102 protein-coding genes and 1 tRNA gene (2 of these 103 only partly in view) are annotated in these 113,472 nt (G+C 72.1%); 38 read left to right on the top strand and 65 right to left on the bottom strand.

Going from position 1 to position 113,472, the window contains the following annotated elements; translation table 11 throughout:
• Positions 1–1,743, bottom strand: partial view of a DEAD/DEAH box helicase gene (locus AC3YO9_RS17400; protein WP_489984039.1) — the 5' portion only. The gene continues 192 nt to the left of window position 1, outside the view; the window shows 1,743 of its 1,935 coding nt (coding positions 1–1,743); the start codon lies at positions 1,741–1,743; its stop codon lies off the left edge, out of view.
• 54 nt (positions 1,744–1,797) lie between these two features.
• On the bottom strand, positions 1,798–4,719 hold the full coding sequence (gene uvrA / locus AC3YO9_RS17395) for an excinuclease ABC subunit UvrA (protein ID WP_489984038.1): 2,922 nt from the start codon (positions 4,717–4,719) through the stop codon (positions 1,798–1,800).
• Between the two features lie 219 nt (positions 4,720–4,938).
• Between uvrA and AC3YO9_RS17390 the strand changes: the two genes are divergently transcribed.
• Positions 4,939–5,616, top strand: coding sequence for an MBL fold metallo-hydrolase (locus AC3YO9_RS17390; RefSeq protein ID WP_489984104.1), 678 nt, complete (start codon positions 4,939–4,941; stop codon positions 5,614–5,616).
• Between the two features lie 7 nt (positions 5,617–5,623).
• Here the strand turns inward: AC3YO9_RS17390 and AC3YO9_RS17385 are convergent, their stop codons facing one another.
• A complete protein-coding gene (locus AC3YO9_RS17385) occupies positions 5,624–6,715 on the bottom strand; it encodes a winged helix DNA-binding domain-containing protein (RefSeq protein ID WP_489984037.1) in 1,092 nt (363 codons plus the stop codon).
• Between the two features lie 100 nt (positions 6,716–6,815).
• Positions 6,816–7,415, bottom strand: coding sequence for a TetR/AcrR family transcriptional regulator (locus AC3YO9_RS17380; RefSeq protein WP_489984036.1), 600 nt, complete (start codon positions 7,413–7,415; stop codon positions 6,816–6,818).
• A 158-nt stretch (positions 7,416–7,573) separates the two neighbouring features.
• Between AC3YO9_RS17380 and AC3YO9_RS17375 the strand changes: the two genes are divergently transcribed.
• The gene (locus AC3YO9_RS17375; protein ID WP_489984035.1) at positions 7,574–9,214 is read left to right on the top strand and encodes an MFS transporter; all 1,641 of its coding nucleotides are present in this window, start codon (positions 7,574–7,576) and stop codon (positions 9,212–9,214) included.
• Here the strand turns inward: AC3YO9_RS17375 and AC3YO9_RS17370 are convergent.
• Positions 9,162–9,560, bottom strand: a complete 399-nt coding sequence (locus tag AC3YO9_RS17370; RefSeq protein ID WP_489984034.1) for a hypothetical protein — start codon at positions 9,558–9,560, stop codon at positions 9,162–9,164. The genes AC3YO9_RS17375 and AC3YO9_RS17370 overlap by 53 nt on opposite strands.
• 283 nt (positions 9,561–9,843) lie before the next feature.
• Between AC3YO9_RS17370 and AC3YO9_RS17365 the strand changes: the two genes are divergently transcribed.
• A complete protein-coding gene (locus tag AC3YO9_RS17365) occupies positions 9,844–10,464 on the top strand; it encodes a dihydrofolate reductase family protein (RefSeq protein ID WP_127782600.1) in 621 nt (206 codons plus the stop codon).
• A gap of 40 nt (positions 10,465–10,504) precedes the next feature.
• Here the strand turns inward: AC3YO9_RS17365 and AC3YO9_RS17360 are convergent, their stop codons facing one another.
• The 7 genes from AC3YO9_RS17360 to AC3YO9_RS17330 form a co-directional block, all read right to left on the bottom strand.
• Positions 10,505–11,731: an O-succinylhomoserine sulfhydrylase gene (locus tag AC3YO9_RS17360; RefSeq protein WP_489984033.1), complete on the bottom strand. Its 1,227-nt coding sequence runs from the start codon at positions 11,729–11,731 to the stop codon at positions 10,505–10,507.
• Positions 11,695–12,123: a rhodanese-like domain-containing protein gene (locus AC3YO9_RS17355; RefSeq protein ID WP_489984032.1), complete on the bottom strand. Its 429-nt coding sequence runs from the start codon at positions 12,121–12,123 to the stop codon at positions 11,695–11,697. Before AC3YO9_RS17355 ends, AC3YO9_RS17360 begins: the two co-directional genes overlap by 37 nt.
• Complete coding sequence (locus tag AC3YO9_RS17350) at positions 12,120–12,323, bottom strand: DUF1737 domain-containing protein (RefSeq protein WP_127782597.1); 204 nt, start codon at positions 12,321–12,323, stop codon at positions 12,120–12,122. Before AC3YO9_RS17350 ends, AC3YO9_RS17355 begins: the two co-directional genes overlap by 4 nt.
• 57 nt (positions 12,324–12,380) lie before the next feature.
• Positions 12,381–13,271, bottom strand: a complete 891-nt coding sequence (locus tag AC3YO9_RS17345) for an SCO6745 family protein (RefSeq protein WP_489984103.1) — start codon at positions 13,269–13,271, stop codon at positions 12,381–12,383.
• A gap of 156 nt (positions 13,272–13,427) precedes the next feature.
• Positions 13,428–14,573, bottom strand: a complete 1,146-nt coding sequence (locus AC3YO9_RS17340; RefSeq protein WP_241249809.1) for an adenylate/guanylate cyclase domain-containing protein — start codon at positions 14,571–14,573, stop codon at positions 13,428–13,430.
• The gene (locus tag AC3YO9_RS17335) at positions 14,570–15,022 is read right to left on the bottom strand and encodes a universal stress protein (RefSeq protein ID WP_127782596.1); all 453 of its coding nucleotides are present in this window, start codon (positions 15,020–15,022) and stop codon (positions 14,570–14,572) included. Before AC3YO9_RS17335 ends, AC3YO9_RS17340 begins: the two co-directional genes overlap by 4 nt.
• 88 nt (positions 15,023–15,110) lie before the next feature.
• Complete coding sequence (locus tag AC3YO9_RS17330; RefSeq protein ID WP_489984031.1) at positions 15,111–16,364, bottom strand: glycosyltransferase family 87 protein; 1,254 nt, start codon at positions 16,362–16,364, stop codon at positions 15,111–15,113.
• Positions 16,365–16,722: 358 nt separating this feature from the next.
• Between AC3YO9_RS17330 and AC3YO9_RS17325 the strand changes: the two genes are divergently transcribed.
• The 4 genes from AC3YO9_RS17325 (at position 16,723) to AC3YO9_RS17310 (ending at position 21,478) form a co-directional block, all read left to right on the top strand.
• On the top strand, positions 16,723–17,400 hold the full coding sequence (locus tag AC3YO9_RS17325) for a DUF6084 family protein (protein ID WP_127784721.1): 678 nt from the start codon (positions 16,723–16,725) through the stop codon (positions 17,398–17,400).
• 10 nt (positions 17,401–17,410) lie between these two features.
• The gene (locus tag AC3YO9_RS17320) at positions 17,411–17,707 is read left to right on the top strand and encodes an antibiotic biosynthesis monooxygenase family protein (RefSeq protein ID WP_489984030.1); all 297 of its coding nucleotides are present in this window, start codon (positions 17,411–17,413) and stop codon (positions 17,705–17,707) included.
• A 76-nt stretch (positions 17,708–17,783) separates the two neighbouring features.
• Positions 17,784–20,621 (top strand): alpha/beta fold hydrolase, encoded by a 2,838-nt coding sequence (locus tag AC3YO9_RS17315; protein ID WP_489984029.1) that lies wholly within the window; start codon positions 17,784–17,786, stop codon positions 20,619–20,621.
• Positions 20,618–21,478, top strand: a complete 861-nt coding sequence (locus AC3YO9_RS17310) for a DUF2705 family protein (protein WP_127782592.1) — start codon at positions 20,618–20,620, stop codon at positions 21,476–21,478. Before AC3YO9_RS17315 ends, AC3YO9_RS17310 begins: the two co-directional genes overlap by 4 nt.
• 5 nt (positions 21,479–21,483) lie before the next feature.
• On the opposite strand, the gene AC3YO9_RS17305 is transcribed toward AC3YO9_RS17310, so the two are convergent.
• Together AC3YO9_RS17305 and uvrB are read right to left on the bottom strand one after the other, a co-directional pair.
• Complete coding sequence (locus AC3YO9_RS17305; protein ID WP_489984028.1) at positions 21,484–22,299, bottom strand: cutinase family protein; 816 nt, start codon at positions 22,297–22,299, stop codon at positions 21,484–21,486.
• Positions 22,300–22,391: 92 nt separating this feature from the next.
• The gene (gene uvrB / locus AC3YO9_RS17300) at positions 22,392–24,572 is read right to left on the bottom strand and encodes an excinuclease ABC subunit UvrB (protein WP_489984027.1); all 2,181 of its coding nucleotides are present in this window, start codon (positions 24,570–24,572) and stop codon (positions 22,392–22,394) included.
• 102 nt (positions 24,573–24,674) lie between these two features.
• On the opposite strand from uvrB, the gene AC3YO9_RS17295 reads away from it, so the two are divergent.
• A complete protein-coding gene (locus tag AC3YO9_RS17295; RefSeq protein WP_206518202.1) occupies positions 24,675–25,172 on the top strand; it encodes a ribonuclease FAU-1 family protein in 498 nt (165 codons plus the stop codon).
• 15 nt (positions 25,173–25,187) lie between these two features.
• Here AC3YO9_RS17295 and coaE read toward each other — a convergent pair whose 3' ends face one another.
• The gene (coaE, locus tag AC3YO9_RS17290) at positions 25,188–26,363 is read right to left on the bottom strand and encodes a dephospho-CoA kinase (RefSeq protein WP_489984026.1); all 1,176 of its coding nucleotides are present in this window, start codon (positions 26,361–26,363) and stop codon (positions 25,188–25,190) included.
• 135 nt (positions 26,364–26,498) lie between these two features.
• Between coaE and AC3YO9_RS17285 the strand changes: the two genes are divergently transcribed.
• The gene (locus AC3YO9_RS17285) at positions 26,499–26,738 is read left to right on the top strand and encodes a hypothetical protein (protein WP_127782587.1); all 240 of its coding nucleotides are present in this window, start codon (positions 26,499–26,501) and stop codon (positions 26,736–26,738) included.
• A gap of 104 nt (positions 26,739–26,842) precedes the next feature.
• Here AC3YO9_RS17285 and rpsA read toward each other — a convergent pair whose 3' ends face one another.
• Complete coding sequence (gene rpsA, locus AC3YO9_RS17280) at positions 26,843–28,321, bottom strand: 30S ribosomal protein S1 (protein WP_127782586.1); 1,479 nt, start codon at positions 28,319–28,321, stop codon at positions 26,843–26,845.
• Between the two features lie 275 nt (positions 28,322–28,596).
• Here rpsA and AC3YO9_RS17275 point away from each other — a divergent pair, with 275 nt between their 5' ends.
• A complete protein-coding gene (locus AC3YO9_RS17275; protein ID WP_127782585.1) occupies positions 28,597–29,454 on the top strand; it encodes a class I SAM-dependent methyltransferase in 858 nt (285 codons plus the stop codon).
• A 36-nt stretch (positions 29,455–29,490) separates the two neighbouring features.
• Here AC3YO9_RS17275 and polA read toward each other — a convergent pair whose 3' ends face one another.
• From polA to AC3YO9_RS17240, 7 genes are all read right to left on the bottom strand, one after another.
• Complete coding sequence (gene polA, locus AC3YO9_RS17270; RefSeq protein ID WP_489984102.1) at positions 29,491–32,208, bottom strand: DNA polymerase I; 2,718 nt, start codon at positions 32,206–32,208, stop codon at positions 29,491–29,493.
• A gap of 231 nt (positions 32,209–32,439) precedes the next feature.
• The gene (locus tag AC3YO9_RS17265; RefSeq protein WP_489984025.1) at positions 32,440–33,159 is read right to left on the bottom strand and encodes an ABC transporter ATP-binding protein; all 720 of its coding nucleotides are present in this window, start codon (positions 33,157–33,159) and stop codon (positions 32,440–32,442) included.
• A complete protein-coding gene (locus AC3YO9_RS17260; RefSeq protein ID WP_127782583.1) occupies positions 33,146–34,057 on the bottom strand; it encodes an ABC transporter ATP-binding protein in 912 nt (303 codons plus the stop codon). Before AC3YO9_RS17260 ends, AC3YO9_RS17265 begins: the two co-directional genes overlap by 14 nt.
• The gene (locus AC3YO9_RS17255; protein ID WP_127782582.1) at positions 34,054–35,289 is read right to left on the bottom strand and encodes a branched-chain amino acid ABC transporter permease; all 1,236 of its coding nucleotides are present in this window, start codon (positions 35,287–35,289) and stop codon (positions 34,054–34,056) included. Before AC3YO9_RS17255 ends, AC3YO9_RS17260 begins: the two co-directional genes overlap by 4 nt.
• The gene (locus AC3YO9_RS17250) at positions 35,286–36,290 is read right to left on the bottom strand and encodes a branched-chain amino acid ABC transporter permease (protein WP_127784719.1); all 1,005 of its coding nucleotides are present in this window, start codon (positions 36,288–36,290) and stop codon (positions 35,286–35,288) included. Before AC3YO9_RS17250 ends, AC3YO9_RS17255 begins: the two co-directional genes overlap by 4 nt.
• Positions 36,291–36,465: 175 nt before the next feature.
• Entirely contained in the window at positions 36,466–37,653 is a 1,188-nt protein-coding gene (locus tag AC3YO9_RS17245; RefSeq protein WP_127784718.1) for a branched-chain amino acid ABC transporter substrate-binding protein, read from the bottom strand.
• Between the two features lie 252 nt (positions 37,654–37,905).
• Positions 37,906–38,517, bottom strand: coding sequence for an ANTAR domain-containing response regulator (locus AC3YO9_RS17240; protein ID WP_489984101.1), 612 nt, complete (start codon positions 38,515–38,517; stop codon positions 37,906–37,908).
• 112 nt (positions 38,518–38,629) lie between these two features.
• Here AC3YO9_RS17240 and AC3YO9_RS17235 point away from each other — a divergent pair.
• From AC3YO9_RS17235 to AC3YO9_RS17225, 3 genes are all read left to right on the top strand, one after another.
• Positions 38,630–38,705, top strand: a tRNA-Leu gene (locus AC3YO9_RS17235).
• A 332-nt stretch (positions 38,706–39,037) separates the two neighbouring features.
• Positions 39,038–39,409, top strand: coding sequence for a DUF4352 domain-containing protein (locus tag AC3YO9_RS17230; RefSeq protein ID WP_241249808.1), 372 nt, complete (start codon positions 39,038–39,040; stop codon positions 39,407–39,409).
• Between the two features lie 96 nt (positions 39,410–39,505).
• Positions 39,506–40,333 (top strand): DUF4352 domain-containing protein, encoded by an 828-nt coding sequence (locus AC3YO9_RS17225; protein ID WP_489984024.1) that lies wholly within the window; start codon positions 39,506–39,508, stop codon positions 40,331–40,333.
• 1 nt (position 40,334) lies between these two features.
• Here AC3YO9_RS17225 and AC3YO9_RS17220 read toward each other — a convergent pair whose 3' ends face one another.
• The 4 genes from AC3YO9_RS17220 to pyk form a co-directional block, all read right to left on the bottom strand.
• On the bottom strand, positions 40,335–41,096 hold the full coding sequence (locus tag AC3YO9_RS17220) for an ABC transporter permease (protein ID WP_127782580.1): 762 nt from the start codon (positions 41,094–41,096) through the stop codon (positions 40,335–40,337).
• Between the two features lie 35 nt (positions 41,097–41,131).
• Complete coding sequence (locus tag AC3YO9_RS17215) at positions 41,132–42,088, bottom strand: ATP-binding cassette domain-containing protein (protein ID WP_127782579.1); 957 nt, start codon at positions 42,086–42,088, stop codon at positions 41,132–41,134.
• Positions 42,089–42,176: 88 nt separating this feature from the next.
• Positions 42,177–43,049, bottom strand: a complete 873-nt coding sequence (tesB, locus tag AC3YO9_RS17210; protein ID WP_489984023.1) for an acyl-CoA thioesterase II — start codon at positions 43,047–43,049, stop codon at positions 42,177–42,179.
• Positions 43,046–44,470: a pyruvate kinase gene (pyk, locus tag AC3YO9_RS17205; RefSeq protein ID WP_489984022.1), complete on the bottom strand. Its 1,425-nt coding sequence runs from the start codon at positions 44,468–44,470 to the stop codon at positions 43,046–43,048. Before pyk ends, tesB begins: the two co-directional genes overlap by 4 nt.
• 342 nt (positions 44,471–44,812) lie before the next feature.
• On the opposite strand from pyk, the gene AC3YO9_RS17200 reads away from it, so the two are divergent.
• Genes AC3YO9_RS17200 through AC3YO9_RS17190 form a run of 3 tightly spaced genes read left to right on the top strand, consistent with a single transcriptional unit; the run spans position 44,813 to position 47,666 of the window.
• Positions 44,813–45,766, top strand: coding sequence for an ABC transporter substrate-binding protein (locus AC3YO9_RS17200; RefSeq protein WP_489984021.1), 954 nt, complete (start codon positions 44,813–44,815; stop codon positions 45,764–45,766).
• A gap of 32 nt (positions 45,767–45,798) precedes the next feature.
• The gene (locus AC3YO9_RS17195) at positions 45,799–46,851 is read left to right on the top strand and encodes a FecCD family ABC transporter permease (protein ID WP_489984020.1); all 1,053 of its coding nucleotides are present in this window, start codon (positions 45,799–45,801) and stop codon (positions 46,849–46,851) included.
• A complete protein-coding gene (locus tag AC3YO9_RS17190) occupies positions 46,848–47,666 on the top strand; it encodes an ABC transporter ATP-binding protein (protein ID WP_489984019.1) in 819 nt (272 codons plus the stop codon). The genes AC3YO9_RS17195 and AC3YO9_RS17190 overlap by 4 nt, the downstream gene beginning before the upstream one ends.
• Positions 47,667–47,705: 39 nt before the next feature.
• Here the strand turns inward: AC3YO9_RS17190 and AC3YO9_RS17185 are convergent, their stop codons facing one another.
• Positions 47,706–49,307 carry an acyl-CoA synthetase gene (locus AC3YO9_RS17185; protein WP_489984018.1) on the bottom strand — a complete coding sequence of 534 codons (1,602 nt, stop codon included), beginning with the start codon at positions 49,305–49,307 and terminating at the stop codon, positions 47,706–47,708.
• Between the two features lie 208 nt (positions 49,308–49,515).
• Between AC3YO9_RS17185 and AC3YO9_RS17180 the strand changes: the two genes are divergently transcribed.
• On the top strand, positions 49,516–50,277 hold the full coding sequence (locus AC3YO9_RS17180) for an SDR family NAD(P)-dependent oxidoreductase (RefSeq protein ID WP_489984017.1): 762 nt from the start codon (positions 49,516–49,518) through the stop codon (positions 50,275–50,277).
• On the opposite strand, the gene AC3YO9_RS17175 is transcribed toward AC3YO9_RS17180, so the two are convergent.
• Complete coding sequence (locus AC3YO9_RS17175; RefSeq protein ID WP_127782571.1) at positions 50,274–51,479, bottom strand: thiolase C-terminal domain-containing protein; 1,206 nt, start codon at positions 51,477–51,479, stop codon at positions 50,274–50,276. The two genes, AC3YO9_RS17180 and AC3YO9_RS17175, sit on opposite strands and share 4 nt — an antisense overlap.
• Positions 51,480–51,579: 100 nt before the next feature.
• Here AC3YO9_RS17175 and AC3YO9_RS17170 point away from each other — a divergent pair, with 100 nt between their 5' ends.
• The 3 genes from AC3YO9_RS17170 (at position 51,580) to AC3YO9_RS17160 (ending at position 54,117) form a co-directional block, all read left to right on the top strand.
• Positions 51,580–52,674 (top strand): TIGR03617 family F420-dependent LLM class oxidoreductase, encoded by a 1,095-nt coding sequence (locus AC3YO9_RS17170; protein ID WP_489984100.1) that lies wholly within the window; start codon positions 51,580–51,582, stop codon positions 52,672–52,674.
• Positions 52,667–53,494, top strand: a complete 828-nt coding sequence (locus AC3YO9_RS17165; RefSeq protein ID WP_127782569.1) for an enoyl-CoA hydratase-related protein — start codon at positions 52,667–52,669, stop codon at positions 53,492–53,494. Before AC3YO9_RS17170 ends, AC3YO9_RS17165 begins: the two co-directional genes overlap by 8 nt.
• A gap of 323 nt (positions 53,495–53,817) precedes the next feature.
• Positions 53,818–54,117, top strand: a complete 300-nt coding sequence (locus AC3YO9_RS17160; protein ID WP_127782568.1) for a hypothetical protein — start codon at positions 53,818–53,820, stop codon at positions 54,115–54,117.
• Here the strand turns inward: AC3YO9_RS17160 and lgt are convergent.
• From lgt to AC3YO9_RS17130, 6 genes are read right to left on the bottom strand one after another with little or no spacing between them, the layout of a single operon-like run.
• Positions 54,114–55,109 carry a prolipoprotein diacylglyceryl transferase gene (gene lgt, locus AC3YO9_RS17155; RefSeq protein ID WP_489984016.1) on the bottom strand — a complete coding sequence of 332 codons (996 nt, stop codon included), beginning with the start codon at positions 55,107–55,109 and terminating at the stop codon, positions 54,114–54,116. The two genes, AC3YO9_RS17160 and lgt, sit on opposite strands and share 4 nt — an antisense overlap.
• Complete coding sequence (trpA, locus tag AC3YO9_RS17150; protein WP_489984099.1) at positions 55,106–55,888, bottom strand: tryptophan synthase subunit alpha; 783 nt, start codon at positions 55,886–55,888, stop codon at positions 55,106–55,108. Before trpA ends, lgt begins: the two co-directional genes overlap by 4 nt.
• A 17-nt stretch (positions 55,889–55,905) precedes the next feature.
• A complete protein-coding gene (trpB, locus tag AC3YO9_RS17145; RefSeq protein ID WP_489984098.1) occupies positions 55,906–57,216 on the bottom strand; it encodes a tryptophan synthase subunit beta in 1,311 nt (436 codons plus the stop codon).
• A 39-nt stretch (positions 57,217–57,255) separates the two neighbouring features.
• Entirely contained in the window at positions 57,256–58,065 is an 810-nt protein-coding gene (gene trpC / locus AC3YO9_RS17140) for an indole-3-glycerol phosphate synthase TrpC (RefSeq protein WP_127782566.1), read from the bottom strand.
• 4 nt (positions 58,066–58,069) lie between these two features.
• Positions 58,070–58,834, bottom strand: coding sequence for a TIGR02234 family membrane protein (locus tag AC3YO9_RS17135; RefSeq protein WP_127782565.1), 765 nt, complete (start codon positions 58,832–58,834; stop codon positions 58,070–58,072).
• Positions 58,827–60,362, bottom strand: a complete 1,536-nt coding sequence (locus AC3YO9_RS17130) for an anthranilate synthase component I (protein WP_127782564.1) — start codon at positions 60,360–60,362, stop codon at positions 58,827–58,829. Before AC3YO9_RS17130 ends, AC3YO9_RS17135 begins: the two co-directional genes overlap by 8 nt.
• A gap of 107 nt (positions 60,363–60,469) precedes the next feature.
• Here AC3YO9_RS17130 and AC3YO9_RS17125 point away from each other — a divergent pair, with 107 nt between their 5' ends.
• Positions 60,470–60,928, top strand: a complete 459-nt coding sequence (locus AC3YO9_RS17125) for a peroxiredoxin (RefSeq protein WP_127782563.1) — start codon at positions 60,470–60,472, stop codon at positions 60,926–60,928.
• 19 nt (positions 60,929–60,947) lie between these two features.
• Here the strand turns inward: AC3YO9_RS17125 and hisI are convergent, their stop codons facing one another.
• From hisI to hisH, 5 genes are read right to left on the bottom strand one after another with little or no spacing between them, the layout of a single operon-like run.
• Positions 60,948–61,310: a phosphoribosyl-AMP cyclohydrolase gene (gene hisI / locus AC3YO9_RS17120; RefSeq protein WP_127782562.1), complete on the bottom strand. Its 363-nt coding sequence runs from the start codon at positions 61,308–61,310 to the stop codon at positions 60,948–60,950.
• Positions 61,307–62,080 (bottom strand): imidazole glycerol phosphate synthase subunit HisF, encoded by a 774-nt coding sequence (hisF, locus tag AC3YO9_RS17115; RefSeq protein WP_127782561.1) that lies wholly within the window; start codon positions 62,078–62,080, stop codon positions 61,307–61,309. Before hisF ends, hisI begins: the two co-directional genes overlap by 4 nt.
• Positions 62,077–62,904 (bottom strand): inositol monophosphatase family protein, encoded by an 828-nt coding sequence (locus AC3YO9_RS17110; RefSeq protein ID WP_489984015.1) that lies wholly within the window; start codon positions 62,902–62,904, stop codon positions 62,077–62,079. The genes hisF and AC3YO9_RS17110 overlap by 4 nt, the downstream gene beginning before the upstream one ends.
• Complete coding sequence (gene priA / locus AC3YO9_RS17105) at positions 62,901–63,635, bottom strand: bifunctional 1-(5-phosphoribosyl)-5-((5-phosphoribosylamino)methylideneamino)imidazole-4-carboxamide isomerase/phosphoribosylanthranilate isomerase PriA (RefSeq protein ID WP_127782560.1); 735 nt, start codon at positions 63,633–63,635, stop codon at positions 62,901–62,903. The genes AC3YO9_RS17110 and priA overlap by 4 nt, the downstream gene beginning before the upstream one ends.
• A 60-nt stretch (positions 63,636–63,695) precedes the next feature.
• Positions 63,696–64,343, bottom strand: a complete 648-nt coding sequence (gene hisH / locus AC3YO9_RS17100) for an imidazole glycerol phosphate synthase subunit HisH (protein WP_127782559.1) — start codon at positions 64,341–64,343, stop codon at positions 63,696–63,698.
• Positions 64,344–64,610: 267 nt separating this feature from the next.
• Between hisH and AC3YO9_RS17095 the strand changes: the two genes are divergently transcribed.
• Positions 64,611–65,681 (top strand): TerC family protein, encoded by a 1,071-nt coding sequence (locus AC3YO9_RS17095; protein ID WP_241249806.1) that lies wholly within the window; start codon positions 64,611–64,613, stop codon positions 65,679–65,681.
• 68 nt (positions 65,682–65,749) lie between these two features.
• Here AC3YO9_RS17095 and AC3YO9_RS17090 read toward each other — a convergent pair whose 3' ends face one another.
• The 8 genes from AC3YO9_RS17090 to nadA all read right to left on the bottom strand — a co-directional run bounded on the left by AC3YO9_RS17090 (position 65,750) and on the right by nadA (position 74,025).
• Positions 65,750–65,905 (bottom strand): hypothetical protein, encoded by a 156-nt coding sequence (locus AC3YO9_RS17090; protein WP_164860588.1) that lies wholly within the window; start codon positions 65,903–65,905, stop codon positions 65,750–65,752.
• A 10-nt stretch (positions 65,906–65,915) separates the two neighbouring features.
• Positions 65,916–66,536, bottom strand: coding sequence for an imidazoleglycerol-phosphate dehydratase HisB (gene hisB, locus AC3YO9_RS17085; RefSeq protein WP_127782558.1), 621 nt, complete (start codon positions 66,534–66,536; stop codon positions 65,916–65,918).
• Entirely contained in the window at positions 66,533–67,678 is a 1,146-nt protein-coding gene (locus AC3YO9_RS17080) for a histidinol-phosphate transaminase (RefSeq protein WP_127782557.1), read from the bottom strand. The genes hisB and AC3YO9_RS17080 overlap by 4 nt, the downstream gene beginning before the upstream one ends.
• Positions 67,675–69,021, bottom strand: a complete 1,347-nt coding sequence (gene hisD, locus AC3YO9_RS17075) for a histidinol dehydrogenase (protein WP_489984014.1) — start codon at positions 69,019–69,021, stop codon at positions 67,675–67,677. The genes AC3YO9_RS17080 and hisD overlap by 4 nt, the downstream gene beginning before the upstream one ends.
• Positions 69,022–69,159: 138 nt before the next feature.
• Positions 69,160–70,233, bottom strand: a complete 1,074-nt coding sequence (locus AC3YO9_RS17070; RefSeq protein WP_489984013.1) for a YihY/virulence factor BrkB family protein — start codon at positions 70,231–70,233, stop codon at positions 69,160–69,162.
• A gap of 212 nt (positions 70,234–70,445) precedes the next feature.
• Entirely contained in the window at positions 70,446–71,363 is a 918-nt protein-coding gene (gene nadC / locus AC3YO9_RS17065) for a carboxylating nicotinate-nucleotide diphosphorylase (protein WP_489984012.1), read from the bottom strand.
• On the bottom strand, positions 71,360–72,991 hold the full coding sequence (locus tag AC3YO9_RS17060; protein ID WP_489984011.1) for an L-aspartate oxidase: 1,632 nt from the start codon (positions 72,989–72,991) through the stop codon (positions 71,360–71,362). Before AC3YO9_RS17060 ends, nadC begins: the two co-directional genes overlap by 4 nt.
• The gene (nadA, locus tag AC3YO9_RS17055) at positions 72,991–74,025 is read right to left on the bottom strand and encodes a quinolinate synthase NadA (RefSeq protein ID WP_489984010.1); all 1,035 of its coding nucleotides are present in this window, start codon (positions 74,023–74,025) and stop codon (positions 72,991–72,993) included. The genes AC3YO9_RS17060 and nadA overlap by 1 nt, the downstream gene beginning before the upstream one ends.
• A 67-nt stretch (positions 74,026–74,092) precedes the next feature.
• On the opposite strand from nadA, the gene AC3YO9_RS17050 reads away from it, so the two are divergent.
• Both AC3YO9_RS17050 and AC3YO9_RS17045 read left to right on the top strand, forming a co-directional pair.
• Entirely contained in the window at positions 74,093–74,788 is a 696-nt protein-coding gene (locus AC3YO9_RS17050) for an NUDIX hydrolase (protein ID WP_489984009.1), read from the top strand.
• Positions 74,789–74,856: 68 nt separating this feature from the next.
• On the top strand, positions 74,857–75,555 hold the full coding sequence (locus AC3YO9_RS17045) for an LON peptidase substrate-binding domain-containing protein (RefSeq protein ID WP_127782550.1): 699 nt from the start codon (positions 74,857–74,859) through the stop codon (positions 75,553–75,555).
• On the opposite strand, the gene AC3YO9_RS17040 is transcribed toward AC3YO9_RS17045, so the two are convergent.
• Genes AC3YO9_RS17040 through bioB form a run of 3 tightly spaced genes read right to left on the bottom strand, consistent with a single transcriptional unit; the run spans position 75,530 to position 77,374 of the window.
• Positions 75,530–76,123 carry a DUF2567 domain-containing protein gene (locus AC3YO9_RS17040; protein WP_489984008.1) on the bottom strand — a complete coding sequence of 198 codons (594 nt, stop codon included), beginning with the start codon at positions 76,121–76,123 and terminating at the stop codon, positions 75,530–75,532. The two genes, AC3YO9_RS17045 and AC3YO9_RS17040, sit on opposite strands and share 26 nt — an antisense overlap.
• A gap of 16 nt (positions 76,124–76,139) precedes the next feature.
• On the bottom strand, positions 76,140–76,337 hold the full coding sequence (bsaP, locus tag AC3YO9_RS17035) for a biotin synthase auxiliary protein BsaP (RefSeq protein ID WP_489984097.1): 198 nt from the start codon (positions 76,335–76,337) through the stop codon (positions 76,140–76,142).
• An 8-nt stretch (positions 76,338–76,345) separates the two neighbouring features.
• On the bottom strand, positions 76,346–77,374 hold the full coding sequence (gene bioB, locus AC3YO9_RS17030; protein WP_127782547.1) for a biotin synthase BioB: 1,029 nt from the start codon (positions 77,372–77,374) through the stop codon (positions 76,346–76,348).
• Positions 77,375–77,539: 165 nt separating this feature from the next.
• Between bioB and AC3YO9_RS17025 the strand changes: the two genes are divergently transcribed.
• Positions 77,540–78,598: a GmrSD restriction endonuclease domain-containing protein gene (locus AC3YO9_RS17025; RefSeq protein WP_489984007.1), complete on the top strand. Its 1,059-nt coding sequence runs from the start codon at positions 77,540–77,542 to the stop codon at positions 78,596–78,598.
• Positions 78,599–78,604: 6 nt separating this feature from the next.
• On the opposite strand, the gene AC3YO9_RS17020 is transcribed toward AC3YO9_RS17025, so the two are convergent.
• From AC3YO9_RS17020 to AC3YO9_RS16965, 12 genes are all read right to left on the bottom strand, one after another.
• The gene (locus tag AC3YO9_RS17020; RefSeq protein WP_489984006.1) at positions 78,605–79,465 is read right to left on the bottom strand and encodes a siderophore-interacting protein; all 861 of its coding nucleotides are present in this window, start codon (positions 79,463–79,465) and stop codon (positions 78,605–78,607) included.
• Positions 79,462–80,298 (bottom strand): ABC transporter ATP-binding protein, encoded by an 837-nt coding sequence (locus AC3YO9_RS17015; protein ID WP_489984005.1) that lies wholly within the window; start codon positions 80,296–80,298, stop codon positions 79,462–79,464. The genes AC3YO9_RS17020 and AC3YO9_RS17015 overlap by 4 nt, the downstream gene beginning before the upstream one ends.
• Positions 80,299–80,312: 14 nt before the next feature.
• Positions 80,313–81,395, bottom strand: coding sequence for a FecCD family ABC transporter permease (locus AC3YO9_RS17010; RefSeq protein ID WP_489984004.1), 1,083 nt, complete (start codon positions 81,393–81,395; stop codon positions 80,313–80,315).
• On the bottom strand, positions 81,392–82,429 hold the full coding sequence (locus tag AC3YO9_RS17005; protein ID WP_489984003.1) for a FecCD family ABC transporter permease: 1,038 nt from the start codon (positions 82,427–82,429) through the stop codon (positions 81,392–81,394). Before AC3YO9_RS17005 ends, AC3YO9_RS17010 begins: the two co-directional genes overlap by 4 nt.
• A gap of 2 nt (positions 82,430–82,431) precedes the next feature.
• Positions 82,432–83,433, bottom strand: coding sequence for a Fe2+-enterobactin ABC transporter substrate-binding protein (gene fepB, locus AC3YO9_RS17000; RefSeq protein ID WP_489984002.1), 1,002 nt, complete (start codon positions 83,431–83,433; stop codon positions 82,432–82,434).
• Positions 83,434–83,614: 181 nt separating this feature from the next.
• Complete coding sequence (locus AC3YO9_RS16995) at positions 83,615–84,322, bottom strand: hypothetical protein (RefSeq protein ID WP_489984001.1); 708 nt, start codon at positions 84,320–84,322, stop codon at positions 83,615–83,617.
• A 13-nt stretch (positions 84,323–84,335) separates the two neighbouring features.
• Positions 84,336–84,890: a TerD family protein gene (locus tag AC3YO9_RS16990; RefSeq protein WP_127782541.1), complete on the bottom strand. Its 555-nt coding sequence runs from the start codon at positions 84,888–84,890 to the stop codon at positions 84,336–84,338.
• Positions 84,891–84,955: 65 nt separating this feature from the next.
• On the bottom strand, positions 84,956–85,453 hold the full coding sequence (locus AC3YO9_RS16985) for a hypothetical protein (protein WP_489984000.1): 498 nt from the start codon (positions 85,451–85,453) through the stop codon (positions 84,956–84,958).
• Positions 85,454–85,462: 9 nt separating this feature from the next.
• Entirely contained in the window at positions 85,463–86,641 is a 1,179-nt protein-coding gene (locus AC3YO9_RS16980; RefSeq protein WP_127782539.1) for a toxic anion resistance protein, read from the bottom strand.
• 174 nt (positions 86,642–86,815) lie between these two features.
• Positions 86,816–87,520: a dethiobiotin synthase gene (bioD, locus tag AC3YO9_RS16975; protein ID WP_489983999.1), complete on the bottom strand. Its 705-nt coding sequence runs from the start codon at positions 87,518–87,520 to the stop codon at positions 86,816–86,818.
• Positions 87,517–88,695: an 8-amino-7-oxononanoate synthase gene (locus tag AC3YO9_RS16970; protein ID WP_489984096.1), complete on the bottom strand. Its 1,179-nt coding sequence runs from the start codon at positions 88,693–88,695 to the stop codon at positions 87,517–87,519. The genes bioD and AC3YO9_RS16970 overlap by 4 nt, the downstream gene beginning before the upstream one ends.
• A gap of 29 nt (positions 88,696–88,724) precedes the next feature.
• The gene (locus tag AC3YO9_RS16965) at positions 88,725–90,044 is read right to left on the bottom strand and encodes an adenosylmethionine--8-amino-7-oxononanoate transaminase (protein WP_489983998.1); all 1,320 of its coding nucleotides are present in this window, start codon (positions 90,042–90,044) and stop codon (positions 88,725–88,727) included.
• A 202-nt stretch (positions 90,045–90,246) separates the two neighbouring features.
• On the opposite strand from AC3YO9_RS16965, the gene glgX reads away from it, so the two are divergent.
• The 3 genes from glgX (at position 90,247) to AC3YO9_RS16950 (ending at position 96,217) form a co-directional block, all read left to right on the top strand.
• A complete protein-coding gene (glgX, locus tag AC3YO9_RS16960; protein ID WP_127782537.1) occupies positions 90,247–92,400 on the top strand; it encodes a glycogen debranching protein GlgX in 2,154 nt (717 codons plus the stop codon).
• Positions 92,397–94,760, top strand: a complete 2,364-nt coding sequence (gene treY / locus AC3YO9_RS16955; protein WP_489983997.1) for a malto-oligosyltrehalose synthase — start codon at positions 92,397–92,399, stop codon at positions 94,758–94,760. Before glgX ends, treY begins: the two co-directional genes overlap by 4 nt.
• A gap of 113 nt (positions 94,761–94,873) precedes the next feature.
• Positions 94,874–96,217 (top strand): HNH endonuclease signature motif containing protein, encoded by a 1,344-nt coding sequence (locus AC3YO9_RS16950; protein ID WP_489983996.1) that lies wholly within the window; start codon positions 94,874–94,876, stop codon positions 96,215–96,217.
• 131 nt (positions 96,218–96,348) lie between these two features.
• On the opposite strand, the gene AC3YO9_RS16945 is transcribed toward AC3YO9_RS16950, so the two are convergent.
• Positions 96,349–97,614 (bottom strand): cytochrome P450, encoded by a 1,266-nt coding sequence (locus AC3YO9_RS16945; protein WP_489983995.1) that lies wholly within the window; start codon positions 97,612–97,614, stop codon positions 96,349–96,351.
• 200 nt (positions 97,615–97,814) lie between these two features.
• Here AC3YO9_RS16945 and AC3YO9_RS16940 point away from each other — a divergent pair, with 200 nt between their 5' ends.
• From AC3YO9_RS16940 to AC3YO9_RS16895, 10 genes are all read left to right on the top strand, one after another.
• On the top strand, positions 97,815–99,038 hold the full coding sequence (locus AC3YO9_RS16940) for an acyl-CoA dehydrogenase family protein (protein ID WP_489983994.1): 1,224 nt from the start codon (positions 97,815–97,817) through the stop codon (positions 99,036–99,038).
• Positions 99,035–100,066, top strand: a complete 1,032-nt coding sequence (locus tag AC3YO9_RS16935) for an acyl-CoA dehydrogenase family protein (RefSeq protein ID WP_489983993.1) — start codon at positions 99,035–99,037, stop codon at positions 100,064–100,066. The genes AC3YO9_RS16940 and AC3YO9_RS16935 overlap by 4 nt, the downstream gene beginning before the upstream one ends.
• An 87-nt stretch (positions 100,067–100,153) precedes the next feature.
• The gene (gene treZ, locus AC3YO9_RS16930; protein WP_489983992.1) at positions 100,154–101,914 is read left to right on the top strand and encodes a malto-oligosyltrehalose trehalohydrolase; all 1,761 of its coding nucleotides are present in this window, start codon (positions 100,154–100,156) and stop codon (positions 101,912–101,914) included.
• A 78-nt stretch (positions 101,915–101,992) separates the two neighbouring features.
• The gene (gene gad / locus AC3YO9_RS16925) at positions 101,993–103,369 is read left to right on the top strand and encodes a glutamate decarboxylase (RefSeq protein WP_489983991.1); all 1,377 of its coding nucleotides are present in this window, start codon (positions 101,993–101,995) and stop codon (positions 103,367–103,369) included.
• A 118-nt stretch (positions 103,370–103,487) separates the two neighbouring features.
• Positions 103,488–104,618: an ABC transporter permease gene (locus AC3YO9_RS16920; protein ID WP_489983990.1), complete on the top strand. Its 1,131-nt coding sequence runs from the start codon at positions 103,488–103,490 to the stop codon at positions 104,616–104,618.
• Positions 104,615–105,322, top strand: a complete 708-nt coding sequence (locus AC3YO9_RS16915; RefSeq protein ID WP_489983989.1) for an ABC transporter ATP-binding protein — start codon at positions 104,615–104,617, stop codon at positions 105,320–105,322. The genes AC3YO9_RS16920 and AC3YO9_RS16915 overlap by 4 nt, the downstream gene beginning before the upstream one ends.
• Positions 105,323–105,400: 78 nt before the next feature.
• The gene (locus AC3YO9_RS16910; protein WP_489983988.1) at positions 105,401–105,973 is read left to right on the top strand and encodes a TetR/AcrR family transcriptional regulator; all 573 of its coding nucleotides are present in this window, start codon (positions 105,401–105,403) and stop codon (positions 105,971–105,973) included.
• Positions 105,974–106,082: 109 nt separating this feature from the next.
• A complete protein-coding gene (locus AC3YO9_RS16905; protein WP_489983987.1) occupies positions 106,083–107,567 on the top strand; it encodes an aldehyde dehydrogenase family protein in 1,485 nt (494 codons plus the stop codon).
• Between the two features lie 42 nt (positions 107,568–107,609).
• Positions 107,610–109,292, top strand: coding sequence for an APC family permease (locus tag AC3YO9_RS16900; protein ID WP_489983986.1), 1,683 nt, complete (start codon positions 107,610–107,612; stop codon positions 109,290–109,292).
• Positions 109,289–110,854, top strand: coding sequence for a GMC family oxidoreductase (locus tag AC3YO9_RS16895; RefSeq protein ID WP_489983985.1), 1,566 nt, complete (start codon positions 109,289–109,291; stop codon positions 110,852–110,854). Before AC3YO9_RS16900 ends, AC3YO9_RS16895 begins: the two co-directional genes overlap by 4 nt.
• Before the next feature lie 21 nt (positions 110,855–110,875).
• Here AC3YO9_RS16895 and dnaE read toward each other — a convergent pair whose 3' ends face one another.
• On the bottom strand, positions 110,876–113,472 hold the 3' portion of the coding sequence (gene dnaE, locus AC3YO9_RS16890; protein ID WP_489983984.1) for a DNA polymerase III subunit alpha. 934 nt of this gene lie beyond the right edge of the window; 2,597 of the gene's 3,531 nt are visible here — the last part of the coding sequence; its start codon lies beyond the right edge, outside the window; the stop codon is at positions 110,876–110,878.

Genomic DNA, 113,472 nt, shown 5'->3' with positions numbered 1-113,472 from the left:
GAGCCCGCCCTCGTTGGCGATGGCTCCGACGATCGACCCGGGCGAGATCTTGTGCCGGCGCCCCACCCGGATGCGGTAGGTGGCCATCGGCCCGCCCGCCTGCGAGCGCGCGGGCCCGCGGGAGCCGCGCTCCTTGTGCTCACCGCGCTCCCGGAAGCCGCCCGCCTCCTTGCCCCCGGTGCGGGCGGCGCGCTCCTTGTCGTGGCGCTCGCGCTCCTTGCGGGGTGGTTCCGGCTTGAGCAGGAAGCTCTCCCCGTCCTGGGTCATCACGGCCAGCGCGGCCGCGACGTCCAGCAGGGTGACGTCCTCGTGCTCGCGCTCGTAGTCCTCCACCAGGCGGCGGAACAGGGTCATCTCCGCGGAGTCGAGGCTGGCGGTGATGGCGTCGGCGAACTTGCTCACCCGGGTGGAGTTGACGTCGTCCACCGTCGGCAGCGCCATCTCGGTGATGGGCTGGCGGGTGGCCTTCTCGATGGCCCGCAGCAGGTGGCGCTCGCGCGAGGTGACGAACAGCAGCGCGTCACCGGAGCGGCCCGCGCGGCCGGTGCGGCCGATGCGGTGCACGTAGGACTCGGTGTCGTGCGGGATGTCGTAGTTCACCACGTGGCTGATGCGCTCCACGTCGAGCCCGCGGGCGGCGACGTCGGTGGCCACCAGGATGTCCAGGTCCCCGCTCTTGAGCTGGCTCACCGTGCGCTCGCGCTGCGCCTGGGCGATGTCGCCGTTGATGGCGGCGGCGGAGAACCCGCGCGCCCGCAGCCGCTCGGCCAGCTCCTCGGTGGCCTGCTTGGTGCGGACGAACACGATCATCGCCTCGAACGTCTCCACCTCGAGCACCCGGGTGAGGGCGTCGAGCTTGCGGTTCCCGGCGACCTGGATGTAGCGCTGGCGGGTGTTGGCCGCGGTCACCGTGCGGTTGGTGACGGTGATCTCCTGCGCGTCGGTGAGGTAGCGCTTGGAGATCCGCCGGATCTGGCTGGGCATGGTCGCGGAGAACAGCGCGACCTGCTTGTCGTCCGGGGTGTCGGCGAGGATGGTCTCGACGTCCTCCTGAAAGCCCATGGCCAGCATCTCGTCGGCCTCGTCGAGCACCAGGAAGCGAAGCTCGCGCAGGTCCAGGGTGCCCTTGTTGAGGTGGTCGATGACGCGACCGGGCGTGCCCACCACCACGTGCGCGCCGCGGCGCAGCCCGGCCAGCTGCACGCCGTAGCTCTGGCCGCCGTAGATGGGCAGCACGTGCAGACCCGGCAGGTGGCGGGAGTAGGAGCTCACGGCCTCGGCCACCTGCAGCGCGAGCTCGCGGGTGGGCGCCAGGATCAGCGCCTGCGGCGTCTTCTGGCTCAGGTCGATGCGGGACAGGATGGGCACCGCGAAGGCCGCGGTCTTGCCCGTTCCGGTCTGCGCCAGGCCCACCACGTGCCGGCCCTGCAGCAGGGCGGGAATGGTGGCGGCCTGGATCGGCGACGGGCTCTCGTACCCGACGTCGGTGAGGGCGCGCAGCACCCGCTCGTCGATGCCGAGGTCGGCGAAGGAGACGGGCGGGGCACCCTCGGGCTCGGCGGTCTCCGTGGTGGGGGCGGGCCGGTCCGTGGTGGACGGCGCCGCACTCTGGGGACCCGCTGTGTCGGGCCCTGCAGCCTGGGTGGCTGCAGCCTCGGGGCCCGCTGTGTCGGGCCCTGCAATCTCGGGGCCTGCGGTCTGGCGGTCGGTCATGTCGCGGTCAGTCGTGTCGTCGTGAGTCATCAGTCGTCAAATCTAGTCGTCCTGGTCTGAGGGAGGTTCCACCCGTCGGTGGGGCTACCCCGCTGGGACGGCTACCTTCTCCTTGCGCTTGATCGGGGGGATCACTGTGGGTGCTTCTGTGGGGGCGGCCTCGAGGGCGTCCTTGAGGTAGCGGCCGGTGTAGCTCTCCGGCACCGCGGCAACGTCTTCCGGCGTGCCCTGGGCGATGAGCCGGCCACCGCCGGCACCACCCTCCGGGCCCATGTCCAGGACCCAGTCGGCCGTCTTGATCACATCGAGGTTGTGCTCGATGACGATGACGGTGTTTCCCTTGTCGACCAGGCCGTTGATCACGCCGAGGAGCTTGCGGATGTCCTCGAAGTGCAGCCCGGTGGTGGGCTCGTCCAGCACGTAGACGGTGCGGCCGGTGGAGCGCTTCTGCAGCTCCGCCGCCAGCTTGACCCGTTGCGCCTCACCACCGGAGAGAGTGGGAGCTGGCTGGCCGAGCCGGACGTAGCCCAGCCCCACGTCCACCAGCGTCTGCAGGTAGCGGTGGATGGAGGTGATGGACTGGAAGAACTCGGCCGCCTGCTCGATGGGCATGTCCAGCACCTCGGCGATGGTCTTGCCCTTGTAGTGCACCTCCAGGGTCTCCCGGTTGTAGCGCGCACCGTGGCAGACCTCGCAGGGCACGTACACGTCCGGCAGGAAGTTCATCTCGATCTTCAGCGTGCCGTCGCCGGAGCAGGCCTCGCACCGGCCGCCCTTGATGTTGAACGAGAACCGGCCGGGCTGGTAGCCGCGCACCTTGGCCTCCACGGTGGAGGCGAACAGCGTGCGGATCTTGTCGAACACCCCGGTGTAGGTGGCCGCGTTGGAGCGTGGGGTGCGCCCGATGGGCGACTGGTCCACCTGCACCAGCTTGTCCAGCTGGTCCAGCCCGTTCACCCGGGTGTGCCGCCCGGGCACCTGGCGGGCCCGGTTGAGCTTGTTGGCCATCACCGTGGCCAGGATGTCGTTGACCAGGGTGGACTTGCCGGAGCCGGAGACCCCCGTGACCGCGGTGAGCACCCCGAGCGGGAAGCTCACGTCGATGTCGTGCAGGTTGTGCTCGCGCGCGCCCACCACGGTGACCTGCCGCTTGCGGTCGATCTTGCGGCGCTGGGCGGGCAGCGGGATGGCCATCCGGCCGGACAGGTACGCGCCGGTGAGGGAGTCGGTGTTCTCCAGCAGCCCTGCGTAGGTGCCGCTGTGCACCACGTGGCCGCCGTGCTCGCCGGCGCGCGGGCCGATGTCCACCACCCAGTCGGACTGGCGGATGGTGTCCTCGTCGTGCTCCACCACGATCAGCGTGTTGCCCAGGTCGCGCAGCCGGGTGAGGGTCTCGATCAGCCGCCGGTTGTCGCGCTGGTGCAGCCCGATGGAGGGCTCGTCCAGCACGTACAGCACGCCCACCAGGCCGGAGCCGATCTGGGTGGCCAGCCGGATGCGCTGGGCCTCGCCACCAGAGAGCGTGCCGGCGGCGCGGTCCAGGGACAGGTACTCCAGGCCGACGTCGAGCAGGAAGCCCAGCCGGGCCTGGATCTCCTTGAGCACCTGGCCGGCGATCATCTGCTCACGCGGGCCGAGCTGCATGGCGTTGAGGAAGGCGGAGCAGTCGGCCACCGACAGCGCACAGACCTCGGCGATGGACAGCGGCTGCTCGTCGCCCAGGGTGACCGCGAGGATCTCCGGCTTCAGCCGGGTGCCGTGGCAGGCCGGGCAGGGCACCTCTCGCATGTAGCCGTCGTACTTCTCCTTCATGTACTCCGACTCGGTCTGCTCCAGGCGCCGCTCCAGGAACGGCATGACGCCCTCGAAGGCGGCGTAGTAGGAGCGGGTGCGCCCGTAGCGGTTGGTGTACTTGACGTGCACCTGGTCGTCGGAGCCGCCCAGCACGGCCTTGCGCACCTTGGCGGGCAGCTTCTTCCACGGGGTGTCCATGGAGAAGCCCATGGCCTGTGACAGCCCGGACAGCAGGCGGTTGAAGTACTCCGCGGTCTGCCCGCTGGACCAGGGTGCGATGGCGCCGTCGGCCAGGCTGAGCTCGTCGTCGGGGACCACCAGCTCGGGGTCGACCTCCTTGCGCACGCCGATACCGGTGCACTCCGGGCAGGCGCCGTAGGGCGAGTTGAAGGAGAACGAGCGCGGCTCGAGGTCGTCGATGGCCAGCGGGTGGTTGTTGGGGCAGGCCATCTTCTCGGAGAAGCGGCGCTCGCGGTCGGGGGCGTCCTCGTCGCGGTCGACGAACTCCAGCACGATGACGCCCTCGGCCAGGCGCAGCGCGGTCTCCACCGAGTCGGTGAGCCGCTGCTTGGCGCTGTCCTTGACGCTGAGGCGGTCGACCACCACCTCGATGTCGTGCTTCTCCTGCTTCTTCAGCTTGGGTGGGTTGGTCAGCTGGTGCACGGTGCCGTCCACCCGGACCCGAGAGTAGCCCTGGCTGCGCAGCTGCTCGAAGAGGTCGACGAACTCCCCCTTGCGGGTGCGCACCACGGGGGCGAGCACCTGGAAGCGCGCGCCCTCCTCCATGGCCAGCACCTGGTCCACGATCTGCTGCGGGGTCTGGCGGGAGATCAGCTCGCCGCAGACCGGGCAGTGCGGGGTGCCGGCGCGGGCGTAGAGCAGGCGCAGGTAGTCGTAGACCTCGGTGATGGTGCCCACCGTGGACCGCGGGTTGCGGTTGGTGGACTTCTGGTCGATGGAGACCGCCGGCGAGAGGCCCTCGATGAAGTCCACGTCGGGCTTGTCCATCTGCCCCAGGAACTGGCGGGCGTAGGCCGAGAGCGACTCGACGTAGCGGCGCTGACCCTCGGCGAAGATGGTGTCGAAGGCGAGGCTGGACTTGCCCGAGCCGGACAGCCCGGTGAAGACGATGAGGCTGTCCCGGGGCAGGTCGATGTCGATCCCCTGCAGGTTGTGCTCGCGAGCGCCACGGACGACCAGACGGTCAGCCACTCCAGATCCCTTCATCACGCACTAGTTCCCCTGCGCACCACTGCACACCCGGCAGGACACCGCGGTGCACCGAGTGCGACCAACATCCGCCACGAGGTGACCACATCCGATATGCGACCGGTGTGGCCGGATGTCGCGCTCTCCTCCATGGTAGGTCGGCGCCCCGACAAGAACCGGGCGGCCAGTCGCTCTCCCGGTCTGGACGTGACGCCGGTAACGTTGTGCACCATGCAGGTTGACGCGCACTACACAGGCTCGGTGACCCCGGGTGGGGCCGCGCAGCGCAAGGACTTTCCCGGCGGGACCCTCACCAAGGTGTCGGTGGGCCCGATGGACAACAACGCCTACCTGGTGGTGTGCCATTCCACCGGCAAGTCCTTGCTCATCGACGCCGCGAACGACGCCGACCGCCTCACCGAGCTGCTCGACGAGCAGGCCCCCGAGCTGTCGCTGGTGGTGACCACCCACCAGCACCCCGACCACTGGCAGGCCCTGGCCGACGTGGTCGGCGGCACCGGCTCCCCCACTGCCGCGCACGCGCTGGACGCCGCCCCGCTGCCGGTGGTCCCAGACCGCGAGCTCGCCCACGGCGACACCGTCGAGGTGGGCGAGCTGCGGCTGGAGGTGATCCACCTGCGCGGCCACACGCCTGGCTCGGTGGCCCTGCTGCTGCGCGCCGGCGAGCAGAAGCACCTCTTCACCGGCGACAGCCTGTTCCCGGGGGGGCCGGGCAAGACGCAGAACCCGGAGGACTTCGGCCAGCTGATGGACGACCTGGAGGAGCGCGTCTTCGGGACGCTGCCCGACGACACCGTCGTCTACCCCGGACACGGGCGCGACACCAACCTGGGCATCGAGCGTCCGCAGCTGGGCGAGTGGCGCGCCCGCGGCTGGTGACCGCCGGCTAGGGCAGCTGCTCGTACAGCCGCGGCAGCGCTGACTCCACCTCGGGCGTGAAGGCGGTGAACGGGGTGGCACTGATGGTCTGCTGCGCGCCGCGCCCCGCACGCCGCCAGGTGCCCACGATGCGCCCGGCGCTCACCACGGTGGACAGGAACATCCCGTTGCCGCCGGGCACCACCCGGCCGGCGTGCTCGGTGTCCAGCTGCGCCCGGCGATCGCCGTAGCCCAGCACCAGCTCGTCGAAGCCGGGCAGCAGCAGCACCCCCTCGGCCTCCTCGCGCGCGGCAGCGAGCCGCTCGGGAGTCTGCGGGTCCATCAGGTGCTCGGTGCCGTCGCCGTCGGTGCCCGCCACCTCGACGCTGAGCAGGTGCGGCCGGGCCAGCTCCACCCCGGTGCGGCGGTCGCCCACCCGCAGGTGGGCCCACCGGCCCAGGTCGGCCGGGGTGGCGGGGCCGTGGCTGCGGAAGTAGCGCAGCGCCAGCTCACCCAGGGCCTCCTCGGGCTCGAGCTGGCGGGGCCGGCGCACCCAGTCGCGGGCGAGCACCAGCAGGTGCTGCCCGTTCCTGGTAGGGCCGAAGACGAGAGTGCCGGTCATGGCCAGGTAGCCGAGCAGGTGCGCGCCGCGCTGCTCGCGGGTGGCCAGACCGGCGTCGTCCCACACCGCGAACAGCTCGCTGCGGGTGAGGCCAGCTCCCCCGGCCAGCGCCTGCTCGGCCAGCTGCCCGGCACGGTCGAGGTCGTCCTCGGTGAGCCCGAGGCTGCGGCGCCGGCCCGCGCTGGCGGCCACCACCCGCGGGGTGAGCAGCGGCAGCATCCAGGCCACGTCCTCGGCGGGCAGCAGGTGCAGCGTGCCGCGCATGGGCCAGGTGCGCACCACCTCGCCGGCGTCCAGCGCGGCCACCACGTCGGCGCGGGTGCCGGGGGCGGTGCGCAGCGCCACCGAGGTGAGCGAGCCGGGGTGGTCCTGGGCCTGCACCGCGCCCATCCACCGCACCGCCTCGGCCGCGGTGGCGGCACGTGGCCCCACCAGCCGCTGCGCCGCCAGCCGCAGCAGCGCCACCTCCGGCAGCGTCACGTTCTGCACCGTGGCCATGGGTCCACGGTTGCACGCCACGCCGACAGGATGGTGCGTCTGCAAGTACCACCAACCACCCCGCACCGCGTCTGCAACCGCTACCAAGCAGGCGGGAGCGTCAGCTCGCGGTGAGGCCCGTGATCACCAGGTCGAGCAGCCGTCCGTAGGTCGCCTCCGGGTCGACCGCCACGGTGCACCCGGCCAGCTCCAGCGACACCGCCCCGTGCACCGCCGCCCAGATCTGGCTGGCAAGGTCCTCGGCGTCACCGGTGGCGATCGCCCGCTGCGCCATGGCGTGCTGCACGTGCCCCACCAGCTCGCCGAACGCCACCATGGCCGCCTCCTGCACCTGCTCGGAGGCGAACCCCGCGCCGGTGGTGGCGTCGAACATGACGCGGTAGTGCTGCGGGTGCGACAGTGCGAACTCGCGGTAGCGCACGCCGCAGCACCGCAACCGCTGCAGCGGGTCGGCCTCGCCGCGGGGGGCCACCGCGTCACGCAGCCCGTGGAAGCCGCGCACCAACAGCTCGCGCTCCAGGCCCTCCTTGTCGCCGAAGCGGTTGTAGACACCCATCGGCGCCACCCCAGCCTCGGTCGCCACCGCGCGCACGGTCACGCCGGAGGGACCCTCTCGCACCAGCACCGCCTCGGCGGCGTCCACCAGCGCAGCCCGCACGTCACCGCTGGGGGTGCGCACCCGACGCGTGGATCCCGCCACCGGTACCTCCTTGGCCTTGCTGATCGCCGTGCCACGCCCTGCTGGCCAACGCGCTGGCTCGACTGCCAGCACTGACCCGCAAGTTACCCCTTGCCAGCACCACCATCGTAGATAACACTGTTCCACATCAGTAGTACATCGTTCTACAGGAGAACCTGATGGCTGCACCACGACTCGACCCGTCCCACGCCGCTGCCCCGCACCCACGCCGCTGGTGGGCGCTGGCCGTGCTGTGCCTGAGCGTGCTCATCGTGTTGGTGGACAACACCATCGTGAACGTCGCGCTCCCCACGCTGAGCCGCGAGATGCGGGCCTCCACCAGCGACCTGCAGTGGCTGGTGGACGCCTACACCCTGCTGTTCGCCGGGCTGATGCTCACCGGTGGCGGGCTCGGCGACCGCTTCGGGCGCAAGCCAGTGCTGCAGGTGGGCCTGGTGCTGTTCGCCGCCACCTCGGTGTGGGCGGCCTACGCCTCCACCACCGGCGAGCTGATCGCCGCACGGGCGGCGATGGGGGTGTCGGCAGCCCTGATCTACCCGGCCACGCTGGCCATCCTGTCCACGATCTTCACCGACCGCCGGGAGAAGGCCACCGCGATCGGCATCTGGACGGCGGTGTCCGGGCTCGCGGTGGCCGTGGGGCCGGTCAGCGGCGGGGTGCTCCTGAAGCACTTCTCCTGGAGCTCGATCTTCCTGGTGAACATTCCGCTGGTGGTGCTGGCGCTGGTGGCCGGCAAGCTGCTGCTGCCCAGCTCGCGCGACCCCCACCCGGGCCGGTTCGACGCCGTCGGCGCGGTGCTGTCAGTGGCCTCCGTCGGGCTGCTGGTGTGGACGGTGATCGAGGCACCGGACCACGGGTGGCTCTCGCCGGCCACCCTCGGCGGCTTCGTGGGGGCGGCACTGCTCTTTGTGGTCTTCACCTGGTGGGAGCTGCGCCGGTCACAGCCGCTGCTGGACGTCCGGGTGTTCGCCAACCGCCGGGTGTCGGCGGCCAGCGCGGCTGTGGCGATGGCCTACTTCGGCCTGTTCGGCTTCATCTTCATGATCACCCAGTACTTCCAGGCGGTACGCGGCTACGACACCCTGCGGGCTGGGGTGGCGACGCTGCCCTTCGCGGTGGTGGTGGGCCTGCTGTCGCCGGTGGCGATCGTGCTGATGAAGCGGTGGGGCACCACCGTGGTGGTCGCCGCCGGTCTGCTGCTGATGAGCTCCGGGTTCCTGCTGGTCACGGTGACCACGGTGGACGCGCCCTACTGGGGGCCGATCGTCGTCGCGATGGTGCTGATGGCAGCAGGGCTGGGACTGACCACCGGCCCGGCCACCGACGCGATCATGGGCGCCCTGCCCGCGGTGCGGGTCGGCGCCGGCTCGGCGATCAACGACACCACTCGCGAGGTGGGCGGGGCCCTGGGGGTCGCGGTCATCGGCTCGGTGCTCAGCTCGGTCTACGGCGGCAAGCTCGCCACCGAGCTCGGCGGGCTCGGGCTGCCGGCCGACGCGGTGTCCGCCGCGCGGCACTCGGTGATAGCCGCCTTCGAGGTGGTCGGGCAGCTGCCCGGCGAGCTCCAGGGCCCGGCGGTCGCCACCGTCCGCACGACCTTCATGGACGGATTGCACGCGGGTTCGCTCGCCTCCGCCATCGCCACAGCCCTGGCTGCGGTGGGGGTGCTGGTCGCGCTGCCCAAGCACGACCAACACCCCGACGGGCACGCCAAGGACGCCGAGGAAGGGACCACGGAGCAGACGGCTACCGACGCTGCGGCGCCGGGCACGCGCCAGCCAGCCACCCCACCAAGTTGATCTCGTCGGCGGAGCGAGGGTCCCCGGCGTAGCTGAACAGGTCGGTGCACGGGCGGGCGCTGCCCGTGGTGGACGTGACGGACGGCCACGGCGTGGCACTGGGCAGCGGCGTGCGGGCGGTGCTGGGCAGGGGGCTGGTGCGGGGCGACGCTGGGGAGCCACGCTCGCGCAGGGTGACGGTGGGGGTGCGCGGCGACGAGGTGGGCGGGGTGGCCAGCGGCACGCTGGCCGTGGGCGCCTCCTCCAGCGTGGCGGGTGGCTGCTCCCGGACGCCAGGTGGGGCGGTGCGGACGCACGCGCCCAGGACGGTGGTGGCGGCGAGCGCCCCGAGCAGCAAGCGCTTCATGGGAACGGCCCTCCTGGCTGACTCGCCCATTGCGGACGAACGACAAGAAATGGCAGGTACCAGCCGCCATTACAGACCACGAACGGCTCCGCAGCCATTCCGGGAGCGACGGAGCAGTCGCCGGCTCGGGGCGTCTGCATGTACCACCACGTGACGGCGGCCCCTCGCCGGGCGACGGATCTACCAGCGCCGATGCCGGCAGTCGATCAGTTTCCTGCGGCTACGGCGTCCCTTCTCCCAGGACGGCGCACGGTGCGCGCACGGCAGAGAAGGGCGAAACAGCATGGGCGACTTGGTGGTCACCACATTTCTGACGATGGACGGCGTGATGCAGGCCCCGGGGGGTCCGCCCGAGGACGTCTCCGGCAGCTTCGAGCACGGTGGGTGGCTGGTGCCCTTCGCCGATGAGGACATGGGCGCCCAGGTGGACGAGTGGTTCTCCCACGCCGGGGCGTTCCTGCTCGGTCGCGGCACCTACGAGATCTTCGCCGCGCACTGGCCGAAGGTTCCGGTGGAGGGCGACCGGGTGGCGTGGTCGTTGAACACCCTGCCCAAGCACGTGGCCTCCACCACGCTCGGCGCGGTGGACTGGGAGGCCTCGCAGCTGATCACCGGTGACGTGCCCACGGCGGTGCAGGCACTGAAGGAGACCGTGGACGGTGAGCTGCAGGTGCACGGCAGCGCCGGGCTGGTGCAGACCCTGCTGCGCCACGAGCTGGTGGACGAGCTGCGGCTGATCGTCTTCCCCGTGGTGGTGGGCACGGGCAAGCGGTTGTTCGGCGAGGGCGCGGTGCCCACCACCTTCTCGCTGGTCTCCTCGGCCAGCACCAGCACCGGCGCCCTCACCGCCGCCTACCGGCACGTGGGCGGGGTGCAGACCGGCTCCTTCCTGCTCGAGGAGTGAGCAGGAAGGACCCTCAGCCCGGACAGCCGGCTGCGCGCCGTCAGTCCTGGCGCAGCGCCTGGTCCAGGTCGGCCCGCAGGTCCGCGACGTCCTCCAGGCCCACCGACAGCCGCACCACGCCGTCGGTGATGCCCACGGCCGCGCGGCCCTCGGCGCCCAGGCGGCGGTGGGTGGTGGTGGCCGGGTGGGTCATCATCGATTTGGCGTCGCCCAGGTTGTTGGAGATGTCGATGATCTGCAGGCGGTTGAGCAGCTCGAAGGCCCGCTCCTTGCCGCCGTCGAGCTCGAAGGTGATGACGGTGCCGCCCCCGGACATCTGCCGCTTCGCCAGCTCCACCTGGGGGTGCGAGGCCAGGAACGGGTAGCGCACCCAGCTGATGCCGGGCTGCTGCTCGAGCCACTCGGCCAGCTGCTGGGTGGTGCCCACCGCGTGGCGCACCCGCAGGCCCATGGTCTCCAGGCCCTTGGTGAGCACCCAGGCGTTGAACGGCGACATGGAGGGCCCGGTGTGGCGCATCAGCGTCTTCACCGGGCCGTCGATGAACTCCTTGCTGCCCAGGATGGCGCCGCCGAGCACGCGCCCCTGGCCGTCCATGTGCTTGGTGGCGGAGTAGACCACCACGTCGGCACCCACCTCGGTGGGCCGCTGCAGCACAGGGGTGGCGAAGACGTTGTCCACCACGACCATCGCACCCGCGCCGTGGGCGAGCTCCACCACGGCGGCGACGTCCACGATCTCCTGCATCGGGTTGGACGGGCTCTCGAAGAACACTGCGGCGGCCGGGGTGGCCAGCGCCCGCTTCCACTCGTCCAGGTCGCCGCCGTCGATGAACTCGGTGACGATGCCCCAGCGGGGCAGGATCTCGTCCAGGATGACGAAGCACGAGCCGAACAGGCTCTTGGCCGCGACCACCCGGTCGCCGGCCTTGAGCAGGGCCGCGAGCGCGGTGAACACCGCGGACATGCCGCTGGCGGTGGCGAAGCAGGCCTCCGCACCCTCCAGCCGCGCCAGGCGCTCCTCGAACATGGCCACCGTGGGGTTGCCGTAGCGGGAGTAGACGAAGCGGTCGACCTCGCCGGCGAACGCCGCCTCAGCGTCCTCGGCAGTGTCGTAGACGAAGCCCGAGGTGAGGAACAGCCCTTCCGACGTCTCCTGGAACTCCGAGCGCGTCACGCCAGAACGCACGGCCAGGGTGTCGGGACGCCAGCTCGGCGTCCCGTCGGTGCTGCTCACGACTGCCTCCACGGGAGCCCCTCGGCTCGCCATCCGGTACTGCCACGGTGGCCGGAGGAGTCCAGCCCACCCTCGAATCCGTCGAGCACGTTGTAGGCCGGGCCGCTGCCGGCCGCCGTCACCGCCCGAGCAGCCGACACCGACCGCTGCCCAGACCGACACAGGAACATCACCGGACGTCCCTGCGCGAGCCGATCCACTTCGTCGGTGAACTCCGGGTTGACCTCGCCCTGGGCGCTGACCCACTCCACCAGGCCGAGCTCGGCCTGCAGGTCGGAGAGGTCGGGCACGCCGACGTAGCGCCACTCCGCGTCGGTGCGGACGTCGACGAGCACAGCGGCGCCGCCGGCCACCGCCTCCCACGCCTCCTGCACGGTCAGGTCACCGGCGTAGCCCTCGGCCGGGCACCCCTGGGGGGCGCTCACCGCGCGGCCTCGCTGTCGTCCAGCACCACGGCCTGGGCCACGATGACCTGCCCGTCGGGCCGGCAGGTGGCGGAGGGCGAGCCGTGCAGGCGGTAGCCCTCGGCCAGTGCCGTGCTCACCCGCTTGCAGAACGTCTGGTCGTCGGGGCCGGTCAGCAACCGGTACCGGAGCCTTCCCTCACCTGGCTGGGGATCACTCACGTGCTTCGTCCCATCGTCTCCGTGCGCGCCGACGTGCTCACCGGCGCGGAGGCGATGTTACGACCCCGGCTCCGCGGCGCTGCGGCCTCGTCCGGCACCCGGGGCGAAAACGCCCTCCGGGACCGCACCCGCGTCGAGGATCACGCGGGACAGCCGGGTTCCGATCTCGGTGAGCCGAAGGGTGCCCGGCACGCCCAGCGCCGCCCAGGGGGCCACGGCCATCCGGTCGGTGGCAGCCTCGACGTCGGCGCGCAGCTGCACGCCGGCCTCGGTGAGCGAGCCGTCCCCGGCCAACAGGCCCCGCTGCCGCAGCGCCTGCTCGGCGTCCGCCCACTGCTGCTCCGACCAGCCGCGGGTGGCCTGCGCGGCCCCCACGGTGAACCCGGTGCCGGTGGCGGTGTGGGTGATCAGCGCCTCGATGCCCGACAGCCCCGCACCCAGCAGTGCCGCCACGTGGCCGTCGCCGCGGTGCTCGCGCAGCAGCGTGATGGCGTGCCAGAGCACCAGCAGCGGGGTCTCCGGCCACTCCAGGTCGGCGTGCCCGGCGTGCAGTGCCCGGCCCGCGCTGGTGCAGGCCAGCGCCGCGGTGCGGGCGAGCTCGGCCGCCTCGGCGACCTCGGGCGAGTCGGCGAGCTCCGGGCCCAGCAGCCGGCGCAGCGCCTGCTCGGCCGCCGTCCGGCGGGCGGCCAGCACGGCCAGTGGCTCGGCCAGGGTCCAGGCCCGCGGGAGGTGGCGCGCGATCACGTCGGGGTTGAAGTTGTAGAAGGTGGCCGCCACCGGACCCGGGCCCACCGCCCCCATGGCCGCGGCGCGACCCGCGAAGTAGCACATCCGGCCCGGCCGCAGGCCCGCCTCGGTGAGCCGCTGGTCGGTCTCCGGCACGAAGTAGGTCATCGAGTGGATCATGTCGGTGGCGCGGGCACAGCGAGTGGCCGTGGCCGTGTCCATCGTGGTGGTGTCCAACGTGGAGCTGTCCGGCGTGGAGTTGTCCGGCGTGGCGGTGTGCACCGTGGAGCTGTCCATCTCGGGGGTCGTCATCTGCGTGACCCTAGCCACGCCCGGGGCCCCGGCCCAGCGGCACGGCTGCGACAGCGCGCCGCGGGGCTACTTGGCGGTCTGCCGTCGCAGCAGGTACGGGTGCAGACGGCTGAGCCCGCGCACCCGCACCGGACGCATCGACCGCAGGCGGAACTGCTCGGCGTGCTCCTCCAGCGCCTCGGCCAGCTCGGAGTCGAGCAGCACCGAGTCGGGCTTGGCCACCGAGGTCAGCCTGGCGGCGATGTTGACCACCGAGCCGAAGGCGTCGCCGAAGCGGACGAGGACGGGGCCGTAGGCCATCCCCACCCGGATCCCGGGCAGCACGTCGTCGGCGATCACCCGCTCCTGCAGCTCCAGGGCGATGCGGGCGGCGTGCGCGGGCTCCTGCACGGCGAACATCACCTCGTCGCCCACGGTCTTGACCACCCAGCCGTGTCCCTCGGCGATCACGTCCATGGCGCAGGACTCGAAGCGCTCGATCAGCCGGTCGAGCTCCTCGATGTCGAGCTGGCGGGTGAGCCGGGTGTAGCCCACGATGTCGGCGAAGCCGACGACCAGGCACTGCCGGGAGATCTGCTCGGTGGGACCGACCAGCGCACGGCCGGCGTTCGCAGCGAGGTGGCGGCGCCACACGTAGGACTGCAGCGCCTCGATGGTCGGGAGCAGCCCCTTGGCCACCGAGCCCACCTCGGCGCGCACCACGTCCACGTCCAGCTCGGAACCCTCGGGGGTCTTGTCCACCGCCTCGGCCAGCCGGGTGCCGATGTAGCTGGTCATCAGCCCCACCTGCCACTCGGCGAGCCGGGACAACGACTGGCCCAGGGCGCGGGTCACCGAGATCTCCATCTCGGCCGAGATCACGCCCTCCTCGACCAGCCGGCTGATGGTGCGCAGCGCCTGGACGTCGCCGCGGGTGTACATCACCGCGTCGGGGTCGTCGCCCTGCGCGAAGCCCATGGCCACCCACAGGCGGGTGGCCTGCTCCAGCGGGACACCGGCCTCCTCGGCCGCCTGGTAGCGGTCGTAGCGACGGCGCCCGCCCAGCAGGGTGCGCTCGAGCTCCTCCTGGATGCCCTCGCGCAGCGCCTTGTCGTCGTCGGCCCGGTCGCTCTCGGGGCTCGGGGCTGTGCCCTCGCCCACCGTGTCGGCTCCAGCCGTCGCGGCTGCACCCTCCTCGACGACTGGTGCGGTGTCCTCGGAGTCTGCCGTCACTGCACCGTGTGCACGATCAGGACGTCGCAGTGGGCCTTGCGGGCGGTGTCGGACGGGACGGAGCCGAGCAGCCGACCGGTGAGGCTGTTGAGGCCGCGGTTGCCCACCACGAGCAGGTCGGCCTTCACCTCGTCGATGAGGGCGAGCAGGGTGTCCACCGGCGCGCCGCTGACCGCGCGGGTCTCGATCTCGCCCGCGCCGGCCAGCTTGGCCCGGTCGTGGGCGGTCTGCAGGGTGTCCTGGGCCGGCGCCGAGCCCATCACCTGGTAGGACTCCTCGCGCAGCGCCTCCGAGGCCCGCTTCACCTCGCGCGGGCTGGCCGGGAAGTAGGCGCACGCGATCACCAGGCGCGCACCAGCGTCACCGGCGAGGCTGGCAGCGCGCTCCACCGCGAGGAGTGACGAGTCCGAACCATCAGTACCGACGAGCACGGTGCGATAGGCGGTCAACTGAACCTCCGACGTGGGGCGGGCCGGGCGCCTCTGCCCGGTCTCTGTCAGAGACCGTAACGGTTTTGCCCTGTTTTCGGGGTTGAGGTCATCGCGGCAGGACCGGCTCCGAACCCTCCTGGACACCGGAGCGCTCCGGGACGTCGAGCTCGGTGCGGCGGGTCGGCCAGCTGCGCTGCCGCTCGCGCGCCACCACCACGGCTCCGACCAGCAGCGCGATGCCGACGAAGCACTCACCGTTGCCGACGAACTGCTGGATCAGGTCCCAGTTGTGCAGCTCGCGGTCGCCGCCACCGGGCAGGTCCCACTGCGCCCCGAGCAGGAACACCACCGTGGCCAGGGCGAGCAGGTAGCGCCACGACCGGTACTGCGGAGCCACCAGCAGCGGCAGCAGCAGGATGACGTAGGCCCAGTGGTGGGAGGCGGCGAACGGGGCGGCGAGCAGGGCCGCCAGCGCCACCACGCACATCGCCAGGACGTGCTCACCGGTGCGGGTGAACTGCCAGGCGGCGTAGGCCGCGGCGGCCACCACCAGCAGCACCGCCAGCGCCCAGAGCCCGGTCTGCACCGCGTCGGGCAGGCCGAGGCGGGCCAGCGGACCCGTGATCGCCTGGTTGGGGCCGTACCAGGGCTTTCCGCCGCGGTCGGTGTCGTAGGCGACGTCGGTCCAGAAGCTCTTGGTGTCCTCCCACGCGAACACCGCACCGATGCCCGCGGCCACCACGAAGGCGACCCCCGCGCGGACGATGGACGCGAAGTCGCGGCGCACCAGCAGGAGCAGGCCGAAGGCCAGCGGGGTGATCTTGATGGCCGCGGCCAGCCCGATGCCCACCCCGCGGAAGCGCTTGGGGATGACGCCGGTGCAGTCGGCCACCACCAGGGCCACGATCACCATGTTCACCTGGCCGAAGCCGATGGTGCCGCGGATCGGCTCCAGCAGCAGCGCCGGGGCGAGCAGGGCCAGCGCGGTGAGCTCGGGCGCGCTGGTGCCGAGGCGACGCATGACCGCTCGCAGCACGAAGTAGACCAGGGCGACCGTGCCCAGCGTCCACACCACGTGCAGCACGTCGAGGGGCAGGAAGGTGACCGGTACCAGGACCACCGCCGCGAACGGCGGGTAGATGTACTTCAGGTCGTAGGGCGAGCCCGGCAGCGAGCCGTACAGCCCCTGACCGTCCAGCAGCGACTTGGCCGCCGCCCGGTACACGTCGAGGTCGATGAAGTCATGGTCGGAGATGACCACCGCGAACAGCACGGCCGCAGCAGCGACGAGCCCCTGCACGACAGCCATGGCCGTGGACGTCGTCCGCGGCGTCGCACGCTCCTGTTCGATGACAGCCATCTAGGTCGAACCTCCAGGCGGGTGGGTGGCAGAAACCGCGTCAGCGTAGCCGCTGAGCGGCGCAAACCGGGCACCCAGCGGCGGTGGCGTGCCCGCCCGGAGCCTGCTGGCCGTGCCCGTCGGACACCGGGTCCTGTTGTGGCCCAGCGCTGGCCAGCAGGGTGATTGCGACGTGCACCACACCGGCGTACACCGGAGGGAGAGACCAGTGCAGGGGGTCGGTGCTCGATCTCGTGGTCACGCACGCTAGCTAGGGGGGAATGGTGCCCGTGCCCGTCGATGCTGCCACCAAGTCCGAACACGCTGTGCACGAGCGCAACCCGGTGAGGCGAGCCCGTCCGTGAGCAGCGCAGCCCCCATGACGCAGCTGTCCTTCGCCGTGCTGGACGTGCAGGCCGAGCCCGCGGCGGCGGTGCCCCAGCTGGTGGCCCGACTGCAGATCGAGGAGTCCAGCGGAGCGCTGGTGCACGCCATGGTCGTGCGGGCGCAGGTGTGCATCGAGCCCCTGCGCCGCGCCGCCGGTGAGGAGCAGGGGCTGCTGAGCCGGTACGGGCCGCGCGAGCCCTGGCGGGAGACCGAGCGCCCGCTGCGGTGGCTGCAGGCCACCACGATGGTGCGAGGCTTCACCGGGGTGACCGAGACCGACCTGCCGCTGCCGTGCACCTACGACTTCAACGTCACCGCGTCGCAGTACCTGCACGCGCTGGGTGAGGGCGCGGTGGGCCTGCGGATGATGTTCTCCGGCACCGTGCTGACCCGCGGCAGCCACGGATTCGGCGTGCAGCCGGTGTCGTGGGACTGCGAGGCCAGGCACGAGATGCCGGTGGCCGTGTGGCAGGACCTGATGGCCGAGCACTACCCCGGCACCGGGTGGCTGCGGGTGGGCCACGACGTGATCGCCCGCCTGGCCCGGCACAAGGCCGACCACGGGCTGATCAGCTGGGACGAGACGCTGCGCTCGCTGCTGCCCGCCGGTGAGGCGCCGCGCACCCAGGCCCGGCTGCGGGTGGGCGGAGCGGCCAGCGGGAGCGGCTAGGGTCCGGTTCATGGTCATCGAGGTCGCACAGCTCACCGTCAACGCCGACGCCGCGGAAGGGTTCGCGGAGGTCTTCGCCGCGGCGGTGCCGCACGTCGCTGGCGCCCACGGCTTTCGCAGCGCACAGCTCACCCGCAGCATCGAGTCACCCCTGCGGTTCGTGCTGCTGGTGGAGTGGGAGACCCTGGCCGACCACACCGAGGGCTTCCGCGGCTCCCCCGCCTTCGCCGAGTGGCGTGCACTGGTGGGGCCGCACTTCGCCGAGCCACCGCACGTGGAGCACGTCGAGGTGGTCGGGTCCGCCTAGCTCCTCGGGTCCGCCTAGCTCGTGATCGACTGGCGCGGATAGCCGGGATGTCGGGCACCTCACATACCGTGGGCGCATGTCCCGTAGCCGTCTGACGCGCCCGCTGGTCCTGCTCGGCGTGGTGGTGCTCCTCGCTGGCGTCCTGCTCGCGGTCACCGTGAGCCGGGCCAGCGGTGCGTCCGGGGTTGCCGAGCGCGCGGTGAGCATCGACGTCACCGACGGGCCAGCCCGCGACCAGCCGATCACCGTGGACGCCACGCTGTTCACCCCCGACGCCACGCCCGCGCCGGCGGTGCTGCTGGCCCACGGCTTCGGCGGCACCAAGGACTCCGTGGCCGCGCAGGCCCGCCAGCTCGCTCGGGACGGCTTCGTGGTGCTCACCTACAGCGCCCGCGGCTTCGGCCGCACCACCGGGCAGATCGCGGTGAACTCTCCCGACTACGAGGTGGTGGACGCCCAGGCCCTGCTGGACTACCTGGCCCAGCAGCCGCAGGTGCAGCTGGACTCCCCCGGCGATCCCCGGGTGGGCGTGGCCGGCGGCTCCTACGGCGGTGCGCTGTCGCTGTCACTGGCCGGCCGGGACCCTCGGGTGGACGCGGTGGCCGCGTCGATCACCTGGAACGACCTGGGCCAGTCCCTGTTCCCGGAGCTCGCCACCACCTCCGGCGCGCTGCCGGACACTCCCGCGGCCGGCGCCACCGGCACCGACGGCGTGCTCAAGCGCAGCTGGGCGGGGATCTTCTTCGCCGCCGGCGCCACCAACCCGCTCGCCGGGCCGTGCGGCACCTTCGTCCCGGAGATCTGTGCCGCCTACAACACCGCCGCCGAGACCGGCCGACCCTCGCCCGAGCTGGTGGAGCTGCTGCGACGCAGCTCGCCGGTGGCCACCAACGCGGCGGTGCGCGCGCCCACGCTGCTGGTGCAGGGCCAGCAGGACACCCTCTTCGGCCTGGACCAGTCCGACGCCAACGCCCGCCAGATCGCCGCCACCGGCACCCCGGTGACCACCACCTGGTTCGCCGGCGGGCACGACGGGGCCACCAGCAACGCCACCACGGAGGCCGCGGTCACCGACTTCCTGGCCTTCCACCTGGCCGGGCGCGGCAAGGACCCCGGCACCTCGTTCAGCTACCAGCTCGCCGGTCCGCTGAGCAGCAGCGGCAACCAGCGCACCCGCACCATCCGGGTGCCCGCCTACCCGGGCCTGCAGGCCGACGACCCCACCCCCACCCGTCGCCTGGACCTGACCGGCCCCACCCAGCCGATCAGCCGGCCCGCCGGGGCGTCGCCGTCGTCGCTGAGCACGGTGCCCGGCCTGTCCTCCGCCTTCGCCGGCCTGGCCTCCGGGGAGGCGTCCGCGGCTGCGCTCAACGGGTCCACCGCGCTGGACGTGCCCGGGCAGGCCGCGGTGTTCCGCACCGAGCCGGTGTCCTCCACGGTCACCATCACCGGCTCCAGCCGGGTGACACTCGAGGTGACCGGCCTCGGCCAGACCCGCGACGCGGTCCTCTACGCCAAGCTCTACGACGTCGGCGCGGACGGCCGCCGAACGCTGCCCGGCGGTGGCGTGGCGGCCTTCCGGGTGCCGGCGCTGAGCCCGGGTGGGCCGGCCACCCCGGTCACGGTCACCCTGCCCGGCATCGTCACCTCGGTGCCCACCGGGCACCACCTGGAGCTGGTGGTCAGCACCACCGACCAGGCCTACGCCACGCCCCTCACCCCCGCCCAGTACGCGGTGGCGCTGGCACCGGGGGGCGCGCTCACGCTGCCCTCGGTCTCCGGCACCAGCGAGAGCTCGGGCACCGTCCCCGTCGGAGCCGCGGCGGGCATCGCCGCCATCCTGGCCGGCCTGGTGGTCGTCGCCGTGGTGGGTCGGCTGCGCCGCCGGCGCCGGGCGGTGAGCGACCACGACGGCTCGGACGTGCCGCTGGTGGTCTCCGGGCTGGCCAAGTCCTACGCCGACGGCTACCGGGCGGTGGACGGGGTGGACTTCGCGGTGCAGCACGGCCAGGTGCTCGGGCTGCTCGGCCCCAACGGCGCCGGCAAGACCACCATCCTGCGCATGCTGATGGGCCTGATCGCGCCCAGCAGCGGGGAGATCCGGGTGTTCGGCCACCGGGTGAGCGCCGGCTCCCCGGTGCTGTCGCGGATCGGCTCCTTCGTGGAGGGCTCGGGCTTCCTGCCGCACCTGTCCGGGGCGGAGAACCTGCGGATGTACTGGGCAGCCACCGGCCGGCCCGCGGCGGACGCTCACCTGGAGGAGGCGCTGGCCATCGCGGGGCTGGGCTCCGCCGTGGAGCGCACCGTCAAGTCCTACAGCCAGGGCATGCGCCAGCGCCTGGCCATCGCCCAGGCCATGCTCGGCCTGCCCGACCTGCTGGTGCTCGACGAGCCGACCAACGGCCTCGACCCACCGCAGATCATGGCCATGCGCGCCGTGCTGCGCGACTACGCCCGCACCGGGCGCACCGTGCTGGTCTCCAGCCACCTCCTCTCGGAGGTGGAGCAGACCTGCAGCCACGTCGTGGTGGTGCACAAGGGCAAGGTGGTCGCTGCCGGCACGGTGCAGGAGATCGTGGCCGCCGACGGCCGCGTGGTGCTGCGGGTGGACGACGCCGACCGCACCGCGGCCGTGCTGCAGCAGCTGCCCGGGGTGGGCGCCGTGGCGGTGACCGAGGTGGACGCCGGCACCTCCGCCGGGCTGGTGCAGGCAGACCTGGAGCAGGTCCCCGCCGCCGAGGCGGTGCGCTCGCTGGTGCAGGCCGGGGTGGGCGTGAGCTCGGTGGCGCCCCGCAACCGGCTGGAGGACGTCTTCCTGGCGCTGGTGGAGACCCCCGGCGGCAGCACCACCCCTGGTGACGGCAAGCAACCCGCCGCGGCGAGCGCCCCGGCGGCAGAACGGGTGGACCGATGAGCGAGCAGATGACGGCCACCGACGGCCGGGCCCCGGGCTACCGGATCGAGCGCACCCTGCGGGTCGGGGTGGAGCTGCGTCGGCAGGTCACCCGCCGGCGCACCCAGATCACCATGGGCTTCCTGGCGCTGCTGCCCTTCCTGCTGGTGCTGGCCTTCACCCTGGGCGACAGCTCGTCCACCGAGGGCGGCAGCTTCGTGGACCGGGCCACCACCGGCGGGCTCGGGTTCACCGTGTTCACCCTGTTCGCGTCCATCGGGTTCCTGCTGGTGGTGGTGGTGGCGCTGTTCTTCGGCGACTCGGTCTCCAGCGAGGCGTCGTGGTCCAGCCTGCGCTACCTGCTGGCCATCCCGGTGCCGCGCGGGCGGCTGCTGCGGCAGAAGTCCGTGGTGGCGGGGCTGCTCTCGCTGTTCGCGCTGGTGCTGCTGCCCGCGGTGGCCCTGGCGGTGGGCACTGCGCTCTACGGAACCGGCGACATCGTCAGCCCGCTCGGCGACACGCTGTCCTACGGCCCCGGCCTGGTGCGCCTGCTCGGGGCGATCGTCTACATCGCCATCAGCCTGCTCTGGGTGGCTGGGCTCGCCAGCCTGTTGTCGGTGGCCACCGACGCCCCGCTGGGCGCAGTGGGTGGGGCGGTGATGGTGACGATCGTGTCGGAGATCCTGGACGGCATCCCCGCGCTGGAGGGCCTGCGCGACTACCTGCCGACCCACCACGCCTATGCGTGGACGGCGCTGCTGTCCACCGACGTCGACTGGTCGCGGATGGCCTGGGGCACCTTGTCGTCGCTGATCTACGCCACGGTGTTCGGCGCAGCCGCCTGGTACCGGTTCAGCCGCAAGGACATCACCAGCTGACGAGCTCAGCTCTTGCTGATCTTCTCCTGCAGCCAGCCGGCGGTCCACGCGGTGGCGGTCTTGCCGTCCTCCACCTGGTAGCTGGCGTAGGAGGAGTGCACCTGCGAGGCCATGTAGGAGCCCACCTGGGCCAGGGCGGCGGGGATGTTGGACAAGGTCCGGGCCGCCTCGGGGGTGGCGCAGATCAGGTCGCCGGGTGCGCAGAAGGTGACCACGCGGTCGGCGACCTCGCCGAAGTCCTTGGCCCGCGGGCCGGCCAGGCCGGCACCCTCGACCGGGGGGCCGACGAGCTTCTCGGTGCCGGGACTGCGGTTGGGGTCAGAGAGCAGCGCGACGGCCACGAGCTTGTCCGCCTCCACCGGTCCCTCGCCGTTGCCGATCTGGGTGGCTACGTCACCGGTGACCGCAGCCCCCTGGGAGTAGCCGGTGAGCGCGAACTTGGTGCTCGGGCACTTGGTGGCCACGGACTGGATGAGGTCACGGGTGGCCTTGACCCCGGCCGCCTGGCTCTCCGGGTACGGGGTGGGGTTGCCGAACTGGGCGATGTAGGGCACGAAGCTGATGCCCATCGCGTCGGGGCCGACCGCACCCCGCAGCGGGTCCGCCACGGCCTTGAGCAGCCCCTGCGGGACGTTGGGGTCGGCGGTCGGCGAGGTCTCGTTGGTGCCGGGCACGAACACCGCCTGCACGTCTGCGCAGCCGGCGGGCTTGGCCTCGTCGGAGTCGGAGGAGCAGGCCGCGCTGAGCAGACCCACCACCGCCAGCGCGGAGAGCAGACCAGCTCCGGTGCCGCCGGTGATCCTCGAGCGCGTTCCCGCCATCGTCTGTCCCCTTCTCGGCCGTGTCCGTGGGCGGACGGCGCCCCGCAGCGGGTCTCGCCATCCCGGCCAGGACACTACGGGACCGGTGGGGACTAGCTGATGCCTGCCGCGTCCATGCCGCGCAGCTCCTTCTTCAGGTCGGCGATCTCGTCGCGCAGCCGTCCGGCCAGCTCGAACTGCAGGTCGCGGGCGGCCTCCATCATCTGGGCGGTGAGCTGCTGGATGAGGTCGGCCAGCTCGGCACGCGGCATCGACCCTGGCGCGCGGCCCTCCAGCACCCCGGCGCTGGCGGCCCGACCGGCCTCGCCGGTGGCCCGCTTGCCGCGGCTGGCGTTGCGCCCGGAGCCGCCCACCGAGACCATCCCCTCGCTGTCCTCGGCCTCGGCGTAGACCACGTCGAGAATGTCGTTGATCTTCTTCCGCAGCGGCTGCGGGTCCAGGCCCCGCTCGGTGTTGTAGGCGATCTGCTTCTCGCGGCGCCGGTCGGTCTCGTCGATGGCCTGCTTCATCGAGTCGGTGATCTTGTCGGCGTACATGTGCACCTCGCCGGAGACGTTGCGCGCCGCGCGGCCGATGGTCTGGATCAACGAGGTGGCACTGCGCAGGAAGCCTTCCTTGTCGGCGTCGAGGATGGCCACCAGCGACACCTCCGGCAGGTCCAGGCCCTCGCGGAGGAGGTTGATGCCCACCAGCACGTCGTAGTCGCCCAGGCGCAGCTGGCGCAGCAGCTCCACCCGGCGCAGGGTGTCGACCTCGGAGTGCAGGTAGCGGACCCGGATGCCCAGCTCGAGCAGGTAGTCGGTGAGGTCCTCCGACATCTTCTTGGTCAGCGTGGTCACCAGCACCCGCTCGTCGCGCTCGCTGCGCACCCGGATCTCGTGCACCAGGTCGTCGATCTGGCCCTTGGTGGGCTTGACCACCACCTTGGGGTCGACCAGCCCGGTGGGCCGGATGACCTGCTCCACGAACTCACCGCCGGCCTTGGCGATCTCGTACTTGCCGGGCGTGGCCGAGAGGTACACCGTCTGGCCGATGCGGTCGGTGAACTCCTCCCAGCGCAACGGCCGGTTGTCCATCGCGCTGGGCAGCCGGAAGCCGTGCTCCACCAGGGTTCGCTTGCGGCTCATGTCGCCCTCGTACATGCCGCCGATCTGCGGCACGGTGACGTGCGACTCGTCGATGACCAGGAGGAAGTCGTCCGGGAAGTAGTCCAGCAGGGTGGCACCGGCGGAGCCGGGCGGGCGCCCGTCCACGTGGCGCGAGTAGTTCTCGATGCCGGAGCAGAAGCCCACCTGGCGCATCATCTCCAGGTCGTAGGCGGTGCGCATGCGCAGCCGCTGCGCCTCCAGCAGCTTGCCCTGCCCCTCCAGCTTGGCCAGCTGCTCCTCCAGCTCGGCCTCGATGTCGCGGGTGGCGCGCTCCATCCGCTGCGGTCCGGCCACGTAGTGGGTGGCGGGGAAGACCCGCGTCTCGTCCACCTCGCGCACCACGTCCCCGGTGAGCGGGTGCAGGTAGTACAGCGCCTCGATCTCGTCGCCGAAGAACTCGATGCGCACCGCCAGCTCCTCGTAGGCGGGGATGACCTCGACGGTGTCTCCCCGCACCCGGAAGGTGCCGCGGGCGAAGGCCAGGTCGTTGCGGGCGTACTGCACGTCCACCAGCGCCCGCAGCAGCGTCTCCCGGTCCATCGTGGCGCCCACCTCGAGCCCGATGGAGCGGTCCAGGTACTCCTGCGGCGTGCCCAGGCCGTAGATGCAGCTGACCGAGGCCACCACGATCACGTCCCGCCGGGTGAGCAGGCTCATGGTCGCCGAGTGCCGGAGCCGCTCGACGTCGTCGTTGACCGAGGAGTCCTTCTCGATGTAGGTGTCGGTCTGCGGGACGTACGCCTCGGGCTGGTAGTAGTCGTAGTAGGAGACGAAGTACTCCACCGCGTTGTGCGGGAAGTAGCCGCGCAGCTCGTTGGCCAGCTGGGCGGCGAGGGTCTTGTTGGGGGCCAGCACCAGGGTGGGCCGCTGCACCTGCTCCACCAGCCACGCCGTGGTGGCCGACTTGCCCGTGCCGGTGGCGCCGAGCAGCACCACGTCCGGCTCGCCGGCCTTGATCCGCTTGGTGAGCTCGGCGATGGCGGCGGGCTGGTCACCGGCGGGCTGGTAGTCGCTGACCACCTGGAACTGCCCCTTGACGCGCGGGATCGCGCTGACCGGCCGGAACTCCGAGTGCGCGCGGAGCCCGTGCTCGGGCTCCGAGGTCTGCTTCGTCTGCTGTGCCACGGGTCCAGGGTAGGCGTCGCCCCCGACAGCTCTCGCTGGGCGAACGCCCGGGTCGGGCACCGGCGGGGCGCGCGGCGTCGACTAGGTTTGGCCGGTATGGCGCTGCACCGTCCCAAGCGGGAGACCTTCGACGTCCCAGCGCGAACCAACACCGATCCCAAGGGGATCCTGCGGGCCGTGGACACCTACCGGGTGCAGCCGTGGGGCCTGTACATGGCCCGCCCTGCCGACCACGTGCAGTTCCACTACCTCGAGTCGTGGCTGCTGCCCAGCGCGGGGCTGCGGGTGACGGTGTTCCACTTCAACCCCGGTCACGAGCGCGACCAGGACTTCTACGTGGACATCGGTGAGTACCACCGCGACGGCGAGGTCTGGCACGGGGTGGACCACTACCTCGACCTGGTGGTGCGCACCGGGCGCTCCACCACGCTGCTGGACACCGACGAGCTGCTGGCGGCCCACGCGCACGGGCTGCTGGACCTCGAGTCCAGCGAGCTGGCCGTGCAGCGGGCGGTCGGCGCGGTGGACGGCATCGCCAGCCACGGCCACGACGTCACCGCGTGGCTGGGCGAGCGGGGCATGCCCCTCACCTGGCGGTGACGGTGCCCGGCTGAGCTAGTCGGTGGTGGGCTCCCAGGCGGTGCGCTCGGCCCACTCCCGCGCCCGGCCCGCGGTCTGCTCGATCCAGTCCTGCACGAGCCGGCGGTGCTCCGCCGCGGTGCCCGCGCGCGCCGCGGCCGCGCGCTGCGCCGCCACCAGCTCCTCGGCCACCGCAGGCTCGGTGCGCAGCCAGTCCACCAGCAGCAGCGTGTGCCGCTGCGCCGGCGCACCCGCCACCCGCACGGCCACGTGCACCGGCCGGTCCGGGTCGGCGCCCGCGTGGTGGGCCTCCGCCCAGGCGGGGTCGCCGCCGACGACCGGTTGCTCCTCCACCGGGGCGAAGCCGGCGTCGACCAGCGGCTGCACCAGCGCGGCCACGTCGTCGGGCTGCGCCACGGTCACCTGCACGTCCAGCACGTCCGGCGCCGCCAGGCCGGGCACCGCGGTGGGCCCCACGTGGTCGATCCGCTGCGCGTGCAGCCCGGCCGCCACCCGCAGCCGGGCCACCAGCCGCGCACCCTGGGCGGCCCACTCCGGGTCGGCGTCCACCACCGTCAGGTCGGTCGGCTCGACGGGCCGGTGCAGCCGCACGTTCGCCTCGTAGGGCACCAGCCGCCGCTCCCACAGCTGGTCCACCTCCGCCAGCAGCGAGTCGGGCGCGCCCCCGTTGTCCAGCCACACGTCCGCCGCCGCGCGCCGCTGCTCGTCGCTGGCCTGCGCGCCGATGCGGGCCCGGGCGTCCTCGGCGGTCATCCCCCGCTGCCCCACCAGCCGCTGCACCCGCTCGTCGGCGTCGGTGTGCACCACCACCACCAGGTGGAACAGCGGCGCCATCCTGCCCTCGACCAGCAGCGGGATGTCCTGCACCACCACGGCGTCGGCAGGGGCGGCGGCCACCAGCTCGGCGGTGCGGGCGCCGATCAGCGGGTGCAGCACCGCGTTCAGCGCCGCCCGCTCGGCGGGGTCGGCGAAGGCCACGGCGGCCAGGGCGGGACGGTCGAGGGCCCCGTCGGCGTCCAGGATGCCGTCCCCGAAGCGCTCCACCAGCTGGGCCAGGCCCGGGGTGCCGGGGGCCACCACCTCCCGGGCGATGAGGTCGGCGTCGACCACCACCGCCCCCCGCTCGGCCCAGCGGCGCGAGACCGTGGACTTGCCGGCGCCGATACCGCCCGTGAGGCCAACCCGAAGCATGGATCGAGTGTGGCACAACGGCGAGACTCGCCGCGGCACACCGGCGCGCCTCCGCGTCCCGACAGACCCTCATGCGTAGGTTGAGAGTTCACGGTTAGTGACCGCAGGTGTAGCACTCGTTCCCAGGAGGCCCCGATGTCGAGCTCTCACCGCAGGGGCACCGTCGGGCGCCACCGCGCCGGCCGCCCCGGACTCGTGCACTGCACCGAGCACCCCGCCGTGGCCGTCGTGCTCAGCACGCGTCGCCGCAGCTGGTTGAGCGTGCTGCTCACCCCGGCTCGCCACAGCCTGGCCGGGCTGCGCCGGCGCTCCCCCGCCACCCCGGAGGTGCGCTGGGCTCCGAGCCTGGCCACCACCGGGCAGCTGGCGCACTAGCCCGACCTCGCCCCGAGGAGGCACCCCCACCCGCACGTCCCCAGCAACGAGTCAGGCCCCGCCCCCGGATGTCCGGGAACGGGGCCTGCTTCGTCGGCTACTGACTAGGCGCCGGACAGCTTCTCGCGCAGGGCGGCAAGCTGGGCGTCGCTGGCGAGCGAACCACCGGCGGCGGCGGGGGCACCCTCACCGGCGTCGACCTCTTCGGTGTCGTCAGCGGAGTCGGAGGAGTAGTTGGTCTCCGACGCGGCCTCAGCCTCGTCCTTGGCCGACTTCTCCATCTGAGCCTTGTGAGCCTCGTGGCGCTTCTCCGCCTCGGCGTAGCGACGCTCCCAGTCCTCACGCTGCTTCTCGAAGCCCTCGAGCCACTCGTTGGTCTCGGCGTCGAAGCCCTCCGGGAAGATGTAGTTGCCGGCCTCGTCGTACTGGTCGGCCATCCCGTACTTGGAGGGGTCGAACTCCGCGGAGAAGTCCTCGTTGGCCTGCTTGAGGCTCAGCGAGATGCGACGACGCTCCAGGTCGATGTCGATGACCTTGACCATGACGTCGTCGCCGACGCCGACAACCTGGTCCGGGATCTCCACGTGGCGCTCGGCCAGCTCGGAGATGTGCACCAGGCCCTCGATGCCCTCGTCCACCCGGACGAACGCGCCGAAGGGCACCAGCTTGGTGACCTTGCCGGGCACGATCTGGCCGATGGCGTGGGTGCGGGCGAACTGGCGCCACGGGTCTTCCTGCGTGGCCTTGAGGCTCAGGGAGACGCGCTCGCGGTCCAGGTCGACGTCGAGCACCTCGACGGTGACCTCGGTGCCGACCTCGACGACCTCGCTCGGGTGGTCGATGTGCTTCCAGGACAGCTCGGAGACGTGCACCAGGCCGTCGACGCCACCCAGGTCCACGAAGGCACCGAAGTTGACGATGGAGGACACGACGCCCTTGCGGACCTGGCCCTTCTGCAGCTGGTTGAGGAACTCGCTGCGGACCTCGGACTGGGTCTGCTCGAGCCACGCACGGCGGGACAGGACCACGTTGTTGCGGTTCTTGTCCAGCTCGATGATCTTGGCCTCGATCTCCTTGCCCACGTAGGGCTGGAGGTCGCGGACGCGACGCATCTCCACCAGCGAGGCGGGCAGGAAGCCGCGCAGGCCGATGTCCAGGATGAGGCCACCCTTGACGACCTCGATGACCGTGCCGCTGACCGGCTCGTCGGCCTCCTTGAGCGCCTCGATCGTGCCCCAGGCGCGCTCGTACTGCGCGCGCTTCTTGGACAGGATCAGCCGACCTTCCTTGTCCTCCTTCGTGAGCACGAGGGCCTCGACGATGTCGCCGACGGCGACAACCTCGTTGGGGTCCACGTCGTGCTTGATGGAGAGCTCGCGGGAGGGGATGACGCCTTCGGTCTTGTAACCGATGTCGAGCAGAACCTCGTCGCGGTCGACCTTCACGATCGTGCCCTCAACGAGATCACCGTCGTTGAAGTACTTGATCGTGGCGTCGATCGCAGCCATGAAGTCCTCGGCGGAGCCAATGTCGTTGATGGCTACCTGTGGGCTGCGTGACGAGGGGAGGGTGGTTGTCGGCATGGGGTGGAGTGCTCCGGAGGGATAGGAAGTCGGTTGACGGTGTTCGGCCATACTGTGTGTGTTCAGCGCACAGTGGTCGTGCTGGTCTTCTTCAGTTCTGCAGTGAGCCGTCGTGCGGGAAGATCGCACGGTCAGCTGCAAGCGTCGAGACGCATGCCACGTGCGGGCGTAAGCCTACGGGGTGTCGAGTACCCCAGCAAACCCGTGAGGTAGGACGAGTGAGCAACCAGTCGCCCGGAGCGCCCCAGGCAGGCACCGGATCCCACGAGACCCCCGTGAGCGGGGCGGATGCCTCCCGACACAGCGAGGCTATCGCCGCCCTGGGCACCGTCGGGCCGAGCCGGGTGGGGCTCAGCGCCGAGGACAGCGTGCGCGCCAACCTGGCGTGGTGGGACGCCGACGCCGAGGACTACCACCGCACCCACGGCGACTTCCTGGGGTCGGACTCCGAGACCGGTGAGTTCGTCTGGTGCCCAGAGGGACTGCACGAGGGAGACGTGCACCTGCTGGGTGAGCTGGCCGACCGCGACGTGCTCGAGGTGGGGTGCGGGTCGGCGCCGTGCAGCCGCTGGCTCGCCAGCCAGGGTGCCCGCCCGGTGGGCCTGGACCTGTCCTCGGGGATGCTGGCCCGCGGGCGGGCCCGGATGGCGCAGGGTGGGCCGCAGGTGCCGCTGGTGCAGGCCAGCGCCGACGCCCTGCCCTTCGCCGACGCCAGCTTCGACCTGGCCTGCTCGGCCTTCGGCGCGGTGCCCTTCGTGGCCGACTCCGGGCTGGTGATGGCCGAGGTGGCGCGGGTGCTGCGGCCCGGCGGGCGGTGGGTGTTCTCGGTCAACCACCCGATGCGCTGGGTCTTCCCCGACGACCCGGGCCCGCGCGGGCTCACCGCGACCATCTCCTACTTCGACCGCTCCCCGTACGTCGAGGTGGACACCGACGGCCGGCCCACCTACGCCGAGCACCACCGCACCCTCGGCGACCGGGTCCGCGAGATCGTCGCGGCCGGGCTGGAGCTGGTGGACCTGGTGGAGCCGGACTGGCCGGAGTGGCTGGACCGCGAGTGGGGCCAGTGGAGCCCGCTGCGCGGCGAGCTGTTCCCGGGCACCGCCATCTTCTGCTGCCGCAAGCCCGCCTAGCTGCCCGTCCTGCCCGGTCCGCCGGTGCGCGGCGGGCTAGTGGGCGGCGGCGTCCCAGGACGAGCCGGTGCCCACCGAGACCTCCAGCGGCACGTCCAGCGGGTAGGCGTTGCCCATGTAGGTGCGCACCAGCTGCTCCACCTGCTCGCGCTCGCCCTGGGCGACCTCCAGCACCAGCTCGTCGTGCACCTGCAGCAGCATCCGGGAGCGCAGCCCCTGCTCGTGCAGCGCGGTGTGCACGCCGAGCATGGCCATCTTGATGATGTCCGCGGCGCTGCCCTGGATAGGAGCGTTGAGCGCGGCGCGCTCGGCCACCTCGCGGCGCTGGCGGTTGGAGCTGGTGAGGTCGGGCAGGTAGCGCCGGCGCCCGAAGATGGTGGAGGTGTAGCCGACCTTGCGGGCCTGCTCCACCACCTCGTGCAGGTAGTCGCGCACCCCGCCGAAGCGGCGGAAGTAGGCCTCCATCTGCTCACGGGCCTCCTCCGTGGAGATCCGCAGCTGGCTGGCCAGCCCGAACGCGCTGAGGCCGTACGCCAGCCCGTAGGACATCGCCTTCACCCGGCGGCGCAGCTCCGGGGTGACCTCCTCCAGCGGCACCCCGAAGGCCCGCGAGCCCACGAAGGTGTGCAGGTCCTCCCCGGTGCGGAAGGCCTCGAGCAGGCCCTCGTCGCCGGACAGGTGCGCCATGATCCGCATCTCGATCTGGCTGTAGTCCGCGGTCATCAGCGTCTCGAAGGGGGTGCCGTCGGAGTCGCGGCCCACCACGAAGGTCTGCCGGATGCGCCGGCCGGCGTCGTTGCGCACCGGGATGTTCTGCAGGTTGGGGTCGGTGGAGGACAGTCGGCCGGTGGCGGCGATCGTCTGGTTGAACGTGGTGTGGATGCGCCCGTCCTCGGCGATGCACTTGAGCAGCCCGTCCACGGTGACCTTCAGCCGGGTGGCGTCGCGGTGGGCCAGCAGGTGCTCCAGGAACGGGTGCCCGGTGCTGGTGAACAGCGTCTGCAGCGCGTCGGCGTCGGTGGTGTAGCCGGTCTTGGTGCGCTTGGTCTTGGGCATGTCCAGCTCGTCGAAGAGCACCACCTGCAGCTGCTTGGGCGAGCCCAGGTTGATCTCCTTGCCGATCACCGCGTAGGCAGCGTCGGCGGCCTGCTTGACCTGCGCGGCGAAGGACGACTGCAGGTCGCTGAGGCTGTCGGCGTCCACCGCGATGCCGGTGGCCTCCAGCTCGGCCAGCACCTCCAGCAGCGGCAGCTCCATCTCGGTGAGCAGCGAGGTGCTCTCGATCTCCGCCAGCTCCTGGTCCAGCGCGGCGGCCAGGTCGAGCACGGCGCGGGCCCGGACGATCTCGCCGGTGGCCTCGGCGGCCTCCGCGGCGTCGGGGGCGTCCAGCAGCGACAGCTGCCCGTCGTCGGAGGTCTCCGCGCGCAGCTCGCGGTGCAGGTAGCGCAGCGCCAGGTCGGCGAGGTTGAAGCTGCGCTGGCCCGGGCGCACCAGGTACGCCGCGAGTGCGGTGTCGCTGGTGGACCCGACCAGCGTCCAGCCGCGGCCGCGCAGCGCGTGCAGGGCCCGCTTGAGCTCGTGGGCGGCCTTGGGGATGGTGGCGTCGGCCAGCCACTGGCCCAGCGCCGCCTCGTCGTCGGGGTCCATGGCGGAGGTGCGGACGAACGCGCCCTCGCCGTCGGCTGCAGCCAGCGCCACCCCCAGGGTGTCACCGCCGAAGGGGGTGCCGGTGCCGCTGACCGACAGCCCGACCCGGGAGCCGTCGCGGGCGTGGGTGTCCAGCCACTCGCGCACGGTGCCCGGCTCCAGGGTGGTGCCACGGGCGTCGAAGCCCTCCTCGGCCTCGGGCTCCGACGACGCCAGGGTCTCGAACAGCCGGTCGCGCAGCACCCGGAACTCCAGGTCGTCGAACAGGCCGTGGATCTTCTCCCGGTCCCACGGCGCCAGCACCAGCTGCTCAGGGGTGTAGGGCAGGCTGACGTCGCGGATCAGCTCGGTGAGCTGGCGGTTGCGCAGCACCGAGGACAGGTTCTCCCGCAGCGAGGCACCGACCTTGCCCTTGACCTCGTCCACCCGCTGCACCAGCTCCTCCAGGGAGCCGTACTCGCGGATCCACTTCGCGGCGGTCTTCTCCCCCACCCCGGGGATGCCCGGCAGGTTGTCGGAGGGGTCGCCACGCAGGGCGGCGAAGTCCGGGTACTGCACCGGGCTGAGGTTGTACTTGGTCTGCACCTCCTCCGGCGTGAAGCGGGTGAGCTCGGAGACGCCCTTGCGCGGGTAGAGCACGGTGACGTTGTCGTCCACCAGCTGCAGCGCGTCGCGGTCGCCGGTGCACACCAGCACCCGGAAGCCCTGCGCGGTGGCCTGGGTGGTGAGGGTGGCGATGATGTCGTCGGCCTCGTAGCCGGCCAGCGCCATCACCGGGATGCCCATGGCGCCCAGCACGTCCTTGGTGATGTCCACCTGGCCGCGGAACTCGTCCGGGGTGGCGCTGCGGTTGGCCTTGTACTCGGGGAACGTCTCGGCGCGGAAGGTCTGGCGGGAGACGTCGAACGCGGCGGCGACGTGGGTGGGCTTCTCGTCGCGCAGCAGGTTGATCAGCATGGAGGTGAAGCCGTAGACCGCGTTGGTGGTCTGGCCGCTGGTGGTGCGGAAGTTCTCCGCGGGCAGGGCGAAGAACGCGCGGTAGGCCAGCGAGTGCCCGTCCAGCAGCAGCAGCGTCGGCTGGGTGGTCCCGGCGTCGGCGGTCGGCACGGCAGCGGCCGGCTCGTCGGCGGCCGAGACGTCGGCGGCCGGAACGTCGGCGGCCCGCTCGGCGGTGGGGGTGTGCGCGGTGTTCTCAGCGGTGGGGCTCACGAGGCCGAAGTCTAGAGACCAGCACCGACAGCCGGGGCGTCGCCGGGGGCCGGGGCAGCAGGGCGGGGCTTGGTAGCGGTTGCTGACCTTGGGGCGCCTGGTTGGTGGTACTTGCAGACGCCCCAAGGGCTAGGCGACGCCCAGGTAGGCGGCCTTGACGCTGTCGTCGGCCAGCAGCTCCCGGCCCGGCCCCGTGCGGGTGACCTCGCCGGTCTCCAGGATGTAGGCGCGGTCGGAGCGGGTCAGCGCCTGCTGGGCGTTCTGCTCCACCAGCAGCACCGTGGTGCCCTGGGAGTTGATCTCGCTGATGATCCGGAAGATCTGCTGGATGATCATCGGCGCCAGCCCCATCGACGGCTCGTCCAGCAGCAGCACCCGCGGGCGCGCCATCAGCGCCCGGCCGATGGCCACCATCTGCTGCTCGCCGCCGGACATGGTGCCGCCCACCTGGGTGCGCCGCTCCAGCAGCCGCGGGAACAGCTCGAACACCCAGTCCAGGCGCTGGTTGTACTCCGCCTTGGTGGCGAACTTGCGCGCGTAGCAGCCCATGTCCAGGTTCTCCTGCACCGTCATGCCCGGGAACACCCCGCGGCCCTCCGGCGCCTGCACGATGCCGCGCAGCACCCGCTCGTGCGCCTTCACCCGGGTGATGTCCTGGCCGTCGAAGAACACCGTGCCTCGGGTGAGCGGCAGCAGCCCGGAGATGGCCCGCATGGTGGTGGACTTGCCGGCGCCGTTGGCCCCCAGCAGGGTGACCAGCTCGCCCTCCTCCACGGACAGGGAGATGCCGTGCAGCGCCTCGATGCGGCCGTAGCTGACCGTCATGTCGGAGATCTCAAGCAAGGGCATCGTCGGGCACTCCTAGGTAGGCGGCGATGACGGCCGGGTCTTCCCGAACATCCTTGGGCAGGCCCTCGGCGATCTTGCGACCGAACTCCAGCACCACGATGCGGTCGGTCACCTCCATCACCAGGCGCATGTCGTGCTCGATGAGCAGCACGGTGAACCCGTCGTCGCGGGTCTTGCGGATGAGGTCCATCAGCGCCGACTTCTCGCTGGGGTTGAACCCCGCGGCCGGCTCGTCCAGGCACAGCAGCTTGGGCTCGGTGGCCAGCGCCCGGGCGATCTCCAGGCGGCGCTGGTCGCCGTAGGAGAGGTTGCGGGCCTTCTCCACCGCGCGCGGGGCGATGCCGACGAACTCCAGCAGCGCCATCCCGCGCTCCACCGCGTCGCGCTCCTCGGCGGCGTGACGGCGGCTGCGGAACAGCGCGCCGGGCACGGAGGTCCGGTGCCGGGCGTCGGTGCCCACCACCACGTTCTCCAGCGCCGTCATCTCCCCGAACAGGCGGATGTTCTGGAAGGTTCGGGCGATGCCGCGCTGGGTGATCTGGTGGCGCTTGAGCTTGCCCAGCGGGGCACCGTCGAAGAGCACCTCTCCGGAGGTGGGCCGGTAGACCCCGGTGATCGCGTTGAAGCAGGTCGTCTTGCCCGCGCCGTTGGGACCGATCATGCCCAGGATCTCGCCACGCTTGATGTCGAAGGTGACGTCGTCCAGAGCGGTCAGCCCGCCGAAGCGCATGGTCAGGTTGCGCGCCTGCAGCAGTGCCCCGCCCTCGGCGGTGAGCACCTCCCGCTGCGGGGCCACCGCAGCGGCCACCGCGGCGTCGTCGGTCAGCGCCGGGTTCACCGCCGCGGGATCCACCACCAGCTCGCTGTCCTGCGGGACGTCGACGGTCTCCTCGCTCATGGGCGTGCCTCCACTGGTGCCTCGGACGGTGTCGGGCGTCGGTGCACCGCCAGGAACACCTGGCGGCCCATCGCGAGCAGCTTCTGGCGCACCGGGAAGAGCCCCTGTGGCCGGAAGATCATCAGCACGATCAGCGCCACGCCGAAGAACAGGTACTTGTAGTCGCCCAGCGACTGGCCGCCGATGTCGATCGACATCACCCGGTTGGGCAGGTAGACGACGATGAACGCCCCGACGATGACCCCGAGCTTGTTGCCCTGCCCGCCGAGGACCACCGCGCACAGGAACAGCATGGAGTTGATGACGTTGAACCCGGTCGGCACCACGAACTGCACCTGCCCGGCGAGCAGCGCACCGGAGAGGCCACCGATGGCGGCACCGATCACGAACGCCCACAGCTTGAAGCGGAAGGTGGGCACGCCCATGATCTCCGCGGCGTCCTCGTCCTCGCGGATGGCCACCCAGGCCCGGCCCACCCGGCTGCGCTCCAGGTTCCCCACCAGCACGAGGACCAGGATGATCAGCGCGATGCCGAGCCAGAACCACCAGACGCCGGAGTTGACCGCGCCGCTGTTGTTGCCGGCGGAGAAGATGCCGTTGGGGTTGGCCTCGGTCTCCCCCACCCGCGGGTAGGCCACCGCGGACAAGCCCTGCCCGCCGCCGGTGATCTCCTTGAGGTTGTCGCTGAGCAGCCGCACGATCTCACCGAAGCCGAGGGTGACGATGGCCAAGTAGTCACCGCGCAGCCGCAGGGTTGGCGTGCCCAGGATGACCCCCGACATCGCGGTGATGATCACCGCCAGCGGCAGCACTGCCAACCAGGCCCACTTGTCGCTGAGCCAGCCGTCCGGACCGGTCTGGTTCCACGGCGAGTTGGGGCTGGTCAAGATGGCCACGGTGTAGGCGCCCATGGCGTAGAACCCGACGTAGCCGAGGTCCAGCAACCCGGTCTGGCCGACCACCACGTTGAGCCCGATGGCCAGCAGCGCGTAGACGGAGAACTGGGCCATCACCCCGCCGAAGTCGGTGCCGGGGGTGGTGATCAGCGGCGGCTTGAGCACCGGCAGCAGCGCGATGACGAGGATGGCCGGCACCGCGAAGCCCCACTGGGCCGGCCGAGCCAGGCCGTTCCACCACACTCGCAGCGCGTCGCCCACCCCGCGCGGGGGTGGTTCGCCGGCGGACTTGGCGCCGACCGGCGGCGGGGTGAGGTCCTTGGCCGAGGTGCTCATGCGCGTGACCTTCCGAGTGACTCGCCGAGGATTCCGGTCGGGCGGATCAGCAGCACGCCCACCAGCAGCGCGAAGGCCACCACGTCGCGCCACTCGGAGCCGAACAGCGCCTGGCCGTAGAGCTCCATCACCCCGAGCAGCAGCCCGCCGAGCAGGGCGCCGCGCAGGTTGCCGATGCCACCGAGCACGGCGGCGGCGAAGGCCTTGATGCCGAGGATGAAGCCGCCGTTGAAGATGATCCCGGAGGGGATCTTGAGGGTGTAGAAGAGCGCGGCGGCGCCGGCGAGCAGACCGCCGAGCAGGAACGTCAGCATGATCACCCGCTCGCGGGAGACCCCCATCAGCGTCGCGGTGTCCGGGTCCTGTGCCACCGCGCGGATGCCTCGGCCGAAGCGGGTGCGGTTGATGACGATGTCGGCCATCGCGGCCAGCACCAGCGCGGCCACGATGATCACCAGCGTCACGTTGGTGACCGAGGCGCCGAAGACGGTGAACTGCTCCTTGGGGTCGACCAGCTTGATCGGCTGCTGCGCGGTGGAGCCACCGAGGTCGGAGTCGATGCGCGGCAGGATGAAGTGCACGAACTCCTGCAGCACGAAGGAGGCGCCGATGGCGGTGATGAGGAAGGTCAGCGAAGAGGCACGGCGCTTGCGCAGCGGCCGGTAGGCGACTCGTTCCAGGGCCACCGCTGCCCCGCCAGAGACCAGCATGCCGGCCACCAGCGCGATGGCCAGGTAGCCGACGGTGAAGACGATGCCCTCGGTGTAGGTGTTGCCGCTGGGGGCGAAGCCGAGGGCCATCAGCGCCAGGTACTGCCCGAACATGCCGAGCATGAAGATCTCGGAGTGGGCGAAGTTGATCAGCTTGAGCACCCCGTACACCAGGGTGTAGCCCACCGCGATCAGGGCGTAGATGGCGCCGTAGGACAGTCCGTCCACGGTCAGCTGCCAAAAGTTGTCCACCAGGGACTCGACGTCGAACCCGATGGGGCTCACCGCCAGCGTCGTGGCGCCGTCGGCCGTCGCGCCGGTCGTCGTGCTCACAGACCACGCCGTTTCATGTGTGCTCCCAGCAGCTCGTAGCAGGGTGGGCAGGAAGGGGTGCAGGCCAGGACCGCGCTGAGGGCAGTGCCGGACGACCGGTCAGGCACTGCCCTCAGCTCAGGTCAGGGGTGGATCACTTGACCTGGTACATCCAGATCAGGGCGTTGTCGAGCTCGCCCTTGTCGTTCCACTTGTAGTTGCGGGCCAGGCCGGCGCCGTCGTAGCTCTTGACGAAGGCCGCCAGGTCCGCGCGGGTGGTCTTCCCGGCGTCGATGCCCTTGAGCATGATCGTGGTCAGGTCGTAGCCCTCGGTGGAGTAGACACCCGGCTCGGCGTTGTTCGCGGCCTTGTAGGCGGCCTTGTAGCTGTCCGGCGCCGGGCCGCACGGGCAGGAGAGCAACGCGTCCTGGGCGGAGGACCCGGCCTGCTTGACGAACTCCGGGTCGTTGGTGCCGTCGGCGGAGACGAACTTGGCGGTCACGCCGGCGCTGCGCAGCTGGGTGACCAGCGGCGCCGCCTCGGCGAAGTAGCCGGCGTAGAAGATCGCGTCGGCGTTGGCGCTCTTGATGGAGGTGGAGGTGGCGGAGAAGTCCTTGTCACCGGTCTTGACGCTGGCGGAGCAGCTCTTGTCGGCCGCGCTGCCCAGTGCGTCCTCGACGGCCTTGGCCAGGCCCACGCCGTAGTCGGAGTCGTCCTGGACCACGCAGATCTTCTTGAAGCCCTGCGAGTCGGTGAGGTACTTGGCCACGGAGGGACCCTGGACGCCGTCGTTGGCCAGACCGCGGTAGAAGGTCTTCCAGCCGTTGGTGGTGAGCGCGACGTTGGTGGCCGAGGCGCTCAGCGAGGGCAGCCCGGCCTGGGCGAAGATGCCGCCGGTGGCCTTGGTCTCGCCGGAGAACGCCGGGCCGAGCAGGCCGATGACGGAGGGGTCGCTGACGATCTGCGGCGCCACCTGGGTGGCCTTCTGCGGGTCACCCTCGGTGTCGAAGTCCACCATTTCCACCTGGCAGCCCGGGTTGGCCTTGTTGTGCGCATCCAGCGCCACCTTGGCGCCGTTGCGGATGTTGATGCCCAGGGCGGCGTTGGGGCCGGTCTTGGCGCCGGCGAAGGCCAGCTTGACGTTGGTGCAGGTGGCCTTTCCGTCCCCGGCCGGGTCGGCTGCGGCGGTGGTGCTGGAAGCCGCAACCTCCTTGCCGGACTGGTCGATCTGCACCAGCGGTGCAATGGCGAGCGGTGCGGACGAGCCCGATCCGCCGGAGCTGTCGCTCGACTTCGAGCCACAGGCGCTGAGGGTCAAGGTGGCGGCTCCCACCAGCACCAAAACCGTTGTGAGCTTGCGACGACGCACGTAAACCTCCGGGTGGTCGAGTCCCCCAGTAACGCCGGGAGGCGTCGGCGCGCGCCGACACGGGGGTGAACCTAACGCAGAGGTAACGCCACAACGGTCAAGCGGCAGCGCGTGTGACGAAGTGGCGACACAAAAATAACTCGCCGTAACAATGGCCGGACCCATCTCGACCGAGACCGTGTCCGTTTAGTCGGGATTCCCCCGTCGGGCGGGGAATGGCTCCGGTCAGTCGGAGGTGGCTTGGTCCAGCAGCGCCTGGGCGACCGCCTGCATGGTGGTGCGCTGGTCCATGGCGTTGCGCTGGATCCAGCGGAAGGCCTGCGGCTCGGTGAGCGAGAGCGTCTGCATGAGCACGCCCTTGGCCCGCTCGATGACCTTGCGCGCGGCGAGGCGACCGTTGAGGTCGGCGACCTCGGCCTCCAGCGCGGACAGCTCGGCGAAGCGGGAGGCGGCCAGCTCCACCGCGGGGACGATGTCGGCCACCGAGAACGGCTTGACCAGGTAGGCCATCGCGCCGGCGTCGCGCGCACGCTCGACCAGCTCCCGCTGGCTGAAGGCGGTGAGGATGACCACGGGCGCAAGACGTTCCGCGGCGATCTCGCCAGCGGCGTCGATGCCGTCGCGGCGGGGCATCTTGACGTCCATGATGACGACGTCGGGCTTGAGGGAGCGGGTGAGGTCGACCGCCTCCTGGCCGTCGGCCGCCTCGCCGGCGATCTTGTAGCCGACCTCGCGGAGCATCTCCACCAGGTCGAGCCGGATCAGCGCCTCGTCCTCGGCCACGAGCACGCGCCGGGGCTTGCGGTTACCGTCGGAGCTGGGAGCACCGTCGACCATCGAACGCCTGCTGAGTGGGTCGCTCACGGGCTGCCTCCTGCCGTCCTGCTGGGAGGCTGAGCCTACCGGCACGACCGCGGCTGTCCGCGTCTTCTAGAGTGGGGCCCGGCGAGCCCTCGTAGCCCAACGGCAGAGGCAACGGATTCAAAACCCGTCCAGTGTGAGTTCGAATCTCACCGAGGGCACCACAGCACCCGGTCGGCGTGATGCCGCAGGCGAGCGTCCAGACGCATTCGCCTGCTTGCCCGAAGCGAGGCCGAGCTGGATTGCTCGCCACAAAATTCTCACCGCACTCGCCGCGTTCATCGTCTTCATGGGCGCTATCGCTGTTGCCTCGAGTGAAGAGTTTTCGGACGGATATTCCGCGGGCAAGTCAGCAGGCTCTAAGCAATCGGCCAGCGCGCCGCCCAGCCCTCAGCCATCGGTGGATCCACCTCCCAGCCCTCAGCCATCGGTGAATGCACCTCCCAGCCCTCAGCCATCGGCGAGTGCACCTCCGCTGGCCACGATCGGCAGTCCCGTGCGCGACGGAAAGTTCGAGTTCGTGGTGACTACCGTCCAGCCCGGAAAGGCTTCGGTCGGCAGCGGTTACTTGAAGGCCACAGCTCAGGGCCAGTTCGTCGTTGTGAAGCTCACTGTGCGAAACATTGGGGACCGCCAACAAATGTTCGCCGGGAGCGCCCAGAAGATGACTGACCAGCAGGGACGAGAGCTGTCCACGGACACTATGGCAGGCATCTACCTCGACTCGGACAACTTCCTGGCTGAGATAAACCCGGGCAACAGCGTGCAAGGCACACTCGTCTTCGACATCCCGAAGGACGCGGTGCCCACAACGCTGGAGCTGCACGACTCGGTGTTCTCCGGAGGAGTGACTGTCCGGCTCAGCTAGATCCGTGCGAAAGTAGGCCGCGCCGCCGGGACACCACCCGGCTGCTCGGCCTACCCCGTTGCGCCGCTCCGCTTTTCGCGGAGCCGAAGGACTGTGATGTCTGACGACCACCTCACCCACCCCGAAGATCCCGACCAGCCGGCTCCCCCGGGCGAGAGTGGTCCCCCGCAGGACTCGGTCGTGGTGCACCGCTGGCTGCTGGCGGGGCTGATCGCGGTGGCAGCCGTCGCCACGATCGTCGTCGTGGTCCTCGTGGTCGGGCTGATGGGCAATGACTCCGACCCGCGACCACAGTCGGACGACCGCCCGACCGCCACCGCGCTCCCCGACACGCGCTCACCGACCACCACCACGGAGCCCGCCGAGGCCTCGACCGGCGTCGAGGAGCCCACGCCGTCGGCCAGTGCTGCTGCCCCCTCCGCGACCGCCGTGCGCACCAGCACCACCCGGACCGCCGTGCCGTCCGCGGCGCCGAGCACCCAGGCGCCCAGCACCACGACGCTCGCCCCCGCCCCGACTGGTCCGCCCGGCGTGGGGACCACCGTCTCCTTCACGGTGGCCGCACCTGGCGCCGAGGACATCGCCGGCACCGTCACTCTCAACGGCACCCGGCGCATCAGCGAGCCGGAGAACGACTTCGGTGACGACCCCGCCAGTGGCTCCTACCTGGTGGCCACGTTCACCGTGTCGGTCAGCGCCGGCTCCACCTACGTCAGCGACTACGACTTCCGCGCCGAGGTCGCCGACGGCACCACGCGCACCCCCTCGATCGGTGTGGTGAACCAACAGGTGGACGGCACGGTCGACGCGGGCCGACAGCTGATCGGCGACGTCGCCTTCGACCTGCCACCCGGCGGTCCGGTGCTCATCTACTTCTACGGTCCGAAACCGGCCCCGCTGGCCAGCTTCCGCGTCACCGGCTAGCTCAGGCGGACATCCGCTGGAAGGTGCGCGTCCCCCACCAGGCCAGCAGTGCGGTGAGCACCACGGTGACGATGACTCCGGTCGTCACCGTGCCGCCGGAGAGCTCGCCGCGGAACAGCGAGCGCGCCGCGTCCACCAGGTACACCAGCGGGTTGATCCTGCTCAGGTTCTCCAGCCAGCCCGGCGCCAGCGACATCGGCAGGAACACCCCGGACAGCAGCAGCAGGGGCAGCGAGACGCCCTGCACGAACGGGGCGAAGGAGTCCTCATCCTTGAGGATGATGCCCATCGAGTACGACGCCGCTGACACCCCCAGGGCCAGCACGCAGATCAGCACCAGGGTGATCGCCACCCCACCCCAGGTCGGTCGCAACCCGAACGGCACGGCCACCAACACCAGGATCACCCCCTGCACCCCGATGGTCACCGTGTTGCCCAGCGTCCGCCCGAGCAGCAGCGACAGCCGCGGCGCCGGGGTCACCCGCTGGCGCTCCAGCACGCCCTCACGCATCTCCTGGATGATGCCGAACCCGGCGAAGCCCGCCCCGAAGATGGTGAGCTGCAGCAGCAGGCCGGGCACGAACAGCGACCACGACGCCTCGCCGCCGAGCCCGCCCGCGCGCACGTTGGTGAGCAGCGGGCCGAACAGCACCAGGAACAGGACGGGCTGGGCCAGCCCGAAGAACACCCACACCGGGTTGCGCAGCAGCAGCCGCATGTCCCGGGTGAACACCACGGACGTCGCGTCGAGGGTGGAGCGCATGGGGGTCCTCTCAGGTCAGCAGGAGCAGGAGCACGTCAGGCCGGCGCGTCCTCGCGCAACGACCGTCCGGTCAGCGTGAGGAAGACGGTGTCCAGGGTGGGGCGGGCCACGGTGACCGTGCGCAGGGGCAGGTCGGCGGCGTCCAGCGCGCGCAGCAGCGGGGCCACCGCCACGTCGCCGCGCTCCACGGTCAGCTGCAGCGTCTCCCCCTCCACGCGCGCCTCCCGGACCTCGATGGCCTCCCGGGCCACCACCTCGGCCAGCGCCAGGTCACCGTCCACGCTGACGGTGATGACGTCGCCGGACACGGCCGCCTTGAGCGCGTCCGGGGTGTCGTCGGCGACGATGCGCCCCTGGTCCATCACCAGGATGCGGTCGGCGAGCGCATCGGCCTCGTCCAGGTAGTGCGTGGTGATCACCACGGTCACCCCGCGCTCGTCGCGCAGCGTGCGGATGTGTTCCCACAGGTTGGCCCGGCTCTGTGGGTCCAGCCCGGTGGTGGGCTCGTCCAGGAAGATCAGCCCCGGGGTGTGCACCAACCCGCTGGCCACGTCGAAGCGGCGGCGCTGCCCACCGGAGAGCTCGGACAGCGCCCGGCCACCCAGCTCGCCCAGGTCCAGCTGGGGCAGCAGCTCGGTCACCCGCTGCTGCGCCTGCGCCCGGCTCAGCCCGTACAGCCGCCCCTGGGTGACGAGCTCCTCGGCCACCCGCGAGCCCGGCGCCGGCGCGGAGCCCACCTGGGCGACGTAGCCGATGCGCCGGCGCACCTCACGGGGCTGCTCGCGCAGGTCGGCACCGGCCACGGTGGCGGTGCCCTCGGTGGGGTCGAGCAAGGTGGTGAGCATCCGCAGCGTGGTGGTCTTGCCCGCGCCGTTGGGGCCGAGCAGCCCGACGATCTCGCCGGCGCTGACGTCGAGGTCCAGCGGAGCCACCGCCTGCACCGGCCCGGTCTTGGTCTTGAACGACCGGGCCAACCCGCGTGCGTGAATCATCGCGACCTTCCCCCTCGCCGGTGGTGGAGGTCACACTATGCACCCGGGCGCCGACAACAACAGCGCTTTGGCGGAGGGGCGGTGCGCCCTACCGGTTCGAGACGCGGAGCAGGCCCTCCTGGACCACGGTGGCCAACAGCTCGCCGTGGCGGGAGTAGAACCGACCCGTGGCCAGGCCGCGGCCGCCGGAGGCGGTGGGCGACTCGGTGTCGTAGAGCACCCACTCGTCGGCCTGGACCGGACGGTGGAACCACATGGCGTGGTCCAGGCTGGCCAGCAGCACCTTGTCGATGCCGTAGGCCAGGCCGTGGCCGGACATCATCGAGTCCAGCAGCGTCATGTCCGAGGCGTAGGCCAGCACGCAGACGTGCAGCAGCGGCTGGGCCGGCAGCACCCCGTCGGCGCGCATCCACACCTGGCTGCGGGTGGAGCGGGCGCCGGTGGCGCGGCGCACCCACGGCGGGTCGTTGACGTAGCGGATGTCGATGGGCCGGCGCAGCGTGGCACGGGGGCCGAACAGGTCCTCGTACCCGGTGAGGCGCTCCGGCAGGGAGGGCAGCTCCTCCGGCGCGGGGACGTCGGGCATGGGCGTGGTGTGCTCCACGCCCTCCTGGGCCTCCTGGAACGACGCCGAGAGGGCGAAGATGGGGTTGCCGTGCTGGATCGCGGTGACCCGGCGGGTGGTGAAGGAGCGTCCGTCGCGCACCCGGTCCACCTCGTAGACGATGGGCACGCGGGGGTCGCCGCCGCGAATGAAGTAGGCGTGCAGGGAGTGCACCTGGCGCTCGCTGGAGACGGTGCGCCCGGCCGCGACCAGTGCCTGGCCGGCCACCTGGCCACCGAAGACGCGGGTGGGCGCCGTCGTGGGGCTCACCCCGCGGTAGATGTTCTCCTCGATGCGCTCCAGGTCGAGCAGCTGCACCAGCTCGTCGAGCTCAGGTTGGGCGACCACCCCGGTCATCCGTGGTCCTCCTCGCCCAGGCGGTGCACCAGGATCAGGTTGGTGGAGCCCACCGTGTTGGGCGGGGACCCGGCCACCACGACCACCACGTCACCGCGCTGGTAGCGGTCCATCTCCAGCATCGCCTTGTCGACCAGGTCGACCATCTCGTCGGTGGTGCTGACCTTGGGGACGATGAACGTCTCGGTGCCCCACGTCATGGCCAGCTGGCTGCGCACCTCCTGCTGCGGCGTGAACGCCAGCAGCGGCAGCGGCGTGTGCAGCCGGGCCAGCCGGCGCACGGTGTCACCGGACTGGGTGAAGGCCACCAGGGCGGTGGCGTTGAGCCGCTCGCCGATGTCGCGGGAGGCGTAGGAGAGCACGCCGCGCTTGGTGCGGGGCACGTGGTTCAGCGGCGGGACCGCGGTGGACTCCGCCTCCACCGCCTCCACGATGCGGCTCATGGTGCGCACGGTGGCCATCACGTGGGCACCCACCGACGTCTCGCCGGAGAGCATCACCGCGTCGGCGCCGTCGAGCACGGCGTTGGCGACGTCGGAGGCCTCGGCGCGGGTGGGCCGGGAGTTGCTGATCATCGACTCGAGCATCTGGGTGGCCACGATCACCGGCTTGGCGTTCTCCCTGGCCACCTGGATGGCGCGCTTCTGCACCAGCGGCACCTGCTCCAGCGGGAGCTCCACCCCCAGGTCGCCGCGGGCCACCATCACGCCGTCGAAGGCCAGCACGATGGCCTCCAGGTTGTCGATGGCCTCGGGCTTCTCCAGCTTGGCGATCACCGGCAGCCGGCCGCGGCCCTTGCGATCCATCACCTGGTGCACCAGGTCGATGTCGGCGGGCGAGCGCACGAAGGACAGCGCGATCACGTCCACGCCCAGGTCGATGGCGAACTCCAGGTCGGCGATGTCCTTCTCCGACAGCGCCGGCACCGACACGTTCACCCCGGGCAGCGAGAGGCCCTTGTTGTTGCTGACGGTGCCACCCTCGGTCACCCGACAGACCACGTCGTTGCCCTCGACCGCGGTGACCACGAGCCCGACGTTGCCGTCGTCGACGAGCAGCCGGTCACCGGCGCGGGCGTCCTTGGCCAGCTCGGCGTAGGTGGTGGAGACCCGGTCGTGGGTGCCGGGGACGTCCTCGACGGTGATGCGGACCTCTTCGCCGTTGACCCACAGCTCCTTGCCGTTGACGAACCGGCCCAACCGGATCTTCGGCCCCTGCAGGTCGGCCAGGATTCCGACGGCGCGGCCGCTGCGGTCCGACGCCGCCCGCACGTAGCCGTAGGTCCGCTCGTGGTCGCCGTGGGAGCCGTGGCTGAAGTTGAGCCGGGCCACGTCCATGCCGCACTCGACAAGCTCATGGACCAGCTCCTGGCTGTCTGTCGCAGGGCCCAGGGTGCACACGATCTTCGCTCGACGACTCACGAGCCCAGCCTAGTCCCGTCCGCACGAGGCTCACCCCCGTGGAGGGACCTAGGCCACACCGCAGGCACCGGGGTCGCCGCGGATTCGTTCGGGGTGCCGGCCGGTGCTAGCGTCCCTGTGCTGGTCGAGCCGTCTCGTCCGGTCAGTGCCTCCGTAGCGAAGTCCGGTGAGATCCCGGCGCTGTGCCGCAACTGTGATTCCACCCCCGCTGGGGATGGTGAGCCAGGTCGCCGAGGAGGCACTGGTGCACAACCACCCCCGCAGCAGTGGTGGAGTGTCGCCCGGTCGCTCGCGGCCGGAGGTACAACATCCGCTGGGCAGAGCTCCCAGGAGAACGCCCCGATGACCCCCCTCAGCACGCCGCGGGCCCGTCGAGCGCCCGCGCTCGCGGCCCTGCTCGCCGCCCTCGCCCTGGTGCTCACCGCGTGCGGCGCCGAGCGCACCGACCCGGTGACCCCGACCGCCGGCACCGCCTACCCGCTGACCGTGCAGGCCGACAACGGCGACGTCACGGTGCCCGCCAGGCCGAGCCGGATCGTCTCGCTGTCGCCCACCGGCACCGAGATGCTCTTCGCCATCGGCGCCGGCTCGCAGGTGATCGCGGTGGACTCCTACTCCACCTACCCCCCGGACGCCCCGATCACCGACCTGTCGGCGTTCACGCCCAACCTGGAGGCGGTGCTGGCCCACGAGCCGGACCTGGTGGTGGCCTCCGACGACGCCAACGGCCTGGTCGACGGCCTGCGCACCGCCCAGGTGCCCACCCTGCTGCTGGGCGCGGCGGACCAGCTGGAGGACACCTACGCGCAGCTGAACACCCTGGGCACCGCCACCGACCACACCGCCGGGGCCCAGGCGGTGGTCTCCGGCATGCAGCAGAAGGTCACCGACGTCGTGGCCAGCGTGCCCCAGCAGACCACACCGCTGAGCTACTACTACGAGCTCGAGCCCACCCTCTACACCGTCACCTCGGCCAGCTTCGTGGGCACGCTGCTGGCCCGGCTGGGCCTGACCAACATCGCCGACTCCGCGGGCTCGCCGGGCAACGCCTACCCGCAGCTGTCCGCCGAGGCCCTGGCCAAGGCCGACCCCGACCTGGTGTTCCTGGCCGACACCAAGTGCTGCAACGCCAACGCCCAGACCTACGCCGCACGCCCGGGCCTCGGCGGGTCCACCGCGGTGGCCACCGGCAGCATCGTGGCGCTGGACGACGACCTCGCCTCCCGCTGGGGCCCGCGCACCGTGGACCTGCTGGCTGCCGCCGCCGACGCGGTGCGCTCCCGGTCGGCCGGCTGAGCGCGACGCCCGGAGCAGTGACGCTCGAAGCAATGACGCACCCACCCGGCTCGCCGGTCCCCGTCGCCGCCCCCACCCGCCTGACGCCCCGCCACCTGGTGGTCGCCGTGGCGGGGCTGGTGGTCGTCGTGGTGGCCGCGGTGCTCATCGGCGCCGTGGACCTGGGACCCGGCCGGGTGTTCGGCGAGGTCTGGGCGCAGGTCACCGGTGGCACCTCGCCGCTGAGCTCCACCGAGGCCGCCATCCTCTGGCAGCTGCGGGTGCCGCGGGTGCTGCTGGGCGTGCTGGTGGGCGCCGCGCTCGCCTGCTGCGGCGCTGCGTTCCAGGGCGTGTTCCGCAACCCGCTGGCCGATCCCTACCTGCTGGGCGCCGCTGCCGGAGCGGGGCTGGGCGCCACCCTGATGATCGTGCTGGTCACGCCGGACACGCTGCCGGTCGACCCGGTGCCCGCCGGGGCGTTCGTGGGTGCGCTGGTGGGGGTCGGGCTGGCGTGGCTGGTGAGCCAGTCGGCCGGGTCCGGCCCCGGGGTGCTGGTGCTCGCCGGCGTGGCCGTCGCCGCGTTCCTCTCCGCGGTGCAGCTGGCGCTGCAGACCGCCCACCCCGACCGCATCCGCGCCATCTACTCGTTCATCCTCGGCTCGCTGGGCACGCCGGGCTGGGGCGCGGTGGTGCAGACCGCCATCTACGTCGGGGTGAGCTGCGGGGCGCTCGCCGGCTGCGGGCGCCTGCTGGACGTGCTCAGCCTGGGCGACACCGAGGCCAGCACCCTGGGGATCCGCCCCGGCCGGGCGCGGCTGCTCATCGTGGTGGCCGCGTCGCTGGGCACGGCAGCCGCGGTGTCGGTCTCCGGGCTCATCGGCTTCGTGGGACTGGTGGTGCCGCACCTGGTGCGGCTGGTGCTGGGTGGCTCCTTCCGGGTGATCCTGCCGGTGTCGCTGCTGGCCGGCGGAGCGTTCCTGGTGCTGGCCGACCTGCTGGCCCGCACGGTGGTCTCCCCTGCCGAGCTGCCGGTGGGCGTGGTCACCGCCTTCGTGGGCGGACCGTTCTTCGCCCTGCTGCTGCGTCGCACCAAGGCCCCCGCATGAGCGGCCCGCGCCCCACCGGGGGAACCACCAGCAGCATCCGGGCCACCAACCTCGGGGTGCAGCGCGGCGCCACCTCCGTGCTGCGCGGGGTGGACCTGGACGTGCCGCCGGGCTCCTGGCTGGCGGTGGTGGGCCCCAACGGTGCGGGCAAGTCCACCCTCCTCGCCGCGCTGGCCGGGCTGCTGCCCTGCACCGGGGAGGTGTGCCTGGGTGGGCGCGAGCTGCGCCGGATGAACCCCCGCCAGCGGGCCAAGGTGCTCGCCTACGCCCCGCAGGAGCCGGTGCTGCCGGCGGACCTGACCGTCACCGACTACGTGCTGCTCGGCCGCGTCCCGCACCGCTCGATGCTGGGCGCCGACCGCCCCGCCGACACCGCGCTGGCAGCACAGGTGCTGGCCCAGCTCGACCTCACCGCGCTCGCCGGGCGACGGCTGGACCGGCTCTCCGGCGGCGAGCGGCGGCGAGCGGTGCTCGGCCGGGCGCTGGCCCAGCAGGCTCAGGTGCTCCTGCTGGACGAGCCCACCACCGGCCTGGACATCGGCCACGCCCAGCAGCTGCTGGAGCTGCTGGACGAGCTGCGCCACGCCACCGGCACCACGCTGGTGACCACCCTGCACGACCTCACCCTGGCCGGGCAGTACGCCGACGCCCTGCTGCTCGTGCACGAGGGCGCGCCGGTGGCCGCAGGCACGCCCGCGCAGGTGCTGCGCACGGACGTGCTGCGGGAGCGCTACCAGGCCGAGCTCACCGTGCTCGACCCCGGCGACGGCTCGCTGGCCGTGGTGCCGCTGCGTCCGAGCACCCGACCGGACTGACCCGGTCGCGGACGGCAGGCGCTGGCGGCGCACCAGGGGTCAGGCGAGCGACTCCGCCGCGGTCTTCTTGGCCCACCGGTAGTCGGCCTTGCCGCTGGGCGAGCGCACGATCGTCGGCGCCACCACCAGCGCGCGCGGCACCTTGTAGCCCGCCACCTGGGTGCGGCAGTGCGCCATGAGCTCCTCCAGCGACGGCTCCTGCTGGCCCTCGCGCACCTGGACCACCGCCGACACCTGCTCGCCGAAGCGCGGGTGCGGGGTGCCCACCACCAGGGCGTCCATCACCGCGGGGTGGCTCTTCAGCGCCTGCTCCACCTCCTCCGGGAAGACCTTCTCGCCACCGGTGTTGATGCACAGCGACCCGCGGCCCAGCAGCACGATGGTGCCGTCCGCCTCCACCTGCGCCATGTCGCCCAGCACCGACATCCGCACGCCGTCCACCACCGGGAACGTGGCGGCGCTCTTGGCCGGGTCGCGGAAGTACTCCAGCGGCACGTGGCCCAGCCGCGCCAGGTAGCCGATGTCCTCGGAGCCGGCGGCGATGGGCTGCAGCCGCTCGTCCACCACCACGCTGTGGCTGGACGCGGGCAGCCGCACGTGTCCGTCCGCGCCGAGCTGCACCTGGCCGTCGGCGCCGGACTCCGAGGCCCCGAAGTTGTCCAGCAGGAAGATGTTGGGCAGCAGCTCGGTGAGCTGGTCACGGACGCTGCGCGACCACAGCGCCCCGCCGGAGCCGATGAGGAACAGCGAGCTGAGGTCGAACTCGCCCTGGTGCTCGGCGATGGCGTCGGCCAGCGGGCGGGCCATGGCGTCGCCCACCAGCATCACCGAGCTGCACTTCTCCGCCTCCACCAGCCGCAGCACCTCGAGCTCGTCGAACTGCTTCATCAGCACCTGAGTGGCGCCCATGTAGAAGGTGCTGAACATCGAGTACACCGCGGCGCCGTGCATCAGCGGGGCCGTCACCAGGAACTTCAGGGTGCCGGCCTTGGCGGTGGCCGACTCCACCACCTCGGCCACCGTGTTCAGCGGCTCGCCACCGTGGTTTCCACCGCCCAGCGCCGCGTAGTAGAAGTCCTCCTGCCGCCACACCACGCCCTTGGGCATGCCGGTGGTGCCACCGGTGTAGATCACGAAGTGGTCGTCGGGGCTGCGCTCGCCGAACCCGCGGGACTCCGGCTGGGCGGCCACCGCCTGGTGGTAGTCGGCGTGCTCCACCCCGGACAGGGCCGTGCCCGCCGGCAGGGTGTCCAGGGTGAGCACGTGCTTGATGCCGGGCGCGGCCGGCAGCACCGCGGCCGCGCTGGGCACGAACTCCGCCTCCACCACCAGCGCGACCAGGGCGGCGTTGTCGTAGAGGTAGCTCAGCTCGGTGTCGGTGTAGCGGAAGTTCACCGTGATGGGCACGACCCGCGCCTTGAGGCAGGCGAGCAGGGCCTCGACGAACTCGATGCGGTTGCGCATGTGCAGGCCGACGTGCTCGCCCGGCTGCAGGCCCAGCGACAGCAGGTGGTGGGCCAGCCGGTTGGCGCGGGCGTCCAGGTCGGAGTAGGTGAGCCGGTCGCCCTCGCAGATCAGCGCCTCGTGGTCGGGCAGGGCATCGGCGACGGCCTCGTACAGGTCGGCAAGGTTCAGCGACATCTCTCGGTCCTTCAGGGTGGCGGCCGGCAAGGTCAAGGGTGTAACCCAGATCACTTCACGTTCGAGCAGTGTGACACAAGCAGCGTCCCGGCAACCGGGACTGCTCTGGTGTCCGCGGGACGCATGTGCTCTCTGGGGCTTCCCCTGGGCCCGGAGTCCCCCGCGCGGCTGTCCCCCGGGTGGGCCTCGGCCGTGGGAGCATCCGCCGATGACGAGCACGGAGCTGCCCCTGCAGGACAAGGTCGCCCTGGTCACCGGTGCGTCCTCCGGGCTGGGCCAGGAGGTGGCCCGGCTGCTCACCGCCCGCGGCGCCCGGGTGTTCGGCGTCGCCCGCGACAAGGACAAGCTGCACCAGGCGATGGCTGACGTCACCGCCGACCCGAGCAGCCACTCGCTGGCCGTGGACCTCGCCGACCCGGCGGTGTGCCGGGAGGCGGTGTCGGCGTGCGTGGCCGCGCTGGGCGGGCTGGACGTGCTGGTGAACACCGCCGGTGCCCACACCCTGCGGCACACCGGCCAGGTCAGCGACGACCAGTGGGAGCGCGACCTGGCGGTGAACCTGAGCGCCCCGTTCTTCCTGTCCCAGGCCGCGCTGCCGCACCTGCTGGAGCGGGCCGGCAACATCGTCAACGTGTCGTCGGTGGCCGGCGTGCAGGGGCAGGCCTACTCGGCCGGGTACTGCTCGGCCAAGCACGGGCTGATCGGGCTGACCCGGGCCATGGCGGTGGAGTTCACCGCGGCGACGCTGCGGGTCAACGTGGTGTGCCCGGGTGGGATGCTCACCCCGCAGGTCACCGGCTTCACCTTCCCCGACGGCGCCGACCTGGACCTGGTGATGCGCTCGGCGGCGCCGCGGGGGCTGATGGAGACCAGCCAGGTCGCCCCGCTGATCGCCTTCCTCGCCTCCGACGACGCCGCCGCGATCACCGGCGGGGTCTACCTGCTGGACAACGGCAAGACCGCCGGCTAGGCGTCCGCGGCGGTGAGGGTGCCCGCCCGGTAGAGGGTGACCACGCAGGCCCCGCCCAGGCCGAGGTTGTGCTGCAGGCCCACGGTGGCCCCCTGCACCTGACGCTTGTCGGCCAGCCCGCGCAGCTGCCAGCTCAGCTCGGCGCACTGGGCCAGGCCGGTGGCACCGAGCGGGTGGCCCTTGGAGATGAGCCCGCCGGAGGGGTTGACCACCCACCTGCCGCCGTAGGTGGTGGCGCCGGACTCCACCAGCTTGCCGCCCTCGCCCACCGGGCACAGGCCGAGGCCCTCGTAGGTGAGGATCTCGTTGATGGAGAAGCAGTCGTGCAGCTCGATGACGTCCACGTCGTCCACGGTCAGCCCGGACTCGGCGAAGACCTGCTCGGCGGCGGCGCGGGTCATCGGGCTGCCCACGGCGTCGATGCACCGGTTGCTCTCGAAGCACTCGGTGGTGTCGGTGGTCATCGCCTGGGCGACGATCTCCACCGCCTGGCCCTCCAGGCCGTGCTCCCGCACGAAGGCCTCGCTGACCACCACGGCCGCGGCGGCACCGTCGGACGTCGGGGAGCACTGCGACCGGGTGAGCGGGTGGTGGATCATCCGGTCCTCCAGCACCCGCTCCAGGGTGTAGGAGTCCTGGAACTGCGCGTACGGGTTGTTCACCGAGTGCCGGTGGTTCTTCACCGCGACCGCAGCGATCTGCTCGGCGGTGGTGCCGTAGAGCTCCATGTGCTCGCGGGCGGCGTCACCGAAGATCTGCGCGGTGATCGGCGAGGCCTCGATGCCGTGGGCGTTCTTCATGATGGCCAGGTGCCGGTCGATGGTGCTGACCTTCGGCATCTCCCCGGTCATGCCGCCGCGGGTCATCTTCTCGAAGCCGACGGCCAGCGCGCACTCGGCCTGGCCGCCCTGCACCCACTCGCGGGCCATCATCAGCGCGCTGGAGCCGGTGGCGCAGTTGTTGTTGACGTTGAACACCGGGACACCGGTGAGCCCGATGTCGTACAGCGCCCGCTGCCCCTGCGCCGAGGGGCCGGCGGTGTAGCCCACCGACGCCCGCTGCACGGCGTCGTAGGTCAGCCCGGCGTCGGCCAGCGCCGCGTTCACGGCCTCGCCCACCATGTCCGGGTACTCCCAGTCGCGGCTCTCGACCTTGCAGAAGGGCGTCATCCCGACACCGACGACGAAGGCGCGTGCGCTCATGGCTTGTTTCCTCACGGAGGTGGTGGAGCTGGACGGGGCAGACCGGGGCACTGCCGTGTGACGCTAACCACCCTCACCACCTCCGCCCGGACCCCTCCCGATCACCGGGACACGCCACTGCAGCACCCACCGACCGGCTAGGTTCGGCCCGTCCGGGCTCTGTTGCCGCTGGGGAGGACCCGCCATGAGAGTGAGCATCCAGCTCGACGCCGGCCCGGGCCGGGCCGGGGCACGTGCCGTGGAGCTGACCCAGACCGGGGCGGACGGGCTGTTCACCTTCGAGGGGCAGCACGACGTGTTCTTCCCGCTGGTGGAGGCCGCAGCGACGGTGGACGTGGCGCTGATGACCAACGTGGCCATCGCCCTGCCCCGCAGCCCGCTGCACCTGGCCCACTCCGCGCACGACCTGCAGACGTTGAGCCGGGGGCGCTTCGCCCTGGGCCTGGGCTCGCAGATCCGCCCGCACATCGAGAAGCGCTACGGGTCCACCTGGTCGCGCCCGGCAGCGCGGATGGGCGAGACGGTGCGGGCCATCAAGGCCATCTTCGCCGCGTGGGAGGGCACGGCGCCGCTGAGCTTCCGCGGGGAGTTCACCACCCACACGCTGATGGCGCCCAGCTTCACCCCGGCTCCGCACCCCTACGGCCCACCGCCGATCCTGCTGGGGGCGCTGGGCCCGGTGATGACCCGCACCGCCGCCGAGGTGGCCGACGGGCTGCTGGTGATGCCGTTCAACAGCGAGCAGCACTTCCTCCAGCGCACCCTGCCCGCGGTGCAGGAGGGCCTGGACCGGGCCGGGCGCAGCGCTGACTCCTTCGACGTGATCCCGCAGGTGATCGTGGCCGTGGGCCGCACGCGGGAGCAGCAGGCCGCCGCGGTGCGGGGGGTGCGCGGCCTGCTCGCCTTCTACGGCTCCACCCCCGCCTACCTGCCGGTGCTGCAGGTGCACGGCTGGGAGGCCGCGCAGCCCGAGCTGAACGCGTTGTCCAAGCGGGGCGACGTGGCCGCGATGATGGGCTGCGTGGACGACGAGATGGTGACCACGCTGGCCGTGGTGGGCACGCCGGAGCAGTGCGCGGAGGAGATCCTGCGCCGCTACGGCGACCACGCGGAGCAGGTGTGCTGCTACTTCCCCGGCTACCCCGAGGACCCCGCCGACGTGGCCGACCTGGTCACCGCCCTGCACCGTGGCTGACCCGGCGGCGGCGCCGGAGCTGCTGGTGGAGGTGTCCGACGGGGTGGCGGTGCTGACGCTGAACCGACCCGCCCAGCGCAACGCCTTCACCGCGACCATGGGCCGCGCGCTGGGGGCGGCCTACCGCGACTGCGACGCCGACGACGACGTGCGGGCGATCGTGCTCACCGGGACCGCACCCGCCTTCTGCGCGGGCGCCGACCTCGGCTCGGCCGGCGACACCTTCGGCCGCCCCGGCGACGACTTCAGCGCCTCCCCGGTGAACCCGCCGGCGTTCGCGCTGCGCACCCCGGTGATCGCCGCGGTCAACGGCCACGCCGTGGGCATCGGGCTGACGCTGGCGCTGCAGGCCGACGTCCGGGTGGTGGCCGCCGACGCCAAGTACGGGGTGGTGCAGGCCCGCCTCGGTGTGCTGGGCGACGCGATGTCGCACTGGACGCTGCCCCGCATCGCCGGTGCCGCCGCCGCCGCGGAGATCCTGCTGACCGGGCGCACCTTCGACGGCGCGGAGGCCGTGCGGCTGGGCATCGCCACCCGCTGCCTGCCGGCCGAGCAGGTGCTGCCCGCCGCGCTCGCCCTGGCCACCGACATCGCCGAGAACGTCGCGCCGATGTCCGCGGCGCTGAGCAAGCGCCTGCTGTGGGACACCGTCGAGCACGGCTACACCGCCGCGCAGGTGGCCGCGCTGGAGACCGAGGCGCACCACCGGGTGATGGGCGGAGCCGACGCCCGCGAGGGGGTGCTCGCCCACCTGCAGCGCCGCCGTCCGCAATGGTCGTCGCGGGTGAGCCAGGAGTGGACCGACCTGCCGCGGCCCTGACCCCCGCCGCAAGGACGCCGTCAGGACTGGCCTTGCGGGCGTCAGGAACGCGTCAGGGATCGTCCCGGCCGTCGTCGGCGGAGCTTCACTGATCTCCGGGGCAACGCTGCCCGGAGGGAGCACCGATCATGTCGACGTCAACCAGCATCGCCCGGCGGCCACCAGCCGGGCAGGACCCGGGCAGTGACGACGAGGACTGTCGTGACCAAGATTGTCGTGACCAAGACTGCCGTGACCAGCACTGTCGTGACCAGGGCCCGAGCGAACCGGGCTGGCGGGAACCGAGACTGCCGGTCGCCCTCGCCGCTCCGCTCGGGTTCGCGGTGACGCTGACAGTGGCCGCGGCACTCACCGCCGGCCGGGAGCTGCTGGCTCCGTCGCAGGCCGTGGCCTGCATGTGTCTGGCGATCGCCGCGCTCGGCTGGTGCAGCACCGTCCGCGGCGCGTTGCTGTGTGCCGGCATCGGGTGGCTGATGTTCAACGGGTTCGTCGTCAACAGCGCCGGCACGCTGGCCTGGGACGGCGCAGGCGACCTGCTCCGCGCGGGCCTGTTCGCTGGCACCGCGCTGACCTTCGCCTGGCTCCGTGCCCTCGCGCTGTGGTCCCGGCGGGTGCTGGACTAGTGGTTGCCCAGCTTGCCGGGGCGGTCGTCAGAGTCGGCTGTGCCGGACTCTGCCGTGCCCGACTCCCCAGCCCCCGACTCCCCTGCTTCTGACTCCGTCTCGTCCGGGCTGGCCTGGGCGGACCGGCCCGTCAGCTCGGACGGATCCTCCCGCCCCTTCTTGGCGAGGACGAAGTACGTCACCGCACCGAGGAACACGATCACTGCGGTGAACACGTTGATCCGCACGCCGAACAGCGTGTTGGCGAAGTCCACCCGCATCAGCTCGATCCAGAACCGGCCCGCGCAGTACCCGGCCACGTACAGCGCGAACGCCCTGCCGTGGCCGAGCCGGAAGCGGCGGTCGGCCCACACCACCAGCGCGGCGACCGCCAGGTTCCACAGCAGCTCGTACAGGAACGTGGGGTGCACGGTGGCCACCGGCACCGCCCCTACCGGAACGCTGCCGTTCAGCTCGTCGGGCAGCCCGGCGTCGTTGAGGCGCTGGTAGATGTCCATGCCCCAGGGCAGCGTGGTGGCGCGGCCGTAGAGCTCCTGGTTGAAGTAGTTGCCCAGCCGGCCGATGGCCTGGGCCACCACGATGCCGGGTGCGACGGCGTCGGCGAACGCGGGCAGCGGGATGCCCTTGCGGCGGCAGGCGATCCAGGCACCCACCCCACCGAGCAGCACCGCGCCCCAGATGCCCAGGCCGCCGTCCCAGATCTTCAGCGCGTCCACGGGGTCGCGGCCCGCGCCGAAGTACTTCTCGTGGTCGGTGATCACGTGGTACAGCCGGCCGCCCACCAGGCCGAAGGGCACCGCGAACACCGCCACCTCGGTGACGGTCTCCGGCTCGCCGCCGCGGGCCACCCACCGCTTGTTGCCCCAGACGATGGCCACGATGATGCCGGCGATGATGCACAGCGCGTAGGCGCGCAGCGGGAAGGGCCCGAGCTCCCACACCCCCTGCGGGGGACTGGGGAACGAGGCCAGCACCACCCCGGCGGAGGTCACTGCCCGACGCCGGCCGGGCTGGCCGCCCGGACGCCCGCAGCCAGCTCGGTGACCAGGGTGGCCACCGCCTCCTGGCTCTCGGTGCTGGCCGTGACGATGGCCGACCCCACGATCACCGCGTCGGCGTAGCCGGCGACCTCGGCCGCCTGCGCACCCGAGCGCACGCCCAGGCCCACGCCGATCGGGATGTCGGAGTGGCTGCGGATCCGCTTGACCAGGCTGGGCGCGGAGCTGGCGACGGCGTCGCGGGCCCCGGTGACCCCCATGGTGGAGGCGGCGTAGACGAAGCCGCGGCTCACCGTGGCGGTGCTGGCCACGCGGGCCTCGGTGGAGGAGGGCGCGAGCAGGAAGATGCGGTCCAGGTCGTGGGCGTCCGCCGCGGCCAGCCACGCGTCGGCCTCGTCCGGGATGAGGTCCGGGGTGATCATGCCCAGGCCGCCGGCGGCGGCCAGGTCGCGGGCGAAGGCGTCCACGCCGTAGCGCAGCACCGGGTTCCAGTAGCTCATCACCACCGCGCGGCCGCCGGCGGCGGCGACCTGCTCCACCACACCGATGACGTCGCGCAGCCGGGTGCCCGCCCGCAGCGCGGTGTCGGCCGCGGCCTGGATGGTGGGCCCGTCCATCACCGGGTCGGAGTAGGGCACGCCGACCTCCACCAGGTCGCAGCCGTTGTCGACCATGGTGCGCAGGGTGCGGACCGAGCCGGGCACGTCAGGGAAGCCACCGGGCAGGTAGCCGACCAGCGCGGCGCGCCCCTCGGCGCGGCACTGCTCGAACATCGGACCGAGACGTGAGCTCACAGCTGCTCCCCTGTTCCTGATCCCGCGCCGTCCTCGGGGTTGGGTGCTGGGTTGTCCAGCGCGGCCTCGTCGATGACGTGGAACCACCGGGCGGCGGTGTCCACGTCCTTGTCCCCACGGCCGGACAGGCTCACCAGGATGACGGCGCCCTCGCCGAGCTCGCGGCCCAGCTTGAGCGCACCGGCCACGGCGTGCGAGGACTCGATGGCCGGGATGATGCCCTCGGTGCGGCACAGCAGCCGGAAGGCGTCCATGGCCTCGGTGTCGGTGATCGGCTCGTACTCGGCGCGACCGATGTCCTTGAGCAGCGAGTGCTCCGGGCCCACGCCGGGGTAGTCCAGCCCCGCCGAGATGGAGTGCGTCTCCATGGTCTGGCCGTCGTCGTCCTGCAGCAGGTAGGACAGCGCCCCGTGCAGCGAGCCCGGGCTCCCGCCGGTGAGGGTGGCGGCGTGCTTGCCCGAGGCGACGCCGTCCCCGGCGGCCTCGTAGCCGACCAGCCGGACGTCGGGGTCGTCCAGGAAGGCGTGGAAGATGCCGATGGCGTTGGACCCGCCGCCGACGCAGGCGACCACGGCGTCGGGCAGCTGCCCGGTGCGCTGCAGCACCTGGGCGCGGGCCTCCAGGCCGATCACCCGGTGGAAGTCGCGAACCATGGTCGGGAACGGGTGCGGGCCGGCGACGGTGCCCAGGCAGTAGTGGGTGTCGTCGACGTTGCTGACCCAGTCGCGCAGCGCCTCGTTGATGGCGTCCTTGAGGGTGCGGGAGCCGGTGGTGACCGGGACGACCTCCGCGCCGAGCAGGCGCATGCGGGCCACGTTCAGCGCCTGCCGCTCGGTGTCCACCTCGCCCATGTAGACCACGCACTCCAGGCCCAGCAGCGCGCAGGCGGTGGCCGTGGCCACGCCGTGCTGGCCGGCGCCGGTCTCGGCGATCACCCGGCGCTTGCCCATCCGCTTGGTGAGCAGCGCCTGCCCGAGCACGTTGTTGATCTTGTGCGAGCCGGTGTGGTTGAGGTCCTCGCGCTTGAGCAGGATGCGTGCCCCACCGGCGTGCGGGGCCAGCCGCTTGGCCTCGAACACCGGGGACGGCCGGCCGGTGTAGTCGCGCTGCAGCTCGTCCAGCTCGGTGAGGAAATCCGGGTCGGTGCGTGCCTTCTCGTAGGCGGCGGTGAGCTCCTCGAGGGCGCCGATCAGCGCCTCGGGCACGAACCGGCCGCCGTAGTCACCGAAGTGACCGGTGGCGTCGGGATCGTGGTCGCTGCTGTGGATCAGCCCTGAGCTCGCGGTGGGCAGATCCCCGGAGGGCACATGCGTGGAGGTCACGCGCCCATTCTCCCCCAGAGGGTCTCAGCGCGAGGGCTTGGGGCAGGAAGGGTGCGATCCGGCGGTGACGAGGTCGGACACGGCGCTGCGCGGGTCGCCGCTGGTCACCAGTCCCTCCCCCACCAGCACCGCGTCCGCGCCGGCGCCGGCGTAGGCGAGCAGGTCGGCCGTGCCGCGCACGCCCGACTCCGCCACCTTCACCACGTCGCTGGGCAGGCCCGGGGCGATGCGCGCGAACACGTCGCGGTGCACCTCGAGGGTCTTGAGGTCGCGGGCGTTGACGCCGATGACCTTGGCGCCGGCCTGCAGGGCACGGTCGGCCTCGGCCTCGGTGTGCACCTCCACCAGCGCGGTCATGCCGAGGGACTCCACCCGGTCCAGCAGCGCCGTCAGGGTGTTCTGCTCCAGCATCGCCACGATCAGCAGCACCAGGTCAGCACCGTGGGCACGGGCCTCGTGGATCTGGTACGGGCCGACGATGAAGTCCTTGCGCAGCACCGGGATGCTCACCGCGGCGCGCACGGCGTCGAGGTCGGCCAGCGACCCGCCGAAGCGGCGCTCCTCGGTGAGCACGCTGATCACGCGGGCGCCACCAGCCTCGTACTGCGACGCCAGCACCGCCGGCTCCGGGATGTCGGCCAGCGCGCCCTTGGACGGGCTGGACCGCTTCACCTCGGCGATGACGGCGATGCCCGGCTCCTTGAGCGCGGCCACCACGTCCTGCGCGGGCTTGGCCTGCTGCGCCGCGGCCTTGACGGCCTCGAAGTCGGTGATCTTCTCCCGGGCCGCCACATCTGCCCGGACACCCTCCACGATCGAGTCGAGAACGCTCATCGCGTCAAGCCCCCCTTCCCTGCTCGCCCTGCTCAACCTCGCTGAGCCTATCCGGGTGGTGACCTACGTCTCTCATCGGGGCGGCAGGCTGTTGCGCAGCTGTGCCGGTTCCGTGATCAGCGGTCGGGTCCTGTCCCGCGCTGAGGGCGTCCCACAGCTGTCGCTCGGTGACGTCGTCGTCGGTGACAGCCGCCTGCGTGGCCCGCTCGCGCTGCACCGCAGGGGTCTCGTAGCGGGTGGACAGACCACCGGCACGGCGCGGGGCGCGGGCCAGCAGCACGGCGGCGGCCACGGTGAGCAGCGCACCGAGCAGCGCCAGCAGCGGTCCGACGACCGACGCGGAGGTGCTCACCTGCTGGGCCAGCACCGGCGGGGTGATCAGCTCGGCGGCGTGCTCGGCGGAGGGCCCGCCGACCAGCGCCACCACGGCCGGCTCGGCCGCGGCCACCGCGACGACCAGCAGCACCAGCGCCAGCACCCGCACGGCCAGGCCGCGCAGCGCGAAGACCGCGGCGACCCCGGCCAGCAGCACCAGGGCCAGCGGGGTGAGCTGCGCCGCCCAGGTGCTGCCGAGGAGGTCGGCCTCGCGCACGCCCCGCAGGTCGTCCTCGGTGCGTGCCTGCACCCACTGCACGCGGGAGGCGGCCCACAGCGCGACGGCGCCGAGCACCAGCAGCACCGCGGGCACGCGCAGGCCCGACCGGCCTGCCTTCGGGGCGGCCGGCTCCGGTGCCTGGTCGGTCCCCGGCGCCTGGTTGGGATCAGTCATCGGCCACTCCACGCATCGTCTCGGCCGCCGCCACCGCCGACAGCACGGCCAGCGCCTTGTTCACCGTCTCGGTGTCCTCGGCGGCGGGGTCGGAGTCGGCGACCACGCCACCGCCGGCCTGCACGTAGGCGGTGCCGTCCTTGAGCACCGCGGAGCGGATGGCGATGGCGGTGTCGGCGTCACCGGCGAAGTCCAGGTAGCCCACGATGCCGCCGTAGACCCCGCGCCGGGTGGGCTCCATCTGCTCGATGAGCTCCAGCGCCCGCGGCTTGGGGGCACCGGACAAGGTGCCGGCGGGGAAGCACGCCGTCACCGCGTCCAGCGCGGTGCGGTCGGCGGCCAGGCGGCCGGTGACGGTGGAGACCAGGTGCATCACGTGGCTGTAGCGCTCCACGTGCCGGTACTGGGTGACGGTGACCGTGCCCGGCTCGCACACCCGGCCCAGGTCGTTGCGCCCCAGGTCGACGAGCATCAGGTGCTCGGCGTTCTCCTTGGCGTCGGCGCAGAGGTCCTTCTCCAGCAGCAGGTCTTCCTCGGTGCTCGCCCCGCGCCAGCGGGTGCCGGCGATGGGGTGCGTGGTGGCCACGTCGTCCACCACGGTGACCAGCGCCTCCGGGCTGGAGCCGATGATGTCGAAGGCGGTGCCGCCGTGGGCGTCGGGCACCCGGAACAGGTACATGTACGGGCTCGGGTTGGATGCGCGCAGCACCCGGTAGATGTCCAGCGCCTCGGCCTGGGTGGGCATCTCGAAGCGCTGCGAGAGCACCACCTGGAACGCCTCGCCGGCCTCGATCTCGCCGATGAGCTTGCGCACTCCGGCCTGGTGCTGCTCGCTGGTGGTCCGCCGGTGGAACTGCGGGCTGGGCCGGTCGAAGGCGGTGACCGTGGACGGCGCGGCCGAGGCCAGCTTCGTGGTCATCGCGTCCAGCCGCTGCACCGCCGCGGTGTAGGCCTCGTCCACCCGCTCGTCGCTGCCGTCGAAGTTCACCGCGTTGGCGATGAGGGTGATGGTGCCCTCGTGGTGGTCCACCGCGGCCAGGTCGGTGGCCAGCAGCATCACCATCTCCGGCAGCTGCAGGTCGTCGGTGGCCAGCTCGGGCAGGCGCTCCAGGCGGCGCACCGTGTCGTAGCCGAGGTAGCCGACCATGCCGCCGGTGAGCGGGGGCAGGTCGGGCAGGCGCTCGGAGCGCAGCAGCTGCAGGGTCTCGCGCAGCACGTCCAGCGGGTCGCCGCCGGTGGGGGCGCCGGCGGGCACGATGCCCTGCCAGTGCGCCTGACCGTCCACCACGGTCAGCGCGGCGGCGCTGCCCACGCCGATGAACGACCAGCGCGACCAGGAGCGGCCGTTCTCCGCCGACTCCAGCAGGAACGTGCCGGGGCGGTCACCGGCCAGCTTGCGGTAGGCCGAGACGGGGGTCTCGGAGTCGGCCAGCAGCTTCCGCGTCACCGGCACCACGCGGTGCTCCGCCGCGAGGGCACGGAACTCCGCGCGAGTGGGACTCGTCTCCCCGAGGTGCGCACCAGACATGGCTGACAGTCTCCCAGCCAGGCCCGACGTCCCCGCGTGCGCCCCGTCCCTGGCCGTGCCACCCCACCATGGCCCAGCCGACGAGCCGGGGGGATACCGTCTGGAGAATGAAGCAGGGAGAGAAGGCGCCGGACTTCACGCTGCCCGACCAGCAGGGCACGCCCCGGTCGCTGTACCAGCTGCTGGAGCAGGGCCCGGTGGTGCTGTTCTTCTACCCCATCGCGTCCTCGTCGGGCTGCACCGCGGAGGCGTGCCACTTCCGGGACCTGGGCGGTGAGTTCACCGAGCTCGGTGCCCAGCGGGTGGGCATCAGCACCGACAGCGTGTCCCGGCAGCAGAAGTTCGCCACCGCCCACACCTTCGACTACCCGCTGCTGGCCGACGAGGACGGGCAGGTGGCCGACCTGTTCGGGGTGCGGCGCCGGCTGCTGGGCAAGCTGGCCCCGGTCAAGCGGGTGACCTTCGTGATCGACACCGACGCGGTGGTCCTGGCTGCGCTGAGCAGCGAGACCAAGATGAGCTCGCACGCCGACCGCGCGCTGGACGTGCTGCGGGCACGGCCCTAGAGCCTGGCCCCGGCAGCAGCTAGCTGGGGCCGAGCAGCACGTCGGCGTCGAAGCAGGTGCGCTCGCCGGTGTGGCAGGCCGCACCCACCTGGTCCACCACCAGCAGCAGGGTGTCGCCGTCGCAGTCCAGGCGCACCTCGTGCACCTGCTGGGTGTGGCCAGAGGTCTCGCCCTTGACCCACAGCTGCTGGCGTGAGCGCGACCAGTAGGTGGCCTTGCGGGTGGCCAGCGTGCGGGCCAGCGCCTCGTCGTTCATCCACGCCACCATGAGCACCTCGCCGGTGCCCTGCTGCTGCGCCACCGCGCACACCAGCCCGTCGGCGTTGCGCTTGAGCCGGGCGGCGATCGCCGGGTCCAGCACCGGAGCCTGTGCCTCGCTCATCGGACCTCGATGTCCTCGGCGCGCATGGCGTCCTTGACCGCACCGATGGTCAGCTCACCGAAGTGGAAGACGCTGGCGGCGAGCACCGCGTCGGCCCCGGCGTGCACCGCAGGCGCGAAGTGCTCGATGGCCCCGGCTCCCCCGCTGGCGATCACCGGCACGGTGACCGCGGCCCGGGCGGCAGCGATCATGGCCAGGTCGAAGCCCTGCTTGGTGCCGTCGGCGTCCATGGAGTTGAGCAGGATCTCCCCCACCCCCAGCTCGGCACCGCGCCGGGCCCACTCGATGGCGTCGATGCCGGTGCCGCGCTTGCCACCGTGGGTGGTGACCTCCCAGCCCGACGGGGTGGGCTCGGCGCCCTCGGGGACGGTGCGGGCGTCCACCGACAGCACGATGCACTGCGAGCCGTAGCGCTGGCTCAGCTCGCTCAGCAGCTCCGGGCGGGCGATGGCCGCGGTGTTCACGCTGACCTTGTCGGCGCCGGCGCGCAGCAGCTGGTCCACGTCGGCCACCGACCGCACGCCCCCGCCCACGGTGAGCGGGATGAACACCTGCTCGGCGGTGCGCCGGACCACGTCGATCATGGTGGCGCGCTCGCCGGAGGAGGCGGTGACGTCGAGGAAGGTGAGCTCGTCGGCACCCTGGGCGTCGTAGGCCGCGGCCAGCTCCACCGGGTCGCCGGCGTCCTTGAGGTTGGCGAAGCGCACCCCCTTGACCACCCGGCCGCCGTCGACGTCCAGGCACGGGATGACCCGCACGGCGAGGCTCATGCGTGCGCCGCCGACAGGTGGTCGGCGGGGTCGCCGAGGGCGCCGATCAGCTCGAGCATCTCCTGGTGCACGCCGGGCGAGGCCGCCAGCACGGAGGGCGAGGTGATGGTCCAGGGGTTGCCCGCCAGGTCGGTGACCACTCCCCCCGCCGCGCGGACCTGGCAGACGCCGGCCGCGTTGTCCCAGGCGTGGTGGCCGAAGGTGACCGAGCCGCCGAGCAGGCCGGCGGCGGTCCAGGCCAGCTCGAGGCCGGTGGAGCCCAGCATCCGCACGCGCAGGCAGGCGCGGCTGACCTCACCGAACACCTGGTAGCGGTACTCGCCGGGGTAGTGCCCGCCGGAGGCGCGGTTGAGCGCGCCGACGCTGGTGGTCGAGGACTGCAGGGTGCGGCTCTGCAGCCGAGGTACCTCCACGCCGTTGCAGAACAGCGGGCCGTCCTGCACCGCGGTGTAGCGCTGGTTGAGCAGCGGCAGCCAGGTCAGCCCGGCCACCGGCACGCCGTCGTGCACCAGGGCGAGCAGCATGCCGCTCAGCGGCAGGCCGGCGGAGTAGTTGGCGGTGCCGTCCACCGGGTCGAGCACCCACACGGTCCCGGTGGCCACGTCGGGGCCGCCGAACTCCTCGCCGTGCACCGCGATCCCGGTGCGCCGGGTCAGCTCGGCGGTGAGCCGACGCTCCAGCTCCAGGTCGACGGCGGTGGCGAAGTCCGCGGGGCCCTTCTCCACCTCGCTGGGGGCACCCAGGCCGGTGACGAAGCGCTCGCTGACCTCGTCGAGCAGGGCCGCGGCCTCGGCCAGCAGTCCTGCGGCGTCGGGGGTGCTCACTGCGATACCGCTGCCAGCGCCTCGGGCAGGGTGAAGCGGCCGGCGTAGAGCGCCTTGCCGACGATCGCGCCCTCCACACCCTCGTCCACCAGCGCGGCGATGGCCCGCAGGTCGTCCACGGTGGACACCCCGCCGGAGGCCACCACGGGAGCGTCGGTGACGGCGCAGACCTCGGAGAGCAGCTGCAGGTTGGGGCCGGTCAGGGTGCCGTCCTTGGTGACATCGGTGACCACGTAGCGGGCGCAGCCGTGCCGCTCCAGGCGCTCCAGCACCTCCCACAGGTCGCCGCCGTCGCTCACCCAGCCGCGGGCGGCGAGGCGGTACTGGTCACCGGTGATGCGCACGTCCAGGCCGACGGCAATCTGGTCGCCGAAGCGCTCGATGGCGCTGGCGCACCACTCGGGGTCCTCCAGCGCGGCGGTGCCCAGGTTCACCCGGCGGCAGCCGGTGGCCAGCGCGGCCTCCAGCGAGGCGTCGTCCCGGATCCCGCCGGAGAGCTCCACCTGCACGTCCAGCTCGCCGACCACCGCGGCGAGCAGCTCACGGTTGTTGCCGCGGCCGAAGGCGGCGTCGAGGTCGACCAGGTGCACCCACTCGGCTCCGGCCGACTGCCAGGCGAGGGCGGCGTCTCGGGGCGAGCCGTAGTCGGTCTCGCTCCCTGCCTCTCCTTGCACCAGGCGGACGGCCTGACCGTCGGCGACGTCAACAGCGGGCAGCAGGACCAGGCTCACGTGGGCCAACTCTAGTAGTCGGCGTCCGGCGCCCGACCGGCCGGTCTCGGCGACCGGGCGTCAGAGGCTCTTGACCCAGTTCTCCAGCAGCGTGGCACCGGCGTCACCGGACTTCTCCGGGTGGAACTGGGTGGCCGACAGCGGTCCGTTCTCCACCGCGGCGAGGAACCGGCCGCCGTGCTCGGCCCAGGTCAGCTTGGCGGGGGGCAGCGGTCCGTCCTCGTCGAGCTCCCACTGGCGCGCGGCGTAGGAGTGCACGAAGTAGAAGCGGGTGTCGGCGTCGAGCCCGGCGAACAGGGTGCTGTCCTCGGGTGCCTCCACGGTGTTCCAGCCCATGTGTGGCAGCACCTTGGCCGGCAGCATCTCCACCGTGCCCGGCCACTCGCCGCAGCCGGTCGAGGCCTCGGGAGAGCCGTGGTCGAACTCCACCCCGCGCTCGAAGAGCACCTGCATGCCCACGCACACCCCGAGCACCGGACGTCCACCGGCCAGGCGCTCGCCGATGATGCGGTCACCCTTGACCTCGCGCAGGCCGGCCATGCACGCGGCGTAGGCGCCCACGCCGGGCACCATCAACCCGTCGGCAGCCAGGGCCTCGCGGGGGTCGGCGGTGACGGTGACCTGGGCACCCACCCGCTCGAGCGCACGCTCGGCGGAGCGCAGGTTGCCGGAGCCGTAGTCCAGGACCACGACGGATGCAGCTGTCATGCACTCCAGCGTAGTGGCCCACCCCGACACTGCCCGCGCGGGCGGGGGTGCGTCCGCCCACACCTCAGGAGCCGCACCCTCCTGCCGGGACACGCCCTGACCACGCACTCCGGCACCACCATCCCCCAGGCCGGCGTGGCGGCCGCAGAACCTGGACTGCCGGAACCTGGCAAGAAAGGGCGACGGGAGCAGCCGGTCACCGACGCTGTGCTGCGGCCGGCCGTCCCGCACGCTTGAGGGAACATTCAACTTCTGTGAGGAGACCCTGTGCTCGACGTACCGATGTGGTTGTGGGTGGCCTTCGGGGCCATCGTGGTCGTGGCCCTGGCGGTGGACCTTCTTGCGCACCGCGACGACCACGTCATCGGGTTCAAGGAGGCCGCGCTGTGGAGCGCCGGCTGGGTGGGCCTGGCCGTGATCTTCGGCGGCGTGGTGTTCGCCGTGCTCGGCAGCGGCGCCGGGGTGGAGTACTCCACCGCCTGGCTGCTGGAGAAGAGCTTGTCCGTGGACAACCTCTTCGTGTTCGCGCTGATCTTCGGCTACTTCAAGGTGCCCCAGGAGTACCAGCACCGCGTGCTGTTCATGGGTGTCATCGGCGCCCTGGTGTTCCGGGCGATCTTCCTGGGCCTCGGCGTGGCCGTGGTCAACCAGTTCACCGCCATCCTGTTCGTCTTCGCCGCGATCCTGCTCTACAGCGCGTTCAAGCTGGTCAAGGGCGACGACGACAGCTACGACCCCAGCAAGAGCCTGGCGCTGAAGCTGATGAACAAGGTCATCCCGACCACGGAGGACTACCACGGCACCAAGTTCTTCATCAAGCAGGGCGCCAAGTGGGTGGGCACTCCCCTGCTGGCCGTGGTGGTCACCATCGAGGCGGCTGACCTGCTCTTCGCGGTGGACAGCGTGCCGGCCGTGCTGGCGGTAAGCGACGAGGCGTTCATCGTCTACACCTCCAACGCCTTCGCCATCCTGGGCCTGCGGGCGCTGTACTTCCTGCTCCGCGGGCTGCTGGACAAGTTCCACTTCCTGGACAAGGGCCTGGCCATCATCCTGGCGTTCATCGGCGTCAAGCTGATGATGCAGGCCGGCCACAAGACCATCTCCACCTCCATTCCGGAGATCCCCTCGCTGGTCAGCCTGGCCGTGATCGTGGTGGTGCTCGCCGGGTCCATCGCCCTGAGCATCCTCCGGCCCCAGGCCGCGGAGGACGACGAGGAGAAGGCGCCGGCGCTGGACGACCCAGCGCAGGCTGGGCGGGCCTCGGAGGCACCGGCAGGACCGGGCGGCGGCGAGATGATCAAGCGCCCCAACCCGGACCTGGAGCGCGACACCCGCTGACCCGCTCCGTTCCGCACACGACGAGCCCCGCACCGGATTCCGGTGCGGGGCTCGTCGTGCGTGGGGGGTCAGACCATGCGGAGCACGGCGCCGGCCAGGGCGAGCGCGCCCAGCACGCCGGCGACCACGGCCACCGGCCGAGCACTGTGGCGGGTGGTCCAGGCACCGCCCAGGAAGAACCCGGCCACGACCACCAGGATGAAGGCCAGCGTCTGGTCGCTCACCGGCCGGTCCTCACAGCGAGCCCTTGGTGGAGGGGACGCCGAGCACCCGGGGGTCGGGCTCCACGGCGGCGCGCAGCGCGCGGGCCACGGCCTTGAACTCGGCCTCGGTGATGTGGTGCGGGTCGCGGCCGTAGAGGGTGCGCACGTGCAGGTTGATGCGGGCGTGGAAGGCCAGCGACTCGAAGACGTGCCGGTTGATCACCGTGTTGTACGGCGCTCCCCCGTCGGCCCGCCCGGCGATGGTGGTGGTGAGCATCTGCTCCGGCTCACCGGTGTGCACGCAGTAGGGCCGGCCCGACACGTCCACCACGGCGTGCACGAGCGTCTCGTCCATCGGGATCCAGGCGTCACCGAAGCGGCGGATGCCGGCCTTGTCGCCGAGCGCCTGGCCCAGGGCCTGGCCCAGCACGATGGCGGTGTCCTCCACCGTGTGGTGCGCCTCGATGTCGGTGTCGCCGGAGGCGGCCACGGTGAGGTCGAAGCTGGCGTGGGTGCCCAGCGCGTTGAGCATGTGGTCGTAGAAGGGCACGCCCGTGCTGACGCTCACCTGACCGGTGCCGTCCAGGTTCAGCTCGACCACGATGCTCGACTCGCGGGTGGTGCGCTCCACTCGTGCGGTGCGGCCGGTCATGCGGGGGCTCCTTCGATGTCTGTGCGGACGAGATCAGCCGAGACCTGCAGGAACGCGTCGTTCTCCGCGCGCAGGCCGACCGTCGTACGAAGGTACCCGGGGATGCCGACGTCGCGGATCAGCACACCGCGGTCGAGGTAGTGCTGCCACGTGGCGCCGGCGTCGGTGAAGTGGCCGAAGAGCACGAAGTTGGCGTCGCTGGGCACCACCTGGAAGCCCTGCTCGCGCAGCGTCCGGCAGACCCGGTCACGCTCGGCGGACAGCTCGGCCACCGAGGCCAGGGTGTCGTCGGCGTGGCGCAACGCGGCCCGAGCCGCCGTCTGGGTGAGCACCGACAGGTGGTACGGCAGGCGCACCAGCAGCATGGCGTCCACCAGGGCGGGGGCGGCCACCAGGTAGCCCAGCCGACCACCGGCGAAGGCGAAGGCCTTGCTCATGGTGCGGCTCACCACCACCTTGGTGGGGAACTCCGCGACCAGCTCCACGGCGCTGGGCGCGGGGGAGAACTCCGCGTAGGCCTCGTCCACCACCACGATGCCCGGCGCCACCGCCAGCAGCGTGCGCAGCTGGGCCAGGGTGGTGCTCTGCCCGGTGGGGTTGTTGGGGCTGGTGACGAACACGACGTCGGGCTGGTGGGTGCGCACGGCGTCCACCGCCGCGTCCAGGTCCAGGCCGAAGTCGGCGCCACGGGGCACCGACAGCCACGTGGTCTGGGTGCCCGCGGCCAGCAGCGGGTGCATCGAGTACGACGGCACGAAGCCCATCGCGGTGCGCCCGGGGCCACCGAAGGCCTGCAGCAGCTGCTGCAGCACCTCGTTGGAGCCGTTGGCCGCCCACACGTTGCGGACGTCGACGGCGACGCCGGTCTGCCGCGTGAGGTAGGCGGCCAGGTCGGTGCGCAGGGCCACCGCGTCACGGTCGGGGTAGCGGTGCAGCTCGGTGGCTGCCTCGCCCACCGCGGCGGTGAGGTCGGCGACCAGCGCAGCGCTGGGCGGGTGCGGGTTCTCGTTGGTGTTCAGCCGCACCGGCACGTCCAGCTGCGGCGCGCCGTAGGCACTGGCTCCGCGCAGCTCCGCCCGCAGGGGCAGGTCGTCGATGGTGATCGCCGATCCGGGCACCTGGCGCTCGTCGGGGGCGCTCACCGGGAGCGCTCGGGCGAGCCGAAGCGCACCTGCACGGCCGTGCCGTGCGCGGGCAGGTCCTCGGCACCGGCCAGGGCCACCACGTGCCCGGCCACGTCGGCGAGGGCCTGCTCGGTGTACTCCACCACGTGGATGCCGCGCAGGAAGGTCTGCACGCTCAGGCCGGAGGAGTGCCGGGCGCAGCCGGCGGTGGGCAGCACGTGGTTGCTGCCGGCGCAGTAGTCGCCCAGGCTCACCGGCGACCACGGGCCGACGAACACCGCACCGGCGTTGCGCACCCCGGCGGCGACGTCGGCGGCGTCGGCGGTCTGGATCTCCAGGTGCTCGGCGGCGTAGGCGTTGACCACCCGCAGGCCCTCGGCCACCGAGGAGACCAGCACGATGCCGGACTGCTTCCCGGACAGGGCCGTGCGCACCCGCTCGGCGTGCTTGGTGGCGGCCACCTGCTCGGTGACCGCGGCGTCCACGGCGTCGGCCAGGTCCTCGCTGGTGGTGACCAGCACGCTGGCGGCCAGCACGTCGTGCTCGGCCTGGCTGATCAGGTCGGCCGCGACGTGCACGGCGTCCGCGGTCTCGTCGGCCAGGATCGCGATCTCGGTGGGCCCGGCCTCGGAGTCGATGCCCACCAGCCCGCGCAGCAGCCGCTTGGCCGCGGTGACGTAGATGTTGCCCGGACCGGTGATGAGGTCCACCGGCTCCAGCTCGGCCGGCTCACCGTCCACCGCGGTGGTGTCGGTGCCGCCGAGGGCGAGCAGCGCGATGGCCTGGGCGCCACCGGCGGCCCACACCTCCCGCACGCCCAGCAGCGCGCAGGCGGCCAGGATGGTGCCGTCGGGCAGACCCCCGTTGTCGGCCTGCGGCGGCGAGCACACCACCACCGAGCTGACCTCCGCGGCCTGCGCGGGCACCACGTTCATCACCACGCTGGAGGCGAGCACCGCGTTGCCGCCGGGCACGTACAGACCGACCCGGTCCACCGGCACCCAGCGCTCGGTGACCGTGCCGCCCTCGACCACCTGCGTGACGGTGTCGCGGCGACGCTGGTCGGCGTGCACCCGGCGGGCGCGGGCGATGGACTCCTCCAGCGCGGCGCGCACGGTGGGGTCGAGGTGCTCCAGGGCGCGGTCGAGCTCCTCGGCGGGCACCCGCACCGAGCGGGGGCGCACCTTGTCGAACTTCTCGCTCAGCTCGAGCACCGCCTCCACCCCGCGCTCGCGGACGGCGTCGACGATGGGGCGCACCGTGTGCAGCACCGCGTCCACGTCGACCTCGCCGCGCGGCAGGGCGGCGCGCAGCTCAGCAGTGGACGGGGTACGACCGCGCAGGTCGGTGCGGGCGAGCATGGTGAGCCTCCAGCGGAGTTCGACGACAGTTCACCAGGATAGGCCGCCTGGCCGGGCCGCCGGACGACTGAGTCCCCCGACTCGGTGTCCTCCGGCTCTGGCCCGGCCAGGTGGCCGCCCCGTGGTGGGACTGGTTCGTCAGGACTCGCGGATCTGCTTGGCCTGCGCCACCGCCGCCTTGTCCTCGTCGTCGAGCTTGCGGGTGTCGCGCGGCTCGGCGAAGGGCTGCACGTCCTCGGGCAGGCCGTCGGCGATGGCCCGGCCGTGCTCGAGCTCGGCGTTGACCTCGGCGCCGAGCAGGATGGCCACGTTGCTCAGCCACAGCCAGACCAAGAAGATGATCACGCCCGCGAGCGCGCCGTAGGTCTTGTCGTAGGAGGAGAAGTTGGTGACGTAGACGGCGAACAGGCCGGAGATGATCACCCAGACCACCACCGCGAGCAGGCCACCGGGGCTGACCCACTTGATCCCGCCCTGCTTGGCGTTGGGCGAGGCCCAGAACAGGATGGCCAGCAGCACCGAGATCAGCACCAGCAGCACGGGCCACTTGGCGATGTTCCACACCAGCACGGCGGTGTCGCCGACGCCGACGACGTCACCGATCTGCTTGGCCACCGGTCCGCTCACCACCACGATCACCGCGCTGAGCACCAGGATCAGCACCGCCACGATGGTCACGCCCACCCGGATGGGGGTGGTCTTCCAGATCGGCCGGCCCTCGCCGATGCCATAGATCACGTTGGAGGCACGCATGAAGGCCGCCACGTAGCCCGAGGCGGACCACAGGGCGACCACCAGGCCGATGATCGCGCTCAGGCTGGCGCTGCTCTTGTTGGCCTGCGCCTGGTCGATGAGGGTGCGCACGAAGTCGGCGCTGGAGCCGGGAGCGATCTGCTGCACCTGGTCCATCAGGTCCTGGGTGGTCGTCGGACCCAGCAGACCGAGGATGGAGACGAGCACGATCATGCCCGGCACGATCGCCAGCACCGCGTAGTAGGTGAGCCCTGCGGCGAGGTCGGTGAGGTTGTCCTTCTGGAACTGCTTGGCCGCCCGCTTCACCACCGCCATCTTGGACTTGCCGGACAAGTCACCAGGGCCCTGCGGGTTGTTGGCGTCCAGGTCGGGCCGGGCGCCACCGGTGGGCCCACGGTTCTCCACCGCGGCACCGGAGCGGGCGGGACGCTGGGCGTCCTCGCTGTGGCTGGGACTCATGTCTTCTCCATCGCAAGGTCAGGGCCATGTGCTGGGCCCGGTCTGGTCGGAAAGCAGGCGCGCCGCGGGCGGCCGAGCGGGACTCGGCGCCAGCCGCGTCGACCGCAGCAGTCGGAGAGGTGCTCCGCTGAGGTGGCCAAAGGTAGCGCGTGGCGATCAGCCCCGCCCCGTGAACCCGCGCGTGGCCCGGGTCTGCGGCACGGGTCTGGCGCTCAGCTCAGGTCCAGGCCCAGGTCGAGCACGGTGACGGAGTGGGTGAGCGCACCGACGGCGACGTAGTCCACCCCGGTGGCGGCGTAGTCGGCGGCCACGGCCAGGGACAGCCCGCCCGAGGACTCCAGCAGCGTGGCCGGGGCGACAGCGTCGCGGCGCCGGACCGCCTCCGCGGTGTCGGCCACGTCGAAGTTGTCCAGCAGCACCAGCTCGGCGCCCTCGGCCAGCACCTCGTCCAGCTGGTGCAGCGAGTCCACCTCCACCTCGCACGGCAGCTGGGGCGCGGCCGTCCGCACCGCCCGCAGCGCGGCCACCACCGAGCCGGCTGCCACCACGTGGTTGTCCTTGACCAGGGCGGCATCGCCCAGCCCGAGCCGGTGGTTCACCCCGCCGCCGGCGCGGACGGCGTACTTCTGCAGCAGCCGCAGCCCGGGCAGCGTCTTGCGGGTGTCGCGGACGCGGCAGCCGGTGCCCGCCGTGGCCGCCACCCAGGCGTCGGTGGCGGTGGCCACGCCGGACAGGTGGCACACCAGGTTCAGCATCGTCCGCTCCGCGGTGAGCAGGCCGGCGGTGGTGGCCTCGACGGTGAGCACGGCCGAGCCGGGCTGCAGGCGAGCGCCGTCGTCGCTGCGCTGCAGCACCCGGTAGCCGTCCGCGCCGAGGACGGTGTCCAGCACCGCCAGCGCCACCCCGGTGCCGGCCAGCACCCCGGACTGCCGGCTCACCACTGCGCCGGTGGCCACCGCGTCGGCGCCCACCGTGGCCGTGGTGGTGACGTCCGGGCCGTAGCGCAGGTCCTCCCCCAGCGCAGTGGCGACCACGCGGCGCACGTCGTCGACGTCCAGGCCCTGCCTGGTCAGCAGGGTGGTGGTGGCCGGCGCCAGGTCGTGCAGGGCGGGGGTGGGCAGGACGGTCATGCCAGGGCTCCTGTGCGGTGGGTGGGGTGGTCCTGGGGCACCACCGTGGGGCGGCCGGTCTCCCGGTCGAGGACGACCAGGCTGGGCAGAGCCGCCGAGCCGGTGCTGCTCGGATAGTCGGTCCGCACGTGGCAGCCCCGGCTCTCGGTGCGCCAGGTGGCGGCAGCGACCAGGGCCCCGGCGACGGTGGTGAGGGTGGCGTCCTCGCGGGCCCGCTGGTCGAGCGGGTAGGCCAGCGGTGCCGCCGTGAGCGCGTCGGCGACGGTGCCCAGCCCGGTGGCGTCGCGGCCGATGCCGGCGTGCGCGCTCATCAGGTGCTGCAGCCGGGTGCGGTCGAGCACCGGCGCAGGTGTCGGCGGCAGCACCGGGGCAGCCTCCACCCGGCCAGCGGCGACCACCCGCTCGGCCGCGGCCGCCGCCACCCGCTCGGCCACCACCAAGCCCTCGAGCAGGCTGTTGGACGCCAGCCGGTTGGCACCGTGCAGCCCGGTGCGGGCCACCTCGCCGGCGGCGTAGAGGCCCTCGACCCCGGTGCGGCCGTGCACGTCGGTGCGCACTCCCCCGCAGGAGTAGTGGGCGGCCGGCGCCACCGGGATCGGCGCGCGGGCGGGGTCGATGCCCACCGCCGCGCAGGCCGCGTGCACGGTGGGGAAGCGGGTGCGCAGGTCGGGCACCGCGCGGGCGTCCAGCCACACGTGCTCGGCCCCGGTGCGGGCCAGCACGGCGGTGATCGCCCCGGCCACCACGTCGCGGGGGGCGAGGTCGCCCAGCGGGTGCACTCCGGCGGTCACCGAAGCGCCGTCGGGGCCCACCAGGCGTGCGCCCTCGCCGCGCACCGCCTCGGTGACCAGCGGTCGCTGCCCCGTGGCGGCGGCGGTGAACAGCACCGTGGGGTGGAACTGCACCAGCTCCAGGTCGCTGACCACCGCCCCGGCGGCCAGGGCCAGGGCGATGCCGTCACCGGTGGCCACGGTCGGGTTGGTGGTGACCGCGTAGAGGTGGCCGAGCCCGCCGGTGGCCAGCACCACCGCCGGCGCGTGCAGCACCCCGAGGGCCCCGCCGGCGTCGGTGACCGCGAGGCCGTGCACGGACCCGTCGCGGCCGAGCAGCACTCGGGTGGCGTGGTGGTGCTCGAGCACCGCCGGCCCGGGCAGGCTCCGCTGCGCCGCGGCGCCGAGCGCGCGCTGCACCTCGGCGCCGGTGGCGTCACCACCGGCGTGCACCACCCGGCGGAAGCGGTGCCCGCCCTCGCGGGTGCGCGCCACGCTGCCGTCGGGCGCCCGGTCGAACACCGCGCCCCGCTGCACCAGGCGGCGCACCGCACCGGCGCCGGCACCGACCACCGAGCGCACCGCGGCCTCGTCGCACAGCCCCGCGCCGGCAGCCAGGGTGTCGGCCACGTGGGCCTCCACCGTGTCCCCGCCCGCCGTGGTCCCGGCACCGTCGACCACCGCGATCCCGCCCTGTGCCCAGGCGGTGGCCGAGTCGTGCAGGCCAGCCTTGCTCACCACCAGCACCCGCAGCCCCCGCTCGTGGGCGGTGAGCGCGGCGGTGAGCCCGGCGACGCCGCTGCCGACCACGACGACGTCGGCGTGCGCCTCCCAGCCGCTCGTGCCGGCGGGGCTCACTACTCGCCGCCGCCGGGCTGGCCGATGGCGATCATCCGGCGCACCGCGCCGCTGGCCCGCCGGGCGGTCTCCGCATCGACGTGCACCTCGTCGGCACCCTCCACCAGGCACCGCAGCAGCGCGGCCGGGGTGATCATCTTCATGTACCGGCAGGACGCCTTCTCGTTCACCGCGCGGAAGTCCACGCCCGGCGCGGCCTGGCGCAGCTGGTGCAGCATCCCCACCTCGGTGGCCACCAGCACCTCGCGAGTTCCCCCGGGGGCCAGGGCGCGGGCGGAGTCGAGCATCCCGCCGGTGGAGAGGATCTTCACCCGGTCGGCGGGCACCGCACCCTCCCCGGCCAGGTAGAGCGCCGAGGTGGCGCACCCGCACTCGGGGTGGATGTAGAGCTCGGCGTCGGGGTGGGCCGCGGCCTGCGCCGCCAGCTCGTCGCCGTTGATGCCGGCGTGCACGTGGCACTCCCCCGCCCACACCAGCACGTTGTCGCGCCCGGTCACCCGCCGCACGTGCGCGCCGAGGAACTGGTCGGGCAGGAAGAGCACCTCCTGGTCGGCCGGGATCGACTCCACCACCTCGACCGCGTTGGAGGAGGTGCAGCAGATGTCGGTGAGCGCCTTCACCTCGGCGGTGGTGTTCACGTAGGACACCACCACCGCACCGGGGTGCTCGGCCTTCCACTCCGCCAGCTGGGTGGCGTCGATGGAGTCCGCCAGCGAGCAGCCCGCGCGCTCGTCGGGGATGAGCACCGTCTTCTGCGGGGCCAGGATCTTCGCCGTCTCGGCCATGAAGTGCACGCCGCAGAACACGATGGTGTCGGCCTCGGACTCCGCGGCGATGCGCGAGAGCGCCAGCGAGTCACCGACGTGGTCGGCCACGTCCTGGATGGCCGGGAGCTGGTAGTTGTGCGCCAGCAGCACCGCGTTGCGCTCGGCCAGCAGCGCGCGCACCTGCTGGGTCCAGGCGCCGTCGGGCTCCACGCCCACGTAGCCGGCGTCGGTGCGCTGGTAGGGGGTGGCTGCAGCTGTGGTCGTCATCGCCGATCTCCTCGTCCGCCCGGGGCCGGCTGGACGCCCACCCAGTTTTCGACTTACGATCGAAAACATGGTTGATGATAGCAGCAGCAACGAGGTGCTCGTCACAGTGCTGCAAGTTCGCCTCGGCGCCAACGGACTTGAGCTCGCCGTCCTGCTGTGGCAGCGCGCCCAGGACCCGGAGGCCGGCCGCTGGGCGCTGCCCGGCGGGCGGTTGCGGCCGGACGAGGACGTGGAGGCCTCCGCGCGGCGCCAGCTGGCGGAGAAGGTGGACGTCCGGGACGTGGCGCACCTGGAGCAGCTCGCCGTCTTCAGCGACCCGCACCGGGTGCCCGGCCGGCGCACCGTGGCGTCCACCTTCCTGGGGCTGGTCCCGCTGCCTGCCGATCCGCAGCTGCCGCCGGACACCCACTGGCACCCCGTGCACGCGCTGCCGGAGATGAGCTTCGACCACGGCACCGTGGTGCAGCGCGCGTGCGCCCGGCTGGCCGGCAAGCTCTCCTACACCAACATCGCCTTCGCGCTCGCCCCCGCGGAGTTCACGCTGTCCACGCTGCGAGACCTCTACGGCGCCGCGCTGGGCTACCCGGTGGATGTGACCAATCTCAAACGAGTGCTCGCGCGCCGTGGTGTCATCTCCCCCACGGGCGCCACCTCAGCCTCCGGCCGGGCGGGCGGCAGGCCTGCTGCTCACTTCCGGTTCACCGACAACCGACTACGTGTCACCGATGCTTTCGCCGCGCTGCGACCACCCGGCCACCCCTAGCGCGACGGATCGTTGCCCGCCCGCATGGTGACCGTGCGCAACCGACGGAGCCGACGTAACGTAGCGGCGTGCCCGAAACGCTGCCGTTGTTCCCGCTGGGGACCGTGCTGCTCCCGGGGGCCTTGCTGCCCCTGCACATCTTTGAGCCGCGGTACCGCCAGCTCGTCACCGACCTCGTGACCGGCGCCGTGCCGGACCGCACCTTCGGGGTGGTGGCCGTCCGACCAGGCTGGAACATCGCCGACGGGGTGGCCGAGGCCGTCTACGAGGTGGGCTGCACCGCCGAGCTGCAGGACGCCCAGCGGCTGCAGGACGGCGGCTTCGACGTCATCACCCGAGGCATGCGTCGCTTCCGGCTGCTGGCCATCGACCCCACCGCGGCGCCGTACCTGACGGCGACGGTGGAGTGGCTGCCCGACCTGCCCACCGAGCGCGAGCCGCGCCAGGAGCTGACCAGCGCGTCCTCGGTGCGGGCACTCGCCACCCAGGCCCGCGGCGCCCACCAGCGGTACTGCTCGCTGGCCTGGCAGCGCGACGACTGGCGCTCACCCAGGAAGGACGTGGACCCGGCGATCCTCTCGCACGTGCTTGCCTCGGACTGCCTGCTCCCGCTGGAGGACCGGCAGAGCCTGCTGGAGCAGCGCTGCGCGGCGCTGCGGCTGCAGATGATCCGGCGCCTGGTGGCCCGGGAGGCGGAGTTCCTGCAGCGCTTGAGCGCGGTGCCGGCGACGCCGGAGCTCGCTAGCGCTCCGCTGAGCCTGAACTGAACCCAGCCGGTCCCTCGTGCAGGGAACCGGCCCCGCTCGCCCCCACGGTGGAGTGCCCCTGCGGCTCGGCCTGCCGGGCAGGACCTGCACCCAGGTTGTCGTCGCCGCTGAAGGCCACCGCGGTGGTGTAGGCGAAGGCGGCGCCCAGCGGCTGAGCCACCAGCACCATCCAGGTGCCCAGCGTGGGTGGCAGGGCCAGGATCGAGCCCACCGCCGCGGCTGCCGGACCCTCCGGCACCGCGAGCAGGCCCACCGACCGGGCGACCAGCGCGCTCAGCGCGGAGCCGAGCACCACCAGCAGCAGCACCGTCGCTCCCCGCCGGGTGCGCCACACCCAGGCTGCCGCCCCGGTGACCAGTCCGGCACCCAGCCCCATCAGGGCGAACAGCGCGACGTCGTCGAACAGGTGGTAGCTCTCGGTCGGCAGCTCGGCCACCGAGCCGTCGCGCAGCACCAGGGCGAGCGTGCTCGGCGCCAGCACCGCCCAGAGCCAGCCCAGGATCGCCCCGAGCACCACCAGGGCCGCCAGCACCGTCCCGCCGGCACGGACGTCCCGCCGGAGGTTCACCGCCGCGCCCGCACGCTCACCGCTGCCCGAGCTCCACGGAGTCGGTGATGCCGTGCCGGCTGCATCGTGCCCACCAGCCGTCCGGGCGCACCTGGACCACCATGCGCCGAGCACAGATCCCGCAGAAGCGGGGCGGCTCGAGCTGCAGCAGGGCCTCGCACCGCGGGTGCGGGCCGTCCTGCTCCCCGCAGGCACCGCAGAACTTCGGCGTCAGCACCGCGCTCACAGCGTGTCGTTGAGGGCCTTGATCGGCATCTGCAGCTCGCCGAGCAGGTCGAGGTCGGTCTCCGCCGGACGCCCCAGCGTGGTGAGGTAGTTGCCCACGATGACGGCGTTGATGCCGCCGAGAATGCCCTGGCGCGCACCCAGGTCGCCGAGGGTGATCTCACGGCCGCCGGCGAAGCGCAGCACCGTGCGGGGCAGGGCCAGCCGGAAGGCGGCGATGGCGCGCAGCGCGTCCTGCGCGGGCAGCACCTCGAGATCGCCGAAGGGGGTGCCGGGGCGCGGGTTGAGGAAGTTCAGCGGAACCTCGTCGGGCTCCAGCGCCGCCAGGTCGGTGGCGAACTCGGCGCGCTGCTCCAGGGTCTCCCCCATGCCGAGGATGCCGCCGCAGCAGACCTCCATGCCGGCCTCGCGCACCATCCGCAGGGTCTCCGAGCGCTCCTCCCAGGTGTGCGTGGTGACCACCTTGGGAAAGTGTGACCGGGAGGTCTCCAGGTTGTGGTTGTAGCGGTGCACGCCCATCGCGGCCAGCTGGTCGACCTGCTCCTGGGTGAGCATGCCCAGCGAGCAAGCGATCTGGATGTCCACCTCGGAGCGGATGGCCTCGATGCCCGCGGAGACCTGCGCCATCAGCCGCTCGTCGGGACCGCGCACGGCGGCGACGATGCAGAACTCGGTGGCACCGGTCTTGGCGGTCTGCTTGGCCGCCTCCACCAGGTTGGGGATGTCCAGCCAGGCCGAGCGCACCGGGGAGGTGAACAGCCCGGACTGGGAGCAGAAGTGGCAGTCCTCGGGGCAGCCGCCGGTCTTGAGGCTGATGATGCCCTCGACCTCCACCTCGGGCCCGCACCAGCGCATGCGCACGTCGTGGGCCAGCGAGAGCAGCTCGTCGAGCTTGTCGTCGGGCAGCTGCAGGACGGCGAGCACCTGCTCCTGGTTCAGCGCCTCGCCACGCTCGAGCACCTGCTCGCGCGCAATGGCGAGAATGTCGGCGGACAGGATGTCGGTGTGCTCAGCTACTGCGGTCACCCTGGAACTCCTCTCGCGGCCACCCCACCGGGCTCGACCGCTTGGCACGTCTGACGCCGCCTAGTGTGCCTCAGGCCAGGCGGGACCCGTGCATCCGGAGGGGGCAAGCGCGCCAGCCGGTTCCCGCCGCGGCCGTGTCGGCGGCGCCAGGCATCATGTCTGGCTGTGACCCCGCCCTTCTTGCGCCGCAGCACTCGACGTCGATCAACCCTCGTGGCGGTGGCGCTGGTCGGCGCTGCGGCGCTGAGCGGCTGCTCGGCCGACACCGGCGCACCCACCGCGCAGACCGGCCCCGCTGGAGCCAGCCCGACAGCACCCGGCTCGACTGCACCTGGATCGGCGGTGCCGGCTCCGGGCACCCCCGACCCCGCGGCCGACGGTGCGGCCGCAGCACCAGGTGCCCCGGCTGCGAGCGGCACGGCCCTCGCCGCGCTGGCGACGCTGCCGGTGAAGGGACGCGCACCCAAGACCGGCTACAGCCGGGACGAGTTCGGCGCGGCGTGGGCCGACGTGGACCGCAACGGCTGCGACACCCGCAACGACGTCCTGGCCCGCGACCTCACGGCCACCTCGGCGCGACCGGGCACCCGCGAGTGCGTGGTGCTCACCGGCGTGCTGCAGGACCCGTACTCGGGCAAGCAGATCTCCTTCACCCGCGGGGAGACCACGTCCGCGGCCATCCAGATCGACCACGTGGTGGCGCTCTCGGACGCCTGGCAGAAGGGCGCCCAGCAGCTCGACCGCACCCGGCGCACCGCGCTGGCCAACGACCCGCTGAACCTGCTGGCCGTGGACGGGCCGCTGAACAACCAGAAGTCCGACTCCGACGCCGCCTCCTGGCTGCCGCCCAACAGGGCCTACCGCTGCGCCTACGTCGCCCGCCAGGTGGCGGTGAAGACCACCTACGCCCTGTGGGTCACCCAGGCCGAGCGGGACGCCATCGCCGGGGTGCTGCAGGAGTGCCCGGCCGAGCCGCTGCCGACCGGTGGCGCCCCGGCGGCCGTGGCCCAGCAGGAGGCACCCCGGCAAGAGGCCCCCCAGCCGCCGGCCGCGCCGGCCCCTGCCCCGCAGGCCCCCACCGAGCAGGCTCCCGGCAGCCCGGCCACCGCGCCGTTCGCCAGCTGCGCCGCCGCCCGGGCTGCCGGCGCGGCCCCGGTGCACCGCGGTGAGCCGGGGTACTCCAGCAAGATCGACCGGGACGGGGACGGCGTCGGCTGCGAGTAGCCCCGGCTAGTGCGCGTGGGAGTGCTGGTGCACCTCGGCCGGCTGGTCCACCGTCAGCTCGTCGTCCACGCGGTCGTGGTCGGTGGTCCTGGCGTAGGTCACCTCGTCCCAGCCCTTGTGCCAGTACCCGATGACCAGCTGGCGCCTGCGGTCGAAGCCCTTGTCCTTCAGGTGCTTGCGGGCGGCCAGCGCCAGCTGGGACTCCCCCGACACCCACACCCGCACGTCCTCGGCACCCACCGGCAGCTCCACCTCGCGCAGCGCGTCGATGAGCAGCGTGGTGGAGCCGGGGGCCGCGCCGTTGCGGTAGAGCCACCGCACGTCCAGCCCGGCCGGTGCCTGCAGGTCCTGGCGCTCGGCCTCGTCGGCCACCTCCACCAGCACCACCCCGCGCTGGTCGACGGGCCGCCTGGCGATGATCGCGGCCATCGCCGGCAGCGCCGCCTCGTCGCCGACCAGCAGGATCCACGACGCCCGGCCGATGGTCAGCCCACCGCCGCCCAGCACGCCCAGGACGTCCCCGGGCTGGGCCCGCTCGGCCCACGCCGCGGCCAGGCCCGCCGCACCGTCACCGTCACCGTGGCCGTGCCGGACGAAGTCCACGTCCATCTCCCCGGCAGCACGGTCGGCGCGGCGCACGGTGTAGGTGCGCACCCGGGCGCGCTGGCTGCCCTGGAACTGGTAGCCGTTCGCCCACACCGGCAGGTCCAGCGGGGCGTCGCCGTCGGGGAAGAACAGCTTGACGTTGGGCTCGCAGTCGCCGCTGAGATAGGTGCGCACCCCCTCGCCGGCGAAGGTCACCCGGCGCATCCCGGGGGTGACGGTGCTGACGGCGGTGACGACGACCTCGACGGGGAGCGTGCTCATGCGGGTTCCTCCAGGGGGATGACCATGGGCTTGCCGGTGACGGGGTCGGGCATGACCAGCGCGCCCAGCCCGAACACCTCCCGCACCAGCTCGGGGGTGACCACCTCGGTGGGTGCGCCGGTGGCGACCACCCGGCCGTCCTTCATGGCGATCAGGTGGTCGGCGTAGCGGAACGCCATGTTCAGGTCGTGCAGCACCGCCACCAGCGTGTAACCACCGCTGGCGTGCAGCGAGCGGCAGAGGTTGAGCACCTCCAGCTGGTGGGAGAGGTCGAGGTAGGTGGTGGGCTCGTCCAGCAGCAGGATCGGCGTCTGCTGGGCCAGCACCAGCGCCAGCCACACCCGTTGCCGCTGGCCGCCGGAGAGCTCGTCCACCGGGCGGTCGGCCAGGTCGAGCAGGTCGGTCACCCGCATCGCCTCGGTAACCGCCGCCTCGTCCTCGGGAGACCACTGCCGCAGCAGGCTCTGGTGCGGGAAGCGCCCACGGCTGACCAGGTCGGCCACCGCGATGCCGTGCGGGGCCACCGACGACTGCGGCAGCAGGCCGAGCCGGCGGGCCACCTCCCGGGAGGAGTACTCGGTGATGAGCCTGCCGTCCAGCACCACGCTGCCCTCGGTGGGCTTGAGCAACCGGGACAGGGCCCGCAGCAGGGTGGACTTGCCGCAGGCGTTGGGGCCGATGATCGCGGTGAACGAGCCGGTCGGGACGTCCACGTCCAGGCCCTGCGATATCTGCCTGCCCTCGTAGCCGAGGGTGAGCCGCTCACCGCCCAGGATCGTCGGGGCGAGCGCCCGCTCGGTGGGGCCGGACAGGGTCTTGGCGGGGCCGGACATGGCCCTCCTCTCGGTCATACCTGCCTGGAGCGGGTGAGCAGGTACAGCAGGTAGCTGCCCCCCAGGAAGCCGGTCATCAGCCCGACCGGCATGGACGCGTTCAGCGGCAGGTACAGGGTGAGCAGGTCGGCGACGACCACCAGCACCGCACCCATCAGGGCGGCGAGGGCCAGCGGCGCCCCGTCGGCCCGCGTCAGCCGCCGCACCAGCTGGGGCGCGGCCAGCGCCACGAACGCGAGCGGACCGGCGGCGGCGGTGGCCAGGGCGGTCATGCCCACCGCGGCGACCATGAGCACCAGCCGGGTGCGCTCCACCCGGATGCCGAGCTGGCGGGCGAGGTCGTCGCCCATCTCCATCACGTTGAGGTTGCGCCCCAGCGCCAGCACCACCGGCAGCAGCAGCACGAACCCCACCAGCACCGGCATGGCGTGCGTCCAGCTGCGCACGTTCAGCGACCCGCTCAGCCACAGCTGGGCGGAGACGGCCTGGTCGATCTGTCCCTTGGCCAGCAGCAGGTTGTTCACCGCGGCCAGCACTGCGCCCACGCCGATGCCGATGAGCACCAGCCGGTACCCCCCGGTGACGCCACCCTTGAGCGACAGCAGGTACACCGCCGCCGCGGTGAGCAGCCCGCCCCCCACGGCAGCCGCCGCGGTGGCGGTGGGACCGGCGTTGAACAGGATGATCTGGGCGACGGCGCCGGTGGCCGAGCCGGTGGTGAAGCCGATGATGTCGGGCGAGCCCAGCGCGTTGCCGGAGATGGACTGGAACACCGAGCCGGCCACGCCCAGGCAGCAGCCCACGAAGATCCCGGTGACCAGCCGGGGCAGCCGGATGTCCACCACGATCATCCGGGTGGCCGAGCTGTCGGCCCGGCCCAGCAGGGCGGCGACGACCTCCGTCCAGCTCAGCTGCATGGCGCCGGTGCCGAGCACCACCACCCCCATCGCGGCAGCGAGCACCGCCAGCACCAGGCCGACGATGACCACCCGCGGGTGCCAGCGCACCGAGAGCGGACCCACCCGCAGCAGCCGGCCCGTCAGCCGCACCGGGGTGACGGGGGCACCCGGCAGCGGAGCGGTGATGGTCGGCGTCACAGCGTCGCCATCTTCCTGCGCCGCACCAGCACGACGAAGAACGGACCGCCGATGATCGCGGTCATCACACCCGCACCGATCTCGCCGGGATAGATGACCACCCGGCCGACCACGTCGGCGAGCAGCATGAGGAGGGCCCCCAGCAGCATCGCGTAGGGCAGCAGCCAGGTGTGCACCGGGCCGACCAGCAGGCGCGCGACGTGCGGCGCGGCCAGACCGACGAAGGCGATGGGGCCGGCGGCCGCGGTGGCGGCGCCGGAGAGCAGCAGCACGGCCACGGCGGCGAGGATCCAGGTGCGGCGCTGGGAGATGCCCAGCGCCGTGCTGAGGTCCGAGCCCAGGGCGACCGAGTCCAGCGAGCGGGACAGGGCGAAGGCGATGACGAAGCCCACCGCGCAGACCACCGCCACCACCGGGAGCACCTCCCAGCCGCGGCCCTGCAGGGAGCCGGTGTTCCAGTTGCGGTAGGCGTCGTAGGTCGTCTCATCGCTGTTGATGAGCACCATGTTGGTCAGGGCCAGCAGCACGAAGCCGATCCCGGCCCCGGCGAGCACCAGGCGCACCGGGTTGGTGCCCACGTCGTGGGCGCGCCCCAGCACGTACACCGCAACCCCGGCGAGCCCCGCACCGAGGAAGCCCAGCCACACGTAGCCCATGATCGTGGTGATGCCCAGCGCGGAGATGCCGATGGCCACCGCGGCCGCGGCACCGGCGTTGATGCCCAGGATCCCGGGCTCGGCCAGCGGGTTGCGGGTCAGCGCCTGCATGATCGTGCCGGCCAGGCCGAGCGCGGCGCCAACCACGAGGGCCAGCAGCGTGCGCGGCACCCGCAGGTCCACCACCAGCAGGTGCAGGTCGTTGGTGGGGTCGTGGCTGAACAGCGCCTGCAGCGTGGTGCCCAGGGGAATGCCCCGCGAGCCCACGGCCAGGCTGAGCAGCGACAGCACCAGCACCAAAACCCCGACCGCGAGGCCGGTGCGACGCAGCGTGCTGCGGGACGCACCGGCCTCGACGGTCGACTTCAGAGTGCTCACTGCTAGCTGGCGAACTGGGTCTTCACCAGGTCGACCAGCTGCTTGGCGCTGTAGTAGTCGAGACGGAAGGAGTTGCCCATCGGGTGGACGGCGCCGCTCTTGACTGCGGCGAGGTTGGCCAGCACCGGGGTGGACTTGAACTGCTTCACGGTCTCGTCGGTGCCCGACATCAGCATGACGGTGTGCCCGGTGACGGCCTTGGACAGGTTCTCCAGGGTCACCCAGGCGACGTCGTCCCGCTTCTGCTCGCTGGTGTCCAGCCCGTCGGGCGCCTGCACCACGGTGAAGCCGAGCGCGGTGTAGAGCTTGGCGTGGGTGCCGGTGGTCTTGGCCACCGCGCTGTCCTTGGCGCCGTTGAAGGCCACGATGCTGGTGGTGCCGGTCGGAGCCTTGATCTTCGTGGCAGCGTCGGCGACGTAGGCGTTGAACTCGTCGGTCACCTTCTTGGCGCTCTCCTCCTGGCCGGTGGCCGCGCCCAGCTGGGTGGCCAGGTCCTGCCAGGTCTTGTCGCCGTAGTTCACGACCACGGTGGGGGCGATCGCGCTGAGCTCCTTGTACTGCGGCAGCACGCTGTCGGCGCCGCTGGTGGAGACCACGATCAGGTCCGGCTTGGCCGCGATGACCGACTCGATGTCCAGCGCCAGGTTCGGGTACAGCACCGTGACGCCGCGCTCGTCGGCCACGCTGGCCCACTGGGTGAAGAAGCCCTTGCCGTCGGTGGTGGGGCCGGGCTTGGTGGCCGCGCTCGCGGTGACCGGGGCGCCGATGGCCAGCAGGGTGCCGGTGACGCTCACCGACGTGGAGACGATGTTCTTGGGCTTGGCCGGGATGGTGGTCTCCCCCGCCTCGTGCGTGACCGTGCGGGGCCAGGTCCCGTCGGAGGAGGACGACGCCTCGTTGGCCGTCCCCGAGCTGGGGCTGTCGCTGCTGCTGCAGCCGACCAGCAGGACGGTCGCGGCCGCCAGCAGGGCCACCAACGAGAGTGGCTTGGATCGGAAGGTCACGGAGGCTCTCCTGTCGCGGTAGGACACGGCATCTGCCGGCGCGCCGAACTTAGCCTAGGCTAACTTAAGTAGCAAGCCCCAGAAGTGTCGTGCCCCTGTGGTTCCCGCGATCACCCGACGGCGGTACCGGCCGTCCCGTTCGGACAGTCACCACCCGATCTCCCCGGGTAGCGACGCCCCGTCAGCCGGCCCGGGGCGCCAGGGGTGGCACCCACGTCGCGGCGAAGCCGTAGGCCTTGGCCGCGGCCGCCACGTCAGGAAAGCCGAAGCCCTCCCGACGCACCACCAACTCACCACCCACCTGGTACATCGCCAGCGTGGCCACGGTGGGCACGTGCGTCTCGTGCACCGACTCCACGGTGGACTCGTCGTAGAGGGAGAGCACCGTGGTGGTGGTCGCGGCGGCAGGGTCGAGGCCGTCCACCACCAGCAGCAGCCGGCGCAGCTGGTGCACGTGGCGCAGCCCCACCAGCACCGTGCCGCGGCGCAGCTCCACCAGCGGGCGGCGACCGTGCTCGGGACTCACCCGCACGCCACTGGCCTCCGAGACCACGCCCGAGGTGCCGTCGACCAGCTCCCACACCGCGCACAACCGGCCCTGCGGCACCAGGTCCACCGCCAGCGAGCCGATGGCGCTCTGCCGGCGGTCCAGCACCACCATCGCCGCATCCGGGGTGAGCACCGTGCGACCCCGGACGCGCTCGGCCAGCCGCACCGGCGGCTCGGCGGCAGCGGGTCGGCCCAGCTGCGCGGCGGGGGCCGGCGGACCGTGGCTCAGCGAGAGGGAGCCGACGTCGGGGCGGGCCGGAGCCTGGGCGGCCTGGCCGGGGTGCGGTCGGCGGCGCAGGAAGACGAGGTCGGGGCGGGGACGGGTGCGGTCGACGGCCACGGCAGCGCCCGCCTCAGATCCGCACGTCGAAGTCGTCCGCCACGCCCTTGAGCCCGGTGGAGTAGCCCTGCCCGATGGCGCGGATCTTCCAGCCACCACGGTGGCGGTAGAGCTCAGCGAAGACCATCGCGGTGATCTCGATGCCCGAGCCCTCCTCGATGTCGTAGCGCACCAGCTCCGCCCCGCTGCGGTCGCTGACCCGGATGTAGGCGCTGCGCACGGCACCGAAGTTGCCGGGCTGGCGCAGGTCGGGGTCGGCGTAGACGACGAACACGATCTTGGCGACGTCGGCAGGCACGTTGGCCAGGTCCACCTCGATCTGCTCGACGTCGCCCTCGACGTAGGTCACCGCCCCGTCCGGGGACACCAGCTGGTTGAAGAACACCAGGTGCTCGTCCGACAGCGCAGTGCCGGACTCGCCGCACAGAATGGCTGAGGGCACCAGCTCCACCGCCGGGCCGCGGCTCTGGACCACGTCCCAGCCGAAGCCCACCACCACGGTGCCCAGCGTCGGGATCAGGTCACTGATGGAGGTGTTGCTCCCCCGGATCAGCTTGACCGGCGCCATCCTCACCCCTTCTCGTCGTGCAGCTGTCGAACTGTGGTCGGTATCCGGAAGCGCCGTGCCGTGCCCTACAGCTCCAGGTCGGAGCGGGTGAACTTGCTGCTCAGGAAGCGGCCCTGCACCTCGAGCTGCTGGGCGTCGTGGGCGTACACCGCCTGGGCGAGGTCACGAATGGCCTGCTCCAGCATCCTCATCTGCTCCAGCAGGTCGTCACCCGGGGTGCGCCCGTCGGGTCGAACCTGCTTGGCGTACTGCGGGTTCAGCGAGAGGTAGGCGTTGATGGTGGTGGGCAGGTAGTCGGTGACCATCGACTCGACGGCGATCTCCTCGTCCATCGTGGGCGGGTTGTGCCGCAGGTGCTCGACGAGCGGGATGAGCACGTCCTCGATGCGCCCCAGCTCGGGCAGCGCCGCCACCGGCAGCACCGCCCCGGCCCCCCGCGCGGTCCAGCTCACCTTGCGCAGCTCGGCCCGCATCCGGTCCGGGAAGGGCTTGGACACAGGCGCCGGCTCGGGCTCCGACGGGGTGTGCTCGTCGGAGCCTCGGCCGAACAGCGAGCGCCACATGTGCCGGCGCTACCGCGGGGTGGGCGAGCTGGCCCGCTCCAGGTACGGCCGGGCCTTGACCAGCTGACCCTCCAGCGCGGTCACCGTCTGCTGCATGCTGCCCACGGCCTCCGCGCGGAAGGTGTCCACCGCGTCCATGGTGGCGAAGACGTCGTCGAAGGCCTGCTGCAGCTTGGCCACGTCGATGCTCGACGACGCCGCCTGGTTCTGGATGTCGGTGGAGTTCTGCTTCAGCATCGCCGCGTTGTTGGCGATCACGTTGCTGGTCACCGTGTTCAGCGCGGTGATCTGGGACAGCACCAGGCGCTGGTTGGTGAGTGCCTCGGCCACGATCACCGCGGTGCGCAGCGCGGACAGGGTGGTGGTGCGCGCCCGCTCCACGCCCTTGATCAGCTCCACGTTGTTCTTCTTCACCATGTCCATGGCCAGGTAGCCCTGGGCGGCCACGGCCAGCTGGGTGAGCACGTCCTGGTGGCGCTGCACCACGGCGAACTGCACCTCGGACTTGAACGCGGTGGCCTTGGACGGGTCGGTGGACTCCAGCTCGTCGGCGCGGCGGCCGACGGCGTCGGAGAGCATGTTCAGCAGGTGGGCGTACTCGGTGAGGTCGCCCATCAGCTTCCAGAGGTTGGCCCGCTCCTGCTCGATGGCCGCGTTGTCCTTGCGCAGCTCGTCCTGCCCGGCCGAGAGCGACTTGGTGATGGCGTCGAGCTGGGACTGGGCGCTGCGGTACTTGTCGAAGTACTTGTCGATGCGCTTGCCCGCGGGGATGAAGCCGAGGATCTTCTTGGTGGGCGTGAGGTCGGCCTGGTTGGGGGTGAGCTCCTCCACCGCGCGGCGCAGGTCGGCGAGGGTCTTGCCCACCTTGGCCTGCGGCGCGGAGCTGCTCTTGCCCTCGGTGCCCGCCAGCGCCGAGGACGGGCGCTCGAGCATCCGGTTGGAGACGTTGGCCGAGGCGCGCAGCTCCTCCGCGCCCACCCGGCTGATCTCGTCCACCTTGGCGGCGAGCTCCGGGCTGTTGGGAGCGAGCGAGTCGAGGTCCTTGACGTAGGCGTCGGCCATCTTCTGCAGCTCGCCCACGCGGGCCTCGGGGATGGGCAGCATCCCCTCGGCCTGCTCGACCTCGACCACCGGGACGGCGGCGGGCGGGGTCAGGCTGAGACTCTTCGAGGCTGCGGGTCCTGTCATGTTCCTGTCTCTTTTCTGCTCGCGTGCCCTGCTCCGACAGCGACTGGCTCCGGGGACGCCCGCCTCTGCGCGCGCGCCAAGTCTGCCCCTGACCCTAGATGCTCCGCACCCGACAGTGGTGGCGCGCAAGGCAAAAATGCCGCAATCAGGACACCGATCTGGACGAGCCCCCGGTCAGGCTCGGTCCCGGCGCCAGGTGCCCCCGAGCTCGGGAACCAGCGCCGCACGGGCGAGCTCGGCGAACGCCGCCGGCCGCAGTCCCCCGCTCCCCTCCGGCAGCAGCCCCAGCAGCGGCGCACCGCCCGCCACCGGCAGGTCGTCGACGTTGCACCGCTCGGCGAGGTCGGGCTCGCGAGGCCAGCTGCCCACCAGCACCCCCAGGCACCGAAGGTCCCGCGCGGCCAGCGCTTCCGCAGTGAGCGCCGTGGCGTTGAGGGTGCCCAGCCCCGCGGCAGCCACCACCAGCACCGGCACGTCCGGGCCGAGCAGCGCCGCCAGGTCGGCCAGCGTGTTGCCCACGCCGTCCAGGCGCACCAGCAGCCCGCCGGCGCCCTCCACCAGCACCAGGTCGTGGGTCTGCGCCAGCTCCTGCACCGCCGCGGCCACCACGCCCAGGTCCGGGGCGGCCATCCCGGCGCGGCGGGCAGCGGTGTCCGGCGCCAGTGGCTCCGGGTAGCGGTAGAGCTCGGCGGTGTGCACCGCGGGCACCAGCGCGTGCACCACGTCCACGTCGCCGGGCTCGCCGGGGGCGAGGCCGGTCTGAGCGGGCTTGACCACCGCCACCGTCCGGCCCTGCGCGACCGCAGCCGCCGCCACCGCCGCGGTGGCGATGGTCTTGCCGACGTCGGTACCGGTGCCGCTGACCACCACCACGCTCATGCCGGCACCACCGAGGTGAGCACCTGGTCGAGGACGCTGCGGACCAGGTCCACGTCGTCCTCGCTCAGGGTGGCCCGGGCGGTCAGGCGCAGCCGGCTGGTGCCGGCGGGCACCGACGGCGGGCGGAAGCAGCCCACGTGCAGGCCCAGCTCGCGGCAGCGCTGGGCGGCGGCGTAGGCCACCGCGGGCTCGCCCAGGACCACCGACACCACGGCGGAGGTAGGCACCGGCACACCGGCGGCGGCGGCCAGCTGCCCGGCGCGCACCATCACCCGCGCGGCCCGCTCGGGCTCGGCGCGCAGCACGGCCAGGGCCGCGGCGGCCGCGCCCACCGCGGCGGGGTTGAGGCCGGTGTCGAAGATGAACGTGCGGGCGTTGTCGATCAGGTGCGCCACCACCGGCGCGGCGCCGAGCACGGCGCCGCCCTGGCTGCCCAGCGACTTCGACAGCGTCATGGTGAGCACCACGTCGGGCTCGCCGGCCACGCCTTGCTCCGCGGCCAGCCCGCGGCCACCAGCGCCGCGCACGCCGATCCCGTGCGCCTCGTCCACCACCAGCACCGCCCGGTGCTCGCGGCACACCGCGTGCAGCTCGCGCAGCGGCGCCAGGTCGCCGTCGACGCTGGAGACCGAGTCGCACACCACGATCGCCCGCTCCTCGGTGCGGGCGGCCAGCGCGGCGCGGACCTGCTCGACGTCGTTGTGGGCGGTCACCTGCACCCGGGCGCGGGAGAGCCGGCAGGCGTCCACCAGCGAGGCGTGGCTGCCGGCGTCGGAGACCACCAGCGTGCCGGGCCCGCTCAGCGCGGTGACCGCAGCCAGGTTGGCGGTGTAGCCGGAGGAGAAGACCAGCCCCGCCTCGGTGCCGGTGAAGGCGGCGAGGTCGTCCTCGAGGTCGTGGTGGGCGCGGGTGGAGCCGGTGACCAGCCGCGAGCCGGTGGAGCCGGCACCCCAGGTGCGCAGCGCCGCCTCGGCGCCGGCGACCACCCGGGGGTCGCGGGACAGGCCCAGGTAGTCGTTGGAGGCCAGGTCCAGCAGCGCGTTGTCGGCCTCGCGGGGACGCAGCTCACGGCGCACTCCGGCGGCGCGCCGGGCCTGCTCGTGCCCGGCCAACCAGTGCAGCGACTCGGGCAGGTCAGACGAGGGTTCGGGCTGGTGGGACGGTGACTCGGGCAGCTCCACGGGCAGCCAGACTACGGCGGCGCTCAGGCCCCCGCGGCGGCCACCACGCCGGCAGAGATCCGCGCCACGTCCTCGGGGCTGCTGATGAACGGCGGCATCGTGTAGACGAGGTCGCGGAACGGGCGCAGCCACACCCCGGCGTCCACCGCGGCGGCGGTGGCGGCAGCCATGTCCACCAGGTGGTCGAGCTGCACCACCCCGATGGCGCCGAGCACCCGCACGTCGCGCACCCCCGGGAGCTCGGCGGCCGGGGCGAGGCCGGCGCGCAGCCCGTCGCCGATGGCCGCCACCTCGCCGCGCCAGTCCCGGGACAGCAGCAGGTCGATGGAGGCCGTCGCCACCGCACACGCCAGCGGGTTGGCCATGAAGGTGGGCCCGTGCATCAGCCCGCCGGCCTCCCCCGCCGAGATGGTCCTGGCCACCTCGGGGGTGCACAGCGTGGCGGCCAGGGTGAGGTATCCCCCGGTCAGCGCCTTGCCCACGCACATCACGTCCGGGGCGATGCCGGCGTGGTCGGCGGCGAAGAGCTCACCGGTGCGGCCGAAGCCGGTGGCGATCTCGTCGAGCACCAGCAGCACGTCGTGGCGGTGGCACAGCTCGCGCAGCACCTGCAGGTAGCGCGGGTCGTGGAAGCGCATGCCGCCCGCGCCCTGCACCACCGGCTCCACGATCACCGCGGCCAGCTCGTCGGCGTGCTCGGCGATCATCGTGGCCAGGTGCGCCACGTAGGCCTCGTCCAGCCCGGCCGCCCCCAGCTCGCTGGGCGGGACGTCGGCGAAGACCTGCGGGGTGAGCACGTCGGTCCACAGCGAGTGCATGCCTCCGTCGGGGTCGCACACGCTCATCGGGGTGAAGGTGTCGCCGTGGTAGCCGCCGCGCCAGGTCATCAGCCGGTGCTTGGCCGGCTTGCCCTTGCCGCGCCAGTACTGCAGGCACATCTTCGCGGCCACCTCCACCGACACCGAGCCGGAGTCGGCGAAGAACACGTGCTCCAGCCCGTCCGGGGTGAGGTCCACCAGCCGCTGGGCGAGCTGGGCGGCCGGCTCGTGGGTGAGCCCGCCGAACATGACGTGGCTCATCCGGCCCAGCTGGTCGGTGACCGCGGCGTCCAGCACGGGGTGGCGGTAGCCGTGCACCGCCGCCCACCAGGACGACATCCCGTCGATGACCTCGCGCCCGTCGCCGAGCGTCAGCCGCACCCCCTGCGCCGAGGTCACCACCAGTGGCGCCAGTGGCCCCTCCGCCGCGTCGACGGACTCCGGCCCGGCCGGGTCGAGCGAGACGGCGCCGTAGGGGTGCCAGACGTGGGCGGCGTCGATCGCCAGGATCTCCTCGGGGGTCATGGCACGACGGTAGATCGCGTCACGGTGCTCGTCCCGTCCGGCCACGCACGCTCGTCCCGACCGGCGGGGGTGATTCTGGTGGTGCGCCCGGCACTCGGGAGCGCAGAGGCACACTTTGCGTCACTGTGCGTGGTGAAACGCTGTAACTACCGTCACTGCTGTCGACCTGTGTCAGCGCGGCAGCGCCACTAGTGTTTGACCAATGGCCGATGACACCAAGACCACCGCCCCCTCTGTGTGGCCGGGAAGCGCGTATCCCCTGGGCGCGACCTACGACGGCACCGGCACCAACTTCGCGCTGTTCTCCGAGATCGCCGACGGCGTCGAGCTGTGCCTGATCGACGACGACGGCGCCGAGACGCGCATCCCGCTGATCGAGGTGGACGGCTACGTGTGGCACGGCTACCTGCCGTCAGTGCAGCCGGGCCAGCGCTACGGCTACCGGGTGCACGGGCCCTACGACCCGGCGAACGGGCACCGCTGCGACCCCAGCAAGCTGCTGGTGGACCCCTACGCGAAGTCCTTCGACGGCGACTTCGACGGTGACCCGTCGCTGTTCTCCTACAGCTTCGACAACCCGGAGGAGCGCAACACCGACGACTCCCTGGGCCACACCATGACCTCGGTCGTCATCAACCCCTTCTTCGACTGGGGCTACGACCGCGCGCCCAAGACGCCGTACCACCAGACGGTGATCTACGAGGCGCACGTCAAGGGCATGACGATGACGCACCCGGACGTGCCCGAGGACCAGCGCGGCACCTACGCCGGCCTGGCGCACCCGGCCATCATCGAGCACCTGAAGAAGCTGGGTGTCACGGCCATCGAGCTGATGCCCGTGCACCAGTTCATGCAGGACCAAACGCTGCTGGACAAGGGTCTGCGCAACTACTGGGGCTACAACAGCTTCGGCTTCCTGGCCCCGCACGCGGAGTACGGCCAGCAGGGCCTGCCGGCCGGCTCGGCCGTCAACGAGTTCAAGGCGATGGTCCGCGACATGCACGAGGCGGGCATCGAGGTGATCCTCGACGTGGTCTACAACCACACCGCCGAGGGCAACCACCAGGGCCCGACCATCAGCTTCCGCGGCATCGACAACGCCGCGTACTACCGCTTGGTCGACGGCGACGAGCAGTTCTACATGGACTACACCGGCACCGGCAACAGCCTCAACGTGCGCCACCCGCACACGCTGCAGCTGATCATGGACTCGCTGCGCTACTGGGTCACCGAGATGCACGTCGACGGCTTCCGCTTCGACCTCGCCTCCACCCTGGCCCGCGAGCTGCACGACGTGGACAAGCTCAGCGCCTTCTTCGACCTCGTCCAGCAGGACCCGGTGGTCAGCCAGGTCAAGCTGATCGCCGAGCCGTGGGACGTCGGCGAGGGCGGCTACCAGGTGGGCAACTTCCCGTCCCTGTGGACGGAGTGGAACGGGAAGTACCGCGACACCGTGCGCGACTACTGGCGGGGCGAGGACTCCACCCTCGGCGAGTTCGCCTCTCGGCTCACCGGCTCGTCGGACCTGTACAAGGAGTCCAGCCGCCGCCCGGGTGCCAGCATCAACTTCGTCATCGCCCACGACGGCTTCACGCTGATGGACCTGGTGTCCTACAACGAGAAGCACAACGAGGCCAACGGCGAGAACTCCCAGGACGGCGAGAGCCACAACCGCTCGTGGAACTGCGGCGCGGAGGGCCCCACCGACGACCCCGAGGTGAACGCGCTGCGGGCGCGCCAGCAGCGCAACGTGCTGGCCACGCTGCTGGTCAGCCAGGGCACCCCGATGATCGCGCACGGCGACGAGATGGGCCGCACGCAGCAGGGCAACAACAACGTCTACTGCCAGGACTCCGAGCTGGCCTGGATGAACTGGGCACTCGCCGAGGAGGGCACCCCGGGCGCTGACCTGGTGGAGTTCACCGCCCGGGCGATCGCCCTGCGCAGCGAGCACCCGGTGTTCCGCCGGCGCCGCTTCTTCGAGGGTCGGCCGCTGCGCTCCGGCGAGGAGGTCCGCGACATCGCCTGGCTCACCCCGCAGGGCCGGGAGATGACCCCGGAGGACTGGGACGCCGGGTTCGGCAAGAGCCTGACCGTGTTCCTCAACGGCGACGGCATCCCCTACCCGGACCAGCGTGGTGAGCGCATCACGGACGACTCGTTCCTGCTGTGCTTCAACGCCCACCACGAGGACCTCGACTTCGTGCTGCCCGACGGCGAGTACGCCGAGGAGTGGACGGTGGAGCTGGACACCGCCACCGCCACCGGCGCCCGCGAGGAGGACACCGTGGTGAAGGCCGGGCTCGCGATCAGCGTGACGGCCCGGTCGCTGCTCGTCCTGCGCAAGACCGCATGAGCGCCCCCACCTCCACCTACCGGCTGCAGCTGCACGCTGCCGGTGACGGGGTCCCCGCGTTCGGCTTCGACGAGGCCATCGCCCAGCTGGACTACCTGCGGCGGCTCGGGGTGGGCGCGGTGTACCTCTCGCCCATCCTGAGCGCGGCCGAGGGTTCCCAGCACGGCTACGACGTCATCGACCCGACCACGGTCTCCGCCGCACTGGGCGGCCCCGAGGGGCTGGCCCGGCTGTCGGCGGCGGCGCGGGAGCGGGGGTTGGGCCTGGTGGTCGACATCGTGCCCAACCACGTGGGGGTGGAGACGCCGTCGGAGAACGCCTGGTGGTGGGACGTGCTCCGCCATGGTCGCGACTCCGCCTACGCCAGCTACTTCGACATCGACTGGGCACCGGACAACGGCTGCAACGGGCGCATCGCGCTGCCCGTGCTGGGCTCGGCCACCGACGTCGAGGCGCTGGAGGTCGTCGGTGCCGGCGACGACGCCGAGCTGGGCTTCTACGAGCACCGCTTCCCCGTCGCCCCGGGCACGCTCGGGGGCACCGCCCAGGAGGTGCACGACCGGCAGGCCTACCAGCTGGTGCCGTGGCGCTCCGGGCTGGTGGGCTACCGCCGGTTCTTCCACGTCAACGGCCTCGCCGCGCTGCGCATGGAGGACGAGACCGTCTTCGACGCCACCCACGCGGAGATCCGCCGGTGGGCCCAGGACGGCGTGGTGGACGGGATCCGGGTGGACCACCCGGACGGCCTGGCCGACCCGGCCGGCTACCTGGCCCGGCTGCGCGGGGCCATCGGCGACGACCGCTGGCTGGTGATCGAGAAGATCCTGGCGCCGGACGAGGCGCTGGACACCAGCCTGCCGGCAGACGGCACCACCGGGTATGACGCGCTGCGCGAGGTGGGCGGGGTGTTCGTCGACCCGTCCGGCGCGGAGCCGCTGAGCGCCATCGCGGTGCAGCGCACCGGTGCCGCCGGCGACGCCGAGCAGCTGCACGCCACCGAGCACGAGCTGAAGCTGGGCGTGGCCCGTGCGGGCCTGCGCCCGGAGCTGGAGCGCTGCGTGCGGGCCATCGAGGCCGGCGACGTGGCGCACGAGCAGCTGGTGGACGCCGTGGTGGAGCTGGTGGCGGCGGTGCCGGTGTACCGGGCCGACTACCCGTCCCTGGCCGGGATGCTGCCCGCCGTGGTGGCGCAGGTGAGCGTCGCCCGGCCAGAGCTCTCGGCTGCGCTGTCCCGGGTGAGCGCTGCCCTGGTCGCCGGCGGCGAGGCGGCCACCCGCTTCCAGCAGGTGTGCGGGGCCGTCACCGCCAAGGGCGTGGAGGACTGCCTGTTCTACCGCACCAACCGGCTGGTGAGCCTGCAGGAGGTGGGCGGTGACCCTGGCCGCTTCGGCGTGAGCCCGGCGGAGATGCACCTGGCCTTCGCCGAGCGCGCCACCCTGTGGCCGGCGGCGATGACCACGCTGAGCACCCACGACACCAAGCGCGGCGAGGACGTCCGGTCGCGCATCGCGGTGCTCTCGGAGGTGCCGCAGCTGTGGGCGCAGGCCCTGGAGCGCTGGGAGGAGGTCGCCCCCTCCCCCGACGGTGGAATGGGCTCGTTCCTGTGGCAGAACATCTTCGGGGTGTGGCCCGCGGACGGTCGCACCGCCGCGGACGTCCCGCAGCTGCGGGAGCGGTTGCACGCCTACGCGGAGAAGGCCGCCCGCGAGGCGGGTACCCGCACGGAGTGGAACGAGGTCGACGAAGAGTTCGAGCAGGCCATGCACACCTGGATCGACCAGGTGCTGGACGGTCCCGTCGCCGCCTCGATGGGACAGCTGGTGGCTGACCTGGCTCCCCGCGGGTGGTCGAACTCGCTGGGCCAGAAGCTGCTGCAGCTGGCCGGGCCGGGCGTGCCCGACGTCTACCAGGGCACCGAGCTGTGGGAGGACTCCCTGGTCGACCCGGACAACCGCCGCGAGGTGGACTACGACCGACGCTCCAAGCTGCTGTCCACCTTGGACACGGTGCCACCGGTCGATCCCTCCGGGGCGGCCAAGCTGTTGGTGGTGAGCAAGACGCTCAGCCTGCGGCGGGAGCGGCCGGAGTCCTTCGTCGGCGGCACCTACGCACCGGTGCTCGCCGAGGGTGAGCAGGCCGAGCACCTGGTGGGCTTCTCCCGCGGGCCGCAGGGCGACGCGGCTGACGTCCTCGCGCTGGCGACCCGGTTGTCGGTGACCCTCGGCGACTGGGGGTCCACCACGGTGGCGCTCCCGACGGGTGAGTGGACCGATCGGCTCACCGGGCAGTCGTACCGGGACAAGCTGTCGCTGGCCGAGGTGTTCGGCCGCCTGCCGGTGGCGCTGTTGGTGCGCAGCTAGCTCGCACCGTCGCTTCGCTGAACCGCCGCCTCCTGCATGGGGGCGGCGGTTCTTTTCTGCGTCGTTGCTGGTCAGGGGCGGAAATTGTCGGGGCAGGGTCTTATGCTTCGAACATGAGTTCGAGTGGCGCAGCGGTGGCAGTGGAGGACCTCCCCGCCGAGGTCGCCTCGCTGCTGGCTGAGCACGCCTCAGTGGTGGCGCGGCTGCAGCAGCTGCCGCTGGCCGGGCTGTCCGATGCTGGGGTGTTGACGGTCTGCCGTGAGGTGGAGCGGGTACACCGGATGAAGCCCACGGTGGACCACCGCCTGATTGTGGAGATGGAGTGCCGTTCCCTGGCCACGGTGTTCCTGGCCCGCGGGACGGCGGGGTTGCTCTCTGAGACCCTGCATCTGGACGTGCAGGAAGCGCGAGCCCGGGTACGTGCTGCGCAGCTTCGAGGTCCGCGGACCTCCTTTACTGGTGAGGACCTCGGTCCGCTGCAGCCCGCTACGGCAGCAGCCGAAGCCGCTGGGGCGATCTCGCCGCGCCACGCTGACATCGTCGCCAAGACGATGCACGACCTGCCCGCATCCCTGGACACCGAAACCATCGGCCTGGTCGAGCAGACGCTGGCCGCGCAAGCCTGCGCCCTGCGGCCCTCCGAGCTGGCCAAGGCCGCGGAACGACTGACCGCCTACCTGGACCCGGACGGGCGGGAAACGTCCGACGCCGATCGCGCCCGGCGACGGGGATTCACCATCGGCCGGCAGCGCCCGGACGGAATGAGCCGCATCAGTGGTGAGCTGGATCCGATGACCCGGGCGCTGGTGGACGCGGCGTTCTCCGCGGCAGCGCGGCCCGTCACCGAGGACGGGAGTCCGGATCCGCGGAGCGCCGCCCAGCGCAACCATGACGCGTTGGCCACGTTGTGTCGCAACGCGCTGGCGGGCGGTGAGCTGCCCAGCAACCGCGGGCTGCCGGCGACGGTGGTGGTGACCATGGGACTGACGGACCTGGAACGCCGGGCGGGCACGGCCCGCACCGCCTCCGGCGGGACAGTGCCGGTGCGTGACGTGCTGCGCATGGCGGCTGATGCGAAGTGGCTGCCCTGCGTGCTCGACTCTGCCGGACAAGTCCTGCACCTCGGCACCGGGCAACGACTGGCGTCCTCGGCGCAACGCCTGGCCCTGTACGCCCGCGACCGCGGCTGCACCCGACCCGGCTGCGAGATGCCCGCCCAGTGGACCCAGGTCCACCACCTGACGGAGTGGCAACATGGCGGCCCCACAGACCTGCACAACTTGGCGCTGGTCTGCCCGTTCGACCACCGGCTCATCACCCACGAAGGCTTCACCGTCCGCATGGGTAGCCACGGCCGCATCGAGTGGATCCCACCCCGACACCTCGACCCCGACCAACGACCACGCACCAACCCGATCCACCACCCACCCGACCTCAGCGACCCCGATCCGCCCTGAGCAGGCCGGGGGGCGGAGTCAGCTCAGCCCGACGGGCTGCGGAGCCACGGGGCCAGCAGCCAGCTCAGCCGCGTGGTGAGCAGCGCGGTCGACGGGTCGTGCCCGTGGCGCACCAGCCGGTAGCGCGACGGCTAGCGCAGCGACACCGGCAGGCTCTTGATGCCGTTGATGAACGACGAGCGCAGCCGCGGTGGCTCCCCCACCACCTGCAGGTGCGGCACCTGCGCGAACAGCGTCCGAAAGGTCACCGCGATCTCGCGCCGGGCCAGGTTGGCCCCCAGGCAGAAGTGCGGGCCCCGGCCACCGAAGCCCAGGTGTGGGTTGGGGCTGCGACCGAGGTCCAGCGTGTACGGGTCGGCGAAGACGTCCTCGTCGCGGTTGGCCGAGCTGTAGAACAGCAGGAACTTGTCGCCAGCACGGAACTGCCGCCCGCTCAGCTCCACGTCCCGGGTGGCGGTGCGGCGCATCCAGATCACCGGGGTGGCCCACCGGACGATCTCCTCCACCGCGGTCTTGGTCAGCCCCGGGTCGGCCATCCACCGGTCGCGCTGGTCGGGGAACTCGCTCAGCGCCAGCACACCCTGGCTGATGGCCGTGCGGGTGGTCTCGTTGCCCGCCACGCACAGCAGGATGAAGAACGACGCGATCTCCTGGTGCGTCAGGCGCTCGCCGTCCACCTCGGCGTGCACCAGCGCCGACGTCAGGTCCTGGGTGGGCGTCTCCGCCCGCTCGGCCGCCAGCCGGGTCATCAGCCCCGCCAGCTCGCCACCGGCCTCCAGCGAGATCCGCACCGCCTCGTTCTCGTCGGCGATGAACTCCGGGTCGCCGCCAGAGAGAATGATGTTGGTGCACCGCAGCACCAGCTCGTGCTCCGTCTCCGGCACACCCATCATGTCGCAGATGACCCGCAGCGGCAGCGGCGCCGCCACCTCCGTCACCAGGTCGAAGGTGCCGTCCCCGTCCTCGGCCAGCCGGCGCGCCCTGGCCACCAGCTCAGTGGCCAGCACCTCCACGCTGTCCATCACCGACTCCAGCATCTTGGGCGTGAACGCGCGTGCCACGATGCGTCGGATCTTGGCGTGGCGGGGATCGTCCATGCTGATCACCGAGCCGTAGAACTCCGTCAGCTCGGCGGGCATGTCCGCGATGGAGATCGCCCCCTGGCCGGAGCAGAACAGCGCCGGCTGCGAGCTGATGGCGTCCACGTCGGCGTGCCGGGTGACGGCGTAGTAGCCCGGCCCCTCGGGGATGAACGGCACCACCGGCTCGGCGTGGAAGGAGAACGGCGCCTGCCTGCGCAACAGCGCGAAGGCCGCCTCCCGCTCCGCCGGAGGCCGACCCCAGAACTCCTGGTCGGAGAGGTCGATGTCGGTCGGCGTCGTCCACGTCGCGGTCACCGGGACGTCCCTTCGTCTGGCGAACCTGTTGCCGATCCGGGCGGATCATGCGGTTGGCTGCGCACGCTACGAGGGTGCGACACCAGCGTCAACGGCACCGCGCCGGTGGACTACACCAGCGTCCGGGACGAGTGCAACGTGTTCCAGGCAACAGGTAGTACGTTCACGTCAACCGGCCCCGACGCCTGAGGAGATCGCCCATGGACTTCGACGACACCCCGGACGAGGCGGCGTGGCGCGAGAGCGTGCGCAGCTTCATCACCGCCCACCGCGACGAGCTGGGGCACCGCGGCGCCCGCAACGGCCGTGACGACGTCCCCGCGGCCAAGGCCTCCCAGGCGTGCATGTTCGACGGCGGCTTCGTCGGCGTCACCTGGCCGGTGGAGTACGGCGGCCAGGGCGGCACCCCCATGCAGCAGGCCATCGTGGACCAGGAGATGGCCCGCGCCGGGGTCCCCTCGCTGATCAACCTCATCGGCATCGGCATGTGCGGACCCACCGTCATCGCCCATGGCAGCGACGACCAGAAGCAGCGCTACCTGCAGCGCCTGCTGCGCAGCGACGACATCTGGTGCCAGCTGTTCAGCGAGCCCGCCTCCGGCAGCGACCTGGCTGCCCTGCGCACCAAGGCCGTGCAGGACGACAACGGCGACTGGCACGTCACCGGCCAGAAGGTCTGGACCACCGGCGCCCAGATCGCCGACTACGGCATCCTGCTCACCCGCACCAACCCCGACGTGGCCAAGCACAAGGGCCTGACGATGTTCGTGGTGGACATGCACGCCCCCGGCGTCACCGTCCGCCCGCTGCGCCAGATGAGCGGCGGCGCCGACTTCAACGAGGTCTTCTTCGACGACGTGGTCATCCCGGACAGCGAGCGCCTCGGCGACGTCGACAACGGCTGGCGCGTCGCGCTCACCACCCTGATGAGCGAGCGGCTCTCCCTCGGCGGTGGCGGCACCGACATCGGAGTGGGGATCGACGCCGTCATCGAGCACTCCGCCAACCGGCTCAGCAGCCTCTCCAGCGACCAGCAGGCGCTGGCCCGCCAGGAGCTCGGCCGGGCCTACGTGGCGTCGCTGGGCATCCGCTACACCGGCTACCGCCAGCTCTCCGCGATCAGCCGCGGCGAGTCCCCCGGCCCGGAGGCCAGCGCCGGCAAGCTGGCCGGCACCGTGGCCTCCCGCGCGATGGCCAGCTACGCGGTGCGCCTGCTCGGGCAGGAGGGTGTCTTCGCCCGCACCACCGACGGCTCCGACACCTGGCAGCACCTGGAGGCGGTGCTGCCCGGCATGGCCATCGCCGGCGGCACCGACCAGGTGCTGCGCAACGTGCTCGGCGAGCGCGTCCTGGGTCTGCCCACCGAGCCGCGCTCGGACAAGAACGCCCCCGTGAAGTCAGCTCCCGCAGGAGGACAGCAGTGAACTTCGACCTCGACGACGACCAGCGGGTGTTCGCCGAGGCGGCCCGTGACTTCTTCACCGGCACCGCCTCCCCCGCCGACGCGCGCAAGAGCCTGGACGGCGACGCCCCGACCGCGCCCGGCCGCCAGGCCATCGCCGACATCGGCTTCTACGGCATCACCGTGCCGGAGGCCGCCGGCGGCGCCGGGCAGAGCGTGCTCGACCTCGCCGTGGTGGCCGAGCAGGCCGGGCGCGTGCTGGCCGGGCCGTCGCTGGTGACCGCCGCCCGGGTGACCGTGCTGCTGGAGGGCGACGACAAGCGCCTCGCCGGCCTGGCCGACGGCTCGGTCTCCTACGCCGTGGTGGACGCCCCCGGCGCACCGGTGCTCGACGCCGCTACCGCCACCCGCTTCCTCAGCCGCGACGGCGACGACCTGGTGCTCTCCTCGGGCACCGTCACCGTGGGCGAGCCCATCGACCCCACCCGCGGCCTGGGCACCGTGGAGCTCACCGACTCCGAGGTGATCGCCTCCGGCATCGGCGAGCGCTGGGACCGAGCCGAGCGGGTGGCTCGGATCATCCTGGCCGCCGAGGGCCTGGGTGCGGCCGCTCGCGCGGTGGAGATGGGTGTGGCCTACGCCAAGGAGCGCGAGGCCTTCGGTCGCCAGATCGGCTCCTACCAGGCCATCAAGCACATGCTGGTGGACTCCTTCGTGGGGGTGGAGCAGCTGCGCTCGCTGGTGTGGTGGGCGGCGTGGACGGCTGACGAGTCGGCCGCCGAGCTGCCGCTGGCCGCCGCCTCGGCCAAGGCCTCCGCGGCCGGGGTGCTGGAGCAGGCCGCCGAGACGCTGATCCAGGTGCACGGGGGCATCGGCTTCACCTGGGAGCACGACGCCCACCTGTACTGGCGCCGCGCCAAGGTGGACCGGCTGCTGCTTGGCGACGCCGCCAGCGCCTTCGACGAGGTGGCGCGCCTCGCGCTGGCCTCGGCCCCCACCAACGCCCCGGACCCGGCGCCGGTGGAGCTGGAGCCGACCACCGCCAGCTGAGCCGGACAGGCAGACCCGCGACCCGGGCCGGGAGAGATCACACCGGCCCGGGTCGCGGGCGTCCAGTCCACCCCGCAGAATGAGCACGTGACCGAAACCGCTGCCGCCCAGACCTTTGACGCCTGGCCCTTCGACGTGTGGGCACCCACCCCGCAGTCCGTCCGCGTCGTGGTCGACGGCACCGAGCACCCCATGCAGCGCGACGACGACGGCTGGTGGCACGCCGACGTGGCCGGCGCCGGCCCCGGCAGCCGCTACGGGTTCCTGCTCGACGACGACCCCACGCCCATCCCGGACCCGCGCTCGCCGCGCCAGCCCGAGGGCGTGCACGCGCTGTCCCAGGTGCACCAGCTCGACCCTGCGGCCTGGACCGACGGCCTCTGGGGCGGCCAGCAGCTGGCCGGGGCCTGCCTGTACGAGCTGCACGTGGGCACCTTCACCCCCGAGGGCACCTTCGACGCCGCCATCGCCAAGCTGGACCACCTGGTGGACCTGGGCGTCACCATGGTGGAGCTGATGCCGCTCAACGGTGTCAACGGCACGCACAACTGGGGCTACGACGGCGTGCTCTGGTACACCGTGCACGAGCCCTACGGCGGCCCGGACGGCCTGCAGCGCTTCGTGGACGCCTGCCACAGCCGGGGCCTGGGCGTGGCCGTCGACGTGGTCTACAACCACCTCGGTCCGTCCGGCAACTACCTGGAGCGCTTCGGTCCCTACCTGTCCGAGGCCGGCGGCAACAGCTGGGGCCGCAGCATCAACCTGTCCGGGGCGTCCTCGGGCCAGGTGCGCCGCTACATCATCGACAACGCGCTGCGCTGGATGCGCGAGTTCCACGTGGACGGGCTGCGCCTGGACGCCGTGCACGCGCTGGTGGACGAGTCGGCCATCCACCTGCTGGAGGAGCTGGCGGTGGAGACCGAGGCGCTGTCGACGCACCTGCGCCGCCCGCTCACCCTCATCGCCGAGAGCGACCTCAACGACCCGCGGCTGGTCACTCCCCGCGCCGCCGGCGGCTACGGCCTCACCGCGCAGTGGGACGACGACATCCACCACGCCATCCACGCGGCGGTCAGCGGTGAGCGACAGGGCTACTACGCCGACTTCGGCAGCATGGACTGCCTGGCCAGCACGCTGCAGCACGCCTACTTCCACGCCGCCACGTTCTCCAGCTTCCGCGGCCGGGTGCACGGCCGGGAGGTCGACGTCCGCACCACGCCGGGCTACCGCTTCCTGGCCTACACCTCCGACCACGACCAGGTGGGCAACCGGGCCATCGGCGACCGGCCCTCGGCGTACCTGTCGCACGGGATGCTGGCGGTCAGCGCGGCGCTGGTGCTGTGCTCGCCCTACACGCCGATGCTGTTCATGGGCGAGGAGTGGGGCGCGTCCACGCCGTTCCAGTTCTTCACCTCCCACCCCGAGCCCGAGCTGGGCGAGGCCACCGCGGCTGGGCGCAAGCGCGAGTTCGCCGAGCACGGCTGGGACGCCGAGGAGATCCCCGACCCGCAGGACCCGGAGACCTTCCACCGGTCCACGCTGGACTGGTCGGAGGTGACCGTGGGCCGCCACGCCGAGCTGCTGCAGGTCTACCGCGACCTGCTGGCGCTGCGGCGGGAGCGCCCCGAGCTGAGCGACCCGTGGCTGGCGGACCTGCGGGTCGACTTCGACGAGGACGAGCGCTGGATCGTGCTGCACCGCGGGTCGCTGCGGGTGGCCTGCAACCTCAGCACCAACCCGGTGACCGTGCCGGTGGCCGGGCGCACCCTGCTGGCCTCCACCGCGGTCACCGCGCGGGGGGCGCAGACCGAGCTGGCGCCGGAGTCGTTCGCGATCCTGGCGACCTGAGCGGGCTGACCTGGGGGTTCGCCCCACCGCGTCGGTACCGTGAGTGGGGACCGGTGCTGCCCAGCGCGGAGGTTCCCCATGGCCGAGCGGCGTCCCTACATCCCGGTCAACCCGCTGTTCGCCCGGCCCGGGGAGCGCACGCGCGTGCCGCGGTTCCAACTGGCCGACGACGGGATGATGCCGGAGACGGCCTACCAGATCGCCCACGACGAGACGATGCTCGACGGCAACGCCCGGCGGAACCTGGCCACCTTCGTCACCACCTGGATGGACGACCACGCGCGCCGGCTCTACGCCGAGACCGTCGACAAGAACATGATCGACAAGGACGAGTACCCCCAGACGGCGGCCATCGAGGAGAGCTGCTGGCGCATCTTGGCCGACCTCTGGCACGCGCCTGACCCGCACGACACCATCGGCACCTCCACCCTGGGCTCCTCGGAGGCCTGCATGCTGGGCGGGCTGGCGCTCAAGCGCCGCTGGCAGCAGGCGCGCCGCGCCGCCGGGAGGTCCACCGAGCGCCCCAACCTGGTGATGAGCTCCGCGGTGCAGGTGTGCTGGGAGAAGTTCTGCAGCTACTTCGAGGTGGAGCCCCGGCTCGTGCCCATCACCGAGGAGCACAAGACCCTCGACGGGCACCACCTGGACCAGCACGTGGACGAGAACACCATCGGCGTGGTGGCGATCATGGGGGTCACCTACACCGGCATGTACGAGCCGGTGGCCGAGATCTGCGCCGCCCTGGACGCCCTGCAGGCCCGCACGGGCCTGGACGTGCCGGTGCACGTGGACGGCGCCTCCGGGGCGATGATCGCGCCCTTCCTGCAGCCGGAGCTGGTGTGGGACTTCCAGCTGGAGCGGGTGCACTCCATCAACACCTCCGGGCACAAGTACGGCCTGGTGTACCCCGGGCTGGGCTGGGTGGTGTGGCGCTCGACCGACAAGCTGCCCGAGGACCTCGTCTTCCGGGTCAGCTACCTGGGCGGGCAGATGCCGACCTTCGCGCTGAACTTCTCCCGGCCCGGTGCGCAGGTGGTGCTGCAGCTCTACAACTTCCTGCGGCTGGGGCGCAGCGGCTACACCCAGGTGCAGCAGGCCTCGCAGGACGTGGCCCGGCACCTCGCCGATGGGGTGGGGCGGCTGGACGCCTTCGAGCTGTGGAACGACGGCTCCGACATCCCCGTCTTCGCGTGGCGGCTGCGGTCGGGCCACACCGACAAGTGGAACCTCTACCACCTCGCCGACCGGCTGCGCACCCGTGGCTGGCTGGTGCCGGCATACCCGATGCCCGACGACCTGACCGACCTCACCGTGGAGCGGATCGTGGTGCGCAACGGGCTGAGCATGGACGTGGCCGACCTCCTGCTGGAGGACATCGAGCGGGAGACGCGCTACCTCGACCGGCTCACCGCGCCCATGCCGTCGGCGGCGCAGCACCCGGGCTTCCACCACTAGCGCGAGGCCGCAGGCCACCCCACTCGCATCGTTTTGTCGACACTGCGTTGATATGATGTCGACATCGTGTCGGCACGTGCCGCCTGCGACGTCCTGCCCCCGACCCGGAGGACCAACGATGTTCCTCGCCCTGCGCGAGCTGTGGTTCGCGCGCACCCGCTTCCTGCTGATGGGTGCGGTCATCGCCCTCATCTCCATCCTCATGGTGATGCTGTCCGGCCTGTCCTCGGGGCTGGTCAACGACGGCGTGTCCGGCCTGCAGCGCACCCCCGTGCAGTCCTTCGCCTTCGCCGAGGGCACCAAGACCGACTCGGCGTTCAGCCGCTCGGTGGTCACCGAGGAGCAGGCCACCGCCTGGCGCGAGCAGCCCGGCGTGGCCCGCGCCGAGCTGTTCGGCAACACCATCGTCAACGCCAGGACCTCCAGCGGCACCCCGGTGGACCTGACCCTGTTCGGCATCGCCACGGGCTCCTTCCTGGAGCCGACCGCCGCCGAGGGCGCGGCGCTGCAGGGTGAGCGCGACATCATCGTGAGCGAGACCGCCCGCGACGCCGGGGTGAACCTGGGCGACACCGTGGTCATCGACCGGCTGGGCACCGAGCTCACCGTGGTGGGCTTCACCGCCGACCAGCGCACCTTCGGCCACGTCGACGTCGCCTACGTGCCGCTGCGCACCTGGCAGGAGATCAACGCCGGCACCAAGGTGGGCGAGCAGCCCAACCCCGACGTCTACGGCGAGGCCAGCGTGGTCGCCGTCCAGGGCGTGGACGGTCTCACCCCCGACCTGGCCGCCGGCGACGCCGCCGCGCAGACCGCCAGCAAGACCCTCACGGAGTCCTTCGACGCCTCCCCCGGCTACACGGCCGAGATGATGACGATGGACATGATCACGTGGTTCCTCTACGCCATCTCGGCGCTGGTGGTCGGCGCGTTCTTCACCATCTGGACGGTGCAGCGCACCCGGGAGCTGGCGGTGATGCGCGCGATGGGCGCCTCCACCGGCTTCCTCGTGCGCGACGGCCTCACCCAGGCACTGCTCATCCTGCTCGGGTCGGTGGCCGTCGGTGTGGCCGTGGGCGTGGGCCTGGGCTCGCTGCTGGTGGGCTCGGGCATGCCCTTCGCCCTGGAGGCCGCCCCCATCATCGGCGGCGCCGTCCTGCTGATCGTGCTCGGGCTGGTCGGCGCCGCGGCCGCCGTCGTCCGCATCGCCTCCGTCGACCCGCTGACCGCGCTGGGAGAGAACCGATGAGCAGCCCCACCCCCACCTCGACCCGCTCCGGCCTGACCCTCGCCGGCGCCACCCTGTTCTTCGGCGACGGCGACACCACGGTAGTGGCCATGGACCACGTCGACCTGCGGGTGCGCCCCGGCGAGATCGTGGCCGTGGTCGGACCCTCCGGCGCCGGCAAGTCCACCCTGCTCGCGGTGGCCGGCGGGCTCACCCAGCCCACCTCCGGCACCGTGGTGGTCAACGGCGTCGACGTCGGCACGCTGTCCCAGCGGGAGCTGGCCACCTTCCGCCGCGAGCACGTCGGCTTCGTCTTCCAGTCCGGCAACCTCATCCCCGCGCTCACCGCGCTGGACCAGCTGCGGCTCGTCGCCAAGATCACCGGCAAGCAGGACACCGGCGACCCCGCCGCGCTGCTGGCGGCAGTGGGCATGTCCCACCGCGCGGACCGTCGGCCCGGCCAGCTCTCCGGCGGCGAGCGCCAGCGGGTGGGCATCGCCCGAGCGCTGATGAGCAACCCGTCGGTGCTGCTGGTGGACGAGCCGACCGCCGCGCTGGACCGCGCCCGCAGCCACGAGGTGGTGGAGCTGCTCGCCCGCACCACGCACGAGGCGGGCGTGGCCACGGTGATGGTGACCCACGACCACGAGGTGCTCCAGCACTGTGACCGGGTGGTGGAGATGACCGACGGCACGGTGACCGAGCAGGAGCGCGTCGCACGCTGAGCGGCCGCGGGACTACCCTGCACAGGTCCGCACCGTCGCTGCCGACGGTGCGGGCCCGCTGTCCAGCCGAGGAGGGCCGTGCCGAAGATCTCCGCCTCCACCGTGGCCGACCACCGGGCGGCACAGCGGCGCGCGCTGCTGGACGCGGCCCGCGCCCTGCTGGCGGAGAACCCCACCCAGCGCCCCGGGCTGGGCCAGGTCGCGGCGGCCACCGGGCTGTCCCGCTCCAGCGTCTACCACTACTTCGCCTCCAGCGAGGACCTGCTCTACGCGGTGGTGGAGGACCTGTGCCCGCCGTGGCTGGAGCGCGTCAGCGCCGCGGTCGCCGGGGTGGACACCGTGCCGGGCGTGGTGGCCGCCTACGTCGACGCCAACCTGGAGCTGGTGGCCGAGGGTGAGCACGCCATCCTCAGCGCGCTGGCCCGGCTGAGCCCGCAGACCTTCCAGGACGAGCGGTTGACCAGCATGCACGAGGGCCTGGTGCAGCCGTTGGTGCAGGCGCTGCGCAAGCACGGGGCACCGGAGCCCGAGCGGACCGCCCAGCTCGTCAACGCCGTGGTGTACAAGGCAACTGAGATGATCGAGTCCGGCGGCGCACTGGCCAGCGTGCAGCTGGCGCTGCAGGCCGTGCTGGTGCAGCCGACCCGCTGAGCAGCGGTTTCGGCCAGCAGCGGCCCCTCCACCGGGCACCGCGGGCGCCAGTCTTGTGCAAGTATCGAGACGTAGGCAGATCACGATCGCCAGGCGTATCGGAGGAGCCGTGCCCGAGCTGTTCATCGGGGGCCAGTGGGTCAGTGCCCGCGACGGGGGTCGCCGAGAGATCCGGTGCCCAGCCGACGGCCAGGTGGTCGTCGAGGTGGACGAGGCCGGCCCGGCCGACACCGAGGCCGCCATCCTCGCCGCCCGGGAAGCCTTCGACCACGGTCCCTGGCCCACCATGCCCTCCGGCAAGCGCGGTGACGTGCTGCTGCGCACCTCGCAGCTGCTGCAGCGCGACCGCGACGAGTACGCCCGGGCGGAGTCGCTGGACACCGGCAAGCGCTTCGTGGAGTCGCAGTACGACATGGACGACATCGCGGCCTGCTTCCGCTACTTCGGCGCCCTGGCCGACGTGGACGCCGGGCGGGTGGTGGACACCGGCACCCCGGGCGCGGTGAGCCGGGTGGTGCGCGAGCCGGTGGGGGTGTGCGGGCTGATCACGCCGTGGAACTACCCGCTGCTGCAGACCTCGTGGAAGGTGGCCCCGGCGCTGGCCGCGGGCAACACGTTCGTGCTCAAGCCCAGCGAGCTGACCCCCTCCACCGCCATCCTGCTGATGCGCACCCTCACCGAGGCCGGCGTGCCCGACGGGGTGGCCAACCTGGTGCTGGGCGCCGGCGCCCAGGCCGGGGCGCCGCTGTCGGAGCACCCCGAGGTGGACATGGTCTCCTTCACCGGCGGCCTGGCCACCGGCCGGGTGATCATGGCGGCCGCTGCGGGCACGGTGAAGAACATCGCGCTGGAGCTGGGCGGGAAGAACCCGCTGATCGTGTTCGCCGACTCCGACTTCGAGCTGACCGTGGACCACGTGCTGATGGCGGTGTTCCTGCACTCCGGCCAGGTCTGCTCGGCCGGGTCCCGGCTGATCATCGAGGAGTCCGCGCACGACGCCGTGGTGGACGAGGTGGTGCGCCGCGCCCAGCAGATCCGCATGGGCGGGCCGTTCGACGCCGACGCCGACACCGGGCCGCTGATCTCCGAGACCCACCTGCGCAAGGTGCAGTCCTACGTCGACGCCGGCGTGGCCGAGGGCGCGGTGCTGCGCTGTGGCGGGGCCCGCCACACCGAGGGCGACCTCGCCAACGGCTGGTTCTTCCCGCCCACGGTGCTGGACGGCTGCCGCAGCGGGATGCGGGTGGTCAGCGAGGAGAGCTTCGGCCCGGTGCTCACCGTGGAGACCTTCCCCGACGGCGACGAGGACGCGGCGGTGGCCATCGCCAACGACACTCGCTACGGCCTGGCCGGCGGGGTGTTCACCCCGGACGCCGGGCGTGGGCAGCGGGTGGCCAACCGGCTGCGCCACGGCACGGTCTGGATCAACGACTTCCACCCGTACCTGCCGCAGGCGGAGTGGGGCGGCTACGGCGAGTCCGGGGTGGGCCGCGAGCTGGGGCCCACAGGGCTGGGCGAGTACCAGGAGCTCAAGCACGTCTGGCAGAACATCAGTCCCGCGCCAGCGGGGTGGTTTCCGCACCGTCCTGAGTAGCGGCCCGCGCGCGGGCCGAGGACCGACACGAGGGGACACGAGTTGGTGAGCACTGACGCGAGCCGGGGGGCCGGAGGCAGTCGTCGCGCTGTGCCGGGCGGCGGTGACCGAGAAGGGGTCGGCGACTTCGGCTACACGCAGTCCCTGACCAGGACGCTGGGCAACTTCCACACCTTCGCCGCGGGAATCAGCTACATCTCCATCCTCACCGGCACCTTCCAGCTGTTCTACTTCGGCTTCGGGGTGGGCGGGCCGGCCTACTGGTGGAGCTGGCCCATGGTATTCGTCGGCCAGCTCATGGTGGCGCTGTCCTTCGCCGAGCTGGCCGCGCACTACCCGGTGGCCGGCTCCATCTACAACTGGACCAAACGGCTCTCCAACCGCCACGTCGCCTGGTTGTCGGGCTGGATGATGGTGGTGGCCACCATCGTCTCGATCTCCGCCACGGCCCTGGCCTACCAGCTGACGCTGCCGCAGATCTCCAGCGTGTTCCAGGTGGTGGGCGACGGCACGGGCACCAGCTTCGCCTCCAACGCCGTGCTGCTGGCGGCGGTGCTCATCACGTTCACCACGCTGGTCAACGCCTTCGGGGTGCGCCTGATGGCGCGGATCAACAGCGCCGGCGTGGCCATCGAGCTGGTGGCGGCCGCCATCCTCATCATCCTGCTGGCGGCGCACATCACCCGCGGTCCCGACGTGGTGCTGGATACGCAGGGCACCGGCGCCACCTACCCCGCCGGCTACCTGGGGGCGTTCCTGGTCGCCTCGCTCGCCTCGGCCTACGTGATGTACGGCTTCGACACCGCAGCGTCGCTGGGCGAGGAGACGGTGGACCCGCGCCGCAACGCCCCCAAGGCGATCCTGCGCGCACTCATCGCCTCGTTCATCATCGGCGGGCTCATCCTGCTGTTCGCCATGATGGCGGTGCCCGACCTCACCGACCCGCGCCTGGGCGAGGAGGGCGGTCTGCAGTACGCCGTGCTGCAGACCCTGGGATCCACGCTGGGCACGGCGCTGCTGTGGGCGGTGGTGGTCGCGGTGACCGTGTGCGTGCTGGCTGTGCACACCGCGGGCATCCGGATGATCTTCGCCATGGCGCGGGACAACAACCTGCCCGCCAGCTCCCAGCTGGCTCGGGTCAGCCCGCGCTTCGGCACCCCGATCCTGCCCGCGGTGGTGATCGGCGTGCTGGCCATCGCGATCCTGCTGCTCAACATCGGGCAGCCGCAGATCTTCACCCTGGTCACCAGCCTGGCCATCATCTTCATCTACTGCGCCTACCTGCTGGTCACCGTCCCGCTGCTGCTCGCCCGGCTGCGCGGGAAGTGGCCGCTGGAGGGTGCCGCCGAGTCAGGCCGCTTCGGCCTGGGCCGGTGGGGCCTGCCCATCAACATCGTCGCCGTGGTGTGGGGGGCGGCGATGGCCATCAACCTGGCGTGGCCGCGGCCGGAGGTCTACAACACCGAGCCGCCGTACCACTGGTACCTGCAGTGGGGCGCGGTGCTGGTGGTGGGCGGCGCGGCCGCCATCGGCTTCGCCTACTACTGGTTCGTGCAACGACACAAGACCGGCACCCTGCGCGAGCACCTGGCCCTGGTGCCCGGGGTCACCGACGTGCCCGACCCGCCCCTGCCCGGACCCGAGGGCCCGGACATGACCGAGGGGCCCTTTCCCCGGCTGCCCGACGACGGGCCGGCCGCACGCCCACCCAAGGAGGGCCGATGACCGCTGCGCAGCAGCCGACCTACGACTACGTGGTGGTCGGCGGGGGCACCGCGGGGGCGGTGGTGGCCGCCCGGCTCTCCGAGGACCCCGCGGTCACGGTGTGCCTGCTCGAGGCCGGGCCCAGCGACGTGGACCGCCCAGAGATCTTGGAGCTGGACCGGTGGATGGGCCTGCTGGAGTCCGGCTACGACTGGGACTACCCGGTGGCCGAGCAGCCCACCGGCAACTCCTTCCTGCGCCACGCCCGCGCCAAGGTGCTGGGCGGGTGCTCCTCGCACAACTCCGCGATCGCCTTCTGGGCACCCCGGGAGGACCTGGACGAGTGGGAGTCCCTCGGCGCCACGGGCTGGGGCGCGGAGTCGACCTTCCCGTTGTTCACCCGGCTGGAGACCAACCTCGACGGCGTCGGTCCGCTGCACGGCCACGACGGACCGGTGGTGATCCGCAACGTGCCCCCGGTGCACCCGGCGGGCAAGGCGGTGCTGCAGGCCTGCGAGGAGCAGGGCATCCCGGTCACCGACTTCAACACCGGCACCACCGTGACGCACGGGGCCAACTGGTTCCAGATCAACTGCCGGCCGGACGGCATCCGCTCGTCGTCGTCGGTGTCCTACCTGCACCCGCTGCTGGGCCGCCGGCCCAACCTGGAGATCCGCACCGAGGTGCGCGCCGAGCACCTGGTGCTGGACGGCACCCGGTGCACCGGCGTGCGGGTGCGGGAGAACGACCTGCTGCACAGCACCACCGTCTCCGCCCGCCGTGAGGTGATCGTCTCCGCCGGCGCCATCGACAGCCCCAAGCTGCTCATGCTCTCCGGCATCGGCCCGGCCGAGCACCTGCAGGAGGTGGGGGTGCCCGTGCTGGTGGACTCCCCCGGCGTCGGCTCCACGCTGCAGGACCACCCGGAGGGCATCGTCGCCTGGGACGCCCTGCAGCCGGTGCCGCTGCAGTCGACGCAGTACTGGGAGATCGGCATCTTCACCTGCACCACCGAGGGACTGGACCGCCCGGACCTGATGTTCCACTTCGGGTCGGTGCCCTTCGACATGAACACCGTGCGCCGCGGCTACCCCACCACCGAGAACGGCTTCTGCCTCACCCCCAACGTCACGCGCAGCCGCAGCCTGGGCACGGTCCGGCTGGCCTCCCGGGACTACCGGGACAAGCCGGTGGTGGACCCGCGCTACTTCACCGACCCGCACGACATGCGGGTGATGACGGCCGGCATCCGGCTGGCGCGGGAGATCGCCGCGCAGCCGGCGCTGGCGGGCTGGGCGGGCACCGAGCTGGCGCCAGGACCCGACGTGGTGAGCGACGACGAGCTGGCCGACTTCATCCGGCAGACCCACAACACCGTCTACCACCCCTCGGCGACGGTGCGGATGGGCGCGGCCGAGGACCCGGCCACCCCGCTGGACGCGCGGCTGCGGGTGAAGGGCGTGCAGGGCCTGCGGGTGTGCGACGGCTCGGTGATGCCGTTCCTGGTGACGGTGAACCCGTGCATCACCACCATGATGATCGGCGAGAAGTGCGCCGACCTGGTGCGCCAGGACAACCCCTAGCCGCGCGCGGGCGGCCCGGGCCTACTTGCTGAGGCAGCCCGGGCCGAGCAGCGCCTTGAGGTCGCCCATCAGGGCCGAGGTGGGCGTGACTCGCAGCGCGTCGTCCAGGCGCAGCACGGTGGAGCTGGAGCCGGCGACCAGGCGCAGGTGCACGTCGGAGGTGCCCGGGTGGGCGGTGAGCACCTGCTTGAGCGAGGCCACCCGGTCGGCGGTGCACAGCCGCGCGGGCAGGCTCACCTGCACCGGCTGGGCCACCCCCGCCGCCGCCAGGTCGGGCACCGCGATGTCGTTGGCGATCACCGAGACCCGGTCGTCGCGCACCGCCACCCGGCCCTTGACCAGCACCACGGCGTCCTCGACCACGTCCATGCCCAGCACCGAGTAGCTCTTGGGGAAGAACAGCACCTCGATGCCACCGGCCAGGTCCTCCAGCTGCGCCGAGGCCCAGGGCTCGCCGTTCTTGTTCACCCGGCGGGTGACGCTGGCCAGGATGCCGCCCAGGGTGATCTGGGTGCCGTCCTTGACCGCACCCTCCAGGATGGCGGGGATGTTGGTGTCGGCCTGCGCGGCCAGCAGGTGCTCCAGCCCGTTGAGCGGGTGCCCGGACACGTACAGCCCGAGCATCTCCCGCTCCAGGGCCAGCCGGTGCTTGGTGTCCCACTCCTCGTCGGGCACCTTCACGTCGAACACCGACGACACCGAGGCGTCCTCGCCCCCGAACAGGTCGAACTGGCCGATGGCCTCGGCCTTCTTGGTGCTCATCACCGCGTCGATGGCGTCGGCGTGCACCAGCAGCAGCCCCTTGCGGGGGTGGCCCAGGGAGTCGAAGCCGCCGGCCTTGATCAGCGACTCCACGGCCTTCTTGTTGCAGGCCACCGTGTCGACCTTGGAGAGGTAGTCGGAGAAGTCGGTGTAGGCCCCCTTCTCCTTGCGGGCCTTGACGATGGAGGCCACCACCCCGGTGCCGACGTTGCGCACCCCGCCGAGGCCGAAGCGGATGTCCTCCCCGACGGAGGTGAAGTTGGTGGAGGAGGAGTTGACGTCGGGCGGCAGCACGGTGATGCCCATCCGCCGGCAGTCGGCCAGGTAGATGGCGGCCTTGTCCTTGTCGTCGCCGACGCTGGTGAGCAGCCCCGCCATGTACTCGGCCGGGAAGTTGGCCTTGAGGTAGGCCGTCCAGAACGACACCAGGCCGTAGCCGGCGGCGTGGGACTTGTTGAACGCGTACCCGGCGAAGGGAAGGATGGTGTCCCACAGCGCCTTGACCGCGGCGTCGGAGAAGCCGTTCGCGCGCATGCCCGCCTGGAAGCCGGCGTACTCCTGCTCGAGAACCTCCTTCTTCTTCTTTCCCATCGCCTTGCGCAGCACGTCGGCTCGACCCATCGAGTACCCGGCGACCTTCTGCGCGATGCGCATGATCTGCTCCTGGTACACGATCAGGCCGTAGGTCTCGGAGAGGATCTCCTGGAGCGGCTCCTCCAGCTCCGGGTGGATCGGGGTGATGTCCTGGCGACCGTTCTTGCGGTCGGCGTAGTCGTTGTGGGCGTTCATGCCCATCGGGCCGGGCCGGTACAGCGCCAGCACGGCCACGATGTCCTGGAAGCCGGTGGGCTGCATCCGGCGCAGCAGGTCGCGCATGGCCCCGCCGTCGAGCTGGAACACGCCCAGCGTCTCGCCCTTGCCCAGCAGCTCGTAGGTGGCCGGGTCCTCCAGCGGCAGCGTGTCCAGGTCGATGTCGATGTCGCGGTTGGCCTTGATGTTCTCGATCGCGTCACCGATGACGGTGAGGTTGCGCAGCCCGAGGAAGTCCATCTTGAGCAGGCCGATGGCCTCGCACGACGGGTAGTCCCAGCCGGTGATGATGGCGCCGTCCTGCGCCCGCTTCCACAGCGGGATGGCCTGCATCAGCGGCTCGGAGGACATGATCACCGCGCAGGCGTGCACGCCGGCGTTGCGGACCAGGCCCTCCAGGCCCAGGGCGGTCTCGTAGATCTTGCGGACGTCGGGGTCGGAGTCCAGCAGCGCGCGCACCTCGGCGGCCTCGCCGTAGCGCTCGTGCGACGGGTCGGTGATGCCGGCCACCGAGATGTCCTTGGCCATCACCGGCGGGGGCAGCGCCTTGGAGATGCGGTCGGCGATGGCGAAGCCGGGCTGGCCGAAGGTGACGCGGGCGGAGTCCTTGATGGCCGCCTTGGTCTTGATGGTGCCGAAGGTGATCACCTGGGCGACGCGGTCAGCACCCCACTTCTCGGTGGCGTAGCGCACCATGTCGCCGCGGCGGCGGTCGTCGAAGTCGATGTCGATGTCGGGCGCGGAGGGGCGCTCGGGGTTGAGGAACCGCTCGAACAGCAGGCCGTGCGGCAGCGGGTCGATGTTGGTGATGCCCAGCGCGTAGGCCACCAGGGAGCCGGCGGCCGAACCACGGCCCGGGCCCACCCGGATGCCGACCTCCTTGGCGTGCTTGACCAGGTCGCCGACCACCAGGAAGTAGGCCGGGAAGCCCTTCTGCTCGATGACGTCCAGCTCGAAGTCGGCCCGCTCGCGGTAGCCGTCCGGGATGCCCTCGGGGAAGCGGTTGTCCAGCCCGCGGGCGACCTCCTTGCGCAGGAAGCTGGCCT

Source organism: Rhodococcus sp. Z6_132 (assembly GCF_058133635.1).
The sequence above is the reverse complement of the archived record's forward strand: the minus strand, read 5'-3'. Positions and strand labels throughout refer to the sequence as shown.

Coding starts and splice junctions, on each gene's coding strand:
- AC3YO9_RS17385 (WP_489984037.1), bottom strand. CDS start 6,715: ATGGCCACGGTGCAGAACGTGACGCTGCCGGAGGTGGCGCTGCTGCGG.
- AC3YO9_RS17375 (WP_489984035.1), top strand. CDS start 7,574: ATGGCTGCACCACGACTCGACCCGTCCCACGCCGCTGCCCCGCACCCA.
- AC3YO9_RS17370 (WP_489984034.1), bottom strand. CDS start 9,560: ATGAAGCGCTTGCTGCTCGGGGCGCTCGCCGCCACCACCGTCCTGGGC.
- AC3YO9_RS17365 (WP_127782600.1), top strand. CDS start 9,844: ATGGGCGACTTGGTGGTCACCACATTTCTGACGATGGACGGCGTGATG.
- AC3YO9_RS17360 (WP_489984033.1), bottom strand. CDS start 11,731: ATGGCGAGCCGAGGGGCTCCCGTGGAGGCAGTCGTGAGCAGCACCGAC.
- AC3YO9_RS17345 (WP_489984103.1), bottom strand. CDS start 13,271: ATGGACACGGCCACGGCCACTCGCTGTGCCCGCGCCACCGACATGATC.
- AC3YO9_RS17330 (WP_489984031.1), bottom strand. CDS start 16,364: ATGGCTGTCATCGAACAGGAGCGTGCGACGCCGCGGACGACGTCCACG.
- AC3YO9_RS17325 (WP_127784721.1), top strand. CDS start 16,723: ATGACGCAGCTGTCCTTCGCCGTGCTGGACGTGCAGGCCGAGCCCGCG.
- AC3YO9_RS17320 (WP_489984030.1), top strand. CDS start 17,411: ATGGTCATCGAGGTCGCACAGCTCACCGTCAACGCCGACGCCGCGGAA.
- AC3YO9_RS17315 (WP_489984029.1), top strand. CDS start 17,784: ATGTCCCGTAGCCGTCTGACGCGCCCGCTGGTCCTGCTCGGCGTGGTG.
- AC3YO9_RS17310 (WP_127782592.1), top strand. CDS start 20,618: ATGAGCGAGCAGATGACGGCCACCGACGGCCGGGCCCCGGGCTACCGG.
- AC3YO9_RS17305 (WP_489984028.1), bottom strand. CDS start 22,299: ATGGCGGGAACGCGCTCGAGGATCACCGGCGGCACCGGAGCTGGTCTG.
- coaE (WP_489984026.1), bottom strand. CDS start 26,363: ATGCTTCGGGTTGGCCTCACGGGCGGTATCGGCGCCGGCAAGTCCACG.
- AC3YO9_RS17285 (WP_127782587.1), top strand. CDS start 26,499: ATGTCGAGCTCTCACCGCAGGGGCACCGTCGGGCGCCACCGCGCCGGC.
- rpsA (WP_127782586.1), bottom strand. CDS start 28,321: ATGCCGACAACCACCCTCCCCTCGTCACGCAGCCCACAGGTAGCCATC.
- AC3YO9_RS17265 (WP_489984025.1), bottom strand. CDS start 33,159: ATGCCCTTGCTTGAGATCTCCGACATGACGGTCAGCTACGGCCGCATC.
- AC3YO9_RS17260 (WP_127782583.1), bottom strand. CDS start 34,057: ATGAGCGAGGAGACCGTCGACGTCCCGCAGGACAGCGAGCTGGTGGTG.
- AC3YO9_RS17255 (WP_127782582.1), bottom strand. CDS start 35,289: ATGAGCACCTCGGCCAAGGACCTCACCCCGCCGCCGGTCGGCGCCAAG.
- AC3YO9_RS17240 (WP_489984101.1), bottom strand. CDS start 38,517: ATGGTCGACGGTGCTCCCAGCTCCGACGGTAACCGCAAGCCCCGGCGC.
- AC3YO9_RS17225 (WP_489984024.1), top strand. CDS start 39,506: ATGTCTGACGACCACCTCACCCACCCCGAAGATCCCGACCAGCCGGCT.
- AC3YO9_RS17220 (WP_127782580.1), bottom strand. CDS start 41,096: ATGCGCTCCACCCTCGACGCGACGTCCGTGGTGTTCACCCGGGACATG.
- AC3YO9_RS17215 (WP_127782579.1), bottom strand. CDS start 42,088: ATGATTCACGCACGCGGGTTGGCCCGGTCGTTCAAGACCAAGACCGGG.
- tesB (WP_489984023.1), bottom strand. CDS start 43,049: ATGACCGGGGTGGTCGCCCAACCTGAGCTCGACGAGCTGGTGCAGCTG.
- AC3YO9_RS17200 (WP_489984021.1), top strand. CDS start 44,813: ATGACCCCCCTCAGCACGCCGCGGGCCCGTCGAGCGCCCGCGCTCGCG.
- AC3YO9_RS17195 (WP_489984020.1), top strand. CDS start 45,799: ATGACGCACCCACCCGGCTCGCCGGTCCCCGTCGCCGCCCCCACCCGC.
- AC3YO9_RS17190 (WP_489984019.1), top strand. CDS start 46,848: ATGAGCGGCCCGCGCCCCACCGGGGGAACCACCAGCAGCATCCGGGCC.
- AC3YO9_RS17185 (WP_489984018.1), bottom strand. CDS start 49,307: ATGTCGCTGAACCTTGCCGACCTGTACGAGGCCGTCGCCGATGCCCTG.
- AC3YO9_RS17180 (WP_489984017.1), top strand. CDS start 49,516: ATGACGAGCACGGAGCTGCCCCTGCAGGACAAGGTCGCCCTGGTCACC.
- AC3YO9_RS17175 (WP_127782571.1), bottom strand. CDS start 51,479: ATGAGCGCACGCGCCTTCGTCGTCGGTGTCGGGATGACGCCCTTCTGC.
- trpA (WP_489984099.1), bottom strand. CDS start 55,888: ATGTTCGAGCAGTGCCGCGCCGAGGGGCGCGCCGCGCTGGTCGGCTAC.
- trpC (WP_127782566.1), bottom strand. CDS start 58,065: ATGAGCGTTCTCGACTCGATCGTGGAGGGTGTCCGGGCAGATGTGGCG.
- AC3YO9_RS17135 (WP_127782565.1), bottom strand. CDS start 58,834: ATGACTGATCCCAACCAGGCGCCGGGGACCGACCAGGCACCGGAGCCG.
- AC3YO9_RS17130 (WP_127782564.1), bottom strand. CDS start 60,362: ATGTCTGGTGCGCACCTCGGGGAGACGAGTCCCACTCGCGCGGAGTTC.
- AC3YO9_RS17125 (WP_127782563.1), top strand. CDS start 60,470: ATGAAGCAGGGAGAGAAGGCGCCGGACTTCACGCTGCCCGACCAGCAG.
- hisI (WP_127782562.1), bottom strand. CDS start 61,310: ATGAGCGAGGCACAGGCTCCGGTGCTGGACCCGGCGATCGCCGCCCGG.
- hisF (WP_127782561.1), bottom strand. CDS start 62,080: ATGAGCCTCGCCGTGCGGGTCATCCCGTGCCTGGACGTCGACGGCGGC.
- hisH (WP_127782559.1), bottom strand. CDS start 64,343: ATGACAGCTGCATCCGTCGTGGTCCTGGACTACGGCTCCGGCAACCTG.
- hisB (WP_127782558.1), bottom strand. CDS start 66,536: ATGACCGGCCGCACCGCACGAGTGGAGCGCACCACCCGCGAGTCGAGC.
- hisD (WP_489984014.1), bottom strand. CDS start 69,021: ATGCTCGCCCGCACCGACCTGCGCGGTCGTACCCCGTCCACTGCTGAG.
- AC3YO9_RS17070 (WP_489984013.1), bottom strand. CDS start 70,233: ATGAGTCCCAGCCACAGCGAGGACGCCCAGCGTCCCGCCCGCTCCGGT.
- nadC (WP_489984012.1), bottom strand. CDS start 71,363: ATGACCGTCCTGCCCACCCCCGCCCTGCACGACCTGGCGCCGGCCACC.
- nadA (WP_489984010.1), bottom strand. CDS start 74,025: ATGACGACCACAGCTGCAGCCACCCCCTACCAGCGCACCGACGCCGGC.
- AC3YO9_RS17050 (WP_489984009.1), top strand. CDS start 74,093: ATGGTTGATGATAGCAGCAGCAACGAGGTGCTCGTCACAGTGCTGCAA.
- AC3YO9_RS17020 (WP_489984006.1), bottom strand. CDS start 79,465: ATGAGCACGCTCCCCGTCGAGGTCGTCGTCACCGCCGTCAGCACCGTC.
- AC3YO9_RS17015 (WP_489984005.1), bottom strand. CDS start 80,298: ATGTCCGGCCCCGCCAAGACCCTGTCCGGCCCCACCGAGCGGGCGCTC.
- AC3YO9_RS16990 (WP_127782541.1), bottom strand. CDS start 84,890: ATGGCGCCGGTCAAGCTGATCCGGGGGAGCAACACCTCCATCAGTGAC.
- AC3YO9_RS16985 (WP_489984000.1), bottom strand. CDS start 85,453: ATGTGGCGCTCGCTGTTCGGCCGAGGCTCCGACGAGCACACCCCGTCG.
- AC3YO9_RS16980 (WP_127782539.1), bottom strand. CDS start 86,641: ATGACAGGACCCGCAGCCTCGAAGAGTCTCAGCCTGACCCCGCCCGCC.
- bioD (WP_489983999.1), bottom strand. CDS start 87,520: ATGAGCGTGGTGGTGGTCAGCGGCACCGGTACCGACGTCGGCAAGACC.
- AC3YO9_RS16965 (WP_489983998.1), bottom strand. CDS start 90,044: ATGACCCCCGAGGAGATCCTGGCGATCGACGCCGCCCACGTCTGGCAC.
- glgX (WP_127782537.1), top strand. CDS start 90,247: ATGGCCGATGACACCAAGACCACCGCCCCCTCTGTGTGGCCGGGAAGC.
- treY (WP_489983997.1), top strand. CDS start 92,397: ATGAGCGCCCCCACCTCCACCTACCGGCTGCAGCTGCACGCTGCCGGT.
- AC3YO9_RS16950 (WP_489983996.1), top strand. CDS start 94,874: ATGAGTTCGAGTGGCGCAGCGGTGGCAGTGGAGGACCTCCCCGCCGAG.
- AC3YO9_RS16940 (WP_489983994.1), top strand. CDS start 97,815: ATGGACTTCGACGACACCCCGGACGAGGCGGCGTGGCGCGAGAGCGTG.
- gad (WP_489983991.1), top strand. CDS start 101,993: ATGGCCGAGCGGCGTCCCTACATCCCGGTCAACCCGCTGTTCGCCCGG.
- AC3YO9_RS16920 (WP_489983990.1), top strand. CDS start 103,488: ATGTTCCTCGCCCTGCGCGAGCTGTGGTTCGCGCGCACCCGCTTCCTG.
- AC3YO9_RS16915 (WP_489983989.1), top strand. CDS start 104,615: ATGAGCAGCCCCACCCCCACCTCGACCCGCTCCGGCCTGACCCTCGCC.
- AC3YO9_RS16895 (WP_489983985.1), top strand. CDS start 109,289: ATGACCGCTGCGCAGCAGCCGACCTACGACTACGTGGTGGTCGGCGGG.